Annotated in this window: 97 protein-coding genes, 2 tRNA genes and 1 riboswitch (2 of these 100 cut by a window edge); of the genes, 58 read left to right on the top strand and 41 right to left on the bottom strand. The window is 69.2% G+C overall.

The features are described from left to right. On the top strand, nucleotides 1–353 hold the final stretch of the coding sequence (locus tag C0012_RS01280) for an ROK family protein (protein ID WP_110588562.1). The gene continues 811 nt to the left of window position 1, outside the view; only the last 353 of its 1164 coding nucleotides appear in the window; its start codon lies off the left edge, out of view; its stop codon occupies nucleotides 351–353. A 76-nt stretch (nucleotides 354–429) separates the two neighbouring features. Here the strand turns inward: C0012_RS01280 and C0012_RS01275 are convergent, their stop codons facing one another. Genes C0012_RS01275 through C0012_RS01255 form a run of 5 tightly spaced genes read right to left on the bottom strand, consistent with a single transcriptional unit; the run spans nucleotide 430 to nucleotide 6128 of the window. Then, nucleotides 430–1893 (bottom strand): aldehyde dehydrogenase (NADP(+)), encoded by a 1464-nt coding sequence (locus C0012_RS01275; RefSeq protein ID WP_269777921.1) that lies wholly within the window; start codon nucleotides 1891–1893, stop codon nucleotides 430–432. Further along, the gene (locus tag C0012_RS01270; protein WP_110588564.1) at nucleotides 1893–2957 is read right to left on the bottom strand and encodes a mandelate racemase/muconate lactonizing enzyme family protein; all 1065 of its coding nucleotides are present in this window, start codon (nucleotides 2955–2957) and stop codon (nucleotides 1893–1895) included. Before C0012_RS01270 ends, C0012_RS01275 begins: the two co-directional genes overlap by 1 nt. Further along, nucleotides 2954–3865, bottom strand: coding sequence for a 5-dehydro-4-deoxyglucarate dehydratase (locus C0012_RS01265; RefSeq protein ID WP_110588565.1), 912 nt, complete (start codon nucleotides 3863–3865; stop codon nucleotides 2954–2956). Before C0012_RS01265 ends, C0012_RS01270 begins: the two co-directional genes overlap by 4 nt. Continuing rightward, complete coding sequence (locus C0012_RS01260; protein WP_110588566.1) at nucleotides 3862–4776, bottom strand: NAD-dependent epimerase/dehydratase family protein; 915 nt, start codon at nucleotides 4774–4776, stop codon at nucleotides 3862–3864. The genes C0012_RS01265 and C0012_RS01260 overlap by 4 nt, the downstream gene beginning before the upstream one ends. Next, nucleotides 4773–6128 (bottom strand): Gfo/Idh/MocA family protein, encoded by a 1356-nt coding sequence (locus C0012_RS01255; RefSeq protein WP_110588567.1) that lies wholly within the window; start codon nucleotides 6126–6128, stop codon nucleotides 4773–4775. The genes C0012_RS01260 and C0012_RS01255 overlap by 4 nt, the downstream gene beginning before the upstream one ends. Before the next feature lie 226 nt (nucleotides 6129–6354). Here C0012_RS01255 and C0012_RS01250 point away from each other — a divergent pair, with 226 nt between their 5' ends. Further along, complete coding sequence (locus C0012_RS01250) at nucleotides 6355–7185, top strand: DUF6807 family protein (RefSeq protein ID WP_110588568.1); 831 nt, start codon at nucleotides 6355–6357, stop codon at nucleotides 7183–7185. Between the two features lie 39 nt (nucleotides 7186–7224). Here the strand turns inward: C0012_RS01250 and C0012_RS01245 are convergent, their stop codons facing one another. Further along, nucleotides 7225–8283, bottom strand: coding sequence for a M24 family metallopeptidase (locus C0012_RS01245; protein WP_110588569.1), 1059 nt, complete (start codon nucleotides 8281–8283; stop codon nucleotides 7225–7227). A 78-nt stretch (nucleotides 8284–8361) separates the two neighbouring features. Here C0012_RS01245 and C0012_RS01240 point away from each other — a divergent pair, with 78 nt between their 5' ends. Genes C0012_RS01240 through C0012_RS01220 form a run of 5 tightly spaced genes read left to right on the top strand, consistent with a single transcriptional unit; the run spans nucleotide 8362 to nucleotide 14163 of the window. Then, nucleotides 8362–9876 (top strand): glycoside hydrolase family 43 protein, encoded by a 1515-nt coding sequence (locus tag C0012_RS01240; RefSeq protein WP_110588570.1) that lies wholly within the window; start codon nucleotides 8362–8364, stop codon nucleotides 9874–9876. Nucleotides 9877–9879: 3 nt separating this feature from the next. After that, on the top strand, nucleotides 9880–10896 hold the full coding sequence (locus C0012_RS01235) for a LacI family DNA-binding transcriptional regulator (RefSeq protein ID WP_110588571.1): 1017 nt from the start codon (nucleotides 9880–9882) through the stop codon (nucleotides 10894–10896). Continuing rightward, the gene (locus C0012_RS01230; RefSeq protein ID WP_162621813.1) at nucleotides 10893–12038 is read left to right on the top strand and encodes a Gfo/Idh/MocA family protein; all 1146 of its coding nucleotides are present in this window, start codon (nucleotides 10893–10895) and stop codon (nucleotides 12036–12038) included. Before C0012_RS01235 ends, C0012_RS01230 begins: the two co-directional genes overlap by 4 nt. Continuing rightward, nucleotides 12035–13369 carry a serine hydrolase domain-containing protein gene (locus C0012_RS01225; protein WP_162621814.1) on the top strand — a complete coding sequence of 445 codons (1335 nt, stop codon included), beginning with the start codon at nucleotides 12035–12037 and terminating at the stop codon, nucleotides 13367–13369. Before C0012_RS01230 ends, C0012_RS01225 begins: the two co-directional genes overlap by 4 nt. Continuing rightward, nucleotides 13366–14163 (top strand): sialate O-acetylesterase, encoded by a 798-nt coding sequence (locus tag C0012_RS01220; protein ID WP_110588574.1) that lies wholly within the window; start codon nucleotides 13366–13368, stop codon nucleotides 14161–14163. Before C0012_RS01225 ends, C0012_RS01220 begins: the two co-directional genes overlap by 4 nt. Here C0012_RS01220 and C0012_RS01215 read toward each other — a convergent pair. The 11 genes from C0012_RS01215 to hrpA form a co-directional block, all read right to left on the bottom strand. Beyond that, nucleotides 14115–15677, bottom strand: a complete 1563-nt coding sequence (locus C0012_RS01215; RefSeq protein ID WP_110588575.1) for a pectinesterase family protein — start codon at nucleotides 15675–15677, stop codon at nucleotides 14115–14117. The genes C0012_RS01220 and C0012_RS01215 overlap by 49 nt on opposite strands. Next, entirely contained in the window at nucleotides 15674–16591 is a 918-nt protein-coding gene (locus C0012_RS01210) for a carbohydrate ABC transporter permease (protein ID WP_110588576.1), read from the bottom strand. The genes C0012_RS01215 and C0012_RS01210 overlap by 4 nt, the downstream gene beginning before the upstream one ends. Next, on the bottom strand, nucleotides 16588–17052 hold the full coding sequence (locus C0012_RS01205; protein WP_110588577.1) for a hypothetical protein: 465 nt from the start codon (nucleotides 17050–17052) through the stop codon (nucleotides 16588–16590). The genes C0012_RS01210 and C0012_RS01205 overlap by 4 nt, the downstream gene beginning before the upstream one ends. Further along, nucleotides 17042–18325, bottom strand: a complete 1284-nt coding sequence (locus C0012_RS01200; protein WP_232527730.1) for a glycoside hydrolase family 28 protein — start codon at nucleotides 18323–18325, stop codon at nucleotides 17042–17044. Before C0012_RS01200 ends, C0012_RS01205 begins: the two co-directional genes overlap by 11 nt. Nucleotides 18326–18344: 19 nt before the next feature. Beyond that, nucleotides 18345–19850, bottom strand: a complete 1506-nt coding sequence (locus tag C0012_RS01195) for an extracellular solute-binding protein (RefSeq protein WP_110588579.1) — start codon at nucleotides 19848–19850, stop codon at nucleotides 18345–18347. Beyond that, nucleotides 19847–20509: a YesL family protein gene (locus C0012_RS01190; protein ID WP_110588580.1), complete on the bottom strand. Its 663-nt coding sequence runs from the start codon at nucleotides 20507–20509 to the stop codon at nucleotides 19847–19849. Before C0012_RS01190 ends, C0012_RS01195 begins: the two co-directional genes overlap by 4 nt. After that, nucleotides 20509–21498: an ABC transporter permease gene (locus C0012_RS01185; protein ID WP_110588581.1), complete on the bottom strand. Its 990-nt coding sequence runs from the start codon at nucleotides 21496–21498 to the stop codon at nucleotides 20509–20511. Before C0012_RS01185 ends, C0012_RS01190 begins: the two co-directional genes overlap by 1 nt. Nucleotides 21499–21673: 175 nt before the next feature. Beyond that, a complete protein-coding gene (locus tag C0012_RS01180) occupies nucleotides 21674–22714 on the bottom strand; it encodes an NYN domain-containing protein (RefSeq protein ID WP_110588582.1) in 1041 nt (346 codons plus the stop codon). 106 nt (nucleotides 22715–22820) lie between these two features. Further along, a complete protein-coding gene (locus C0012_RS01175; protein WP_110588583.1) occupies nucleotides 22821–23798 on the bottom strand; it encodes a Gfo/Idh/MocA family protein in 978 nt (325 codons plus the stop codon). Nucleotides 23799–23910: 112 nt separating this feature from the next. After that, nucleotides 23911–26121 carry an NADP-dependent isocitrate dehydrogenase gene (locus C0012_RS01170; RefSeq protein WP_110588584.1) on the bottom strand — a complete coding sequence of 737 codons (2211 nt, stop codon included), beginning with the start codon at nucleotides 26119–26121 and terminating at the stop codon, nucleotides 23911–23913. Nucleotides 26122–26221: 100 nt separating this feature from the next. Then, the gene (hrpA, locus tag C0012_RS01165) at nucleotides 26222–30232 is read right to left on the bottom strand and encodes an ATP-dependent RNA helicase HrpA (protein ID WP_110588585.1); all 4011 of its coding nucleotides are present in this window, start codon (nucleotides 30230–30232) and stop codon (nucleotides 26222–26224) included. 77 nt (nucleotides 30233–30309) lie between these two features. Here hrpA and C0012_RS01160 point away from each other — a divergent pair, with 77 nt between their 5' ends. From C0012_RS01160 to C0012_RS01150, 3 genes are all read left to right on the top strand, one after another. After that, nucleotides 30310–32535 (top strand): glycoside hydrolase domain-containing protein, encoded by a 2226-nt coding sequence (locus C0012_RS01160; protein WP_110588586.1) that lies wholly within the window; start codon nucleotides 30310–30312, stop codon nucleotides 32533–32535. A 146-nt stretch (nucleotides 32536–32681) separates the two neighbouring features. Continuing rightward, nucleotides 32682–33953, top strand: a complete 1272-nt coding sequence (locus C0012_RS01155; protein WP_110588587.1) for a glycosyltransferase — start codon at nucleotides 32682–32684, stop codon at nucleotides 33951–33953. A gap of 65 nt (nucleotides 33954–34018) precedes the next feature. After that, a complete protein-coding gene (locus C0012_RS01150) occupies nucleotides 34019–34855 on the top strand; it encodes an aldo/keto reductase (protein WP_110588588.1) in 837 nt (278 codons plus the stop codon). Between the two features lie 62 nt (nucleotides 34856–34917). Here C0012_RS01150 and C0012_RS01145 read toward each other — a convergent pair whose 3' ends face one another. After that, the gene (locus C0012_RS01145; protein ID WP_110588589.1) at nucleotides 34918–36429 is read right to left on the bottom strand and encodes a dolichyl-phosphate-mannose--protein mannosyltransferase; all 1512 of its coding nucleotides are present in this window, start codon (nucleotides 36427–36429) and stop codon (nucleotides 34918–34920) included. A gap of 23 nt (nucleotides 36430–36452) precedes the next feature. On the opposite strand from C0012_RS01145, the gene rsmI reads away from it, so the two are divergent. After that, on the top strand, nucleotides 36453–37268 hold the full coding sequence (rsmI, locus tag C0012_RS01140; RefSeq protein WP_110588590.1) for a 16S rRNA (cytidine(1402)-2'-O)-methyltransferase: 816 nt from the start codon (nucleotides 36453–36455) through the stop codon (nucleotides 37266–37268). Between the two features lie 68 nt (nucleotides 37269–37336). Here rsmI and C0012_RS01135 read toward each other — a convergent pair whose 3' ends face one another. After that, nucleotides 37337–38041 carry a FadR/GntR family transcriptional regulator gene (locus C0012_RS01135; RefSeq protein WP_110588591.1) on the bottom strand — a complete coding sequence of 235 codons (705 nt, stop codon included), beginning with the start codon at nucleotides 38039–38041 and terminating at the stop codon, nucleotides 37337–37339. A 114-nt stretch (nucleotides 38042–38155) separates the two neighbouring features. Here C0012_RS01135 and C0012_RS01130 point away from each other — a divergent pair, with 114 nt between their 5' ends. From C0012_RS01130 to C0012_RS01070, 13 genes are all read left to right on the top strand, one after another. Continuing rightward, complete coding sequence (locus C0012_RS01130) at nucleotides 38156–39538, top strand: GntP family permease (RefSeq protein ID WP_110588592.1); 1383 nt, start codon at nucleotides 38156–38158, stop codon at nucleotides 39536–39538. Between the two features lie 10 nt (nucleotides 39539–39548). Beyond that, nucleotides 39549–40319, top strand: a complete 771-nt coding sequence (locus C0012_RS01125; RefSeq protein ID WP_110588593.1) for an SDR family oxidoreductase — start codon at nucleotides 39549–39551, stop codon at nucleotides 40317–40319. An 11-nt stretch (nucleotides 40320–40330) separates the two neighbouring features. After that, nucleotides 40331–41350, top strand: coding sequence for a zinc-binding dehydrogenase (locus C0012_RS01120; protein ID WP_110588594.1), 1020 nt, complete (start codon nucleotides 40331–40333; stop codon nucleotides 41348–41350). Nucleotides 41351–41367: 17 nt separating this feature from the next. Next, a complete protein-coding gene (locus C0012_RS01115) occupies nucleotides 41368–42897 on the top strand; it encodes a gluconokinase (RefSeq protein WP_110588595.1) in 1530 nt (509 codons plus the stop codon). Nucleotides 42898–42976: 79 nt separating this feature from the next. Further along, nucleotides 42977–43186 carry a hypothetical protein gene (locus C0012_RS01110; protein WP_110588596.1) on the top strand — a complete coding sequence of 70 codons (210 nt, stop codon included), beginning with the start codon at nucleotides 42977–42979 and terminating at the stop codon, nucleotides 43184–43186. 74 nt (nucleotides 43187–43260) lie between these two features. Continuing rightward, entirely contained in the window at nucleotides 43261–45123 is a 1863-nt protein-coding gene (locus C0012_RS01105) for a penicillin-binding transpeptidase domain-containing protein (RefSeq protein ID WP_110588597.1), read from the top strand. Nucleotides 45124–45179: 56 nt separating this feature from the next. Then, nucleotides 45180–46745 (top strand): methionine--tRNA ligase, encoded by a 1566-nt coding sequence (gene metG / locus C0012_RS01100; protein ID WP_110588598.1) that lies wholly within the window; start codon nucleotides 45180–45182, stop codon nucleotides 46743–46745. Nucleotides 46746–46754: 9 nt separating this feature from the next. Next, the gene (locus C0012_RS01095; RefSeq protein WP_110588599.1) at nucleotides 46755–47627 is read left to right on the top strand and encodes a TatD family hydrolase; all 873 of its coding nucleotides are present in this window, start codon (nucleotides 46755–46757) and stop codon (nucleotides 47625–47627) included. Between the two features lie 126 nt (nucleotides 47628–47753). Beyond that, nucleotides 47754–48611, top strand: a complete 858-nt coding sequence (gene rsmA / locus C0012_RS01090; protein ID WP_110588600.1) for a 16S rRNA (adenine(1518)-N(6)/adenine(1519)-N(6))-dimethyltransferase RsmA — start codon at nucleotides 47754–47756, stop codon at nucleotides 48609–48611. A 9-nt stretch (nucleotides 48612–48620) separates the two neighbouring features. Beyond that, nucleotides 48621–49685 (top strand): aldo/keto reductase, encoded by a 1065-nt coding sequence (locus C0012_RS01085; protein ID WP_110588601.1) that lies wholly within the window; start codon nucleotides 48621–48623, stop codon nucleotides 49683–49685. A gap of 13 nt (nucleotides 49686–49698) precedes the next feature. Continuing rightward, a complete protein-coding gene (locus C0012_RS01080) occupies nucleotides 49699–50628 on the top strand; it encodes a 4-(cytidine 5'-diphospho)-2-C-methyl-D-erythritol kinase (RefSeq protein WP_232527729.1) in 930 nt (309 codons plus the stop codon). Nucleotides 50629–50647: 19 nt separating this feature from the next. Next, entirely contained in the window at nucleotides 50648–51397 is a 750-nt protein-coding gene (locus tag C0012_RS01075) for a LamB/YcsF family protein (RefSeq protein WP_110588603.1), read from the top strand. Nucleotides 51398–51467: 70 nt separating this feature from the next. Continuing rightward, a complete protein-coding gene (locus C0012_RS01070) occupies nucleotides 51468–53114 on the top strand; it encodes a 5-oxoprolinase subunit B/C family protein (protein WP_110588604.1) in 1647 nt (548 codons plus the stop codon). Here the strand turns inward: C0012_RS01070 and C0012_RS01065 are convergent. Then, nucleotides 53098–53679 (bottom strand): TetR/AcrR family transcriptional regulator, encoded by a 582-nt coding sequence (locus C0012_RS01065; protein ID WP_110588605.1) that lies wholly within the window; start codon nucleotides 53677–53679, stop codon nucleotides 53098–53100. The genes C0012_RS01070 and C0012_RS01065 overlap by 17 nt on opposite strands. A gap of 89 nt (nucleotides 53680–53768) precedes the next feature. Here C0012_RS01065 and C0012_RS01060 point away from each other — a divergent pair, with 89 nt between their 5' ends. Together C0012_RS01060 and C0012_RS01055 are read left to right on the top strand one after the other, a co-directional pair. Beyond that, nucleotides 53769–53999: a hypothetical protein gene (locus C0012_RS01060; protein ID WP_110588606.1), complete on the top strand. Its 231-nt coding sequence runs from the start codon at nucleotides 53769–53771 to the stop codon at nucleotides 53997–53999. After that, nucleotides 53996–54901 (top strand): NAD-dependent epimerase/dehydratase family protein, encoded by a 906-nt coding sequence (locus tag C0012_RS01055; protein WP_110588607.1) that lies wholly within the window; start codon nucleotides 53996–53998, stop codon nucleotides 54899–54901. The genes C0012_RS01060 and C0012_RS01055 overlap by 4 nt, the downstream gene beginning before the upstream one ends. 10 nt (nucleotides 54902–54911) lie before the next feature. Here C0012_RS01055 and C0012_RS01050 read toward each other — a convergent pair whose 3' ends face one another. Further along, nucleotides 54912–56246 (bottom strand): PHB depolymerase family esterase, encoded by a 1335-nt coding sequence (locus C0012_RS01050; protein ID WP_110588608.1) that lies wholly within the window; start codon nucleotides 56244–56246, stop codon nucleotides 54912–54914. Between the two features lie 234 nt (nucleotides 56247–56480). Between C0012_RS01050 and C0012_RS01045 the strand changes: the two genes are divergently transcribed. Continuing rightward, a complete protein-coding gene (locus C0012_RS01045; protein WP_110588831.1) occupies nucleotides 56481–56828 on the top strand; it encodes a YciI family protein in 348 nt (115 codons plus the stop codon). 3 nt (nucleotides 56829–56831) lie between these two features. Beyond that, on the top strand, nucleotides 56832–58127 hold the full coding sequence (locus C0012_RS01040; protein WP_110588609.1) for an RNA polymerase sigma factor: 1296 nt from the start codon (nucleotides 56832–56834) through the stop codon (nucleotides 58125–58127). Between the two features lie 214 nt (nucleotides 58128–58341). Here C0012_RS01040 and C0012_RS01035 read toward each other — a convergent pair whose 3' ends face one another. Next, a complete protein-coding gene (locus tag C0012_RS01035; protein ID WP_110588610.1) occupies nucleotides 58342–60126 on the bottom strand; it encodes an ABC-F family ATP-binding cassette domain-containing protein in 1785 nt (594 codons plus the stop codon). A 7-nt stretch (nucleotides 60127–60133) separates the two neighbouring features. Continuing rightward, nucleotides 60134–60637 carry a MarR family winged helix-turn-helix transcriptional regulator gene (locus C0012_RS01030; protein ID WP_110588832.1) on the bottom strand — a complete coding sequence of 168 codons (504 nt, stop codon included), beginning with the start codon at nucleotides 60635–60637 and terminating at the stop codon, nucleotides 60134–60136. 83 nt (nucleotides 60638–60720) lie between these two features. Between C0012_RS01030 and C0012_RS01025 the strand changes: the two genes are divergently transcribed. The 4 genes from C0012_RS01025 (at nucleotide 60721) to C0012_RS01010 (ending at nucleotide 64823) form a co-directional block, all read left to right on the top strand. Beyond that, nucleotides 60721–60792 (top strand) — tRNA-Gln (locus tag C0012_RS01025). A gap of 1 nt (nucleotide 60793) precedes the next feature. Next, nucleotides 60794–62239 (top strand): bifunctional UDP-N-acetylglucosamine diphosphorylase/glucosamine-1-phosphate N-acetyltransferase GlmU, encoded by a 1446-nt coding sequence (gene glmU / locus C0012_RS01020; protein WP_110588833.1) that lies wholly within the window; start codon nucleotides 60794–60796, stop codon nucleotides 62237–62239. Next, the gene (locus C0012_RS01015) at nucleotides 62229–63263 is read left to right on the top strand and encodes a ribose-phosphate diphosphokinase (protein ID WP_110588611.1); all 1035 of its coding nucleotides are present in this window, start codon (nucleotides 62229–62231) and stop codon (nucleotides 63261–63263) included. Before glmU ends, C0012_RS01015 begins: the two co-directional genes overlap by 11 nt. A gap of 705 nt (nucleotides 63264–63968) precedes the next feature. Continuing rightward, nucleotides 63969–64823 (top strand): type IV toxin-antitoxin system AbiEi family antitoxin domain-containing protein, encoded by an 855-nt coding sequence (locus C0012_RS01010; protein WP_110588612.1) that lies wholly within the window; start codon nucleotides 63969–63971, stop codon nucleotides 64821–64823. A 503-nt stretch (nucleotides 64824–65326) separates the two neighbouring features. On the opposite strand, the gene C0012_RS01005 is transcribed toward C0012_RS01010, so the two are convergent. After that, nucleotides 65327–65899 carry an NUDIX hydrolase gene (locus tag C0012_RS01005; RefSeq protein ID WP_110588613.1) on the bottom strand — a complete coding sequence of 191 codons (573 nt, stop codon included), beginning with the start codon at nucleotides 65897–65899 and terminating at the stop codon, nucleotides 65327–65329. Nucleotides 65900–65982: 83 nt separating this feature from the next. On the opposite strand from C0012_RS01005, the gene C0012_RS01000 reads away from it, so the two are divergent. Beyond that, nucleotides 65983–66729, top strand: a complete 747-nt coding sequence (locus C0012_RS01000) for a response regulator transcription factor (RefSeq protein WP_408631122.1) — start codon at nucleotides 65983–65985, stop codon at nucleotides 66727–66729. Further along, a complete protein-coding gene (locus C0012_RS00995) occupies nucleotides 66726–68258 on the top strand; it encodes a sensor histidine kinase (protein ID WP_332835666.1) in 1533 nt (510 codons plus the stop codon). The genes C0012_RS01000 and C0012_RS00995 overlap by 4 nt, the downstream gene beginning before the upstream one ends. A 50-nt stretch (nucleotides 68259–68308) precedes the next feature. Here C0012_RS00995 and gndA read toward each other — a convergent pair whose 3' ends face one another. Further along, the gene (gndA, locus tag C0012_RS00990; RefSeq protein ID WP_111466929.1) at nucleotides 68309–69757 is read right to left on the bottom strand and encodes an NADP-dependent phosphogluconate dehydrogenase; all 1449 of its coding nucleotides are present in this window, start codon (nucleotides 69755–69757) and stop codon (nucleotides 68309–68311) included. A 446-nt stretch (nucleotides 69758–70203) separates the two neighbouring features. On the opposite strand from gndA, the gene C0012_RS00985 reads away from it, so the two are divergent. Both C0012_RS00985 and pth read left to right on the top strand, forming a co-directional pair. After that, a complete protein-coding gene (locus tag C0012_RS00985; RefSeq protein WP_110588615.1) occupies nucleotides 70204–70812 on the top strand; it encodes a 50S ribosomal protein L25/general stress protein Ctc in 609 nt (202 codons plus the stop codon). Nucleotides 70813–70888: 76 nt separating this feature from the next. Beyond that, nucleotides 70889–71473: an aminoacyl-tRNA hydrolase gene (gene pth, locus C0012_RS00980; RefSeq protein ID WP_110588616.1), complete on the top strand. Its 585-nt coding sequence runs from the start codon at nucleotides 70889–70891 to the stop codon at nucleotides 71471–71473. 73 nt (nucleotides 71474–71546) lie between these two features. Here pth and C0012_RS00975 read toward each other — a convergent pair whose 3' ends face one another. After that, complete coding sequence (locus C0012_RS00975; protein ID WP_110588617.1) at nucleotides 71547–71999, bottom strand: hypothetical protein; 453 nt, start codon at nucleotides 71997–71999, stop codon at nucleotides 71547–71549. Nucleotides 72000–72034: 35 nt separating this feature from the next. Here C0012_RS00975 and mfd point away from each other — a divergent pair, with 35 nt between their 5' ends. From mfd to hisS, 4 genes are all read left to right on the top strand, one after another. Further along, entirely contained in the window at nucleotides 72035–75661 is a 3627-nt protein-coding gene (gene mfd, locus C0012_RS00970) for a transcription-repair coupling factor (RefSeq protein ID WP_198411036.1), read from the top strand. A gap of 113 nt (nucleotides 75662–75774) precedes the next feature. Then, a complete protein-coding gene (gene nhaA / locus C0012_RS00965) occupies nucleotides 75775–76926 on the top strand; it encodes a Na+/H+ antiporter NhaA (protein WP_110588618.1) in 1152 nt (383 codons plus the stop codon). A 108-nt stretch (nucleotides 76927–77034) separates the two neighbouring features. Continuing rightward, on the top strand, nucleotides 77035–77697 hold the full coding sequence (locus C0012_RS00960; RefSeq protein ID WP_110588619.1) for a MazG family protein: 663 nt from the start codon (nucleotides 77035–77037) through the stop codon (nucleotides 77695–77697). Nucleotides 77698–77921: 224 nt separating this feature from the next. Beyond that, nucleotides 77922–79199, top strand: coding sequence for a histidine--tRNA ligase (gene hisS, locus C0012_RS00955; protein ID WP_110588620.1), 1278 nt, complete (start codon nucleotides 77922–77924; stop codon nucleotides 79197–79199). A 118-nt stretch (nucleotides 79200–79317) separates the two neighbouring features. On the opposite strand, the gene C0012_RS00950 is transcribed toward hisS, so the two are convergent. Continuing rightward, the gene (locus C0012_RS00950; protein WP_110588621.1) at nucleotides 79318–80316 is read right to left on the bottom strand and encodes a DUF1648 domain-containing protein; all 999 of its coding nucleotides are present in this window, start codon (nucleotides 80314–80316) and stop codon (nucleotides 79318–79320) included. Nucleotides 80317–80516: 200 nt separating this feature from the next. Here C0012_RS00950 and C0012_RS00945 point away from each other — a divergent pair, with 200 nt between their 5' ends. The 4 genes from C0012_RS00945 (at nucleotide 80517) to nagA (ending at nucleotide 83896) form a co-directional block, all read left to right on the top strand. Then, nucleotides 80517–81770: an APC family permease gene (locus tag C0012_RS00945; protein WP_110588622.1), complete on the top strand. Its 1254-nt coding sequence runs from the start codon at nucleotides 80517–80519 to the stop codon at nucleotides 81768–81770. Between the two features lie 38 nt (nucleotides 81771–81808). Continuing rightward, nucleotides 81809–82162: a GntR family transcriptional regulator gene (locus C0012_RS00940; protein WP_110588623.1), complete on the top strand. Its 354-nt coding sequence runs from the start codon at nucleotides 81809–81811 to the stop codon at nucleotides 82160–82162. Further along, entirely contained in the window at nucleotides 82162–82644 is a 483-nt protein-coding gene (locus tag C0012_RS00935) for a hypothetical protein (protein WP_110588624.1), read from the top strand. Before C0012_RS00940 ends, C0012_RS00935 begins: the two co-directional genes overlap by 1 nt. A 97-nt stretch (nucleotides 82645–82741) precedes the next feature. Further along, nucleotides 82742–83896, top strand: a complete 1155-nt coding sequence (gene nagA / locus C0012_RS00930) for an N-acetylglucosamine-6-phosphate deacetylase (RefSeq protein WP_110588625.1) — start codon at nucleotides 82742–82744, stop codon at nucleotides 83894–83896. 21 nt (nucleotides 83897–83917) lie between these two features. Here nagA and C0012_RS00925 read toward each other — a convergent pair whose 3' ends face one another. Beyond that, the gene (locus C0012_RS00925) at nucleotides 83918–84586 is read right to left on the bottom strand and encodes an SDR family oxidoreductase (RefSeq protein ID WP_110588626.1); all 669 of its coding nucleotides are present in this window, start codon (nucleotides 84584–84586) and stop codon (nucleotides 83918–83920) included. 181 nt (nucleotides 84587–84767) lie between these two features. Here C0012_RS00925 and eno point away from each other — a divergent pair, with 181 nt between their 5' ends. The 7 genes from eno (at nucleotide 84768) to C0012_RS00890 (ending at nucleotide 91441) form a co-directional block, all read left to right on the top strand. Next, on the top strand, nucleotides 84768–86048 hold the full coding sequence (eno, locus tag C0012_RS00920; protein WP_110588627.1) for a phosphopyruvate hydratase: 1281 nt from the start codon (nucleotides 84768–84770) through the stop codon (nucleotides 86046–86048). 143 nt (nucleotides 86049–86191) lie between these two features. After that, the gene (locus C0012_RS00915) at nucleotides 86192–86614 is read left to right on the top strand and encodes an FtsB family cell division protein (RefSeq protein WP_232527728.1); all 423 of its coding nucleotides are present in this window, start codon (nucleotides 86192–86194) and stop codon (nucleotides 86612–86614) included. A gap of 69 nt (nucleotides 86615–86683) precedes the next feature. Then, complete coding sequence (locus tag C0012_RS00910; protein ID WP_110588629.1) at nucleotides 86684–87226, top strand: DUF501 domain-containing protein; 543 nt, start codon at nucleotides 86684–86686, stop codon at nucleotides 87224–87226. After that, the gene (locus C0012_RS00905) at nucleotides 87223–88590 is read left to right on the top strand and encodes a S8 family peptidase (RefSeq protein WP_110588630.1); all 1368 of its coding nucleotides are present in this window, start codon (nucleotides 87223–87225) and stop codon (nucleotides 88588–88590) included. The genes C0012_RS00910 and C0012_RS00905 overlap by 4 nt, the downstream gene beginning before the upstream one ends. A gap of 23 nt (nucleotides 88591–88613) precedes the next feature. Continuing rightward, nucleotides 88614–89975 (top strand): NAD(P)/FAD-dependent oxidoreductase, encoded by a 1362-nt coding sequence (locus C0012_RS00900; protein ID WP_110588631.1) that lies wholly within the window; start codon nucleotides 88614–88616, stop codon nucleotides 89973–89975. 63 nt (nucleotides 89976–90038) lie between these two features. After that, nucleotides 90039–90112 (top strand) — tRNA-Leu (locus C0012_RS00895). A 66-nt stretch (nucleotides 90113–90178) separates the two neighbouring features. Next, the gene (locus C0012_RS00890) at nucleotides 90179–91441 is read left to right on the top strand and encodes a Fic family protein (protein WP_110588632.1); all 1263 of its coding nucleotides are present in this window, start codon (nucleotides 90179–90181) and stop codon (nucleotides 91439–91441) included. Between the two features lie 7 nt (nucleotides 91442–91448). Here the strand turns inward: C0012_RS00890 and C0012_RS00885 are convergent, their stop codons facing one another. Next, nucleotides 91449–92288, bottom strand: a complete 840-nt coding sequence (locus C0012_RS00885) for a helix-turn-helix transcriptional regulator (RefSeq protein ID WP_110588633.1) — start codon at nucleotides 92286–92288, stop codon at nucleotides 91449–91451. A gap of 139 nt (nucleotides 92289–92427) precedes the next feature. Here C0012_RS00885 and C0012_RS00880 point away from each other — a divergent pair, with 139 nt between their 5' ends. The 3 genes from C0012_RS00880 to C0012_RS00870 are packed head-to-tail and all read left to right on the top strand — an operon-like array spanning nucleotide 92428 to nucleotide 95792. Next, nucleotides 92428–93207: an NAD(P)H-dependent oxidoreductase gene (locus tag C0012_RS00880; protein ID WP_110588634.1), complete on the top strand. Its 780-nt coding sequence runs from the start codon at nucleotides 92428–92430 to the stop codon at nucleotides 93205–93207. A 51-nt stretch (nucleotides 93208–93258) separates the two neighbouring features. After that, nucleotides 93259–94731 (top strand): alanine/glycine:cation symporter family protein, encoded by a 1473-nt coding sequence (locus tag C0012_RS00875; RefSeq protein ID WP_110588635.1) that lies wholly within the window; start codon nucleotides 93259–93261, stop codon nucleotides 94729–94731. A gap of 41 nt (nucleotides 94732–94772) precedes the next feature. Then, entirely contained in the window at nucleotides 94773–95792 is a 1020-nt protein-coding gene (locus C0012_RS00870) for a pseudouridine synthase (protein WP_232527727.1), read from the top strand. On the opposite strand, the gene C0012_RS00865 is transcribed toward C0012_RS00870, so the two are convergent. From C0012_RS00865 to C0012_RS00835, 7 genes are all read right to left on the bottom strand, one after another. Continuing rightward, a complete protein-coding gene (locus C0012_RS00865; protein ID WP_110588637.1) occupies nucleotides 95755–98400 on the bottom strand; it encodes an exo-rhamnogalacturonan lyase family protein in 2646 nt (881 codons plus the stop codon). The genes C0012_RS00870 and C0012_RS00865 overlap by 38 nt on opposite strands. Next, complete coding sequence (locus C0012_RS00860; protein WP_232527726.1) at nucleotides 98397–99047, bottom strand: DUF1961 family protein; 651 nt, start codon at nucleotides 99045–99047, stop codon at nucleotides 98397–98399. Before C0012_RS00860 ends, C0012_RS00865 begins: the two co-directional genes overlap by 4 nt. 2 nt (nucleotides 99048–99049) lie before the next feature. Beyond that, a complete protein-coding gene (locus C0012_RS00855; RefSeq protein WP_110588639.1) occupies nucleotides 99050–99931 on the bottom strand; it encodes a carbohydrate ABC transporter permease in 882 nt (293 codons plus the stop codon). Beyond that, nucleotides 99931–100911, bottom strand: a complete 981-nt coding sequence (locus C0012_RS00850) for an ABC transporter permease (RefSeq protein WP_110588640.1) — start codon at nucleotides 100909–100911, stop codon at nucleotides 99931–99933. The genes C0012_RS00855 and C0012_RS00850 overlap by 1 nt, the downstream gene beginning before the upstream one ends. Before the next feature lie 66 nt (nucleotides 100912–100977). Then, nucleotides 100978–102504 carry an extracellular solute-binding protein gene (locus C0012_RS00845; RefSeq protein WP_110588641.1) on the bottom strand — a complete coding sequence of 509 codons (1527 nt, stop codon included), beginning with the start codon at nucleotides 102502–102504 and terminating at the stop codon, nucleotides 100978–100980. 38 nt (nucleotides 102505–102542) lie between these two features. After that, nucleotides 102543–103172 (bottom strand): YesL family protein, encoded by a 630-nt coding sequence (locus C0012_RS00840; RefSeq protein WP_162621815.1) that lies wholly within the window; start codon nucleotides 103170–103172, stop codon nucleotides 102543–102545. 228 nt (nucleotides 103173–103400) lie between these two features. Then, nucleotides 103401–104816: an MDR family MFS transporter gene (locus C0012_RS00835; protein WP_110588837.1), complete on the bottom strand. Its 1416-nt coding sequence runs from the start codon at nucleotides 104814–104816 to the stop codon at nucleotides 103401–103403. A gap of 259 nt (nucleotides 104817–105075) precedes the next feature. Between C0012_RS00835 and C0012_RS00830 the strand changes: the two genes are divergently transcribed. Next, a complete protein-coding gene (locus C0012_RS00830; RefSeq protein ID WP_110588643.1) occupies nucleotides 105076–106926 on the top strand; it encodes an ABC transporter ATP-binding protein in 1851 nt (616 codons plus the stop codon). 4 nt (nucleotides 106927–106930) lie between these two features. Here the strand turns inward: C0012_RS00830 and C0012_RS00825 are convergent, their stop codons facing one another. The 5 genes from C0012_RS00825 to nadA are packed head-to-tail and all read right to left on the bottom strand — an operon-like array spanning nucleotide 106931 to nucleotide 112578. Beyond that, nucleotides 106931–107620: an NUDIX hydrolase gene (locus C0012_RS00825; RefSeq protein WP_110588644.1), complete on the bottom strand. Its 690-nt coding sequence runs from the start codon at nucleotides 107618–107620 to the stop codon at nucleotides 106931–106933. A 9-nt stretch (nucleotides 107621–107629) separates the two neighbouring features. Beyond that, nucleotides 107630–108862 (bottom strand): cysteine desulfurase family protein, encoded by a 1233-nt coding sequence (locus C0012_RS00820; protein WP_110588645.1) that lies wholly within the window; start codon nucleotides 108860–108862, stop codon nucleotides 107630–107632. Beyond that, the gene (nadC, locus tag C0012_RS00815; protein WP_110588838.1) at nucleotides 108862–109704 is read right to left on the bottom strand and encodes a carboxylating nicotinate-nucleotide diphosphorylase; all 843 of its coding nucleotides are present in this window, start codon (nucleotides 109702–109704) and stop codon (nucleotides 108862–108864) included. Before nadC ends, C0012_RS00820 begins: the two co-directional genes overlap by 1 nt. A gap of 28 nt (nucleotides 109705–109732) precedes the next feature. Next, nucleotides 109733–111283: an L-aspartate oxidase gene (nadB, locus tag C0012_RS00810; RefSeq protein ID WP_110588646.1), complete on the bottom strand. Its 1551-nt coding sequence runs from the start codon at nucleotides 111281–111283 to the stop codon at nucleotides 109733–109735. Continuing rightward, entirely contained in the window at nucleotides 111280–112578 is a 1299-nt protein-coding gene (gene nadA / locus C0012_RS00805) for a quinolinate synthase NadA (RefSeq protein ID WP_110588647.1), read from the bottom strand. Before nadA ends, nadB begins: the two co-directional genes overlap by 4 nt. Nucleotides 112579–112680: 102 nt before the next feature. Continuing rightward, a riboswitch (TPP riboswitch) is annotated at nucleotides 112681–112777 on the top strand. On the opposite strand from nadA, the gene thiM reads away from it, so the two are divergent. From thiM to thiD, 3 genes are all read left to right on the top strand, one after another. Continuing rightward, a complete protein-coding gene (gene thiM / locus C0012_RS00800; RefSeq protein ID WP_110588839.1) occupies nucleotides 112769–113593 on the top strand; it encodes a hydroxyethylthiazole kinase in 825 nt (274 codons plus the stop codon). (Overlaps the previous riboswitch by 9 nt.) After that, a complete protein-coding gene (gene thiE, locus C0012_RS15620; protein WP_232527724.1) occupies nucleotides 113590–114270 on the top strand; it encodes a thiamine phosphate synthase in 681 nt (226 codons plus the stop codon). Before thiM ends, thiE begins: the two co-directional genes overlap by 4 nt. After that, nucleotides 114267–115343, top strand: the 5' portion of a protein-coding gene (gene thiD, locus C0012_RS00795) for a bifunctional hydroxymethylpyrimidine kinase/phosphomethylpyrimidine kinase (protein ID WP_232527723.1). Its footprint extends 384 nt past the window's final position; 1077 of the gene's 1461 nt are visible here — the first part of the coding sequence; the start codon lies at nucleotides 114267–114269; its stop codon lies off the right edge, out of view. Before thiE ends, thiD begins: the two co-directional genes overlap by 4 nt.

Genomic DNA, 115343 nt, shown 5'->3' with positions numbered 1-115343 from the left:
TGCTCGCGGTCGTCGGGCTGTCGGGCGGCGACGACGCGGTTCTCGCGGGCGCGCTCGGCTCGGCGCGCGACCAGGCGGCCGACGAGGTCGCGCGGCAGCGGCGGATCCTGCAGGCGACGCTCGCGAACGCCGCCAACGTGCTCAATCCGTCGATGATCGTGCTCGGCGGGTTTCTCGCGGCGCTCCGGGGCGTTGCGCCGGGGGACTTCGACGAGGCCGTGCGCGGCCAGATGCTCGCGGCCCCTGCCGAGCAGCTCGCCCTGTGCGCGGCGGCGCTCGGCCGCGATCGACTTCTCATCGGTGCGGCCGAGCAGGTGTTCGAACGCCTGGTCGCGGATCCGCTCGCGGGCTGAGCCGCAAGTCCACAAGTCTTCACCGAGTCCGCGGTGATTCGCAGCGGACTCGGTGAAGACTTGTGGACATGGGAGGCTACGGCAGCACGAGCTCGCCGTCGACGCGGCGGGGGATGCCCAGCGGGTTCGCCTCGCGGAGCGCGGGCGGGAGGGCACGCTCCGGGGCTTCCTGATAGGCGACCGGTCGCAGGAAGCGGCGCACCGCGGTGGCGCCGACCGAGGTGTGCTGGCTCGTCGTCGCGGGCCACGGGCCGCCGTGGTGCTGCGCCCAGCTCACCGCCACGCCCGTCGGCCACCCCGCGAAGAGCACGCGGCCCGCGAGCTGCTCGAGCGACGCGAGCACGGCCCCGATGTCGTCCTCGTCCTCGGCGTGGAGCGTCGCCGTGAGATTGCCCTCCATGAGAGCGAGGCCACCGAGCAGCTCCTCCTCGTCGGAATACCGCACGAGCAGCGTGAACGGCCCGAAGACCTCCTCGAGGAGCACGTCCGCGTGCGCGGCGAGCGTCGATGCGTCGCATGCCGCGACCAGGGATCCGTCGCCGGCCGCGACGGCGTCGACGCCGGGCACCTCTTCCACGCGCGCCGCTCCCGAGGCGAAGCCGTCGGCGATGCGATCGGTCAGCATCCGGCCCGCGTCGCCGACATGGGCCGCGACCTCGTTCTCGAGCGCGGATCCTCGCGGCACGAACACGACGCCCGGCTTCGTGCAGAACTGGCCGACGCCGAGTTGGAACGACCCCGCGAGGCCCTCCGCGAGCGCCGCGCCGCGGGCTCGGTCGGCGGCCGCCGTGACGACGACGGGATTGAGCGATCCCAGCTCGCCGAAGAAGGGAATGGGCGCGGGGCGCGCCGCGACGGCATCGTGGATCGCCCGCCCGCCCGGGATGGATCCCGTGAAGCCGACGGCCGTGATCGCGGGATGCTCAGCGAGGGCGACGCCCGCTTCGCGGCCGCCCACGAGACCGAGGATCCCGTCGGGCGCTCCCGCCTCCCGCAGCGCCTGCTCGAGGATCTTGAAGACGCGCCGGGAGAGAGCCGGGTGGCCCGAGTGCGCCTTGACGACGACCGGGCAGCCGACCGCCAGGGCCGACGCCGTGTCGCCGCCCGCGACCGAGAAGGCGAAGGGGAAGTTCGAGGCCGCGAACACGGCGACCGGGCCGAGAGGGCGCAGCACGCGCCGCAGATCCGGGATCGGCGGGACCGTGTCAGGGTTCGGATGGTCGATCGTCGCCTCGAGATAGGAGCCCTCCGTGACGACGTCGGCGAACAGGCGCAGCTGATTCGTCGTGCGCTTCAATTCACCCGGCAGGCGCGGCGATCCCAGGTGCGTCTCGTCGTCGGCGATCGCGACGAGCTCGTCGGTCGCAGCGTCGAGCGCGTCGGCTCCCGCCCGCAGCCAGGAGGCGCGCTCGGCGTCGTCGGCTTGGCGGGCCTGCGGGAAGGCGCGGGCGGCGCGCTGGCACAGCTCGTCGACGTGTTCCGGGGTCGTGGAAGTCATAGGTCCATCCTTGTCGCGGGTGCAGGGTCGAAGGGGGCGGATCAGGTGAATCGGATCCCGAGTCCGAGCGCGGGGCCGCCGCGCGCCGTGCCGTGCTCGATCGCGAGCCCTGTCGGCTCGGCGAGGGCGCCCAGCTGTGCGAAGCCCGCGTCCTCGACGTCCTCGACCCACGTCTCCTCGGGGAGGCAGTACGCGAGCTGCGACGAGAGCTCGGGAAGGAGGTGCGGGGCGAGGCCGACGCCGCGGTCGCGGGCGAGAACCGCGATCTCGAGGAACGGCGTGATGCCGCCGACGCGCACGATGTTCGGCTGGACGATGTCGACGGCGCCCCGGTCGATCGCGTCACGGAACTGGTGGATCGTGTGGCGGTTCTCGCCGAGGGCGATCGGCACGTCGATGCGGCGCCGCAGCTCGGCGTGCCCGGCGATGTCGTCGGCGCGCAGAGGCTCCTCGATCCAGTCCGGCGCGAACGCGGCGAGCCGTTCCATGGCACTTGTCGCGGCGTCGAGGTCCCAGCGCTGATTCGCGTCGATCATGAGCTTCCTGTCGTCGCCGAGAACCTCGCGCACTGCGGCGACGCGCGCGACGTCGCGCCCGGGATCGGGGCTGCCGACCTTGATCTTGACGGCGCGGAATCCCTGCTCGACCCAGCGCGTGACCTGCGCGACGAGTTCGTCCTGCGAATAGTGCAGGTTCACGCCGCTGCCATAGGCGGGGAGCTCGCCTCGTCGACGGCCGATGAGGTCGGTCACGCTCGTGGCCGAGCGGCGGGCGCGGAGGTCCCACAGCGCGAGATCCAGACCCGCGAGGGCGATCGTCGTGATGCCGCCGGATCCCGCCTCGTGCAGATGCGCCCAGGCGTCGTGCCAGATAGCAGGATCCGCCTCTCGGTCGCGCGCGAAATCGGCGATGTCGTGGGCGAGCATCGCCTCGACGGCGTGCGCGCCGATCGTCGGAGTCCAGCTGAAGCCGTGCCCCACGCCGCCGTCGGAGTCGTGGACGTCGACGGCGATCACGTGCATTTCGCGCACGGACTCGCCCCACGGCCGCGCAAGGGGGATCGTGAGGAGTCGCGTGTCGAGCGACGTGATGACGGCATCCGTCATGCGGCGAGCTCCTCCCCGCGTGCGAGGATGCGGGCGAGACGCTCGGTCTGCTCGGGTGACGGATCGACGAGCGGGGCCCGGACCGGTCCGACGGGGATCCCGCCGAGGCGCACGCCGGCCTTGACGAGCGAGACCGCGAAGCCGGGCACCTCGTCGCGGAGTGCGACGAGCGGTGTGAAGAATTCGTCGAGGAGGGTGCGGCGGGTCTCGTCGTCGCCTCCGCGAAGGGCCGAGAAGAAGCGCGCCGTGACGGCGGGAGCCATCGCGAAGGCGGCCGAGGAATACATCGGCACGCCGATCGCGGAGTACGCGGCCTGCGTCATCTCGGCGGTGAGCAGTCCGTTGAAGAAGAGGATCCCGCGGCCCGATCGCTCGGCCTCGAGCACGAACTGCTGCGCGACGGCTAGGTCGCCCGCGCCGTCCTTGATCCCGACGACGCGGGGGTTCTGCAGCAGCCGGCGAACCGACTCGGGCGTGAACTGCGCGTTCGCGCGGTGGTAGGCGATGATCGGCAGATCGGTCTCGGCGGCGATCTTCTCGATGTACGCGACGAGGCCTTCCTGGGGTGCGCCGACGAGATACGGCGGCATGACGAGCAGGCCGTCGGCGCCCTCCTCGGCGGCCGTGCGCGCGCACGCCAGGGCGTGTCCGACGGGACCGCCTGCGCCGCCGAGCACGGGAACGGCGCCGTTCGTCGCGGCGACCGACGCGCGCACGGTGGCACGGTAGTCCTCGAGCGAGAGCGCGTGGAACTCACCGGTGCCGCACGCCGCGAACACGGCGCCGGGTCGATCGGCCACGCGATCGGCGACGTGGCGGGCCACGAGCTCCTCGTCGACCCGGTCGCGCTCGTCGAACGCCGTGACGGGGAAGAACAGAACGCGGTCGGGGATCTCGAGAGCGGTCATCGGGTCGCCTCCTGGGGGACGGTCGTTCGGGAGAGCTGCTCGCGCCACAGCCGTGTGGCGCGCCAGCCGAGCAGCCGCTCGGCGCGGTCCGACGAGAAGACGGACTCGGTGCCCGTGAGCTGGTCGGCGAAGGGCGCGAGCGAGGGCAGGTGCGCCCGCACGACATCGGCGGTGTCGCCGTCGGCGAGGGCGTCGGGGGCGCCGACGAAGAAGGTGGATCCGTTCGGCACGTCGCGCGCGCCGGCGATCCAGGCGGCGACGAACTCGCCGGCATCGCGGGCGTCGACGTAGTTGAACAGGGCGACGGCGGACAGAGCGGGATCCGAGATGCGCTCGGCGACGGTATGCCCCTGCTGGGTCGGCGCGCCGCCCCACTCCTCGGGGGCGATCACGTAGCAGGGGCGGAAGACGCCGAAGCGCATCCTGTCGCCATGCTGGCGCACGGCCATCTGCACGATCTCCTCCATCGCCAGCTTCGAGGCGGCGTACCCGTTCCACGGCGCGACGGGATGCTCCTCGTCGAGAGGGAGGGATGCGGGGGACCATCCGCCCGGAGAGCCGTAGCCGATCACGGTGGGGCTCGAGGCGACGAGCATCGCCTCCGTGCCGGACTCGAGCGCGGCCGCGAGAACCGACCAGACGAGCTGCGTGTTGATGCGGAAGATGTCCGGATCCGGCAGCGCGCCGGGCACGGCGATCGCCGCGAGGTGCACGACGGCGGCGGGACGGATCCGGTCGAAGGCCTCGCGGGTCTGCTCGCCGTCGAGCAGATCCACCGAGATCTGCTCGGCCGCGAGGCCCTCGAGCTTCTCGCGGTCGAACGACACGACCTCGTGCCCGGCCGTGGCGAGCGCGGCGACGACGCTGCGCCCCAGGCGACCGGCGCCGCCGGTGACGACGATGCGGCTCATCGCGGGTTCACCGGCGAGCCGAGGGCGTTCGTCGCCGTTCCGAGATCCAGATCGGAGATGCGCACGGGCAGCTCCGTGGCGAGTGATCGATTGCCCGCGATCCCCACGACGACGCTGCGCACTCCGTCGGTCCAGTCGGCCGTGAGCCCGAGAGGGTCCTCGCCCGGACCGCGGAACACGTCGTCGAGCAGCACCTGGTCGCCGCCTCCGTGACCACCCTCGCCCTGAGGGATCGGCACCTCACGGGCGGGCGCGAAGTGGGTCTGCACGACGAGCCGCTCGCTCGCGGGGCGCTCGGCGTCGGCCGATACGAGGTCGGGGCGGGCGCTCGGGTCGACGACCGTGCGGCCGTCTTCGTCGACGAGCACGCTGCCGCGCTCGACCACGGTGAGCTCCGCGCGGCCCTTCGTACCGTTGACCGCGACGGTGTACCCCTCCCACGGCGAGTGGGCGTTGAGCGAGTACGTCATGGTCGCGCCGCGTGCGTAGTCGACGATGAGCGCGAGATTGTCCTCGATCGTGATCCCCTCGTCGAACACGTCGCGGTCACGCTGATAGCCGTCGTGCTCCTCCTGGTCGAAATAGAGGCCCTTGAGCTTCTCGTCGGCCCGCAGATCGAGGCTGAAGGCGTCGGTGCGGGGATCGTCGACGGATCCGCGCGGGGCGCGCTCGCCGAGGCCTCGGCGGCGCGCGTTCTCGGCTCCGTAGAATCGCAGCCCGCCCGACGCGAAGACGCGGGTCGGCACGTCGGCGATCCACCAGTTCACGAGATCGAAGTGGTGGCTCGACTTGTGGATGAGGAGCCCGCCGGAGCTGTCCTTCTCGCGGTGCCAGCGACGGAAGTAGTCGGCGCCGTGGGCGGTGTCGAGCACCCACTCGAAGTGCACGCTCGTGACGTCGCCGATCTCGCCCGAGGCGATGATCCGGCGCAGCTCTGCATTGCGCGGAGAGTAGCGGTAGTTGAAGGTGATGGTGACCTTCCGGCCAGTGCGCTCGGCGGCTTCGGCGATGTCGCGGACGCCCTGCTCGTCGATTGTGAGGGGCTTCTCGACGATCGCGTCGGCGCCGGCCTCGAGCGCCGTGACCACGTGACGTGCGTGCGTGTGGTCGGGGCTCGTGACGACGACCGCGTCGATCTGCTCCTCCCGCACGACGTCCGCGAGATCCGCGACGTCGAAGCGGCGCGGTGAGCCGAGCTGCGGGTGCTCCTGCTGCGACCAGTCGAGGCGGCCGGGGTTCGGGTCGGCCCAGGCGACGAGCCTCCCGGCATCGGCGTGGGTCTCGGCGAGCGCGCCGAGGTACATCTGGGCGCGGGATCCGGTGCCGATGAGGGCGAAGCGGCGGGGGGTCATTGTTCTCCTCGATGAGATGAGAAAGCGGTTTCTCAGATGGTACCGATTGTTGTCCGGAGTGGGGGAGCTGTCAAACCGGACGCGAGGTCGGCAGGGGCGGTGTCCTGTTGGACAGAAACCGGTTTCTTGATACGATCGTACGGTCGTCGCGGGAGTGTGTCAACGGAGCCCCCCCCCCGGAAAAGAAACCGGTTTCTCGTACTAACGCCAGCGCGAAGGAGCGAACATGAGGACAGCATTGCTCGGGTGCGGAGATGCCGCCGTCTTGTACGACGATGGTGCCGGGATCGACGCCGTTCAGTCGCCGCGGCCGTATCTCGTGGCGGCCTCGTGTGATGGGGTTCCTGCGACCGAGGTTGGCCCCGAGGATCACCCGCATCACCTTGGTCTGAGCGCGGCCCTCCCGGACGTCGATGGCACGAGCTTCTGGGGTGGGCGCACCTACGTCCGCGATCGCGGATCGTCTCTGCTCGACAATCACGGCGTGCAGCGAGTGGTGAGCCGCGATCTGGAGGCAGGGAGCCTGTCCGAGCGCATCGAATGGGTTGATCAGCACGGGGACGTGGTTCTCGATGAACGTCGCTCGGTCACCGCACGCGATGCCGAGGGAGGGCGGATCATCACCTGGCTGTCGGAGCTGTCGGCGCGCGGTGCCGACGTGACGTTCGGCAGTCCCCAGACGAATGGGCGCGATGGCGCGTTCTATGGCGGACTGTTCTGGCGCACGCCGTTCCGCGACGCGCGCGTGCGCTCGGGCGACGGGGTCGGTGAAGTGGCCGTGCATGGATCCCGCTCGCCCTGGATCCTCGTCGACGGCGAGGGGGCATCCCTTGTCGCCGCGACGTCCGCGGCGGACATGCCCTGGTTCGTGAGGTCGAGCGGGTATGTCGGCTTCGGCCCTGCCGTCGCCTTCGATCGACGACGCGTGCTGGCTCGAGGGGAGACGCTGCGGCTCGACCTCGCGGTCGCGATTCTCGACCGCGCGCCGCGCGATCCCGAGAGCGTTGCCACGGCGCTGCTCGGCGCCGTGAACCCGGGGGCTGCGGTTCCCGCGTGAGCGTCCGTGTCCGGAGGTGCGATGTCCTTCGGGCGAGCCTCACGCTCTCGAGAGCGTCAGGGGTCGGGTCAGGCCCCGGACGGTGATCGCCGGCCAGTCGTCGTCGTGGGTGACGACCTCGATGCCGTCGGCGTCCGCGATGATCGTGTCTTCGAGCTTCGCGCCGGGCGTCCACGGATTCCAGGCGAAAGCCTGCGGGGAATCGAGTGACTCGTCGGCTTCGGGGTGTGCCTTGGGGTCGCGGCCCGCGTATCCCGTCGGGCCGCCCTGATGATGCGCCTGCCACGCGTTCTCGGCGAAGCCGTGCCGTTCGTAGGCGGCGGCGACATCGCCCAGGACGTCGCCGAGTCGACGGCCTGCCCGGCTTGCCGCGAAGACATCGGCCTCGACCTCGCGGAGAGCCGATTCGACTTCACCGTAAGGATCGGCTCGGTCGAATCGCACCCAGCGGGACATACTCGCGTGGAGGCCGTGGCGCACTGTCGTGATGACGGCGAGGGCGCGTCCGCCGAGCGGTGCGTCGGTCGGGACCGGATGCGGCACCCGTGCGCGCGATTCTCCCGCGACGAGGGCGACCGCCGGCTCGGCGCCGATCTCGTACGCTGCGCACGCGAGGTGCCCCGCGAGCTCGCGCTCGGACCATGTCGGCTCCGCGCGCTCGAGGATCCGCGTGACGGCACGCGCCGTGTCCGCGCCGAGTGCGCGGTAGCGCTCGCGCTCGGCGTCGGTGAGCGCCGCGCGCGCGGCCCGAAGCTCCGCCGCCGCGTCGCCTTCGTTCAGTGTTCCGAGGTGTGATGCGTCGAGTGGCGCGTGCCAAGGGACGACGTTCCAGTCGACGGGTCCGGGGATCTCCTCTGCGGCAAGTCGGTCGACCTCGTTGGCGAGCGTGGTCACGCGCACGCCGCCGTCGGCGTCGACGGTCGCGGAGAACACGGGAGCGCCGCCGAGCGGGACGCCGGTGCGCGCGCCGTCGAACAGCCACGCCAGGGAGGCGGCCGAGGTGAGGTGGATCGCGGATGCGCCGCGCGCGGAGAGGATTCGACGGATCTTCGCGATCTTAAATGGGCGGTCGCCCGTCGCTTCGTTGCGATGAGTCATGATCTCCTCGTATCGATCGGAAGGTTCAGCGATGGTGGGACACTATCAGGAACCGGTTTCTCGTGTAGGATCGCGGCGATGAGCACCCTCAATGACGAGCCTCGATACCGCAACCCGATCATCGACGCCGACCTCCCGGACCCCGACGTGATCCGCGTAGGAGACCGATACGTCATGACGGCGTCGAGCTTCAATCGCGCGCCCGGGCTTCCGGTGTATGTCTCGGACGATCTCGTGAACTGGGAGCGCGTCGGCGATGCGCTCCCGGCCGTCGAGCCCCGAACCTGGTTCGACGTACCGCGCCACGGCGGTGGTGTCTGGGCGCCGTCGATCCGCCACCGCAACGGCGTCTACTACATCGTGTATCCCGACCCTGATCAGGGGATATTCGTCGTCACGGCGAGTGACCCCGCCGGGCCGTGGAGCGAGCCGCGCCTGCTGCTCGGCGGTCTCGGCCTCATCGACCCGTGTCCGCTCTGGGACGACGACGGTCGGGCATACCTCGTGCATGGCTGGGCCAGGTCGCGCGCGGGACGCAAGAACGTGCTGTCGGTCGTTGAGGTCGACTCCGTCCTGAGCGAGGTGCTCGCGCCGTCGCGCGACGTGATCGATGGCGCCCTCCTCGAGGGGTGGACGACGCTCGAGGGGCCCAAGTTTTATCGGCGCGACGGCTGGTACTGGATCTTCGCTCCCGCGGGTGGCGTCGCGACCGGATGGCAGGCCGTGTTTCGCTCACGTGATCCCTTCGGGCCGTACGAGGAGCGGATCGTGCTCGCGCAGGGATCCACACCGGTCAACGGGCCGCATCAGGGGGCCTGGGTGACGTCGCGCGACGGGCGCGACTGGTTTCTCCACTTCCAGGATCGCGGGCCCTTCGGCCGCGTCGTCCACCTGCAGCCGATGGCGTGGAGCGACGACGGCTGGCCCCGCATGGGCGCGGCCGTTGCCGGAGGTCCCGACGAGCCCGTGCTGTCGTATCCGACGCCGCACGGTACGGTCCAGGGGCGGCGCACGCTCGCCCGTGACGACGACTTCGCGAGTGGAAGGCCGGGGCCGTACTGGACATGGCAGGCGAACCCCGATCCCGACGCACTCGTCCCCGGCACCGGCGCTCTGCAACTGCGCTCGAGCGCCGACGCGGGAAACGTCCGCGCGCTGCCGCGCGTGCTCGGTCAGCCCCTGCCGGGCATGGCGTCGCGATCCCGTGTGGGCGTCGCGCTCGAAGGACCGCCCGGAGCTCGAGCCGGTCTCGCGATTCTCGGCCGCGACTACGTCTGGGCGGGGATCCGCCGCACACCTGACGGCGACGAAGCAGTCGTCGCGGTGCGCGGGCGCGACGACCTCGTCGAACGGGTCATCGCGCGGCAGCCGGTCGTGGGCGACGCGGAGGTCGAGCTCTCCTGCGGCGCCGGCGCTGCCGTTATGGCGAAGATTCGCACGGGAGGAACGACGCTCGCGGTCGACCCTGGTACGGCGGCGGTCGAAGGGCAATGGATCGGCGCTGAGATCGCCCTGTTCGCCGGCAGCGGTCACGGCGCGCCCGACGCCGTCGGCACCTTCACCCGATTCCGCATCGATCTGGACGAGGATTGAAGGATGGCTGGCAAAAGAGAACGCCGCACCCCGTCGCGCGAGACGACGATCTCCGACATCGCCCGCGAAGCCGGTGTGTCGAAGGCGACCGTGTCACGGGTTATGAACGGGGTTCAGACCGTCAATGAGGAGATCGCGGAGCGCGTGCGCGGCGCTGTCCGCGATCTCGGCTACACACGCAGCGAGACGGCCCGATCGCTCTCGCTCGGTGTCAGCCGCACGATCGGCGTCGTCGTTCCCGACCTCGCCAATCCGATGTTCCACCAGGTACTCCACGGACTGCATCGCGCGGCCGAGCGCGACGGGTACCGCGTGCTCGTCGCCGACACCCTCGAGAACAGCGAGGGTGAGGCCGCAGTGACACTCGATATCCGCAACCGTACCGATGCGATCGCCCTGTTCGCGCCGCGCATGACGCGCGAGGAGCTCATCGACCTTCTGCCGCGCGTGCACCCTGTTGCTGTGTTCAACCGCACGACGGGCGAGCGGGCGGCGGCTGTCATGGTCGACTACGAAGCGGGTGTGCGCGAACTCGCGGAGCACCTCGTGTCTCTGGGGCACACGCGAATCGCCTATCTCGCGGGGCCTCCCGAGAGTCGTTCGAACTGGGCCAGGCAACGCGGCCTCGAGCACGTGCGACACGCTCACGCCGACGTGCGCATCGACGAGCTGCCGTGTGGGCACGCGTTCGAAGACGGCCACGACGCATGGCCGGCCGTCCGCGACACGGGGGCGACGGCTGCGATCGCCTTCAATGACGTCGTTGCGCTCGGCCTCCTGGGGCGGCTGACGGAGGAAGGCGTTCGCGTGCCGCAGGATCTCTCTGTCGCGGGGTTCGACGACATTCCCTACTCGCAGTTCTCCTCGCCGACTCTCACGACGATGACCTCGCGCCTCGGCGACATCGGCGCGCGTACGTGGCAGGCTCTCCGCGCGGAGATGGAGGGCGGTGCCGACCGCACGGTCGTGACCTTCGCGCCCGAGCTGGCCCGGCGCGGCAGCACGGGGGAGCGGCCGTGACGGCCGCAGCCGCCCCGCGCCTGGGGCTCATCGGGACCGGCGGTCACGGCCGATCGCACCTCGCGCGCGCCTTGCGCCTGCGCGCGGCGGGGCGGGTCCGCCTCGCCGCCGTCGCGGATCCCCACCCGCCCGATCCGGACGCGCTGCCGGACGGCGTCCGTCGCTACACGGACGGTGCTGAGATGCTCGCCGCCGGCGTTACCGACGTCGTCGTGATCTGCACGCCCATCCACACGCACTTCGCACTCGCGGCCGCCGCCATCGATCAGGGCAACGACGTGCTGCTGGAGAAGCCGACGACCGCCACCCTCGACGAGTTCGAGCGGCTCGTCGCCCTGGCCGATCGGGCCGGCGCGCGAGTGCAGATCGGCTTCCAAAGCCTCGGCTCGGACGCGATCGGGCTGATCCGCTCGCGCATCGCCGCGGGCGACATCGGCGACGTCGTGCGTTTCAGCGCCACGGGCGCGTGGGTACGCGACGACGTCTACTGGGCGCGCTCGCCCTGGGCCGGTCGGCGCGTGCTCGACGGACGCGTCGTCGCCGACGGCGTGCTGACGAACCCTCTCGCACACGCGACGGCGACCGCCCTCGCGATCGCGGGTGCCACGGCCGCGGACGACGTCTCGTCGCTCGAACTCGATCTCTGGCGTGCCAATGACATCGAGGCCGACGACACCTCGGTCGCGATCTTCGGGTTGCCTGGCGGCGTCCGGCTCACGACGGCGGTCACGCTCGCTGCGACGACGTACACCGAGCCGTACGTCGAGGTCGTCGGCACGCGCGGTTCCTTTCGTTTCTGGTACAAATCCGACCGCGTCGACCGGCGCGATCCCGATGGCACGGTGCGTGAGAGCGTGCGCACGGGAACGACGGACCTGCTCGAGAACCTCCTGGCCGCACGCGAAGGCGGGGAAGCCCTTCTCGTTCCGATCGCGGCGACGGGGGCGTTCATGCGCCTCGTCGACGGCGTCGTCGCGGCCCCCGCGCCGCGCCCGATTCCGGACGAGTTTGTGTCGGCGAGCGCACACGAGAGCGGATACCATCTCGTCGTCGCGGGCGTCGAGGCGGAACTCGAGCGCGCCCTCGCCGCCGAGGCCACGTTCACGCGGCTCGGCAGTCCGTTCGCGGGGACATCCGCGTGACAGACGCCCTGTCCGCGTTCGTCGCCCGTACGGCGGCCCACGACATCACGATCCACTCCCTCGAGGTGAGCATCGACGGCGAGATCGTGCACAGCGCAGGCGTGGCGCCGTTCGGACCGCACGCACCGCACCGCATGTACTCCGTCGCGAAGTCGCTCACGGGGCTCGTCGTCCTCGCCCTCGCGCATGAGGGCCGGATCAGGCTCGAGGACCGGATCGTCGATCACTTCCCCGAGAAGCGGGCAGTCGATCCGCTCACGGCGCGTGCAACGGTCGCCGACCTGCTCGCGATGTGCGGGCCGCACGCCGCGACTACCTATCGCGAGGAGGAGGGCGACTGGCTCGACAGCTGGTTTCGGACGCCGCCCACGCATCGCCCCGGCACGCTGTTCACCTATGACACGAGCGGGAGCTATGTGCTCTCAGCCCTCGTGGAGCGGGTCGAGAGCGCCCCGCTCGAAGACGTCCTGCGCGAACGAATTCTCGCCCCGACCGGGGGTGGCGACGGCATGCGGATGCTGCGCGGACCCGAGGGCATCGGCCACGGCGGATCTGGCCTCGTGTGCCGTCCGCGCGACTTGCTGCGCGTCGCCGAGATGCTGAACAGCGGCGGCGGTGCGCTCCCGCACGACGTCGTGAGCGCCGCGCTCGAGCGTCGCAGTGATGCAGCGATGCAGACGTGGGGTGCGCCCCTGCGCGCGGGATACGGGGCCCAGTTCTGGCTGCCTCCGGGAGGTGGATGGATGATGTTCGGGCTCGGAGGGCAGATCGTCTACGGCGATCCGGACCGCGGCATCGCGGCGGTTGTCACAGCAAACGCGCAGGCCTGTCAGAGCGGTGACCAGCGACTTGTCTCGCTGTTCCTCGAGGCGATGAGGAAAGATCCGCGCGATGAGTGTCCATTCGATCTGGTCCGGCCACGGCCTCCTCACGACCCACGACATGGACGCACGGTCGACGGCGATTTCATCGCGTCCTCAGGACGTGGGAATCCGGCGCGGATGGCGGCGCGGTTCGCGCCGGACAGCGTCCGATTGGCGATCGGTGACACCATCATCCGCGCCCACGACGGTCACTCGTATCCCGTCGACATCCCGGGAATCGGAGTCGGCGTCGCGACGGGCGGCTGGTGCGCGCCCGACACGTACGACCTCCGCGTGGACGCCGCGACCGACGACATCGCGTGCCTGCGGATGCGGATCGTCGCCACCGACGATGGGCTCATCACGGTGCAGTCGCAGGCATTCGGCCCGGCTACGGACGGTACCTGGAACTGGTTCGGCAGCTACGCACCCGATGGTCGGCAGGAAGGCGACGGGGGAGCGGAATGACCGGCGCTTATCATCTCGTGCTCGTGCTCGGGCAGTCCAACGCAAACGGCTCGAACACGGATTTCGAGCCCGACGGGCAGGACGCGCGTGATCCGCGTATCGACGCCTTCCCTGGATCGGGAGACCGCGCCGGGAGGATCGTGCCCGCGCGTGAACCCCTCGCGCCCATCGGGGCACATCCGCCCGGTGGGCTCGGACCGGGTGGCCCCTTCGCCTCGCTCCTGCTCACGACGTTGCCGACCGAGGATCGTGTCCTCATCGTGCCCGTGACGATGGGGGGAACGGGAATGCGCCGACACGGCACCTTTCCGGGAGTGTGGAAGGTCGGCTTCGAGAAAGAGGGAGCCCTGAATCTCTTCGACGCGGCCCTCGAGCACGCCCGCGCTGCGCTCGCCGCGGCGGGGCCGGACGCGCGGATCGAAGCCGTCATCTGGCATCAGGGCGAGTCCGACGGCGGTCGCGCCGAGGACGACTATGCCGCCGACCTCGACGAGCTCATCCTGGCGCTGCGTCAGCGCCTTCCCGAGGCGACGCACGCCCCATTCATCGTAGGTCAGATGGCGGCCGAGCGCCGGATGGCGTATCCCGATCATGAGGGCGTCGCCGAGGCACTTCGTCACACACCTGATCGGATTCCGAACACCGGCTATGCGGAGGCGCCGCCTGTCGGGCACATCAACGACGCGTCGACACACTTCACGGCGGCGGGCCAACGCATCCTCGGGGCGAACTACTTCGCGGCGTATCAGGCGATCGCGCAGTCGCGCAGGACGGACTCGGCCGCGCGCGACTGACGGATCCGCTCGCCCACGACTCCCAGCCGCTCCAGCTCGCCCGCCACGATGCGGGCGACGAGCAATGCGCCCTCACGCGAAAAGTGCGTATCGTCGCGCTCTCCGGCGGGGTACGCGGGCCATGCCCCGGGATCGAACCACAGGAACGCCTCGCGACTGCCCTGCTCACCCAGCTCGCGCCACAGACGTCGTGACAGCAAAGAGAGATCCACGAGCGGCACGTCCTCCTCGCGCGCGAGGGAACGGACGCGCTGCGGATATCCGCCGTGCGTCGTCGACGTGCTCGCGGAACAGGCTGCTCGGCGCTCGACCGCGGTCGCCAGCACTGGGATCGCCCCGCGTGATCGGGCACCGATGAGGAACCGGCGCAAATTGGCCGCGTAGTCGGTGAAGAGCTCGGCGTGCCGCTGGTCGGACTTCGGGTCGTTGTGGCCGAAGGCGATGAACATCACGTCGCCGGGGGAAAGGGCAGCGAGGGCGCTGTCGAGCGCTCCCGATTCGATGAAGCTGCGAGTGCTCGCGCCCGACACCGCGTGGTTGTCGACCTCGAGACCGGAGACTTCGGCGAGCACCTGCCCCCATCCCGTTCGAGGAGCCCGGTCGGGCGGATATTCGCTCGCGGTCGAGTCGGACACGATCACGACGCGGCCGGTCGTGTCCGCCGGCCCGTCCCAGCCACGCAGCCACTCGGCAGCGGAGAGGCCGACGGTGTCGTGCTCGGCGAACCGCGCGTCGCGCCAGGAGAATCCGCCCATGTCGTCCCAGCGCTCGGCCGAGATGTGCGGACCGAGTTCGCATGCGACGAACTCGGCGCCGCCGAGTGCCTCGGACGACCCGCCCTGGTGCCACGGTCGCGCGAGTGAGACGGACCCGTCGGGGGCGTCGCCGGTGAAGGCGACCCCCGTGAAGAGCAGACCGCGTGGGTTCTCGCGGATCGTCGACGGTGCCGCGACGCAGCCGGGGCCGGTCGAATGCACGACGCCGCCCGAGATCACCGCGGTCGCGCGTCCGTAGACGAAATCGACATCGCCGTGGATTTCGCAGTCGGTCACGTAGACGTGCCGGAGGGATCCACGCGTCGGCGTGTCGAGGAGGAGCGTATCCTGCTGGCCAAGGAGGCGGCAGTTGTCGACGCGCACGCGATCGCCGCGGGTGCGCAGCGCAATCGCTTGTGTGTCGCGCAGACCTGGCCGCGCCGCGCGATCGAAGGAGTTCTCGATCGTGATGCCGCGCAGCGTGACGTCGTCGGCGTCGACCGTGACCGACGCGCAGTCCTGGGCGAGCGGCATGCCATCGGCGCCGAGGTCGCCCTGGCGGAGTCCGAACGTGATCGTGACATCGTGCGGTTCGCCTGTCGAGCAGCGGATCTCGAGCGGCGCGGGGCGCGGCGCGATGACGACCTGCTCGACGTACGTTCCCGGGGCGAGCACGATCTCGGTCGCATCAGGGACCTCGAGGGCCTCCTGTAGCGACGGCAGATCATCTTCTCCCGGGCCGACCGTGACGACGCTCATCCCTTGACGGATCCGATGAGGGCGCCCTTGACGAAGAAGCGCTGAATGAAGGGATAGACGATGAGCATCGGCAGCGTCGCGACGAAGATCACGGCCATCTTGACCGATTGCGCGGGAGGAACGACATCGACGGCTGTCTCGTCGGCGTTCATGCCGCTCGCGACGATGACGATCTGGCGCAGCAGCACCTGGATCGGCCACTTCGTCGAATCGTTGATGTAGAGGATCGCGTGCTGGTAGGTGTTCCAGTAGAAGACGGCATAGAACAGACCGATCGTCGCGATCGATGCCAGCGAGAGCGGAAGCACGATGCGCAGGAACACGCCGATCTCGGAGCAACCGTCGATCCGCGCCGCCTCCTCGAGGCTCTCCGGGATCCCCTGGAAGAAGCTCCTCATGATCACGAAGTTGAACGCGTTGATCGCGACGGGGAGGATGAGCGACCATAGCGAGTCGATGAGGCCAAGGGCATTGACGACCATGAAGGTCGGGATCATGCCGCCCGAGAACAGCATCGTGAACACCACGAGGAAGTTGATGACGCGGCGGCCCTTCAGGTGTTTCTTCGACAGCGCGTACGCCATGAATGCCGTGAGGACCAGGCTGATGAACGTGCCCGCCGCGGTCACGAAGAGCGAGACGCCCATCGCGCGGAAGATCGTGGGCGTGGAGAAGATGTAGGCGTACGCGTCGAGCGTGAAGGTCTTCGGGAAGAGGATGAACGGCGTCGTCGCGATCTCGCCGGGAGTCGCGAACGAGCTCGCGAGCACGTTCACGAACGGCAGCACGCAGGCGAGCGCGAACAGCGTCAGCACGATGGCGTTGACGACGGCGAAGATGCGGCGTCCCGGCCGTCGGCGCAGCTTCGCGCCGCGGAACTTGAGCGGGATCGTGGCGGAGGTGACGTTCGTCATGACGGGGATCCTTGCTGGGGCGAACGGGCCGCGAAGAGCGCGGCCGCGAGGAACAGAAAGAACGCGACGGGGTAGAGGATGAGCTGCGTGCCGAACAGGCACGCGAGACCCGCGCCGAGAAACCACCAGCCGGTGGAGCCCTGTAGCGGGCGGCGCGAGGCGAGGAAGAAGCCGATCGCCGCGAGGGCGAGGACGGCGAGAAGCGAGAAACCGAACCACGCCGCGAGCGTCCGCGCGGCCTCGTACGCGTTCCCCGATGCGGCGAGATCGATGCCGGCGGAGCGCAGCGCCGGGGCGATAGCGTCGCCGAACTCGGCGCTCGTGGTGCTGTTCACGGCGAAAGCGAATCCGCCCTGCAAGATCGCGGCGAGGCCGACGCCGATGCCCGCGGTCCACTTCTCCGGACGGCGCGTGAAGCGGCGGTGAGCGGCCGCCGACCGGGCGAGCGTCTCAGCGCTCATGGATCGTCACCTCGCTCATGCGGACCTCGGCGTCATCGTCGACGATTGCGGCACCGACGACTCCCGTGAGACTCACGCGCGAGAGCCGAGCCTGCGTGGCGAAGGCGATGCGGAATCCGGCCGCCGCCATCTCCGGAACGCCGTCGGCCATCGCAGGGACGGAGGGCGCGGGATCCTCGGCGTAGGTGATCGCGACGTCGTCGAGCACGATGTCCGTCAGGGGTCGCTCGGGGAGCCCGGAGAGAAAGCCCGCGCAGGAGGTCACGCCCGTCGCCGACAGATTCGAGACGTGGATCCGGCGGATTGCGGGCGTACCGTCGTCGATCGTGAGCGCGGCGCGGTCGGAGACGCGGGGCGCCTTCCCATCGGGGCCGCAGAAGTAGAAGGGATTGATCACGACGGGGCAGGCGACGTCGCGCATGACGATGTTCGAGACACGGACGTCTTCGACGACGCCACCGCGGCCGCGACGGGTCTTGAGGCGGATTCCGCGGTCGGTGCCGTCGAAGACGCAGTCGCTGATGACGACGCCGCGCACGCCGCCGGTCATCTCGCTGCCGATCACGACGCCGCCGTGGCCGTGCAGCATCGTGCAGTTCGCGATCACGACGTTCTCGCAGGCCGGCGGCGCGTCGGCGCGCTCCGTTCCCGCCTTGATCGCGATGCAGTCGTCGCCGACGTCGATGTGGCACGCCGTGATGCGCACGTTCCGACTCGATTCGGGATTGATCCCGTCGGTATTCGGTGAATCGGGCGGGTTGATGATGCGGACCCCGGAGACGCGGACGTCGTCGCACCGCATGGGGTGGACAGTCCAGCTGGGTGAGGCGGTGAGTGTCAGGTCGCTGACGGTCACGCGCGTGCACCCCTCGAAGCCGAGGAGCGTCGGTCGGGGATGCGCGAGCGAGGATCGGTCGTATCGGAACGCGTGCCACCAGCCGCTGCCGCCGCCGTCGATCCGGCCGAGCCCCGTGATGGCGACGTCAGTCTCTCCGCGCGCCGAGATGCAGGGGGAGTGCACCCACGCGGGCGCTCCCTCCCAGCTCGAGTCGATCGGCGGATACAGCTCGGGATCGGGCACGAACTGCAGGGTCGCGCCCATCTCCACCCGAAGCTCGACGAAGGAGCGCAGGCGCAGAGCACCGGTGCGGTGCACGCCGGGGGAGATCGTGACGATTCCGCCCCCGGCCTCAGACGCGCGGTCGATCGCCGACTGGATTTCCGCTGTCTCGAGGTCCCTCTGGTCGAGAGCGGAACGCGTGGTGATCTGCACCTGCTGCTCCTTCATCGCGTCAGCCGTTCGCGGCTTCGTACGAGGCGGTGAACTCCTCGGTGATCTGGTCAAGACCCTGGCCCGCGATCTTGTCCATCGCGGCCTCATAGTCGGACATCTCGATCTGACCGACGATGTACTTGTTGTACGCGTCGCGGGCGTCCTGTTCGAGCTCGGTCCAGCGAGAGTCGTAGGTCTCGGAGGTGAGCGACTGGGCGACATTGATGACGGCGAACTCCTCCTGCTCCGCCATCAGTTCATGCGCTTCGTTCACATAGGGCGTCGTGCTCGCATAGGTGACGACCTTGTCGGACATGCGCGACGAGGCGAACGGCTGTACCTCCTGCTCCCACGTGGGCTGGTCGAGGATCGTCACGACCCCGTCCTCGTTGAGCTCATAGTGTGTGCCCTCGATGCCGTTCGTCATGAGGTCGAAGGCTTCCTTGTCGAGGAGACTGTCGAGGAACCCGAGCACAGCGCGCAGGTCCTCCTCGGTCTTGATCTGCGACTTCGGGATGGCGTACCACCCGCCGAGGCCCCCGTTCGTGTCAGACAGCACGCGGCGCGGTCCGCCGTCGTACGTGATGTCGCTGACGAGCGCCCATTCCATCGGAGTGTCGGGATCCGCGCTCTGGCCCAGTGCCAGCAGGTTGCTCGCGTCGAACAACCCTGTGACGACCATTCCGCCCTTGTTCTGTGCGATCGCATCGCGTTGATTCGACTTCTGGACGGTCACGAACTCGTTGTTGACGGCACCGTCTTCGTAGAGGCCCCGATACCACTCCATAGCCTCCTTGAATGCATCGGTAGTGAAACTCGGGACCACCTCGCCGTTGTCGTTCAGCTCGAACTTGCTGCCAGCTCCGAAGTATCCGGACAGGGTGCGGAAGTTGTAGTCGAAGCTCTCGCTGCGGTCATAGAATCCCGTCGTGTCGTCCTTGCCGTTCCCGTCGGGGTCGTCCTCGGTGAATGCGCGCGCGACCTCTGCGAGCTCGTCGATCGTGTGCGGCACGTCGAGGCCGAGGTTGTCGAGCCAGTCCTGACGCACGAGAACTCCGTACCGTGCCTTCACCTGCTGGCGGGGCACGCCGTAGAGGTGTCCGTCGATCTTCGCGGCTTCGAGCGTCTGCGGATCGATCTCGGCGAGGTTCGGGAAATCGTCGAGGTACTCCTCAACGTCCCAGAACTGTCCGGACGCCAACGCGCGGCGCAGGGTGGAGCTGTCGGGTGTCGGCATGGCCACGACATCGGCGAGCGTGTCAGAGGCGATGGCCGCGTTGAGCTTCTCATCCATCGACGCCGAAGGGATCCACTGGAAGTCGATGTCGAATCCTGTGTGTTCCTCGAGGGCGGTTTCGATGACGCCATCCGTCTCGGGAGTTGTGGGCGTGTGGAGGATGGTCATCCATGTGACGCTCGTCTTCGGGCCATCGCTCGAACCGCCGCCGGCTCCGCAACCCGTGAGGGCGACGGCGGCGACGGCTGCGGAAGCAACGCTGATTCCGAGCCTGCGGTGCATCTTCATTCTGTGATTCCTCTCGCGGTGTTCCGATGCGGAACGGGGTGGTGGGAAGGGGTCGTGGTCTCGTCCGCCAGCTGGCGGAACACGCTTCGCGTGACGAGCCCGAAGGCCGCCGAGGGGATCCCGATGCCGAAGACGATCAGAAGCGGCGCGGCGAACTGCCACATCAACCAGAGCACGCCGCCCGATGCGGCGAGGGCGATGATCGTCCAGTGGAGCGATCCGAAGCCGACCAGAAGCGCGGCGCCGAGGCGCCGGTGCACGGCTGTGATGTCGGTCGCAGCGGCGATCGGGAAGACGTATGCGGCCGCGACGACGAGGACGAAGAGGGCGACGACGTTCGCGAACTGGATCGCCCAGATCTCGACGGAGAAGAGATTCGTCACGATGATCGCGCCGGCGGCCAGGAGGATCCAGCCCACCGTGCACGAGCGCCAGAAGTCGGCGCGGAAGTTCGCGGCGAACGTGCGGGCGACCGGAGGCACATCGCCACGACGGAACCAGCCGTCGACGTACGCGGCGAGAGCATACGAGGAGGGACCGATGCCGAAGACGACGAGACCGGCGAAGACACCGAGGAGCCAGAGCAGACTGAGGTAGGCCATGCGATACACCCCCGTGAGGACGGTGTTGATGCGCATCAATCCCTCGTAGGAGAGCATCAGTACACGCCCTCTTCGCCGAAGCGCTTGGCCATCTTGTTCGCCATGACGACGAGCAGCAGGCCGACGAGCCCCTTGAAGAGGCCGACGGCTGCGGCGTAGCTCATCTGCCCGTTCTGGATCCCGGTGACGTACACGTACGTGTCGAAGATCTCGCCGACCTCGCGGTTGAGTGAGTTGAGCACGAGGAACATGTGCTCGAACCCGAGCTCGAGGAAGTCGCCGATCGACAGGATGAACATGACGATGATCGTCGGGCGGATCGCCGGCAGGGTGATGTGCCACGTCTGGCGCCAGCGGCCCGCGCCGTCGATCTCGGCGGCCTCATACAGCTGCATGTCGACGGCCGTCATCGCGGCGAGATAGACGATCGTGCCCCATCCGGCGGTCTTCCAGACCTCCTGTGCCACATACATCGGTCGCAGCCAGGCTGGATCCGTGAGGAACGCGATCGGCTCTCCGCCGAGCGAGACGATGACGTTGTTGATGCTGCCGCCGTCGGTCGTGAACAGCACGTAGAAGAGCGAGACGACGATGACCCACGACATGAAGTGCGGCAGGTAGATGACCGTCTGCACCGTGCGCTGGAACACCTTCGTGCGCACCTCGTTGAGGAGAAGTGCAAGCACGATCGGGATCGGGAAGGCGAAGAGCAGCAGCAGCAGCGAGATCGTGACGGTGTTGCCGAGCAGAAGGAGGAACGTGTCCGTGGTGAAGAAGCGGACGAAGTGCTCGAAGCCGACCCACGGGCTCCCCAGGATCCCCAGATAGGGAGAGAAGTTCTGGAAGGCCATGACGAGGCCGCCCATCGGCAGGTACTTGAAGATGAGGAAGTACGCGACGCCGGGGAGCACCATCAGATAGAGGGTGCGGTGCCGCCATACGTATGAGTTCCGCCAGCCTCCGCCGCGCCGAGTGATCGTCGGAGCGGCAGATGTGCTGAGGTGCTCGGTGACGGGCGTCACGACGGGGGCGGCGGGACCGCTCATCGCGGAAGCTCCTGGTCACGCTGGATCGCCTTCATCGGTTCGCCTCTCTGCGTTCGATCTCAATGCCGGTTCGGGAAGTGCGCGACTTTGCGATCATCTCGGGAACCGGTTTCTCGAGAGCGTAACAGTTCGCCGATGACCGAGCAAGCAGGTGTTCGAGGCTGGCGGAAGCGCCCTACTGCTTCAGCCGCACGAGCCTCTCGTGGCCGGACTCCCGCAGCTCGGCGAGGTTCTCACGCGAGGTCAGGAAGTCGTTGAACGAGCGGTACCCGAGGGCCTTCTCGCTGAAGGAGGGATCCATCCGTCGAATGTGCTGCTTGACGGCGGACGCGTACAGGAAGCCCTGGTCGTCGCCCTTGTCCTGGCCGACCCGCAGGGCACGCTCGAGCAGGTTCGACGCGACGGCGTGGAGATCCTCGGGCGGCGTCTCGTCGAACGCGGGCAGGAAGTCGACCGTCGCATCGACGGGGGCCGAAGCGGCATCCTCGGGGGTCTCCTCGTCCGCCGCGGCGGGGGGATCGGCCGGCTTCTGCGAACGGCGACGGCGGGCCGGCTTCTGCTCGGTCCGGTCGTCGGCCTTCTCATCGGACGACGCCTCCGATCCCGCCTTCTCGCGCCGCTTCGTCTCCTGCTTCTGCGCCTTCGGGAGCTCAGGCACGCCCGGCAGCATGTCGTACGGCTCGAACTCGTCGCAGGCGGCCGCGAGCGACTTCGCGGTGGATCCCGCGACACCGAGTCCGATGACGTAGCGACCGAGCCGGCGGCACCGCTGCGCGAGCGGCACATAGTCGCTGTCTCCGGCGACGATCGCGACGTGCGTCAGGTCGGGAAGGCGGAACATGTCCTCGACCGCGTCGACCGCGAGCCGGATGTCAGCACCGTTCTTCGCGTAGGCCGCGGCCGGGAACAGCTGCACGAGGTCGACCGCGCGCGCCACGAGCTGGCGACGGTAGATCGCGTTGACGGGCGACGACCAGTCGGCGTATGCGCGCGTCAGCACGAGTGTGCCGTAGCTGGCGGCGAAGTCGATGATCGCGCCGACATCGACGGTTGCGGCCGCGAGTCGCGCGGCGATCTCGGGCTCGGTCGGATCCTGCGCGATCCGCGCTCGGTCGCGATGATACGAGTTGCGACCGTGCACGCGGTCGTACCAGCTCATCACGATGTTGTCGAAGTCGAGGTACACGGCCACGCGGCCGTCCGAGGTGTCCGTCACACTCCCCGACACTACGCGCCCTGCCACGAGTCGCGGAGATCTCACGAAACTCGGGCGATCCGCGTGGGAAAGTCCGCTTTTCGTGAGATCTCCGAATCTGGTGGCGTTACTCCCCGGGGTACGAGACCCCGATCTGCCGACGGATCTCGTCGAGCGCGCCCATGATCTCGACGCTCTCGTCGATCGGCAGCTCGGCAGGCGCGCCGAGGCTCTCCGCGACGACGCGCTCGGCCGCGAGCGCCTGGAAGTACATGCCCCGGCCGTCGGCGCGCTCCTCGAAGCGCTCGAGCACCTCGCCGTCGCGCGACGTCACCGTGAACGACGCCTGGGCGTACCAGACGCGATCGATGTCGATCCGTGCTTCGGACCCGACGATGTGCGCCGTGTTCGGACCGGCACCACGAGAGGACGAGAGCGTCGTCGACACGGCGCCCGACGCGTGCGTCATCAGCGTCGCGACCTCGGTGTCGGCTCCCGTTTCGCCGAGGCGTGCCGTCGCCTGGATCGTTGCGGGCGCGCCGAGAACGTCCCACGCGAACGAGATGGGATAGATCCCGAGATCGAGCAGGGCCCCTCCGCCGAGCTCGAGCGCGTTGAGACGGTGCGCGGGATCGGTCGGCAGCGCCTGTGTATGGTCGGCGAAGATCGTGCGCACCTCGCCGAGCGTGCCCGCATCGAGGATCTCGTGGATCCGGCGCATGTGCGGAAGGTAGCGAGTCCACATCGCCTCCATGACGAGGAGGCCCTTCTCGGCGGCGAGGTCGCGGAGCTCCTCCGCCTCGCGGCGATTCACCGTCAGCGCCTTCTCGACGAGGACATGCTTGCCCGCCTCGAGCGCGAGCCCCGCCGCCTCGCGATGCATCGGATGCGGCGTCGCGACGTAGACGATGTCGACGTCGGGATCCGCCACCAGCGCCTCGTACGATGCGTGCGCGTTCGGGATCGCGAACTCCGCGGCGAAGCGATCCGCCGACTCCTGCGAGCGCGATCCCACCGCCTGGATGTCGAGACCCGCCGTCCGCAGATCGCTTGCGAAGGCGTGCGCGATGCCGCCGGTTGCCAGGATGCCCCATCGAAGTGCCATGGGGTGAGCCTATCGGGGCTTGCGTGCTGCCTGCCCTCTCCGAGAGGCGGGTGGGGGCAGAAGGACGCGAAGGGCCGGATCCCCGGCGGGATCCGGCCCTTCGATCGGTGCGTCAGAACTGGGCGAGCGCCTCGTTCAGCGTCGCGGAGGGGCGCATGACCGCGTCGGCCTTCGCGTCGTCCGGGCGGTAGTAGCCGCCAACCTCGACCGCGTTACCCTGCACGGCGATGAGCTCGGCGACGATCTTCTCCTCGTCGGCCGCGAGCTTCTCGGCGAGCGGGGCGAACGCAGCCGCGAGCTCGGCGTCATCGGCCTGCTTTGTGAGCTCCTGCGCCCAATACAGGCCCAGGTAGAAGTGCGATCCACGGTTGTCGATCGTGCCGAGCTTGCGGCCCGGCGAGCGGTCGTTCTCGAGGAAGGCGGCCGTCGCGGCGTCGAGCGTGTTCGCGAGGACCTGGGCCTTCGCGTTGTCGGTCTTCTGCGCGAGGTGCTCGAACGAGGCGGCCAGTGCGAAGAACTCGCCGAGCGAGTCCCAGCGCAGGTAGTCCTCTTCGAGGAGCTGCTGGACGTGCTTGGGCGCGGACCCGCCGGCTCCCGTCTCGAAGAGGCCGCCGCCCGCCATGAGGGGGACGACCGAGAGCATCTTCGCCGACGTTCCGACCTCGAGGATCGGGAACAGGTCGGTGTTGTAGTCGCGCAGCACGTTGCCGGTGACGGAGATCGTGTCGAGGCCCTGGCGGATCCGCTCGAGCGAGAAGCGCGTCGCCTCGGCGGGCGCCATGATGCGGATGTCGAGCCCGTCAGTGTCGTGCTCGGGCAGGTACTCGTGGATCTTGGCGATGAGGTTCGCGTCGTGCGCACGGTTCTCGTCGAGCCAGAACACGGCCGGCGTGTCCGACAGCCGGGCGCGCGTGACGGCGAGCTTCACCCAGTCGCGGATCGGCGCGTCCTTCGTCTGGCAGGCGCGCCAGATGTCGCCCGCCTCGACCGCGTGCTCGATGACAACCTCGCCCGCGCCGTTCACGATGCGCACGGTGCCGTCCTCGGGGATCTCGAACGTCTTGTCGTGCGAGCCGTACTCCTCGGCCTTCTGGGCCATGAGACCGACGTTGGGAACGGTGCCCATCGTGGCGGGGTCGAGCTTGCCGTTCGCCTTGCAGTCCTCGATCGTCGCCGCGTAGATGCCGGCGTACGACGAGTCGGGGATGACGGCGAGGGTGTCGGCCTCGTTCCCGTCGGGGCCCCACATGTGGCCGCCGGAGCGGATCATGGCGGGCATCGAGGCGTCGATGATGACGTCGCTCGGCACGTGCAGTCCCGTGATGCCCTTGTCGCTGTTGACCATCGACAGCTCGGGGCCGGCCGCGATCTGCGCCTCGAACGCCGCCTTGATCTCGGCACCGTTGTCGAGCCGGTCGAGGCCCGCGAGGATCCCGCCGAGGCCGTCGTTCGCCGACAGGCCAGCGGCCGCCAGATCGGCGCCGTACTGCTCGAAGACGGGCGCGAAGAAGGCACGGACGACGTGACCGAAGATGATCGGGTCGCTGACCTTCATCATGGTGGCCTTGAGGTGCGCCGAGAACAGCACTCCCTCGGCCTTGGCCTGGGCGATCTGCTCGACGAGGAACGCGTCGAGCGCCTTCGCGCTCATGAACGTGCCGTCGATGACCTCGCCCGCGAGAACGGGCAGCTTCTCCTTGAGAACCGTGACAGACCCGTCGGTCGCCACAAGCTCGATGCGGAGCGTGTCGTCCTCGGCCGAGACATACGACTTCTCGTTCGAGAAGAAGTCGTTCTGTCCCATCGTCGCGACGCGGGTCTTCGACTCGGGGCTCCAATCGCCCATGCGGTGCGGGTGCGCCTTCGCATACGCCTTCACGGCGCCGGGCGCCCGGCGGTCGCTGTTGCCCTGGCGGAGCACGGGGTTGACGGCCGATCCCTTGACCTTGTCGTAGCGCGCCGCGATGTCCTTCTCGTCGGCGGTCTGGGGGTCCTCCGGATAGTTGGGGACGTCGTAGCCCTGCGCCTGCAGTTCGGCGACGGCCGCCTTGAGCTGGGGGATCGAGGCCGAGATGTTCGGAAGCTTGATGATGTTCGCGGAGGGATCCTCGGCGAGCTCGCCGAGCTCGGCGAGCGCGTCGCCGATGCGCTGCTCCTCAGTCAGCCGCTCCGGGAACTGGGCGAGGATGCGCCCGGCGAGGGAGATGTCGCGGGTCTCGAACGCGACGCCGGCCTTCTGCGCGTAGGCCTCGACGATCGGCAGAAGCGAATAGGTCGCCAGGAGGGGCGCTTCGTCGGTGTGCGTGTAGATGATCTTGGACATGCTGCGGTGGCGCTCCAGAGTTCTCGGGTGAGAAGGGACGAGACGAATCTCTTGACATCAAGATACCTGAGCGGGCGCTGTCGTGCAGTTCCGAGGCCGGTCAGCCGCGCAGCGCCTTCACGATGCGCTGCACCGACACGGTCTCGGCGGTGCCGAGGCGCTGGGCGAACAGGCCGACGCGCAGCTCCTCGAGCATCCATCGGGCACGGACGAGGCGCTCATCGGCGTCCGGAGGAAGGGGGATCGCGCCGCCCGCGTCGACGAATGCCTGGTGAGCCTTCTCGTACTCCGTCATCCACGCCCGGTCACGGCCCGGGTTGTCCGGCAGCGCCTCGAGGCGGACGTGCGCCGCCTCGAGATAGCGAGGCAGGTGGCGCAGCCGATCGATGCCCGCGCCGCGAACGAAGCCCGCGTGCACGAGCCCGTCGAGCTGGCCGCGCACATCGTTCAGGGCGCCGAGCAGGGTCATCGAGTTCGCCTTCTTCAGGGCGCGCTCGACCTCGCGCCACGCCGAGACGATCTTCGCGACGAGCGAGACGGCCGCGAAGACGTCGTCGACGGATCCGGCGCTCACCTCGTCGCGCACCCGCTCGAAGTCCTTCCGCGTACGCACAGCCCCGTGCCGCGCAAGGCATGCATCGGCGGCGGCCGCGCGGCAGTCCTCGATCACGGCCTTCGCCGACGGATACGGCGCGGCCGACAGTGCGAGCTTCTCCTGCGCCGACAGGTGCTCCTGGATGTACGACACGGGGGAGGGCACCGTGAGCAGAAGCAGGCGACGCAGTCCGGCGCGCGTGAGGCGCGTGGCTTCCTCGGGCGTCGCCTCGACGCGCACGGCGACCGATGACTTCTCGTCGACGAGAGCCGGGTAGCCGCGGACGACGCCGCCCGCGACGCGCGTGTCGACCTGTTCGGGCAGCTCGCCGAACGTCCAGTCCACGAGCCCGGACCGTTCGATGCTCGGCGCGGCCGGCGCCTGAGCAACGCGCGCGGCCGGGCTCTCGCCCTTCGGGGCACGGGAGGCCGCCCGATCCAGCTGCTGGGCGACGGAATCGCGCGCCCTGCCCGCCAGGCGGGCCTGCAGATCGGCCAGATCGCGAGAGGATCCGGCCGCGCGGCCGCGATGGTCGACGGCGCGGAACGACATCGTCAGGTGGGAGGGGACGCGCGACATGTCGATGTCGGCGGCCGTGACGGGCTGGTTCGCCTGGCGCTGCACGAGGCGCGCGAGTGAAGTGGCGAGCGAGAGCTCCGGGAGGCCGTCCGCGTCTTCAGGGCCCGAGCCGTCGAGCTCGTCGGCGAACGTGCGCGCCCAGTCGGCGGCGGGCACGACGTGGCGGCGCATCGCCTTCGGCAGAGCCTTGAGCATCGCCGTGATGAGCTCGTCCCGCAGCCCCGGCACCTGCCAGTCGAAGCCGTCCGGGCGCAGGGACGCCAACAGGGCCAGGGGTACGACGACCGTGACGCCGTCATCGTCTGCGCCGGGCTCGAATCGATACGCGAGGTGCAGGGTCTGGTCGCCCTGCGTCCACCGCGTCGGGAATTCGCGCGCGTCCGCCGTCGCCTCGCCGTCCATGAGGTCGGCCTCGCGCATCGTCAGCAGCTCGGGCGAGGTCTGCAGCTCCTCGCGCCACCACTTCTCGAAGCTGCGCACATCGAACACATCGGACGGGATCCGCGCGTCATAGAACGCGAACACCGCCTCGTCGCCCGCGAGGATGTCTCGGCGACGCTCACGCTCTTCGAGCTTCTCGAGGCGGCGGCGTAGATCGGCGTTCTGCCGCAGGAAGCGGACGACGGGCTTCGCGAGCCGCGACGGATCCCACTCGCCCTCGACAAGCGCGTGTCGCACGAACATCTCCCGCGCGGCCGCGCGATCCACACGTGCGAACTGCACGCGGCGGCCCGACACGATCTCGACGCCGAACAGCGTCACCTTCTCGCTGGCGACGGCCGCGCCCGCATCCTTCGACCAGCGCGGCTCCGAGATCTGCCGCTTGACGAGATCGCCGGCGAGATGCTCAGCCCACGCCACGTCGATGGCTGCGACGGTCCGTGCGAACAAGCGCGACGTCTCGACGAGCTCGGCGGCCATGACCGCGCGCGGCTTCGCCTTCTTCAGCCCGGATCCCGGGAAGATCTGGAACGTCACGCCGCGTGCCCCTCGGAACGTGGCGGGGGCCGGGCGCCGGGATCCCTTCTGCTTCTTCGCGTCGCGTTCGTCGAGCACGCCGATCTGGCTGAGCAGCCCCGCGAGGAGCGCGCGGTGGATCGCGTCGCCCTGCGGGTGACCGCCCTCGGGAGATGTGCCCGCCTTCGGCGAGCGGCGCTCACCGTGGCCGCCGAGATCTCGCGTGAGCGAGCGCAGCTGGCGGTGCACATCGAACCATTCCCGCACGCGCACATAGTTGAGGAACTCGCTGCGCACGAGCCGGCGGAAGGCGCTCGACCCCAGCTCGGACTGCTTCGCCCGCAGGTGGTTCCAGAGATTCAGCATCGAGAGGAAGTCGCTCGACGGATCGCGGAAGCGCGCATGCGCCTCGTCGGCCTCGCCCCGCCGTTCCTCCGGCCGCTCGCGCACGTCCTGGATCGACAGCCCCGCGACGATCGCGAGCACGTCGTCGGTCACGCCTGTGCGGGTCGCCTCGACGAGCATGCGGGCGAAGCGCGGATCGATCGGCAGGCGGGCGATCTGCCGCCCGATCTTCGTGAGGCGCGGCTCGGATCCGCCGCGTCCGAGCGTGACGGCGCCGAGCTCGACGAGCAGATCGAAGGCCGCCTTGACGCCGCGCGAATCGGGTGGCGTGAGGAAGGGGAACGCCTGGATGTCGCCGAATCCCAGCGACAGCATCTGCAGCACGACCGAGGCGAGCGAGGTGCGCAGGATCTCGGGGTCGGTGAACTCGGGGCGCCGGGTGAAGTCGTCGTGCGCGTAGAGGCGGATCGCGATGCCGTCGCTCGTGCGCCCCGCACGGCCGGAGCGCTGCTGCGCCGAGGCCTGCGAGATGGGCTCGATCGGCAGGCGCTGCACCTTCGCACGGCTTGCGTACCGCGAGATGCGGGCGGTTCCCGCGTCGACGACGTACTTGATGCCGGGCACCGTCAGCGACGTCTCGGCGACGTTCGTCGCGATGATCACGCGTCGACGGACCCCCGCGACCTTCGACGGCTCGAACACGCGGTGCTGCTCGGCGGCGCTGAGGCGTCCGTAGAGGGGGAGCACCTCGGTGGGGGCGGCGGCGTTCTGGAACGCTCCGCGCACGGCGTCCGCGGCGTCGCGGATCTCGGCCTCTCCGGGCAGGAACACGAGCACGTCGCCCGAGGGCTCGCGGTCGAGCTCCTTCAGCGCCGCGACGATCGCCGAGATCTCGTCGTCGGCGTCGTACGCCCGCTCGTCGACGGCTTCGTCCTCCACACGACGCAGTCGATCCGCGCCCTCCGCGCCGGGATCCACGGCCTGTCGGCCCGGTGCCGTCGTTTCTGACTGCGCCGTGTTGGAGGCCACGAGGGGCCGGTACCGGATCTCGACGGGGTAGGTGCGCCCCGACACCTCGATGACCGGGGCGGGCGTGCCGTCGGGGGAGGCGAAGTGCGCCGCGAACGACTCGGGGTCGATCGTCGCCGAGGTGATGATGAGCTTGAGGTCGGGGCGCTCGGGCAGCAGCCGCTTCAGATAGCCGAGCAGGAAGTCGACGTTGAGCGAGCGCTCGTGCGCCTCGTCGATGATGATCGTGTCGTAGCGGGTCAGCAGCCGGTCGCGATGGATCTCGTTGAGCAGGATCCCGTCGGTCATGAGCGCGATGCGCGTGTCGTCCGACACCTGATCTGTGAAGCGCACCTTGTAGCCGACGGCGCCGCCGAGCTCGACCTGGAGCTCCTCGGCGACGCGCTCGGCGATCGTGCGGGCCGCGAGCCGCCGTGGCTGCGTATGGGCAATGCGCTCGCGCCCCAGCTCGAGTGCGATCTTCGGCAGCTGCGTCGTCTTGCCGGATCCCGTCGCCCCCGCGACGACCACGACCTGGTGATCGCGGATGGCTTCTGAGATCTCGTCTCGCGCGGCGCTGACGGGCAGCTCGGCGGGATAGGAGATCACGGGCGCGGCGGCAGACATAGCTTTTCAGTCTATGCGTCACGGTTCGCGACGTCCCCGTCACATCCCCGACACGCGGCGGGGCTACCGTGTGCGGGATGAAGCTCGCGGACGTGGATCCCTTCATCGGCACGCAGCCCACCGATCTGCCGGCCCCGACAGGGATCGCCGCGACGTGGTGGTGGCCGAAGCCCCAGATCGGCAACACGCACCCGGGCGCGACCTTCCCGTTCGGCATGGTGTCGGCCTGCGCGTCGTCGGGCGCCTATCCCACCGGGTACGGAGAATATGCGCTCGCGACGGAGGGCGTCCCGCCGCGCATGCGCGAACGGCTCGTCGCGAGCGGAGTGACGCACTTCCAGCAGTCGGGCACAGGCGCGATCCGCAAGTACTACAACTACGTGCGCGTCACGCCCATGCTCGGACCTCTCGACGATCTCGGCGGCCACTGGGACATCACCGAAGAGCAGGCGAGCCCGGGATCCTATGCCTTCGCATTCGCGAACGGGATCCGCGGCGAGGTGACGGTCGGTCCGAAGAGCGCCGTGCACCGTTACACGTTCCCCGAGGCAGCCGATGCGCGCCTCGTCGTCGATCTCTCCGTCGGCGGGCTCGACATTCCGTACGGCGCCACCGTGCCGATCCGCGCGCATCTCGAGAGCCTGGAGCCCGGTGAAGCACAGGGCGAGATCGTCGTCGAGGGCACCCCTCTTGCGATGCACATGACGGCGGACGCCCCCGGGTGGCGGCAGCTGCTCTGGTACGACCGGCGCCTCATGCCCGGCGGGCGCCGACTCGACTTCGACGCGATCCGCCCCACGACCATGCGCCCCTTCGGGCTGATGTGGCAGGGATCCGTCGCGGCCGGCGCGACCGTCGAGCTGCGGATCGGCTTCTCGTTGCGCGGCGTCGAGCAGGCGCGCCGCAACCTCGCCGCCGACTGCCCGGACGGGACGGGATACGAGGCTCGCCGCGCGGCCACCCGCGCGAGCTGGTCGCAGTGCCTCGCGCCCGTCTCGGTATCCGGGCGGGACGACCGCGACGCCCGCAGGGCGCTCGGCACGGCGCTCTATCACTCCCTCATCAAGCCTGCCCTCGCCCCGAACGAGAGTCCGCAGTGGCCGACGAATGGACCCTTCGCGTTCGACATCTGCACGATGTGGGATATCTACCGCACCCAGCTTCCTCTCGTGTCGCTCCTCGACCCGGTCGCGTCGACGGATCTCGCGAACGCGCTCATCGAGATCTGCGAGGAAGAGGGCAACTTCCCGATCGGGTATCGCATGGCGAAGGGATCCGACCGCTTCTCGCGGCAGGCGTCGGGTCTCGCGCACACGCTGCTCGCGGATCTCTGCGCCGCCGACGTCGGCGGCATCGACTGGGAGTGGGCGCTCGTGCACATGCTCGCCGATCTGCGCCGCGCCTATGGTGAGGACTTCCTCACGACGGGCCGCGCGGATCCCGTCAGCCACACCCTCGACATCGCCTTCGCCTACTGGTGCACGGCGCGCGTCGCGGACAGGGTCGGCGACGCGAAGGCCGCGGCCGACTGCCGCCGCCTCGCGGGACGATGGCGGAACGCCTTCGACCCGGCCACGGGCCTCCTGCGCGAATCGACCTTCTACGAGGGGACGAAGCACAACTACTCGTTCCGCCTCACGCACGACATGGCGGGGCGCATCGCGCTCGCCGGAGGGGAGGAGCGCTTCACGCGGCTGCTCGATCGATTCTTCGGGTACGGGGCGGATCCCGTCGTGCAGCCCGGTGTGGATCCGTCGGGCGACGAGATGGAGGCCGGGTATGCGCTCGGCCGTTTCGAAGGGCTCAACAACGAGCCCGATATGGAGGCACCCTGGGCGTACATGTACGCGGGGCGCCCCGATCGCACGGCCGAAGTCGTGCACCACGCGCTGCACCAGATGTTCGGCGCCGGGCCCGGCGGGTTGCCCGGCAATGACGATTCCGGAGGGCTCTCGTCGTGGATTGTCTGGGCCTCGCTCGGCGTATTCCCCGTGGCGGGGCAGGACCTGTTTCTCATCAACGCACCCGCGTGGCCCGATGCGGCGGTCGAGCTACCGGGTGGCGCCCCGCTGCGCATCGAGACGGTCGGGTTCCGCGGCGTCGGCCGAGGGACGGATCCGCAGTACGTGCTCGATGCCGTGTGGAATGGGCATCCGCTGGAGCGCACGTGGCTGACCGGTGCCGAGCTGCGCGCAGGGGGCACCCTCCGGTTCGTGCTCGGCGACACCCCGGGATCCTGGGGCACGACCGTGCGCCCGCCCTCGTTCCCGTCCGACGCGGCAGAGGTCACGCGTCGCCTCTGACTCCACGGATCGGCAGAAGGCACCGCCCCCGAATGCCCACGTGCGCGCGGTGTTCACATGCGCGCGATCACTCGTAACACGCCGTCTCTTTGGGTGACATACGGCGACCATAGTCTCGCCTCACCGAGCCACAGTGAGGAGCAGAGATGACCCGTCGACTCGTCATCGTCGTCCGCGCGGATCCCGTGATCTGCGGCCATTCGGGGGAGGCGCGCAACCTCGCCGAGGCCGCCGTCACCCGCGGATTCGACGACGTCCGTATCGTCACCTGGCCCATCGAGCGTCTCGAGCAGGCCGGTCTGCCGCTCAAGCCTCTCGACACCGTGCTGCCGTACAGCGCCGGGATCACGGTGGAGCGACCTGCGCCCGTCGGCGACTACAAGGTCGTCGACGGCCGTTACATCGGGGGCGTGATCGGGCGCCTCGTCGAGCTCTTCACCGATGGCGTGCCGACCGTTGCGATGTCGCTGTACCTGTCGCCGCACACGACGGCGGTCAGCGACGCCGTCGCGGTCGCGCGCCGCACGGGTCTGCCCGTCGACGTCGTCACGATCGCCGAAGCGGTGGGATCCGACATCACGAACGTCGTGCGACAGTGCGTCGCCGAGGGCCGCTTCGGCGCCGCAGCGCACGTGCTCGAGGGGTACCTCGCGAGTGACGTGTGCGTGGCCGTGAGCCAGTACACGAAGGACCTCATCGTCGAGGAGGCAGGCCGCCTCGACGCCCTGCACGGCACCGCCTATGCGGCACGGTGCGCCGAGCGCGTCGAAGTCTCCTACCCCGCGATCGATGCCGGGGCGTTCCTTCACCTCGACCCGGAGGAGATCGACGACCGTCTCGCCCGCCGAGGCCTCGAACGCGACGGGTACGTGCTCTCGCTCTCGCGCCTCGCCCACGCCAAGGGCATCGACGACCTGATCGAGGGCTTCGCCGCGTCGGGAGCGGGGGACAAGAAGCTCGTCATCGTGGGCCGCGGCCCCGAGGAGAGGGAGCTGCGGGAGTTCGCCGCTCGCTCGTCGGCGGCGGATCGGATCCATTTCCTCACCGACGTCGACGACGCCGAGAAGCCGTTCCTGTTCGCCGGATCCTTCGCCTACGTCCTCGCGACGAAACCGCGGCCCGAGTTCATCGAGACCTTCGGGATCACGCTCGCAGAGAAGGCGCTCGCCGGGGGAGGGCCGTCGATCACGACGACGACGGGCGGGGTCGGTGAGGCGGTCGGAGACACGGCGCTCATCGTCGACGTCGATGCGCCCGAGCAGATCGCCGCGTCGATCGACCGGATCCGCGCGATGTCACCGCTCGAGCGTCGCGACCGGGAGGAGCGGGCGCGCGCCTATGCGCGGCGGTTCGACCGGGCGAGCGTGTTCGACGTGCTCTTCGCGCGCGTCGCGCAGCTGGAGCGCCTCGCGGCGTGAGCCTGCGGGCGAGTCGAGCCGGGGAATCGGCGCCGTGCGCGCCGCCCCGTCCTAGGGTGGAGACCATGAACGTTCCCACCGTGACTCTCAACTCCGGACGCGAGATCCCTCAGCTGGGCTTCGGCGTCTTCCTCGTGCCCGCCGATGAGGCCGAGAAGGCCGTGACCGAGGCGCTCGAGGTCGGCTACCGCCACATCGACACCGCCGCGATCTACAAGAACGAGGAGGGCGTCGGCGCCGCGATCGCGAAGAGCGGGATCCCGCGCGACGAGCTGTTCATCACCACCAAGCTCTGGAACGACCGCCAGGCGGGGGACGAGCCGCACGCTGCGATCCGCGAGAGCCTCGACAAGCTCGGGCTCGACCACGTCGACCTGTACCTGACGCACTGGCCGACGCCCGAGAAGGACACGTACGTCAATGCGTGGCAGAAGCTCATCGAGATCCGCGATGCTGGCCTGTCGACGTCGATCGGCGTCTCGAATCACCTGCCCGAGCACCTCGACCGTCTCGTGAAGGAGACGGGCGTCGTGCCGGCGATTGACCAGATCGAGCTGCACCCCGCGCACCAGCAGGCCGATGTGACGGCCTGGGCCGAGGCGAACGGCACCAAGATCGAGTCGTGGGGTCCGCTCGGCCAGGGCAAGTACCCGCTGTTCGAGAACCCCGCCGTCGCGGGCGCGGCGGACGCGCACGGCAAGAGCCCGGCGCAGGTCGTCATCCGCTGGCACCTCCAGCGCGGCTTCGTCGTCTTCCCGAAGTCGGTGCGCCGCGAGCGGATGGCCCAGAACTTCGACGTCTTCGACTTCGAGCTCTCGGCCGACGAGGTGCGCGCGATCGACGCGATCGACCCGGGCGACGGCTCGGGCCGCGTCGGGGCGCACCCCCTCGAGCTCAACTGAGGCTCAGCACGTCAGGCGCCGTCGTCCCCTCTGGGGCGACGGCGCCTTCGTGTCGGGGCGCCTCACAGGAACCAGGTCGGCAGCCAGAGATGGGCGCGGTAGAGAATCTCGGGTTCGACCCAGCCGGTGCCGAACGGCAGGAAGAACAGCCCGACGGCACCGAAGCCGAGGAGGATCACGTTCGTCGCCGCGCGACGCGCCTCGCTCGAGGCCGCCTGTCGTTCCTGCTCTGCTCGGATCTCCTCGAGCGTCGGATCCGGCAGAGGCGCCGGATCGCGCGGCGCGCGGATCCGCTGGACCGCGACGAGGAGCGCGAGGATCACGAAGGGGAGCATCGTGATCGCGTAGAACGTGAACATCGTGCGACTCGGCAGCAGCAGCCACGGGGCATAGGTCGCAAGGATCCCCATCACGACGAACGCCTCGGGTCCCGCCACGCGTCGACGTCGGACGACGGCGATCGCAAGGCGCACGGCGAGGAACGCGACGGCGAGGAGACCGCCCCACCACACAACGGGGTTGGGAAGGGCCGCCATGAGCCCGACTCCGCCGGCCTCATCCGTCGTGCGATACATGAGCGTCGGATTGAGCATCGGGATCCACTCGAGCGCGGGGCTCGCATACGTGTGGTCGCTCGTGACGCCCTGGTGGAATCCGAATACCGCACGGTGGTAGTTCCACAGGGCGACGAGGGGGTTCGGCGACGATCCCCGGCCGTATCCTCCCGTGGTGGTGAGCCAGCCCGTCCAGCTGATGAGGTATGTCACGAGGGCGGGCGGCACGAGCAGCACGAACGACGCAGGTCCCTGGTACCCGATCGCCGATTCGACCCAGCGCGTCGCGCCGGCGCGACGCCGGTCGATCGCGTCGGCGACGACGAGCGCGATGCCGAGCACTGCGATCGCGTAGAGGCCCGACCACTTCACGGCCGTTGCGAGCCCGAGCGTCGCGCCCGCCGCGAGGATCCACGGTCGCCGCCAGAGCACCGGACCGGCGATTCCGTCGCGTTCGACCCCCTTGCGGATCGCGGCGACCGCGCCGGGGCGATCCAGCAGTGCGAACCAGAAGGCGAGCAGGACGAGGAACGCGAGATGGGTGTCGAGAAGCGCGATGCGACTCATCGACACCGCGAGCGGGTCGATCGCCAGGAGGGCCGCACCTGCGGCCGCGAGCCCCGCGGATCCCGTCAGGCGCTTGGCGACGATGTACAGCAGGGGTACGAGCAGCGTTCCGACGATCGCCGTCGTGATGCGCCAGCCCGTCGGGCCCGGCCCGAACAGTGCCATGCCGAGGGCGATGATCCACTTGCCGAGCGGCGGATGCGCGACGAAGGATCCCTCCTCCGTGAAGCCGTCCGTGTCGCCCGCCTCGAACGCCGGGTTCGGATCCTCGCCCCACGTGCCCTCGTAGCCGAGGTTCCCGAGCGTCCAGGCGTCCTTGACGTAGTAGGTCTCGTCGAAGATCAGCTCGCTCGGTCCGCCGACGCCCGCGATGCGCAAGACCGCCGCGAGCGCCGTGATCGTGAGCGGAACGCCCCATCGCAGGGCGGCCGAGGTCGTGGAGCGCGCAGTCACATCGCCAGCCTAGGCTTTGACGCATGATCATCCTCGCGGGCACCCCGATCGGAAATCTCGGCGATGCGTCCCGGCGCCTCGTCGAGGTGCTGAGCGCGGCGACCACGATCGCGGCCGAAGACACGCGTACGACGCAGAGGCTGCTCGCCGCGCTCGGAATCGACAATCGCCCGCGCCTGATCCCGCTGCACGATCACAACGAGAAGCGGATCTCCGCCGAGCTCGTCGAGCTCGCCCGCGACGAGGACCTGCTCGTGCTGAGCGATGCGGGCATGCCCACAGTGAGCGACCCGGGGTACGGTCTCGTCGCCGCAGCAGCGGACGCGGGAGTCGAGGTGACGGCGATCCCCGGCCCGAGCGCCGTGCTCACCGCCCTGGCCGTGTCGGGGCTGCCGACCGATCGTTTCGCGTTCGAGGGCTTCGTCGCCCGCAAGCCCGGGGAGCGGTCGCGGGCGTTCGCCGCGGTCGCGGACGATCCCCGCACGCTCGTATTCTTCGAGGCGCCGACGCGCACGGCGCAGACGCTCGCCGATATGGCGATCGCGTTCGGCGGCGATCGCCGGGCGGCGGTGGCACGCGAGCTGACGAAGCTGCACGAGCAGGTCGTACGCGGATCCCTCGACGAGCTTGCGGAGTGGGCGGCTGCCGGTGTGCGGGGCGAGGTCGTCCTCGTCGTCGCGGGCGCCAGCCCGCGCGAGGTCCCGCTGGACGAGGCGCTCGCCCGCGTCGCGGTGCTCGTCGAGGGCGGAACGCGTCTCAAGGACGCAACCCGCGAGGTCGCGCAGGCGACGGGCCACCCTGCCCGCACTCTCTACGACGCGGCCCTCGCGGCCCGCTGAAGTCCACAAGTCTTCGCCGAGTCCGCTGCAATTCGCAGCGGACTCGGCGAAGACTTGTGGAAATGTCGCTACGCGAGGGAGTCGTCGGCCTGGACCTCAGACCAGACCGAGAGCATGTGGGTGCGGGAGTGCTCTTCGGCCTTCTCGCCGTCACCCTCGCTGATCGCCGCCGCGACCGATTCGTGCTCCTCGAGCGTGCCCGCCGCGGGAACCGAGGGGGTCAGGCCCAGGCGGCTCCGCCCCGTGAGCACCTCCCGCACGGGCGCGCGCAGTGCGATGAGCTGAGGATTGCCGGATGCCTCCAGCAGCAGATCGTGGAAGGCGACGTCGACCTCGAGGAAGTCGTCGGAGGCGCCCCGCCCCTCATCGCCGAGCGTGCGAAGGAGGCGGGCGAGCCGTCGTAGCTCGGCGCGCTGCGCCGGTGTCGCCCGGAGAGCCGCAAGCCGCGCGGCGGTCGGCTCGACCGCGACGCGCAGTTCCATCAATGCCTCGAGCTGCTGCTGCCGGAAAGGCCCCTGCAGATTCCACGAGATGAGCTGAGGTGAGAAGGCGTCCCAGGCATCGCGCGGGCGCACCGTGATGCCGACGCGGCGGCGTGATGCGACGAGGCCGAGGCTCTCGAGTACCCGCACGGCTTCGCGGACGACCGTGCGGGAGGCCTCGTAATCGCTCTCGAGCTGGGCCAGAGTGAAGACCGAGCCTGGGGGGATCTCACCGGCCGCGATGCGCGCGCCCAGGTCGCTCGTCACGTCGCTGTGGATGCCACCGACCATCGGTTCCCTCCTCGGAGTCGATTAGTGATACCTTACAGTGCCAATAAGTAGTATCTTTGTGGTGCGGCGTCGCAGAGGGCCCGCATCCCCCCATCGAATTCAACGGAGAATCCCATGACAGAAGAGTGGACTCAGACACTCGGCGCCGGGCCACTTCTCGGCATCGCCGCCGGTGCGATCGTCCTCATCCTGTTCCTCGTCATCAAGGTGCGGCTGCACGCCTTCCTCACCCTGATCCTCGTGTCCGTGCTCACGGCGATCGCCGCGGGCATCCCCGTCGGCACCGTCGTCGGCAAGCTGACAGAAGACTTCGGAGGGACGCTCGGATCCGTCGCCCTCCTGATCGGGCTCGGCGCGATCCTCGGCCGCCTCATCGAGTCGTCGGGCGGCGCGAAGGCCGTCGCCGATCTCATGGTGCGCGTGTTCGGCGAGAAGCGCGCCGCCTTCGCCCTCGGCATCACGTCGCTGCTGCTCGGCTTCCCGATCTTCTTCGACGCCGGCCTCATCGTCATGCTCCCGATCATCTTCGCGGTCGCGCGTCGCATCGGCGGGAAGAACCTCCTGCTGTTCGGCCTCAGCGGCGCGGCAGCGTTCTCGGTCATGCACGTGTTCCTGCCGCCGCACCCCGGGCCCGTCTCGGCGACGGAGCTCTACGGCGCGAACCTCGGGATCGTGCTGCTCCTCGGCCTCGTCATCGCCTTCCCGACCTGGTACCTCTCGGGCTACCTGTGGGGCAAGTTCGTCAACAAGCGCGTTCCGATGATGGTCCCGGCGCTGTTCGGCACGATCGATGAAGACCAGCCGCAGAACCCGCCGAAGGCCGGCACGGTCATCACGATCCTCCTCGTGCCGATCGTCCTCATCTTCCTCAACACCGGCCTGAACGCACTCGGCTCGGTCGGAGCGGTCGACCCCGGCGCCTTCTGGGTGCAGGCGCTCTCGCTCATCGGCGAGTCGCCCATCGCGCTGCTCATCACGGTGCTCCTCGCCCTCGTCGTGCTCGGCACGGCCCGCGGCGAGAAGGGATCCGCCCTCGAGAAGCTCGTTGACGGAACCTTCGGTCCGGTCGCATCGGTCATCCTCATCACGGGTGCCGGTGGCATGTTCGGGGGCGTGCTGCGCGCGTCGGGCATCGGCGACGCCCTCGCCGACACGCTCGCCGATCTCGGGCTGCCCGTCATCATCGCGGCCTACCTCATCGCCGTGATCCTGCGCCTGGCGCAGGGCTCTGCGACCGTCGCGCTCGTGACCTCGGCCGGACTCATGGCGCCCGCGGTCATGGCGGGAGGCTTCAGCGCGGTCGACGTCGCGGCGATCACTCTGGCGACGGCGGCGGGATCCGTCTTCGCTGGGCACGTCAACGACTCCGGGTTCTGGCTGGTCGGCCGACTCATGGACATGGACGTCAAGACGACCCTTCGGACGTGGACGGTGCAGCAGGCCCTCGAGTCGGTCGTCGGCTTCGTTCTCGTGCTCGCCATCTACCTGATCTTCTGAGGAGGAGCTCATGACCACCGATCTGTTCGATGTCACGGGGCGGCTTGCGCTCGTGACGGGATCCTCGCGCGGCCTCGGGCGCACGCTCGCTCTCGGCCTCGCCGAGGCGGGCGCCCGGGTCATCCTGCACGGACGCGACGCCGACGCCCTCTCGGAGGCGGCGGATGCCGTCGCCGAGATCTCGGGGGAGCGCCCCGCGACGGTGCGCTTCGACGTGACCGACGCCGGCGCCGTCGAGGAGCAGATCGGTGCGCTCATCGCCGAGCACGGCGTGCCGGACATCCTCGTGAACAACGCGGGCCTGCAGCGGCGCGCGCCGTTCGCCGAGTTCGACGTGGCCGATTGGGACGCCGTGCTCGCGAGCAATCTCTCGAGCATGTTCTACGTGTCGCGCTTCGTGACGCCGGGCATGGTCGAGCGAGGATCCGGAAAGATCGTCAACGTCGCGTCGGTGCAGTCGAAGCTGGCGCGGCAGACGATCGCGCCGTACTCGGCCTCGAAGGGCGGCGTCGCGCTGCTCACGCAGGGCATGGCGGCCGACCTCGCGCGCTACGGAGTGCAGGTCAACGCGCTGTCGCCGGGGTACTTCGCGACCGATATGAACCGCGCCCTCGTCGAAGACGAGAAGTTCAACGATTGGCTCGTGAACCGCACTCCCGCCCACCGGTGGGGTGATGTGCGCGAGCTGCGCGGAGCGCTGCTGTTCCTCGCCTCCGACGCGTCGAGCTTCGTATCGGGGCAGAACATCGTCGTCGACGGCGGAATGACGGCGGTCGTATGAGCGCGTCCAGCATGCGGGCCGTGTTCATCGACGGCGCCGAGCAGATCGCGGTGCGCGAGGTGCCCGTTCCGGAGCCGGGCGACGGCGAGGTGCGGATCCGCGTCTCTCGTGTCGGCATCTGCGGAAGCGATCTGCACTACTTCTTCGAGGGCGCCAACGGCGAGTACGTCGTGCGCGAGCCGCTCGTGCCCGGTCATGAGCTGTCGGGTGTCGTCGACGAGGATCCGCGGGGCGAGTTCGCGCCGGGAACTCCCGTGACGATCCACCCGGCACGCTTCGGCACCGAGGTGCCGGGAACGCAGGGCGAGCCGCACCTGTGGCCGGGCGGATCGTATCTCGGCAGCGCGTCGACGATGCCGCACACGCAGGGCGCGATGGCCGATCTCCTCGTGGTCGATCGGGGCATGGTGCGCCCGCTTCCGAGCGGGCTCGGCGTCGACGCAGCCGTGCTGGCCGAGCCCCTGGGGGTGGCCCTGCACGGCGCTTCGCGGGCCGGCGACCTCGCCGGGGCGCGGGTCCTCGTCTCGGGGGCCGGGCCGATCGGCCTGCTCGCCGTCGTGGCGGCCCGCGCGCGCGGCGCCGCGCACATCACGGTCAGCGATGTCCTTGACGAGCCGCTCGAGCGCGCCCGGGAGCTGGGCGCCGATGACGTCGTGCGGATCGGTCAGGACGAGCTGCCGGTCGAGGCGTTCGACGCCGTGCTCGAGTGTTCGGGCGCGCCCGTCGCGATCGGTGCCGCGGGCGTCGCGGCCCGCCGCCGCGGGGTTGTCGTGCAGATCGGTATGGTTCCGAACGAGCCGCGCGGCGTGAATCTTGCGCCGTTCATCTCGAAGGAGATCGATCTGCGCGGGGCGTTCCGCTTCCGCGACGAGATCGACGAGGCGGTCGCGCTCCTCGCGGAGCGTCCGGATATCGCGCGCGTCGCGACCCACGTCGTGCCCGTCGCCGAGGTGCGCGATGCGTTCGAGCTCGCGCGGGATTCGCGACGATCGGGCAAGGTGGTCGTCTCGCTCGACGACTGCTCGGACTGAGCCGCAGGGAGGCGCAGATGGACACCGCACACGATGACGTCGTCGTCGGCATCGACATGGGGACGACGGCGACGAAGGTCGTCGCGTACCGGACCGATGGCCGGGCCGTGGCCGAGGCCTCGCACGGATATCCGCTCGATGAGCCCGTCCCTGGGCACGCGGAGCAGGATCCGCGTGACATCCTCGACGCGGTCTACCGCGGTGTCCGCGACGTCGTCGGAGCGGTCGGGGCGGAGCATGTCCGCGGCGTGAGCTTCTCGAGCGCCATGCACAGCGTCATGGCCCTCGACGCCGACGGGCAGCCCCTCACCCCGGTCGTCACGTGGGCGGATACGCGCGCCGCTGAGGAGGCCGCACGGATCCGCGACAGCGGGGCGGGGCTTGCGCTCCACCGCCGTACGGGCACGCCCGTGCACCCGATGTCGCCGCTGACGAAGCTCGTCTGGTTCCGCGCGCACGAACCAGAGCTCTTCGCGCGCGCCGCGACCTGGGCGGGCATCAAGGACTGGGTGCTGCTGCAGATGTGCGGCTCCCTCGTGACGGACCATTCGCTCGCCTCGGCTTCTGGTCTCATGGACATCCATCGGCTGGCCTGGGACGACGAGGCGCTCGACCTCGCGGGGATCACCGACGCGCACCTTCCCGTTCTCGTCGCGACGCGGCACATCCTCGACGGGATCACTCCCGAGGCGCGGAAGGCGACGGGCCTCGACCTCGAGACGCCGGTCGTCGTCGGCGCGGGCGATGGCCCGCTCGCGAACCTCGGCGTCGGAGCCGTGCGCTCCGGCGTCGCCGCGTGCTCGGTGGGGACGAGCGGCGCCCTGCGCGTCGCGGTCGACCGGCCGAGCGTGGACCCCATGGGAGGCGTGTTCTGCTACGCCCTCACCGAGGACCGGTGGGTGATCGGTGGTGCCATCAACAACGGCGGCGTCGTGCTCGATTGGGTGCGCGCCGAACTCGCCTCCGGCGAGGCGGGGCTGTCGACGGCGCAGCTGCTCGACGAGGCGATGACGGTTCCCGCGGGATCCGGCGGGCTGCTCATGCTGCCGTACCTGCTCGGCGAGCGCGCCCCCCGGTGGGGTGGCGTCGCGCGCGGCGCCTATGTGGGGCTCACCCGCTCGCATCGCCGGGCGCACCTCGTCCGTGCGGCTGTCGAGGGCGTCGCGCTGCAGCTGACGCTCGTGCTCCAGTCGATGCGTCAGGCGGATCTCGACATCTCGGAGATCCGCGCGACGGGCGGTGTCATGAAGCACCAGATCTGGCGCCAGACCCTCGCGAGCGCATTCGGCGACGCCATCGGCTTCCCCGAGAGTCCCGAGGGATCCGGCTTCGGCGCCGCGCTGCTCGGCATGGAGGCGCTCGGCCTGATCGACTCGATCGATGTCGCGGCCGACATGGTGCCGGTCGCCGACGTGACCGCACCGGTGCGCGGCGACGCCGAGGTGTACGCCGAGCTGCGTCCCGTCTTCGAACGGCTGTATGCGGCGCTGCTGCCCGCGAACGTCACGCTGCAGGACATCGCCTCGCGCCTGCCGCTCGCGCACTGAGCGCCGCGCCCGTCTCGTCGAGAAGCAACGCGACGGGCGCGGCGTCGACGCCGGCTCGCGATGCGGATACTCTCGAGCCATGGAGACGAAGATCTCGATCCCGAAGCGTATTGGCCTCATCTTTCTCGGCCTCGTGCAGGTGACGCTCGCACTGTTCGCCTTCCTCGATCTCTGGGCACGCCCGGCGGAGGACGTGCGAGGAAAGAAGCCGTTCTGGATTCCTGTGATCCTCATCAACTGGGTCGGCCCCCTCGCGTACTTCGGCCTGAGCACGCGACCACGCCGCTGACGACGGAGCTCTTCGCCCGCCCGACGACATGAGGGCGCGACGCGACGCAGTGCGCGGGGCGGCAGAATGAGGGCATGACCACGACTGCATCGCGATTCGTCCGCCCCGCCGTCGCCTGGATCCTCCTCGTCCCCCTGCTCGGGCTCACGGCCTGCACGGGCGACGACGGCCTCGGTGATGCCGTCGACGAGCTGACGAGCGCGATCGAGGGGCACGATCTCTCGGGGCTCGGGGGCGGGCTCGATGAGATCGTAGAGCCGCTCGCCGGGTACCCGCTCGAGGTCTCGGCCGCCGAGCCCGAGCGGACGGACGATGGGGCGACCGTCGATCTTGCGTTCGCCTGGGAGATCGAGGGTCGCGAATGGTCCTACCGCGAGACGGCCGTGTTCGTCGAGACGTCCGAGGGATGGACGGTGGAGGGCGACCCAGCCCTCGTCGCCGATGGCCTCGCCGACGGAGAGCGCATCGAGGTGACCCGGGAGTACCCGGAGCGCGCTGCCATCGTTGGCGCGGGCGACGAGACTCTCGTCACCGAGCGTCCGGTCACACGCTACGGGCTCGACAAGAGCTGGATCGAGGCCGATCAGGTGGCCGACAGTGCCGCCGCGATCGCCGAGGCGGTGGGTGTTGACGTCGAGCCGTTCGTCGCGCGCGCCGAGCAGATGGGCCCTCAGGCCTTCGTCGAAGCCATCGTGCTGCGCCCCGAGGATGCGGCGGATCGCGTCGCCGACGGCTACGCCGAGATCCCCGGTGCGAATGCGATCGACGACACGATGCTTCTCGCGCCCACCCGCGAGTTCGCTCGCGATCTGCTCGGGACCGTCGGTGAGGCGACCGCCGAGATCATCGAGGAATCGGACGGAGAGATCGCTGCGGGCGACCAGGTCGGGCTGTCCGGGTTGCAGGCCACGTACGACGCGGAACTCCGGGGAACACCGGCGATCACGATCAGCGCCGTCTCGGGCGAGGGCGAAGACGCCGAGCGTCGCGCGCTCACCAGCTGGGAATCCGAGGAAGCGGATCCGCTCGTCACGACGCTCGACGTCGAACTGCAGAACCGTGCCGACGAGGTGCTCGCCGGAGTTTCCGGGACGAGCGCACTCGTCGCGATCCGCCCGTCGACGGGAGCGATCGTCGCGGCGGCGGATGGGCAGTCCAGCGACATCCCGAACGTCGCGACGACGGGGCAGTACCCGCCGGGATCCACGTTCAAGGTCGTCACGGCGCTCGCCCTGCTGCGGTCGGGAATGTCCGCGGACGATGCCGTCACGTGCGCGGAGACCGTGACGGTCGACGGCTTCGAATTCCACAACTACGACGACTACCCCGCTTCGGCGACAGGGGAGATCACCCTGCGCCAGGCGATCGCGAATTCGTGCAACACGGCGCTGATCGGCGAGCGGGCGCGCCTCGATGATGACTCTCTCGTCGGTGCTGCCGAGGCGCTCGGCCTCGGAACCGAAGCCGATCTCGGCTTCCCGGCCTTCCTTGGCGCCGTACCGTCGGCGGAGAGCGAGACCGAGTTCGCGGCCGACATGATCGGGCAGGGCCGCGTCCTCGCGAGCCCGCTCGCGATGGCGACCGTCGCGGCGTCGGTGAGCGCGGGGCAGGCCGTGGCGCCCCACCTGCTCGCCGACGAGGAGCCGGATCGCGAGGATCCGGCCGCTCCGCTCACAGCCGAAGAGGCCGAGACGCTGCAGGGATTCCTGCGCGCCGTCGTCACGGAAGGATCCGCGACGGAGCTTGCGGGCCTCGAACCCGCCGTCGGGGCGAAGACCGGCACGGCCGAGTACGGCGAGCCGGACGAGAGCGGCGAGCTCCCCGTCCACGGCTGGATGATCGCAACGCAAGGCGATCTCGCGGTGGCCGTGTTCGTCGCCGAGGCGAGCAGCGGATCCGAGACGGCGGGCCCGATCGTCGAGGCGTTCCTGCGCTGAGACGAGTGCGTCGTCTCCTGTGAAATACGAGGGCGCGGCCCCCATAGACTGTCGGGGTGACTTCCGGCGGTTCGTTCTACATCACCACACCCATCTACTACCCGAGCGATGTCCCGCACATCGGCCACGGGTACACGACGGTGGCGGTCGACGCGCTCGCGCGCTGGCACCGCCAGGGCGGTGACGACACCTGGATGCTCACGGGCACCGACGAGCACGGCCAGAAGATGATGCGTGCGGCCGCCGCGAACGGCGTGAGCCCGCAGGAGTGGGTCGACAAGCTCGTCGCTGAAGAGTGGAACCCGCTCCTCGAGACGCTCGATGTCGCCAACGATGACTTCATCCGCACGACGCAGGAGCGTCACGAGGAGAGCGTCAAGGCGTTCATCCAGGCGATCTACGACCGTGGGCACATCTACGCGGGCGAGTACGAGGCGCTGTACTGCGTCGGCTGCGAGGAGTTCAAGCCCGAGAGCGAGATCGTCGAGGGCACGGGTGCCTTCGAGGGGCTGAAGGTCTGCGCCATCCACTCGAAGCCGCTCGAGCTGCTGCACGAGAAGAACTACTTCTTCAAGCTCAGCGAGTTCCAGGATCGGCTGCTCGCGCTCTACCGCGATACCCCGGATTTCGTGCAGCCCGAGTCGGCGCGCAACGAGGTCATCGCGTTCGTGCAGCAGGGGCTGAAGGATCTGTCGATCTCGCGCAGCGCGTTCGACTGGGGCATCCCGGTTCCGTGGGACGCATCGCACGTCATCTACGTGTGGGTCGACGCGCTGCTGAATTACGCCACCGCGATCGGCTACGGATCCGACGACGAGAACTTCTCGCGCCGCTGGCCCGGATACCACGTGGTCGGCAAGGACATCCTGCGATTCCACGCCGTGATCTGGCCGGCCATGCTCATGGCGGCGGGGCTCGAGGTGCCGAAGGGCGTGTTCGCGCACGGCTGGCTTCTCGTCGGCGGCGAGAAGATGTCGAAGTCGAAGGCGACCGGAATCGCCCCGCAGACCCTCGTCGACACCTTCGGATCCGACGCGTACCGCTTCTACTTCCTCTCCGCGATCGCGTTCGGGCAGGACGGCTCGTTCTCCTGGGAGGACATGGTCGCCCGGTATCACGCAGAGCTCGCGAACGGCTTCGGAAATCTCGCCTCGCGCTCGGTCGCGATGACGGCGAAGTATTTCGACGGATCCGTTCCGGAGCCCGGGGAGTACACCGAGGCTGATCTGGAGATCCAGACACTCGTCTCCGACGCGGCGCGGAAGGCCGACGCAGCGATCGAGCGGTTCCGCATCGACGAGGCGATCGACGAGATCTGGAAGATCGTCGACGCGCTCAACGGATACATCACCGACAACGAGCCCTGGGTTCTCGCGAAGAGCGATGAGCTGCGCGGCCGCCTCGGGACCGTCCTGTACACGTGCCTGGAGGGGCTGCGCGCGCTCGCCGTGCTGCTGTCGCCCATCATGCCCGAATCGACCGCGAAGCTGTGGCAGGCGCTCGGCGCGGAGGGCGTGCTCGCGGAGCAGCCGATCCGCGAGGCGGGACGCTGGGGTCAGCTCGCCGCCGGCGCGACCGTCTCGAAGCTCGCCCCGCTGTTCCCGCGCATCGAGGAAGACTGACACGCACTGATGACCGAGACGTACGTCACCGCGCGCGAGAAGAAGGGCCGGAAGGACCTCACACACCCCGAGGCGCCCGAGCCGCTCGCCGTGCCGGTCGTCGACAATCACTGCCACCTCGAGATCGATGATGGTGAGGATCCGCTGACGCTCGACGAGCAGCTGAACCGGGCGGAGGCCGCCGGAGTTTCGGGGGTCATCCAGGCCTCGGGGGACATCGCGTCGTCACAGTGGGCAGTCGCCGCCGCCGAGCGTGACGCGCGCGTGCTCGCGGCCGTCGCGATCCACCCCAACGACGCGCCCGTGTACGCGGCCGACGGCCGGCTCGACGAGGCGATCGGCGTGATCGACGATCTCGCGTCCCACCCCCGCGTGCGCGCGATCGGGGAGACGGGGCTCGACTACTTCCGTACGGCGGAAGACGGGCGCCCGGCTCAGATGGCGTCGTTCGAAGCGCACATCGCTCTGGCGAAGAAGCACGGCATCGCGATGCAGATCCACGACCGCGACGCCCATCGCGACGTGCTCGACACGCTCGCGCGCGTCGGAGCCCCCGAGAAGACGGTGTTCCATTGCTTCTCGGGCGACGAGCACATGGCGCGCGAGGCGGCCGAGCACGGGTACTGGCTGTCCTTCGCGGGCAATGTGACCTTCAAGAACGCTCAGAACCTGCGCGACGCGCTCGCGGTCACGCCGCGCGAGCGGATCCTCGTCGAGACCGACGCGCCGTTCCTCACACCCGTGCCGTACCGAGGGCGCCCGAACGCGCCGTATCTCGTGCCGCTCACGATGCGCTTCCTTGCGGCCGAGCTCGACGCCGACCTCGACGAGCTCTGTGCGCAGGTCGCCGCCAATACCCGCGAGGTCTACGGCGAGTTCTGAGGCTCACGGGCGTCTTCCGTGTTAAAGACTACGGCAACAGCCTGCAGTAAGGTTCGCGAGTGATGAGGCGAGCCGCCCTCGACGCGACACGAACGGCGTACGGGTGGTGAGTGAGAAGATAAGAGGATGACTGCCGTTCGCCTGCTCGGGGCCGCCGACATCCGCCGTCTCGCCGCAGAGCTCGACGTCACCCCGACGAAGAAGCTGGGACAGAACTTCGTCGTCGACGCGAACACGGTGCGGAAGATCGTGCATACGGCGCGCGTGGCGCCGGGGGAACGCGTCGTCGAGATCGGTCCGGGCCTCGGGTCCCTGACTCTCGCGATCCTCGAGCAGGGCGCGAAGGTCACGGCCGTCGAGATCGACGGGCGCCTTGCGTCGCGCCTGGCGCAGACGGCGGCCGAGCAGGGCGTGCCGGACGGCCAGCTGACGGTCGTCGAACACGACGCCATGACCGTCGCGGAGCTTCCCGGGGATCCCGAGGTTCTCGTCGCGAACCTCCCGTACAACGTGTCGGTTCCCGTGCTGCTGCACTTCATGCAGACGTTCCCGACGCTCGGTCGCGGCGTCGTCATGGTGCAGGCCGAGGTCGGCGAGCGTCTCGCGGCGGCCCCTGGCTCGAAGATCTACGGCTCGCCGAGCGCGAAGGCCGCGTGGTACGGATCCTGGCGGCTCGCCGGGACCGTCTCGCGGCAGGTGTTCTGGCCCGTTCCGAACGTCGACAGCGTCCTCGTCGCGTTCGAGCGCTCCGCCGAGCCGCTCGGATCCGTCGAGGAGCGCGAGGCGACCTTCCGCATCATCGACCTCGCTTTTCAGCAGCGCCGCAAGATGCTGCGTCAGGCCCTCGCGCGGGAGCTGGGAGGATCCGCGGCATCGGCGAGCGCGGTGCTCGAGGCTGCGGGCGTCGATCCGACCGCGCGCGGCGAGTCGCTCGACGTGCACGCCTTCCGGCGGATTGCGCGCGAGGCGTCGGCGTCCCGGTAGCCTGAACGGGTGACCGACTCTCCCCGCTTCCACGCCCGCCCCGTCGCCGATCTGCATCGCCCGTACGCCGCGGCGAGCGACCGGTACGAGCGCCTGTCCTACCGTCAGGTCGGCTCGTCGGGGCTGTTCCTCCCGCCGCTGTCGCTCGGACTGTGGTGGAACTTCGGGGACAACATGCCGCTCGACGGTCAGAGGGCGCTGCTGCGCCACGCCTTCGACAGCGGGATCACGCACTTCGATCTCGCCAACAACTACGGCCCGCCCTACGGATCCGCCGAGAAGAACTTCGGGCGCATCTTCCGCGAGGACCTCGCCCCGTACCGCGACGAGCTCATCATCTCGTCGAAGGCCGGGTACGACATGTGGCCCGGGCCGTACGGCGACTGGGCATCGCGCAAGTACCTGCTCGCGAGCGCCGATCAGTCGCTGAAGAGCATGGGGCTCGACTATCTCGACATCTTCTACTCGCACCGGCCCGACGAGGTCACACCGCTCGAGGAGACGATCGGCGCGCTCGACACGCTCGTGCGCCAGGGTAAGGCGCTCTATGTCGGCATCTCGTCGTACTCCGAGAAGCGCACCATCGAGGCGAAAGCCATCGCGCGCGAGATGGGCACGCCCCTCGTCATCCACCAGCCGTCGTATTCGATTCTCGACCGGTGGATCGAGGACGGGCTCACGGGTGCTCTGCGCCAGGAGAAGATGGGGGCGATCGCGTTCGTCCCCCTCGCGCAGGGTCTGTTGACGAGCAAGTACCTCGGCAGCGGGACGGCCGAGCGCGCGCAGAACCGTGGATCCCTCGGCGGCCAGCGCCTCACCGACGGGGCCCTCGCGCAGCTGCGCGCTCTCGATGCCATCGCGACCGAGCGGGGCCAGACGCTCGCGCAGATGGCGATCCAGTGGGTGCTGCGCGACGAGGTCGTGGCGTCCGCGCTCATCGGCGCCTCGCGTACAGAGCAGATCGACGAGAACATCGCGGCGCTCGATGGGCCTGCCTTCACGGCGGAAGAGCTCGAGCTCATCGACCGGGCAGCCGACGCGATCGGCGACGTCTGGGCGCCGACCGAGTCGTGAGCGGGGCCGTGTCGTGACGCTTGTCGAGGAGTTTCCCGGGGTGCGCGTGCGCGCGCCCGGGAAGATCAACGTCTTCCTCGAGGTCGGTGCGCGCCAGGAAGACGGCTACCACGAGCTTGCGACGGCGTTCCAGGCGGTGTCGCTCTTCGAGGATGTCGTCGCGAGCCTTTCCGACGGTTTCTCGCTCGCGGTGACGGGGTCAGTGGACACGACGGGAGTTCCGGAAGACGACACGAATCTCGCCCTGCGTGCCGCGCGCCTGCTGGCGACTGAGGCCGGATACGGCGGCGGCGCGCACATCGATATCCGCAAGGACGTCCCCGTCGCGGGGGGCATGGGTGGCGGATCCGCGGACGCCGCCGCGACCCTCGTCGCCTGCGACGCGCTGTGGGGGACGGGCCTGTCGACGCGCGAGCTTCATTCCCTTGCAGCCCGGCTCGGAGCGGATGTGCCGTTCGCCCTCACCGGCGGCACGGCCGTCGGGACGGGGCGGGGAGACGCCCTCAACCCGGCGCTCGCCCGCGGACGCTTCGAATGGGTGCTCGTACCGGGCGCGTCCGGGCTGTCCACGCCCAAGGTCTACCGCGAGCTCGACCGGATGCGTGAGGAGCACGCCGAGCACATCTCGCCGGTCTCCGACACACCGACCGTGAGCGCCGACGTGCTGCACGCGCTGCGCGCGGGCGATCCCCGCATGCTCGCGGAGGTGCTGCACAATGATCTCCAGGCGGCGGCGCTGCGTCTGCGTCCCGATCTCGGGGAGGTGCTCGACTTCGGTGTACGCGAGGGGGCTCTGGCCGGAATCGTCTCGGGTTCCGGGCCCACCCTCGCCTTCCTCGTCGAGTCGCGACAGGACGGCTACGGCCTGCAGCAGCGGCTCGCGCGTGCCGGATACGAGGCGATCCACGCGCACGGACCCGTGCACGGCGCGCGCATCGTCTGAAAGAAAGGGACCGAGCGGGATGGACCTCAACAGCGACGTCGGCGAGTCGTTCGGCGCGTGGCCGATGGGCGATGACCGGGCGATGTTCGGGCACGTCACGAGCGCGAACATCGCGTGCGGCTTCCACGCGGGCGATCCGTCGGGGATTGCCGCCACCTGCCGTGCCGCCCTCGACGCGGGCATCGTCATCGGAGCACACGTCGGATACCGCGATCTGGCGGGTTTCGGGCGTCGCTTCGTGGACTGCTCCGAGCAGGAGCTCGCCGACGACATCGTCTATCAGATCGGCGCGCTGCAGGCGCTCGCCCGCAGGGCGGGAGGGGACGTGCGCTATGTGAAGCCGCACGGCGCCCTCTACAACGCGATCGCGACGCACGAGGCGCACGCCCGTGCCGTCGTCGACGCCGTGCGCGCCGTCGACGCCGATCTCCCTCTTCTGCTGCTTCCCGGATCCGTTGCCCTCGACATCGCCGAGGCGCGGGGCGTGCGGGGCGTGCGTGAGGCCTTCGCAGACCGCGCGTACACGCCGGACGGGCTCCTCGTCTCCCGCCGCGAGGAGGGAGCCGTGCTCCACGATGCCGATCTCGTCGTGCGCCGGATGGTGCGCCTCGCGGAGGAGGGCGTCGTCGAGGCGATCGACGGATCCGACAGCCGCATCCCCGCCGACAGCATCTGCCTCCACGGTGATACTCCGGGGTCCGTCGCGATGGCGCGCGCCGTGCGCACGGGGCTGGAGAAGGCCGGGGTCGAGATCGCGAGCTTCGTGTGAGGCGGCGCGAGGCGATCTTCGTCCGCTCCGCGTGCTTTTCGGTGAATCTGCCTTCGCTCGGAGCGGCGCGATGATCGGCGTGCGACCCGTGGGGGACCGTGCGCTGCTCGTCGAGCTGGACGGCATCGACGAGGTGATGGCGTTCCACGCGCGAGTGACGGAGTCGCCGCTCGGCCAGGTGGATCAGGTGGCCGCCGCCCGAACCGTGCTGCTCACCTTCGCCACGTCCCGTGAGGCGCGGCGCGCGGCCGAGGTGGTCCGCGAGATCGACGTCGCGCCGATCCCTGCCAGCGAGCGTCGCACGAGCGACATCGACGTGGTCTACGACGGCGAGGATCTGGACGCCGTCGCCGATCTCACGGGTCTGTCGCGCGAGGCGATCGTCGCCGCCCACACTGCATCCGATTGGGTGGCCGCGTTCGGCGGCTTCGCGCCCGGCTTCGCCTACCTCGCGGGCGGCGACGCACGCCTGCGCGTGCCGCGACGCGACAGCCCCCGCACCGCGGTGCCCGCGGGGTCCGTCGCGCTCGCCGGTGAGTTCTCCGCTGTGTATCCGCGCACCTCGCCCGGCGGGTGGCGGCTCATCGGGCGCACGGACGCGGTCCTCTGGGACCTGGACCGGGATCAGCCCGCCCTCCTGCGGCCCGGCGACGCCGTGCGCTTCCGCGCCGTGCGCGCCGAGGCCGCGGCGGCCGCCTCGTCGAGCGGCGGAGGAGTCGAGGATTCGGCGCATCTCTCGGAATCATCCGTCCCCTCTGCTTCTCCGGGCGCCGCTTCGCGCCGTACTGAGCCTCCTGGCGGCAGGGGCCCATCCGGGGCCAAAGCCGGCACATCGGGGCCCGCGCTCGAGGTCGTCGCCCCGGGCCTGCTCTCCCTCCTCGAGGATCTCGGACGCCCGGGGAATGCCGATCTGGGCGTGACCGCGTCGGGTGCGGCCGACTCCGCGTCGGCACGGCAGGCGAACCGGCTCGTCGGGAATCCTCGCGAAGCGGCCGTCGTCGAGAGCCTCGGGGGTCTCGCCGTCAGGGCCATTGGCGATCAGGTCGTCGCTCTTTCGGGGGCTGAGGCGCCCGCAAGCGTCGCGGCACCGGATGAGGAAAGCGAACCTGTCCGACGCGGATCCGCCTTCCTGCTGCGCGATGGCGAGACCCTGAGCATCGGAATGCCCGAGTCGGGCCTGCGCGCCTACCTCGCCGTGCGCGGAGGGATCGACCTCCCCGCGACGCTCGGCAGCCGCAGCGCCGACCGTCTGGGCGGTCTCGGGCCGGCACCGCTCGCCGCGGGCGTGCGGATGGCGATCGGCTCCGATGCGCGCGTCGTGGGCGATCCGGAGCCGCCTCTCGCGATGCCCGGAGGCGAGGCCGAGCTGCGGATCCGATTCGGTCCCCGCGACGATTGGTTTGCGGGATCCGAGCGTGCGCGGCTCCTCGACGGCCTCTGGACGGTGGCGGCGGCGTCGGATCGCGTAGGTCTGCGTCTCGAGCCCGGCGACAGCGGGCCGTTGCAGGTGCGCGAGGGAGAGCTGCCGAGCGAGGGCGTCGTCGCCGGATCCCTGCAGGTTCCGCCCTCGGGCGAGCCGGTCCTGTTCGGCGCCGATCATCCGGTCACGGGTGGGTACCCCGTGATCGCGGTCGTGATCGCCGCCGACCTTCCCCTCACGGGGCAGCTGCGGCCGGGGGCCCGTCTGCGCTTTCGGGACGTCAGCGCGCTGCAGTGAGCTGAGTTGCCGCGGCATGAGCCTGCCGCACGAGGGCGGCCCGGCGATCGGAATCCGCGTGGCCGGGTGAGAGGGCGACGTCCGCGACGCGCGCCAGCGTCGTCCAGCTCGCGGAGAGCGAGATGATCGACAGCATCAGGTGCTCGACGTCGTCGAGCGCGGATCCGGGAAGCGCGTCGCGGAGCTGGACGGCATGCGAGGCGCACAGGGGCCGGCGACGGTCGGCGGCGACGGTTTCGTCGAACTCGAGGCTCTCCCAGGCGAGGAGGCGGGGCAGCTCGGGGCGTTGGTGGAACCGGTCGAACATCCATCCCGCGAACTCCGCGACGGCGTCCGGGCCCGATCCGCGCACCTCGGCTCCGTCGAGGAGTCCGCTGAGCTCCTGGGCGAGAACGGCGGCGAAGAACCCGCGCTTGTCGCCGAAGTATCGGTAGACGCGTTCCTTGTTGACTCCGGACTCGCGCCCGATCGCGTCCATGGAGGTGCCCGAGTAGCCGTGTGATGCGAACAGGCGAACGCCTGCGTCGAGGAGGCGACGACGCGTCGTCTCGGTGTCCCAGGGCATGGGACGAGTCTATCGGACCCCAAACGAGCGTTTGCGAGTTGCGTACGAGAAGCACTAGAGTCATTACCAACCAATCGTTTGGAGTACGAATGCCTCCCCTCAACCTGGCGATGCGCATGCTCGTCACCTGGTGCGCGCTGTTCCCCCTCGTCGTGATCGTGCAGTTCGCGTTGTCGGCCGTCTTGGAAGGTTGGCCAACGGTGCTGACGACGGCCCTGACTCTCGCGATCGTCGTGCCGGTCGCCGTCGCATGGGCAGTTCCGCTCGCGTCGAAGCTCGCCGCTCGGCTGCTTGCCCGTCGCCGGAAGCCGACCCCGTGAGGGCGCTTGTTCTCGGCGCGCGCGGCGCCGTCGGTCGCGTCGTCGTGCGAGAGCTCACCCGTCGTGGTCACGAGGTGACGACGGCGGGCCGCGATGCGTCGATGGACGCGCGGATCGATCTCGCCGCGGACGGCGGAATCGGCGCGCTGCGCGAGGCGATGGGATCTCACGACGTGCTCGTCAACGCCTCCGGGATCGAAGATCCTGCCCTGTCGGGCGTGGGCCCGCTCGTCGAGATCTCGGCGACGTCCGCCTATCTCGAGGCGCTCGCGCGCGCGTCGGGCGAACACGCGATCGTGCTCGGCGCCGGGCTCGCGCCCGGCCTCAGCACGATCCTCGTCGCGGAGGTCGCCGAGCGAGGTGACGACGTCGACCTCGGCATCCTGCTCGGCTCAGGCGAACGCCACGGGGTCGCTGCCGTCGCGTGGACCGAGGGTCTGATCGGATCCGATGTGTACGCGCCGCCGGAAGGCGGCAGAGCGCGCAATCTGCGCGAGAGTCACGTGTTCGACGGGCCGCACGGCAGGCGACGCTATCTGCGTGCCGACTTTCCGGATCACGTCCTGCTCGGGCCGTCGACGGGGGCGCGTGTCCGGAGCTACCTTGCCCTCACGAGCCGTGCCGCGACTGCGGCGCTGGGCGTTGCGGGGCGGATCCCGCCGCTGCGCGGACTCGTCGCCCGCGCTCCGCATCTCGGATCCGATGAGTGGGGGCTCGTCGCGCGCAACCGGCGTACGGGAAGGACTGCGGTGGCGTCGGGGCGCGGCCAGTCCGTGGCGACGGGCGCGCTCGCGGCCCTCGCCGCCGAACGGCTCGTCTCGGAGCACCCCCGTGGGCCGCTCCTCTTCTCGGACATCGTGGGGGAGGGCACAGCCCAGGTGTGCGTCGCGGAAGCGGTGTGACGGCGCGCGCTCACTGCGCGAACAGCCAGTCGAGGATGGTGTCGTTCGTATAGGTCGGGATCCACGATGCGTGGCTGAAGAGGGGAGTGGTGCCCTCGGGGAAGGTCGTGAAGATGTGATGGCCGCCGGCGGCCTCCGCCGCAGCTCGAGCGGACGCCGCGGACGACTCCTGCTCGGCATCGGGAGCGTCTCCGGCCCACTCGCTCCAGGTCACGTCGTGCCCCGCCGATTCGAGGGCGCGGAAGATCCGGTAGTCGGATCCGGCCACGTCGTAGGGAACGACGACGTCGTCGACCGAGTGGAGCGCCCAGATCGGCATGTCGCCGAGCGCGTCGACGGCCGCCTGCTCGTCGCCCGCTCCGCACACGAGGACGGCGCCCGCGAAGAGGTCGGCGCGCTGCGGCAGGATGCCCCACGATCCGTACGAGCCCATCGACAGGCCGGTCAGGTACACCCGGTCGGGGTCGATTCGCGGGTTGTCGGCGATCGTCTGCTCAACGAGCTCGATGACCGCGTGCTGCATCTGCGGATCCCACCAGGCACCCTTCGCGGGATCGGTCGGGTCCGCCTGGGGTGCGAGGACGAACGCGGGGTGGTCGGCTTGACGCTCGGGGTTCGCGAACGCCACCGAGAGCTGATTCCCGGCGATCTGGCTGAAGTTGTTCGTGCCGCTCTCGCCGTATCCGTGGAGCGTCACGACGAGGGGAACCCGTTTCTCCGCGTCGGAATCGGGTGTGAAAAGGCGATACGGCAGCACGACCTCTTCGTCCGAGGAGAACTCTCCTGCGGCGTAGTCGTCGACGACCGGGTTCACGACGGCGGTCGAGGTGATCGTGCGTCCGGGGTGTGCGTTCACGCGCTGATCGTCCCCACGGAGCGTGGACACCTGTTTCACCGTGTAGGAGCCGTCGAGGTCGTAGAACCGCGTGAAGTCGTCGAGGGGGAACGTTGCGGCGGCGAGTTCGTCGTTCGCGTCCAGCTCGAGGATCACGTACTCGCCGGGCTCTGAGATGCCGTCGGCGGCGGGGGTGGATGAGGTGTACGCGTCGACCACCGTGCGAGCACCCGCCGCGGTGTCGGCGTCAGGATGTGACAGCGACGCGTCGACAGTGAACGCGCTCTCGTCGATGTCGGACTCGTCGAGGGTGATCGTCGCGTTATAGCGAACGGCGACGGCTGAGACGATGTAGCCGACCGGCGTGACCTCGGTGATGACGGTCGCATCGATCGCTCGCGGCTGCGGGTGCTGACCGGGTGCGGCGTGTGCCGCCCCTCCCGAGATCGTCGTGCCGGCCATTGCCGCCACGGCGAAGGCTGCCGTGGACAGGGAAGTGCGCGTTGTCATCGTGTTCCTTGCTCGTCGGTGAGGTGGGTCCCGGCGCCGTGCGTCGTCGCGACGGTGTGATGTCAGGATGGTGCGGTCGATGAGAGAAGTCAACCGGTTGGCCGATAATTGGCTCATCCATCGGATCTCGCGAGACTGTCGATATCCGCCGTGCCCGTACGTCATCATGATGTCGGGTCGCTCGGCCCGACGTTCACGATCCGTCGCGAACCGGCGGAGCCGGGAGGAGAGATCATGAAGTACGCACTGCTGCTGATGGGCCACCACGACGACCCCGATTGCGGGGAAGACGGCGGCGCCGACCCGGAGGAGTTCTTCGCCTTCGACAAGGAGATCACGGAGGCGGGCGTGGTCGTCACGTCGTTCGCCCTCGAAGACCAGGATCAGGCCGTCAAGGTCTCGAGCGACGCGAGCGGGGAGCGCCTGACGACGTCGGGCCCCTTCGCCGAGGTGCAGGAGTTCGTCGGCGGGGGCTACATCATCGAGGTTGACGGCATCGACGAGGCGATCGCGTGGGCGAAGAAGAGCCCGGGCTCGGCGCCCGGCGGCCACGTCGAGATCCGGCCCGTCGCCCCGTATTGATCCGTGGATCCTGAGGAGTCGGGCGAGGCGCGGTCGCGGTCCGCGATCGCGGCGGTCGATCGCGCCACACAGGCGCGGATCGTCGCCGCCCTCGCCCGACGCTTCGGCGACCTCGACCTGGCCGAGGACATGCTGCAGGAAGCCGTCGAACGCGCGCTGCGCCGGTGGCCCGTGTCGGGGATCCCGGATTCGCCGGCCGCATGGCTCACGACCGCGGCGACGCGGGCCGCGCTCGACATTCTCCGGCGCGACGCCCTGCGGGCGCGGAAGCTCGCGCAGCTGGGTGCCGAGGCCGAGCGGGCGCCGACGCCCCCTGGATCAGAGGACCCCGCCCGGCTCGTGGCGGAACGCGACGCCGAGGCCATCCCCGACGATCGGCTCGGGCTGTTCTTCGCCTGTGCCCACCCCCTCCTTGCTGCGGACGACCGCCTCGCGCTGACGCTGCGCTTCGTCGGCGGACTTGCGACGACCGACGTCGCGCACGCGCTGCTCGTCCCCGTCGCGACGATGCAGCAGCGCATCACACGGGCGAAGAAGCGGATCCGCACGCTCGGGATCCGCTTCGAAGCGCCGAGCGCGACCGAGGTGCGGGCGCGCCTGCCGATCGTGCAGCGCGTCGTCTACCTCGTCTACGCGGAGGGATTCTCCCGTTCCTCAGGCGAGGAGCACATCCGAGACGACCTCACGGCGGAGGCCGTGCGCCTCGCGCGCCTGCTGCGCGAGCTCATGCCGGGATCCGCCGAGGCGACGGGTCTGCTCGCCCTTCTGCTCCTCACGGAGGCGCGCCGTCCGGCGCGGCTCGACGCGCAGGGGCGCCCTATCCCTCTCGCAGACCAGGACCGCGGCCTGTGGCGCGCGGACCTCGTGACGGAGGGGCTGCGTCTGGCCGAGCGCGCGGCGGGGAGCCCCCGAGCGGGTGCGTATGCAATCCAGGCCGCGATCGCGGCCGTGCACGCCGAGGCTGCCTCGTACGACGAGACCGATTGGGCGCAGATCGCGGTGCTCTACCGGATGCTCGCGGCCTATGACGACGGCCCGGTCGTGCGCCTCGGCGAGGCCGTCGCCCACGGGCGGGCGCACGGTCTCGACGAGGGGATCCGCCGTCTCGATACCCTCGCGGACGACCCCGCCCTGGCCCGCCTCCGTCCCTTCCACATCGCCCGAGCGGTCACACTTTCCGAGTTGGGACGCCGAGACGAAGCGGCGCGTGCCTACCGAGAGGCCCTCACCCTCCCCGGCAACGAGGCGGAAGAGGCCTACCTTGCGTCCACTCTCGCCGGCCTGGACGAGAACGGATGAGGTGACGACCGCAGGTCGTCGGGATCGCAAGCGAAGCGCCGCGATCCCGTCCCGCCCCACAAAAAGGGGAGCCGGCGTCAGAAGCGGAGCGATGTCCATCCCGGCGACCGCTGGCTCGGGCCTGGCGGGCGCGCGAGGGACGAGCGCGCGGGATCGCGGTCGCCGGGATGGGCATCGCGCAGCGCACGCAACCAAGCACCGATCAGAGAGAGCCCTACGACACCAGCTCTCCGAGCTCCAGCCAGCGCTCCTCCAGCCCGTCGATCTCCTCCTGCAGCCCGCGCAGCCGCTCGTTCAGCGCGCCGAGGCCCTCGAAGTCACCCTGATCGTGCGCGGCCATCTCGTCGTGAGTGCTGCGCACCTTCTTCTGCAGGTTCTCGAGCTTGCGGTCGATGGCGCTGAGCTCCTTCTCGGCGGCGCGGCGGTCGGCGCCGGAGAGCGCCGGCTCCTCCGATGTCGTGGCGCGAGCGTCGCCGGGGGAGGATCCGGTGGCCTCCTGCTCGCGGCGCAGCTGGAGGTACTGGTCGACACCGCCGGGAAGGTGTCGCAGGCGGTGGTTCATGACGGCGTACTGCTGGTCGGTGACGCGCTCGATGAGGTAACGGTCGTGGCTGACGACGAGGAGCGTGCCGGGCCAGGAATCGAGGAGGTCCTCCATCGCGGCGAGCATGTCGGTGTCGAGATCGTTGCTGGGCTCGTCGAGGATGAGCACGTTCGGCTCGTCGAGCAGAACGAGCAGCAGCTGCAGGCGGCGCTTCTGGCCGCCCGAGAGATCCTTCACAGGGGTCGAGAGCTCGCTCGAACGGAAGCCGAGGCGCTCGAGCAGCTGCGCGGGGGTGAGCTCCTTGCCGCCCGCGACGTATGACGACTTCTGCTCGGCGAGCACCTCGCGCACCCGCAGATGGGCGACGCCGTCGAGCTCGCGCAGGCGCTGATCGAGGTACGCGATCCGCACCGTCTTGCCGCGCTTGACGCGGCCGGAGCTCGGAGCGATCGCACCCGAGATGAGCCCGAGCAGGGTCGATTTTCCCGCGCCGTTGGCGCCGAGGATCCCGGTGCGCTCGCCCGGCGCGATGCGCCACTCGACGTCGGCAATCACGTCGGTGCCGTCATAGGAGACCCCGACGTCGAGCAGATCGACGACGTCCTTGCCGAGCCGAGCGGTCGCCAGCTGGGTGAGCTGCACCTGGTCGCGCACCGGCGGCTCGTCGGCGATGAGCTCGTTCGCGGCGTCGATGCGGAACTTCGGCTTGGATGTGCGGGCGGGGGCGCCCCGGCGGAGCCACGCGAGCTCCTTGCGCATGAGGTTCTGGCGCTTCTCCTCGGCGAGATCGCGCTGGCGCTGGCGCTCGACGCGCTGCAGCACGTAGGCGGCGTATCCGCCCTCGAAGGGATCGACGATGCCGTCGTGCACCTCCCACATGCGGGTGCAGACGGCGTCGAGGAACCAGCGATCGTGCGTCACGAGAAGGAGAGCGCCCTGGTTCGCGGGCCAACGGCGCGAGAGGTGCTCCGCGAGCCACGAGATGCCCTCGACGTCGAGGTGGTTCGTCGGCTCGTCGAGGGCGATGACGTCCCACTCTCCGACGAGAAGGCGGGCGAGCGCGACGCGGCGTCGCTGACCGCCGGAGAGGCTCGAGACATCGGCCGCGAGGTCGAGATCGCTCGTGAGCCCGCGCAGGACGTCGCGGATCCGCGGGTCGCCCAGCCACTCGTGCTCGTCGGCGTCGCCAACGATGGCGTGCTGGACGGATCCTTCGGGAGGGAGATCATCGTCCTGCGAGAGCATGCCGACGCGAAGCCCGCCGCGCCGGGTCACGCGACCCGAGTCGGGCGACTGCTTCTCGGTGAGGATCCGCATCAGGGTCGACTTGCCGTCGCCGTTGCGTCCGACGATGCCGACGCGGTCACCCTCGGCGATGCCGATGGTGACGCCGTCGAGGACGACCTTCGCGGGGAATTCCGCGCGCAGGTCCTCGCCGCCGATCAGATGTGCCATAGAGGAGTTATCCGTTTCCGTCGAAGGAGACGAGAAGATGGCGCAGGAGTGCGCCGAGTCGTCTCTGGTCGGAGGAGGTCATGCCGCCCAGCAGATCGGATTCGGCGTCGATGAGCCGCGTGATCGCGGCATCGACGCGCGTGCGTCCCTCGTCGGTCAGGGTGACGAGCGCGCCGCGGCGGTCGTCGGGATCCGCGGAGCGGTCGACGAGCCCGCGCTCGCGCAGGCGGTCGATCCTGTTCGTCATCGTGCCGCTCGAGACGAGCGTCTGCTGCAGCAGCTGTTTCGGGCTCAGCCTGTAGGGATCGCCTGCGCGCCGGAGCGCGGAGAGGACGTCCCACTCCCATGGTTCGATCTCGGTGCGGCGAAACGCATCGCGCCGGGCGCGATCGAGGTGGTGCGACAAGCGATCGACACGCGAGAGCACCTCCATGGGGGAGAAATCGAGGTCGGGTCGCTCGGCGCTCCATGCGCCGACGATCCGGTCGACCTCGTCCTGTTCACTGGCCATCATCCGATTATCTCGCGCCCGCGACCTTGCGGTGTCACACGGAGACGCATGCCAAACTGGTGGGGCGGCCTGACGGGCCGTGGTCCGCCATGGTGTAATGGCAGCACGACGGCCTTTGGAGCCGTGAGGTCCGGGTTCGAATCCTGGTGGCGGAGCGTGACTGAGCAGAACCTCGCAATCGTTGTCCTGGCGGCAGGGCGCGGCACGCGCATGAAGTCGGCGACGCCCAAGGTGCTGCACCGCATCGGCGGTCGCACGCTCCTCGGCCACGTGCTGCGGTCGGCCGAGTCGCTCGGCGCCGAGCTCGTCCGCGTCGTCGTGCGGCACGAGCGCGACCTCATCGCCTCGTCCCTGGAGGATCACCCGGGCGTCGTCGCGGTGGATCAGGACGAGATCCCGGGAACAGGGAGAGCTGCGCAGCTCGGCGTCGAGGCGCTGCCCGCCGATTTCTCGGGCGACGTGCTCGTCCTGTCGGGGGATGTGCCGCTGATCGAGGTCTCCACATTCCAGGCGATGCTCGACGAGCACCGTCGGCGCGGCGCCGACGCCACCCTGCTCGGCGCCGAGCTAGAGGATCCGCAGGGCTACGGGCGCGTTATCCGCGGCGGCGACGGCATGGTCGAGCGAATCGTCGAGCAGCGTGACGCGTCGGCGGAGGAGCTCGCGGTCTCCGAGATCAATCCCGGCGTCTACGTCTTCCGTGCGCCCGCCCTGCGCGGTGCGCTCGCGCGGGTCGGAACCGACAACGCGCAGGGCGAGATGTACCTGACGGACGTCATCGGGATCCTCCGCGCCGCGGGCGGCGGCATCGCGGGGGTGACCGCGCCGGACGCGGCGGCGGCGCTCGGCGTCAACGATCGTGTGCAGCTGGCCGACGCGGCGCGGATCCTCAATCAGCGCGTGATCCGCCGGTGGCAGCTCGAGGGCGTGACGATCCAGGATCCGCAGACGACGTGGATCGACGACACGGCAACGCTCGCGCGCGACGTGACGATCCTGCCGAACACGCATGTGCTCGGCGCGACGTCGATCGCCGAGGGCGCGACGATCGGCCCGGACACTTCGCTGTTGGACGCCGAAGTGGGGGAGCGGGCGACTGTCCGCCGCAGCGATGTCACGCTGGCCGTGATCGGAGCGGACGCGAACGTCGGACCGTGGGCGTACCTGCGCGCGGGGGCCGAACTGGCCGACGGGGCGAAGGCGGGGACGTTCGTGGAGGTGAAGAACTCGACGGTCGGTGCGGGCAGCAAGGTGCCGCATCTGTCGTACGTCGGAGACTCGGATATCGGCGAGGGCGTCAATCTCGGAGCCGGGGCGATCACGGCGAACTACGACGATGTTCACAAGCACCGCACCCGGATCGGCGACCACGTTCACACGGGCTCGCATACGGTGATGATCGCGCCCGTTAGACTGGGCGATGGCGCGAAGACGGGCGCAGGTGCGGTCATCCGGAAGGATGTGCCGGCCGGAGCGCTGGCGATGAGCGTGGCCCCCCAGAGGAATCTCGAGGGTTGGGTCGAGAACAACAGAGCGGGAACCCCGGCGGCCGACGCGGCGGCCAGGGCCCGACGCGCAGAGAAACAGGCCGATGGCGAGTAAGAACAAGACGGTTGACCTCGATCTCGACCGGGGCATCGCGCCCGGAATGGAGCAGAAGACCCGCAAGCGGATGGTGGTGGTGACCGGACGGTCGCACCCCGAGCTCGCCGCCGACATCGCCGAGCACCTCGGTATCGGTCTCGCGCCGACCGAGCACCGCACCTTCGCCTCCGGCGAGATGTACACGCGCTTCGCGGTGTCGATGCGCGGAACCGACGTCTTCCTCGTGCAGTCGTTCGGCGAGAAGATCAACGAGGATCTCATGGAGATGCTCATCATGCTCGATGCGCTCAAGCGCGCGTCGGCGAAGCGGGTGACGGTCGTCGTGCCGTACTACCCGTACTCGCGCCAGGACAAGAAGGGTCGCGGCCGCGAGCCGATCTCGGCCCGCCTCATCACCGACCTCATCTCGACGGCGGGCGCCGACCGCATCATGAGCGTCGACCTCCACGCGTCGCAGATCCAGGGCTTCTTCAACGGACCGGTCGATCACCTCTTCGCGAAGCCCGTTCTCGAGCGTCACTTCGTCGACACCTTCACAGAGGACGAGCGTGAGACGCTCACGGTCGTCTCGCCCGACATGGGTCGAGTGCGCGTCGCCGACACGTGGAGCGACTCGCTCGACGTTCCGCTGGCGATCATCCACAAGCGCCGCGACCCCACCGTCGCGAACCAGGTGTCGGTGCACGAGATCGTCGGTTCGGTCGCAGGGCGCACCTGCCTGCTCGTCGACGACATGATCGACACGGCGGGCACGATCGTCAAGGCCGCCCAGGCACTCAAGGACAACGGCGCCAAGAAGGTCATCGTCGGCGCGACGCACGCTATCTTCAGCGATCCCGCGAGCGAGCGGCTGCAGGACGCCGCGATCGACCGCGTCGTCGTCACCGACACGGTGCCGATTCCCGAACGTCGCCGCTTCGAGAAGCTCACGGTGCTGTCCGCGGCGCCGCTGCTCGCGCGCGCGATCCAGGAGGTCTTCGACGACGGATCCGTCACGAGCATGTTCGACGGAGCCGCCTGAGGCACATCGCCATAGCCGAGCCCGCGCGGCTGGTCGCCGCACCCAGCGGAGGGTTTGTGCGCTCCGGAGGGGCTGATCTGTCGTCTGGGTCCTCTGGGGTGTGGTTCTCCTCCGGTGAGCGCGGCCCCCGTCGCACGTGGCGGAGGGGTTGTGTGTTTCGGAGGGGTTGATCTGTCCTCTGGGTCCTCCGGGGTGTGGTTCTCCTCCGGTGTGCGCGGCCCCCGTTGCACGTGGCGGAGGGGTTGTGTGTTTCGGCGGGCAGGTCCGTCGTCTGGGTCCTCCGAAATGTGGTTCTCCTCCGGTGAGCGCAACCCCCGCCGCAGGTGGCGGAGGGATTGTGTGTTCCGGAGGGGCAGGTCCGCCGTCTGGGTCCTCCAGAGTGTGGTGTCTGTCCGTGTGTGCGCGGTCCTTCTTCAGGGTGTGCCTGCACGCGATGGAGGGTTTGTGTGTTCCGGAGGGGCTGAACCGTACTCTGGGTCCTCCGGGGTGTGGTTCTCCTCCGAATGAGCGCGGTCTTCCTCCGCGTGTGGGCGTGGGGCTTCCGGAACGTGGCGCAATGTTCGCCTTCGAGAACCGGCGAGGTGTGGGTTTCGGGTGACGCGCAACGTGCTCACATCCGGCTGATTTGCTGATCGATCCACAGGCGCCCCGGAATCACGCGGATCCCGCTCTGCGTCGCACGGCGATATTCGACACGCTCGGCGAATGAAACTCGTCGAAATCGTCCGCCGTCGCGGCGGCGTCTGCCGCACGGCCGATCTTCTCGCTCTGGGGATCACACGAAACCGCGTCCGCGCGGCGGTTGCCTCAGGAGCTCTCCACCGACCGCGCCAGGGGTGGGTCGCGTTGCAGAACGCGGATCCGATGCTTGTGGCGGCTGCTCGTGCGGGCGTCGTGTTGACGTGTCTGACGCAGGCAGCACGAATCGGACTGTGGTCGCAGGAGTCCTCGATGCATCACGTCGCCGCGCCGCCCCATGCCGGCCGCGTGGACGTCGATGAACTTCATGCCCGGGTGCACTGGTCCGAGCCATTGGTGCCGCGCGTGCCGGGCGTGCTCGTGGATCCCATCGAGAATGTCCTCACGATTCTCGCGGCGTGCGTGCCGGAGGAGCAGGCGCGGGCGACGTGGGAGTCCGCGCTCCGGAAGAAGTACGTTGACATCGAGGCGCTGCGCCAGCTTCCGCTGAGTGGGCGGGCCCGTCGCATCGCCGAGATCGTGACGCCATTCTCGGATGCTGGCACCGAGTCCATCGTCGTGCATCGGCTGAGGTGGTTGGACGAGCGCATCCTGCAGCAGGTGGTGATCGCGGGCCATCGCGTCGACATCCTCATCGGTGAGTGCCTCGTCATCCAGATCGACGGCGGGCACCATATCGGCGCGCAGCGTGACCAGGACAACGCGCACGACGCTCGCCTGCGTCTCATGGGATATCACGTCATCCGCGTGAGCTACGCGCAGATCATGAATGAGTGGCCCGTGGTGCAGGATCTGGTCCTGCGCGCCATTGCGCGTGGCCTGCACCGCTTCTCGCGCGGCTCCCGCCGCGTCGCGGGCTGAGCATGGATCTGCGCGGCCGCTCTGGTCGCGCAGAGGAGGAGGGCGATGTCGTTGTGGAGGGGATCTGCCTTCGGGAGGGTCTTTGTGTGGGGGTGGGTCCTCCGGTGTGGGGATCTCCTCCTTTCGCGCAGGCGAGGGGATTCGCGTGCGGACCCGGCTGGTTGTCGCTTCCGCTGGTTCAGGGGAGGAGGGCGGTGTCGTTGTGGAGGGGATCTGCCTTCGGGAGGGTCTTTGTGCGGGATTGGATCCTCCGGAGCGGTGATCTCCTCCGGAGCGGGGACTCCGTCCGTCGAGGGAGTCAGTCCGCTGCGTGGAATCTCCTCCGTAGAGGGTCTCTTCCCTCGGGCGTGTGTTCTCCGGAGCCTGGGTCTCTTCCTATTCCCGGGAGCACCGTCGCGGCCCCTCCTCTTGGACGTGGGGTCTCTGCGCGGGGCCCAGACAGGGTACGCGAGCGTGTGTTCCCGCGCGTCCTGCCTCGCCACTGCGAACGTGGCGGGAGGTGCTCAGGAGTTGCGCACCCGCTCCTGCATTGCGAGGATCCGGCGTTCGGCGCCGTTCGCGAGGGCGTCAGGGAGGGCGTTCACGCGGAACCAGCGCACCTCCTCCGACTCGTCGCTGACCGCCACGGCCGCCCGCGGATCCGCGAGCACGGCGATCCCGACGTCGAGGTGCGAGGCACAGGCGCCGAAGCGGTTGCCGAGCGTGTGGTGGTCGAGGTCGTAGGCGCCGGGGAGCTGCACCGATGCGCGGTCCGTGCTGGTCTCCTCCTCGAGCTCGCGCAACGCGGCGTCGACGATCGATGCGTCGTGACCCTCGATGTGTCCGCCCGGCTGCACCCAGAACTGCCCCTTGCCGTGGAAGACCAGCAGTGTTCGGGAGAGATCGGGAGAGAAGACGAGAGCGGAAGCCGTTGCGTGATCCGGTGCCGTGTCCCGATGCATCGGGATGAGCTCGCCCGAGAAGTGCGACCGGAAAGACGCGTGCGCGACGCGCTCTCCCTCGGTGCGCGGATCCCATCCGTCGATGAGGAGAGTGATGTGCCGCGCCGGACTCGGGTAAGGCGTCGTATTCGTCATCGGATGACAGCGTACGGCGTCCGCTTGATCTCACAGCGCAGGCATAGCTCGCGCCATAGCGAACGCATAGGAGTCGGCGCACAATGGAAGCCATGACGACGAACTCTGCGACTGGATCCGCTCTGACACGCCCCGACGGCTCGCCCGTGCGCGTGCTCGTGGTAGACGACGAGCAGATGCTTACCGATCTTCTGTCGATGGCGCTGCGTATGGAGGGGTGGGAGGTGCGCACTGCGTCGAGTGGTTTCGAAGCGCTCGACGGTGTGAAGGAGTTCGATCCGGATGCCCTCGTGCTCGACATCATGATGCCCGACCTCGATGGCATGTCCGTTCTGCAGCGCCTGCGGCAGCAGCAGAACACCGTCCCGGTTCTCTTCCTCACCGCGAAGGATGCCGTGAGCGACCGCGTTGCGGGGCTGACGGCCGGCGGCGACGACTATGTCACGAAGCCGTTCAGCCTGGAAGAAGTTGTCGCCCGGCTGCGCGCGCTCATGCGTCGCTCGGGGACGGCGCTTTCTGCCGAGGTCGAGCCGATTCTCCGTGTCGGAGACCTCAGCCTCAACGAGGACAGTCACGAGGTGATGCGTGGGGAGGACGAGATCGAGCTCACAGCCACCGAGTTCGAGCTGCTTCGGTTCCTGATGCGCAATCCGCGGCGCGTCGTGTCGAAGTCGCAGATTCTCGATCGCGTGTGGAACTACGACTTCGGGGGCAGATCGAGCGTGGTCGAGCTCTACATCTCCTATCTGCGCAAGAAGCTCGACGCGGGGCGGGAGCCGCTCATCCACACGGTGCGTGGTGTCGGATACATGATCAAGGCGCCGCAGTGACCAAGCGCGCGCTGCAGCAGCCGGATCCGGACGACGCCGGCGCGCCCGGCGGGTCGCGTCTGTCGCTGCAGTCGCGCCTGATGCTGACGGTCTTCTCGATCGTCGCCGTGATCCTTCTCGTGGTGTCGATCGTCACGGGCGTCATGCTCAACAACGTCCTCAACTCACAGGTCGACAGTCGCGTGAGGGACGCGTCTCAGAGCCTCCGCTCCGATTTCGGAATCACGATGCTCGACGGCACCGCCTCCGAGCAGCTCGAACGATCGCACGCCCCTCCCGGCACGCTGCTCGTGATCCGAAGTCCCTTCACGGGAACGACGGGCGCGGTTGTCGGCGACGACTATGAGCGGTACACGCTCAGCCGGGATCAGAACGAGCGTGTCATCGAGGCGACGGAGGACACGATCGGCAGCCTGACGACCGTCTCTGTTCCGGGAGTCGGCACGTTCCGCGCAGCGGCTCTCACGGCGACAGGCTCGCAGGAGACAGCGGGAGCCTTCGGCATGTCGACGACCGCCGAGAGCTTCACCCTGCGCACGATGCTCTGGGCGATTGGTTTCGCGACGATCGGCGGCATGCTCCTGCTGGGCATCGCCACCTCCGGCGTCATCCGCGGCGGCCTGCGACCTCTGCGCGCCATCGCCCAGACGGCGACGCGCGTTTCGCGACAGCGCCTTGATCAGGGCGATGTGTCCATCTCCGAGCGCGTTCCGGCTGAGCAGGCCGATCCGGGAACGGAGGTCGGACAGGTCGGATCCGCCCTCAATACGCTCCTCGACCACGTCGAGGATTCCCTGGCAGCGCGACAGCGCAACGAGGAGACGATGCGTCGCTTCGTCGCCGACGCGAGCCACGAGCTTCGCACGCCGCTCGCGTCGATCCGCGGCTACAGCGAGCTCTCGCTGCGCGACGGCACGCTGAGCGAGACGAGCCGGCAGTCGCTGCAACGGATCGAGGCCCAATCGCAGCGGATGACGGGGCTCGTCGAGGACCTGCTGCTGCTCGCGCGTCTCGACGAGGGCAGCGACCTCGTCTACGACATGGTCGACCTCACCCAGCTTGTACTCGATGCCGTCGCCGATCAGGCGATGGCGGGCATGGAGCACGACTGGGGCGCCGATGTGGGGGAGGACCATGTGTTCGTCGCGGGCGACAGAGCCCGGCTGACGCAGGTGGTCACGAATCTGCTGGCGAACGCTCGGACGCACACGCCCGAAGGCACCGAGGTGACGGTCTCGCTGCGAACCGAAGGTGAGGGATCCGCGACGCGCGCGATCCTCGCGGTGCACGACACCGGACCGGGCATCGCACCCGAGCTGCAGAAGACGCTCTTCACGCGCTTCGCGCGCGGCGACTCCAGCCGCGCCCGCAAAACGGGCGGATCCGGGCTCGGCCTGTCGATCGCGAAGGCGCTCGTCGAGGCCCACCACGGGACGATCTCGGTCGAGAGCGAGCCGGGATCGACGACGTTCACGGTGGTGCTTCCGGCGAAGCCGGCATCTGCGGACCCGCCAGCGGACGCCCGATGAGACGAAACGGGCCGGGCGAAGATCGCCCGGCCCGTCTCGTCGTCACGTCGTCAGTGCGTGTCTTCCGCCTCGATCTCGGTGCGGTCGCCCGACCAGAGCGTGTGGAAGGTGCCGTCCTTGTCGATTCGCTTGTAGGTGTGCGCACCGAAGTAGTCGCGCTGGCCCTGCACGAGGGCGGCGGGCAGGCGCTCGGCGCGGATCCCGTCGTAGTAGGCCAGCGACGAGCTGAACGCAGGCGAGGGGATTCCCGCCTGCGTCGCCGCGATGACGACGCGGCGCCATGCGGCCTGGCCGCGCGTGAGAGCGTCGGCGAAGTACGGAGCCGTCGCGAGGACGGGCAGGTCGGCCTGCTCGGCGTATGCGTCGGCGATGCGGTTGAGGAACTGCGCGCGGATGATGCAGCCCTCGCGCCAGATCTTCGAGACGGCGCCGAGGTCGATCGTCCAGTCGTACTCGGCTGCGCCCGCGCGGATCTCGTCGAAGCCCTGCGAGTACGCGATGATCTTCGAAGCGAACAGGGCCTGGCGCACGTCCTCGATGAACGCGTCGGCGTCGGCGACCTCGAAGGCCTCCTCGGGGCCGGGGAGAGTCGACGCGACGGCGCGCTGCTCCGGGTGCGATGAGAGCGAACGAGCGAAGGTCGCCTCGGCGATCCCCGAGACTGGCACGCCGAGCGCGAGGGCGGTCTGCACGGTCCACGCGCCCGTTCCCTTGGCACCTGCCTGGTCGAGGATCACGTCGACAAGCGGCTTGCCGGTGTCGGCGTCGACCTGCCGTAGCACCTCGGCGGTGATCTCGATGAGGTACGACTCGAGTTCGCCCTTGTTCCACTCGGCGAAGACATCGGCGATCTCGGCGGGCGTCTTGCCGGTGCCGCGGCGGATGAGGTCGTAGGCCTCGGCGATGAGCTGCATGTCGGCGTACTCGATGCCGTTGTGCACCATCTTCACGAAGTGCCCGGCGCCGTCGTGGCCAATGTGCGTGACGCACGGCTCGCCCTCGGCGACCGCCGCGATCGACTTGAGGATCGGCCCGAGCGTGACCCAGGACTCATCGGATCCGCCGGGCATGATCGAGGGGCCGTTGAGTGCGCCCTCTTCGCCGCCCGAGATGCCGGCGCCAACGAAGTTGATGCCCGTCTCGCGCACCGCCTTCTCTCGGCGGATCGTGTCGGGGAAGTAGGCGTTGCCGCCGTCGACGATGATGTCGCCGGGCTCGAAGACCTTGACGAGTTCGTCGATCACGGCGTCGGTTCCGCGGCCCGCCTTGACCATGATGATCGCCGTGCGGGGCTTCGACAGCGACGCTGCGAACTCCTCGTACGAGAAGGCCGGCAGGAAGCCCGCTTCGGGGTGTTCGGCGACGAGGTCATCGGTCTTCTCGCGGCTGCGGTTGTACACCGCGACCGTGTTGCCCTCGCGGCTGGCCAGGTTGCGGGCCAGGTTCGAGCCCATCACGGCGAGGCCGACGACCCCGATATTGGCTGCGGCAGCGTTCACGCACGACTCCTTAGAGAGGGAGGATCAGGATCCCCCCAGGTTAGTCGCTCCGCGATCACCGCGCGTACGGCGGTGATGTGAGGGCACACCTCAGTCGTCGTACGAGGCCTGCCGACCGAGGGAGAACATGGCGCCGATTCCCGTGATGGCGCCGGCGACGGTGAGCGCAGCGATGACGAGTCCGAGGATGTGCGAGGGATCCATGAGAAGGCGGCTCCGAGCGAGAAGAAGGGGCGGTATGCGCGTCAGGCACGCGCGAAGTCGATTCTATCGGAGGCATCCGGTACGATGAGAAACGACCTCGGCGAGGGACGCGCTTTGCGTGTCCGTTATCGACGCGGTGATGTTGACCGGATTCGGTCTCCTCACGCAGTGCGTTCGAGTCGAGAACCCCCGATCCATCCACGCGGTCGGCATCGTCGCCGCGTGCCACACCAGGAGTGACCATGAGCGACAACAACAAGCTCTCCGTAGATGTCCGCACCGAGTTCGGCAAGGGCTTCGCGCGCCGTCTGCGCGCCGCAGGCAAGATCCCGGCCGTCCTGTACGGCCACGGCAGCGACGTGCAGCACCTCGCGCTGCCCGGGCACGAGACGAGCCTCATCGTCCGTCACGCCAACGCGGTGATCGACCTCGACATCGACGGCAAGAACCAGCTCGCGCTCGTCAAGGACGTGCAGCGCGACCCGGTGCGCTCGGTCATCGAGCACATCGACCTCGTGATCATCAAGCGCGGCGAGAAGTTCACGGTCGACGTGCCGTACCTCACGGAGGGCGAGCCGTTCGCGGGCACCTACGCGACGCAGAGCGCTTCGTCGATCTCGATCGAGGCCGACGCGATGAATATCCCCGAGCACATCGTGGTGAACATCGAGGGCCTCGAGGATGGCACGCACATCTACGCGAAGGATCTCGACCTTCCCGAGGGCGTCACGCTCATCGACGACCCGGATCTGCTCGTCGTCTCGATCTCGACGCCGTCGGCTTCGGATGAGGACGAGTCGGGCGAGAGCGACGAGTCGGGCGAGGAAGCTGGCGAGGCCTCGGCCGAGTAAGCACTGGCATATCGTTCGAGGGGGTGCGGCGTCGCCGCACCCCCTCGTTTCGTCTTCACGTCTCACGGAGGCAGACATGACCGACAGGTGGCTCGTAATCGGGCTCGGCAATCCCGGACCTCGCTATGAACGGACGCGCCACAACATCGGGCAGATGGTCGTCGACGAGGTCGTTGCGCGGCGCGGCGAGTCGTGGAAGCAGCACAAGGCGGGCGCGCGCGTCGTCGAGACGTGGCTGCGCCCGGGCGGGCCGAAGCTCGTGCTCGCGAAATCGAACGGCTACATGAACACGTCCGGCGGTCCGGCCGCGGCGCTCGCGAAGTTCTTCACGGTTCCTCCCGACCGCCTCATCGTCGTGCACGACGAGCTCGACGTCCCCTTCGACGTCGTCAAGCTCAAGTCGGGCGGTGGGCACGGCGGACACAACGGCATCCGCGATATCGCGAAGGCCCTCGGCACGCCCGACTTCGTGCGCGTGCGGGTCGGGATCGGGCGGCCGCCGGGCCGTCAGGATCCGGCCGATTGGGTGCTCGGCGAGTTCGCTGGCGTCGAGCGGAAGAACCTCCCGATCCTCATCTCGGACGCGGCCGATGCGACGGAGCTGGTGGCGGAATCGGGGCTCGTCGCCGCCCAGCAGAAGGTCCACGCCCCGAAGGCCTGACGCAGCCCTTCATTTCTGGCACATCCCTGCGCGAATTCCGCCGCGGAGATGTGCCAGAAATGATGATCTGGGGTCACCCGACGAACGGGACGAGGCCGAGGAGCCCCGCCAGCAGTGCCTCCTGCATGAACGCGGCGAGGACGATCCAGCCCGTGCTGGCGATCACGATCGCGAGAACGCCCCACAGCCGGCCGCGGTCGAGCGACGTCGCGACGATGCCCTGCACGAGTCCCCAGAGTGCGACGAGAGCGTGCAGAATCCACGCGATCACGAGGATCCCGAGGGCGATTCCGGCGCGCCCGAGGCTCTCCCAGAGCTGCCCCTGTGCCACCTCGAGGAGCGCGTCGGGGTCGGTCGCGTTCGCGATCAGATCCGGATAGTCGCTCAGGCGCAGGATGCGGCCGAGGGAGAACCCGGCTAGCCAGATTCCGACGGCGCCGATCGCGACGGCAGCTGCGGCGGCGACGAAGGCGACGATTCCGAGGGTGCGGCGCCTCGGGCGAGGGGCAGCAGGAGAGGCGGTCACGCGCCCAGGCTACCGACGCCTCGTAGACTTGTGCGGTGACTCTTTCCGGGATCCTGCGCGCCCTCGACACGTCCGAGTCGTTCCGGGAGGCTTTCCAGGCGACGTCGGTCGACTCCGAGCTGTCGCTCGTCGACGGCCTCGACGCGCCGGGCCTCGCGGCCCTCCTCGCCCGCCGCCTTGAGTCGGGCCATCCGCCCGTTCTCGTGGCCCTCGCGCCGACGAGTCGCCGTGCCGAGTCGATCGCCGCCTCACTGCGCGCGCTCGTGCCGGAATCGGAGGTGCGCGAGCTGCCCGCGTGGGAGACGTTGCCGCACGAGCGCCTCAGTCCGAGCCCCGAGACGGTCGGCCGCAGGCTCGAGACGCTGCGCGCCCTCGCCACGTGGGATGGTGCGCGGCCGCTCGTCGTGACCGCGTCGATCCGCTCGGCGATCCAACCGATCGTGCGCGGGCTCGGCGACGCGGCTCCTATCTCGCTGTCGGTCGGCGGGCGCGATCTGTGGTTGGAGGAGATCGTCGAGCGCCTTGTCGAGCTCGCGTACCACCGCGTCGACATGGTGTCGCGGCGCGGCGACTTCGCCGTGCGAGGCGGGATCCTCGACGTGTTCCCGCCGACGGCGCCGCATCCCTACCGCGTCGAGTTCTTCGGCGATGAGGTCGACCAGATCCGTGAGTTCTCGGTCGCGGATCAGCGCTCGGTTCCGGGCGAGGTCGACCGCGTCGAACTCACGGCGAGCCGGGAACTGCTGCTCACTCCCGAGGTGCGGCAGCGCGCCCGCGAACTCCAGGGCGAGTACCCCGGCATCGCGCAGATCCTCGAGAAGATGGCCGAGGGGATCCCCGCAGAGGGGATGGAGTCGCTGTCCAATCTCGTCGCGGGGCCTCTGCTGTCGTTCATCGACTACGTGCCGGATGGCGCGGCCGTCGCCCTCGTGGATCCCGAGCGGGCTGTTTCTCGGGCCGTGAGCCTCGCGGAGACGAACGCCGAGTTTCTCGAGGCCGCCTGGAGCGCTGCCACGGCCGGCGGGGAAGCGCCCGTCGACCTGTCGTCGGGTGGTTTCTTCGCCCTCGACGATCTGCGTGAAGCGGCGCGCGAAGCTGGTGGTGTCTGGTGGACGCTGAGCCCGTTCGACTCGGGTCTCGGCGCGATCGAAGCAGAGCTTGCGGACGCCGCTGATCGTGTGTCGATCGGGGGCGCGCCGACGCGCGTCGCAGGCGACGCGATCCCGTCTTTTCAGGGGAACGTGGAGGGCGCGACGGAGCACGTGGAAGGGCTGGTGCGCGACGGGTGGGCCGTCGTTCTCGCGGCCGCGGGCTCCGGACTCGTCGAGCGAGCGCGCGATGTGCTCAGCGAGAAGGGCGTCGCGGCGCGCATCGTCGACGACCTGGATGCGGCCCCCGATAAGGGCGTCGTCTCGCTCGTGTGCGCCGAGGTGGAGCGGGGATTCAGCTCGGACGAGGCGAAGCTCGCCGTGCTCACGGAATCGGAGTTCTACGGCCGCGCGGCGACGGGACACCAGCAGGGGCCCAAGAAGCTCGCGTCGCGGCGCCGAAACGTCGTCGATCCGCTGCAGCTGAAGCCCGGCGACCCCGTCGTCCACGCGACGCATGGGATCGGGCGCTTCGTCGAGATGGTGCAGCGCGAGGTGACGACTGGCGGCCGAAATGCCCAGAAGACGACGCGCGACTATGTCGTGCTCGAGTACGCGCCGTCGAAGCGCGGCTATCCCGGCGACAAGCTGTTCGTCCCGACCGACCAGCTCGATCTGCTGTCGAAGTATGTCGGCGGCGAGAGCCCGCAGCTGTCGAAGATGGGCGGATCCGACTGGTCGCAGGCGAAGAAGAAGGCGCGGCGGGCGGTCCGGGACATCGCGGTCGAGCTCGTGAAGCTGTACTCGGCGCGCATGGCATCGAAGGGGCATGCCTTCGGCGCCGACACGCCCTGGCAGCGCGAGCTCGAAGAGGCCTTCGCCTTCGCCGAGACACCTGACCAGCTGCAGACGATCGATGAGATCAAGCGCGATATGGAGCGCGAGATCCCGATGGACCGCCTTCTGTCGGGCGACGTCGGCTTCGGCAAGACCGAGGTTGCCGTGCGTGCCGCCTTCAAGGCGATCCAGGACGGCAAGCAGGTCGCGATGCTCGTGCCGACGACGCTCCTCGTGAAACAGCATCTCGAGACGTTCGCCGATCGTTTCGCGGGCTTCCCCGTGACCGTCAAGGCGCTCAGTCGATTCCAGACCGATACGCAGGCGCGGGAGACGATCCGCGGCCTCGCCGATGGATCCGTCGACATGGTCATCGGCACGCACCGGATCCTCACGCAGGGCGTGATCTTCAAGGACCTCGGGCTCCTGATCGTCGACGAGGAGCAGCGCTTCGGCGTCGAGCACAAGGATGCCCTGAAGAAGCTCAAGACGAACGTCGACATCCTCGCGATGAGCGCGACACCCATTCCCCGCACACTCGAGATGGCGGTGACGGGGATCCGCGAGATGTCGACGCTCGCGACGCCGCCCGAGGAGCGCCATCCGATCCTGTCGTACGTCGGTCCGTCGAACGACAAGCAGATCGCGGCCGCGATCCGGCGCGAGATGCTGCGTGAGGGGCAGGTGTTCTACGTGCACAACCGCGTGACGAGCATCCAGAAGCTCGCGAATCACCTCGCCGAGCTCGTTCCCGAGGCGCGCGTCGCCGTCGCGCACGGGAAGATGAGCGAGGGGCAGCTCGAGCAGGTCGTCGACGATTTCTGGGAGCGGAAGTTCGACGTGCTCGTGTGCACGACGATCATCGAAACCGGCATCGACATCCAGAATGCGAACACGATCATCATCGACCGTGCCGACAAGTACGGTCTCGCACAGCTGCACCAGCTGCGTGGGCGCGTGGGGCGCGGGCGTGAACGCGCCTACGCCTACTTCGTCTACGACGAGACCAAGCCCCTGAGCGAGACGGCCGCCGACCGGCTCGAGACGATCGCCGTGCACAACGATCTCGGGAGCGGGATCCAGGTGGCGATGAAGGACCTCGAGCTGCGCGGCGCCGGAAACCTGCTCGGAGCCGAGCAGGCCGGGCACATCGAAGGTGTCGGCTTCGACCTGTATCTGCGCATGATCGGCGAGGCCGTGAGCGAGTTCCGGGGCGAGGACAACGACGGGCCCGTCGAGCTGCGGCTCGAGCTGCCGATCGAGGCGCGGATCCCCGACGACTACATCGACAGCGAGCGGCTGCGCCTCGAGGCCTATCAGAAGCTCTCGGCGGCTGCGACGGCGCAGGCGTCCGACGACGCGATCGACCTCGTCGTCGACGAGCTGACCGACCGGTACGGTGAGCCGCCGGCGACGGTCGACGGCCTCGTGCGGGTCGCGCGCCTGCGCCGCCGCGCCGCGCAGTCGCAACTGACCGACGTCGTCGCAATGGGGAAGAACCTGCGCATCGCACCGGCCGCCCTGCCCGATTCGATGCAGGTGCGGCTGAAGCGGCTTCACCCGGGCGCGAAGATCGTCGCGGGCGGAGACGCACTCCTTGTTCCCTTGCCGCAGGCAGGCGGGGCGTCGCTCGACGACACCGGCCTCGTTACCTGGGTGGGCCAACTGCTCGACGCGATCTTCCCACTGCCCACCCATGTGGACGCGGGGCCTGCGAAAGACGCAGCGGCCCAGTAATCTGACAGGCCAGAACGGCACGTGCCGATAAGGTGGAATCGGTGTGCCGGGAAGTCTGGTCGGCGTCGCGAGTCTTCATGGTTCGCGATCCTCTGACGATCCGAAAGGTATTGATGCACCTCCTTCGTTCCGAGCGCTTTCCCGCGTTCCTCCTGCTCGGCGCCGCCGCGCTGGGCCTGCTCTTCGCCAATCTCCCGTTCGGTGACGAGATCATCCACTGGAGCCACACAGAGATCGGTCCCGAGTCGCTCGGGCTCCACCTGTCGCTCTCGCACTGGGTCGCGGACCTGCTGCTGGCGGTGTTCTTCTTCGGCGTCGCGGTCGAGCTGCAGTACGAGATGACGCGTGGTCAGCTCAACAGCGCGGCCAAGGCGATCAAGCCCGCGATCGCCGCCGCAGGTGGTGTCATCGTGCCGATCGCGGTCTACCTGCTGATCGCCGGGGGCTCCGAGACGGCGGCCGGCTGGCCGATCCCGACGGCGACGGATATCGCGTTCGCGCTCGGCGTGCTCGCGATGTTCGGCAAGGGCCTGCCGACCAAGGTGCGCGTCTTTCTTCTCGCGCTCGCGATCATCGACGACATCGTCGGCATCGTGTTCATCGCGGTTCTCTTCGCGACCGATCTCGACTTCCTGATGCTCGGACTCGGCATCGCGAGCGTCGTCGTCTTCGCGATCCTCAGCCGCATGCGCTCTCGCGAGAATCAGGCCGTGATCGTGCCGCTCATGATCGTGGTCGCACTCGTTGCCTGGGCGTTCATCTACCTCTCGGGGGTGCACGCGACGATCGCGGGAGTGCTCCTTGGCCTCGTGATCCGTCAGGACGAGGGTATGCACGCCCGCCACGCGCTCGAGCCGTGGACGAACGCCGTGATCCTGCCGATCTTCGCGTTCTTCTCGGCCCTCGTCGCTATCCCGCAGGTGTCCATCGACGAGATCTCGCCCGCGCTCTGGGGCATCCTCGTGGCACTGCCGGTCGGGAAGCTGATCGGCATCACTCTGTTCGGCTGGCTGGCGATGTTCGTCGGCAGAAAGAAGGGCGAGAAGCCCGAGTTGTTTGTCGCCGACATCCTGCCGGCAGCCGCGCTCGGCGGCATCGGCTTCACCGTGTCGCTTCTGCTATCGCGCCTCGCGTTCGACGACCCGACGGTCGCCGACGAGGCCGTGATCGGCGTGCTGCTCGGATCCCTCATCTCGCTCGTGCTGGCGGCGATCTTCGTCGCGGCTCGCGCGCGCAGCTACCGCCGCGCCGCCGTCGACGCCTGACGCGCCCGAGTCCGCACGTCTTCCCCGAGTCCGCAGCGAATTGCGCCCGACCCGGGGAAGACGTGCGGACGTGTCGGGGACACGTACGATCAGTGGCAGGGTAGACCTGTGACTGGGGCAGGCGATGGGCTGCGGCAAGCGGCCGAGGTGGCGGATCGGGTGCACGCCGAGTGCGTGTGGTCGCGGGAGCTGACGCACGAGAAGCTCGTGCCGTATCTCACGGAAGAGGCAGCCGAGGTGATCGACGCCGTCGAATCGGGGTCCGCCGACGCACTCCGTGAGGAGCTCGGCGACGTTCTGTGGCAGATTCTGCTCCATTCCGTCGTGTCGGATGAGTTCACGATCGACGATGTGGCCGGCGATCTCGCCCAGAAGATGATCCACCGTCACCCGCACGTGTTCGCGGGTGAGACGGCCGAGACGCCCGAGCGCGTGATCGAGCTGTGGAACGCGGCCAAGGCCGCGGAGAAGCGCGAGCGCACCTCCGTGCTCGATGGCGTGCCGGCCGGAATGCCCGCCCTTGCTCTCGCTCAGAAGGTTCTCGGCAAGGGCGAGAAGGTGGGCGCCGGGCTGTCGTACGCCGAGGAGATCCAGGCGGTCGAGGCTCTCGAGCAGGCCGATGGCGAGGATCTTCTGCCGCAGTCGGAAGAAGAGCTCGGTGAGACGATCCTCGGGCTCGTCGCGCTCGCGCGCCAACGTGGCTGGGACGCCGAGCGCGCGCTGCGCGGTCGCGTCCGTGCGTTCTCCGAAGAGGTGCGCGCGGCCGAGTAGCGCGCCGGTCGTCGGAGGATCTCCGCGCGCACATTGGGGAGGGTCCGTGTGCGCATGTCGGAGGGGGTCTGGGGTGCGCGTTGGGGAGGATCCGTGTGCGCATGTCGGAGGGGATCCGCGGTGCGGAGGAAGGAATGGCGGGATGGGCCCTCCCGAGCGTGATATTCCTCCGGAAGGCGCCGGGGGGCGGTCGATCGACTTCGGGGTGAAAGAATGGATCCCCTATGGCAACCGTGAACCCGCCGCGCGGAATGCGCGACTTTCTCCCCGCTGACAAGGCCCGACGCGAGCGCGTGCTCGCCGTGATCCGCGAGCGCTACCGCGCGCACGGCTTCGACGAGATCGAGACGCCCGTCATGGAGGAGTACTCGCGTCTGCATGCCGGTGTCGGCGGCGATAACGAGAAGCTCGCCTTCAGCATCATGCGTCGCGGGCTCGATGCCGAGAAGATCCGTGCGGGCGCCGACGACCCCGCCGCCCTCGCCGATCTCGGGCTACGATACGACCTCACGGTGCCGCTGTCGCGCTTCTACGCCTCGCATCGCGCCGAGCTGCCGACCGTTTTCCGCGCGATCCAGATCGCGCCCGTGTGGCGCGCGGAACGGCCGCAGAAGGGGCGCTATCGCCAGTTCATGCAGTGCGACATCGACATCATGGGCGATGCGACGAGCCGCGCCGAAGCCGAGCTCATCACGGCGACGCTCGACGCACTCGACGCGCTCGGGCTCGCGGGGGCGAGCGTGCGGATCAACGACCGGCGTGCGCTCGACGCGATGCTCGACGTCTTCGGGTTCCCCGAGGCCGATCGCCCGGGCGTGCTCATCACCATCGACAAGCTCGACAAGATCGGCGCTTCGGGAGTCGCGGCCGAGTTGCGCGAGCGCGGTGGGGCCGAGGCAGCAGTGTCGGCGCTCGAGACGTTCCTCGTGGATCTTCCTGAGGTAGACGGATCGGAGTTCGGCGCCGAGCAGATCCGCGCGCTCCTGCCCGCGGGGATCCCCGACGAGATCGTCGAGCACCTCGTCGGCATCGGAGACTCCGTCCGTGCCGCCCGCGGCGACGCGGCGACGCCGCTGCAGTTCGATCCGTTCCTCGTGCGCGGCATGGGCTACTACACGGGCACGATCTTCGAGATCGCGCACCCCTCGGTCTCGTACTCACTCGGCGGCGGCGGTCGCTACGACGGCATGGTCGGGCGATTCCTCGGCCAGGAGGTGCCGGCGGTCGGGTTCTCGATCGGTTTCGAGCGGATCGTCGACCTCGTCTCTGCCGGGGAAGATGACGGCCCGCGCGCCGTCGTGCTCGTGCACGACAAGGACGTGCCTGTGTCGGAGCTGTTGGCGCACAAGGCCGCGCTCGTCTCCGGAGGGGCGCGCGTGCGGCTGGAGAAGCGTCCGCGCAACCTCACGGGTGTCCTCGACCGCGCTGAGGCCGACGGCTACGTCGAGTTCGCGACCGTCGCGGCTGGTCAAACCGAGCTCGAGCTCAAGCCCCTCGGCTGACGCGGCGGTGTGCCGAGCGACTGACCTCCCGCCGAGTGCCTGACGCGATCGGGCGATTCGTCGGCATCTCGTGTGCAGCTCAGGCGCTCGGCGAACACATGCGAAGCGTGCACGGTCGTCAGCCGTGGCGTTCGGCGGCGAGCTGCGCCTCGAGCACGGCTGCTGCCGTGCCCGCATCGTCCACCGTCACGACGAGCGGGGTGCGGTCGCGTCGGCCGACTCGGAGCGCCCGTCCCTTTCGGATCGCGGCCGCGTCCTCCGGCAGCGCCAACTTCGTGCTCCAGCCGAGCTTGCCGTAGCTCGCCACGGGATTGACGTCGAGTTCCTCGACGCCCTCGATCTCATCGAGGCGGATGTGGATCCGGGGAAACCCGATCGGCGAACGCACGAGCAGGCCGCGTGCGTCGATGCGCACTCGGAGCTCGAGCATCGCGGGCAGGGACACCGCGCCGATCGCGAGGAGCAGGGCCTGCAACCACCACGATGAACCGCCCGTCGCGGCGATCGTCAGACCGAAGGCGGAGAAGGCGCCGAGTACCAAAGCGAAGAGAGCGAGTGATGGGTCCGCTCGGCTTCGCCGCGCCGTGCCGAACCACTGGACCGTCTGTGCGGGGGAGAGCTCGCGCGGATCCGCAGGGCGCGCCTGAGCCGAAGGATCCGAGACCGCGACGGAGGCGAGAACGGCGCCTGCGAAGCCTGTCGCGAGGCTCATAGCGAGGATCGGCAGGACGTTCGGCGCATCGCTGGCGTCTGCGGCCCCGATCTGCTGGAGGAAGGTCGTCGTGGTCAGTGCGCACATCATCGCGACGACGAACCACGTCGATCCGGCGAGCAGCCGATGGGCGGGGGCCTGATGATCGGGGCGGATGTCGAAGATGGCGAAGGCCGCGAAAAGCGCGGTGATCCCGAACCCGACGGCAGCAGTCACGGCGACGGAGCTCCACGGCGAGCCGAAGCCGTCGGGCGTCCCGGTGAGCGACCAGTGCACGGCGATGGTGATCGGCGCGAACGGAAGCGCGACCAACTGAACGCTGACGGCGAGCGCGGTGACGGCAGTCGGCAGCCATACGGCGACGAGACGGAATCGGCGACCGGCGGCAGGAGAGCGGCGAGTCATCGCGACTCAGCATATGGGTCGCCGCGGGGAGGCGCCGCGGTGTGCCGAGCGACTGACCTCCCGCCGAGCGCCTGACGCGATCCGGATTCTCGTCAGCATCTCGCGCGAATGTCAGACGCCCGGCGAACGGTGAGTGAACGTCGGCTTCCGGGGCGCGTGGCGCCCGTATTCGGCGGGATGCGAGTCGATACGATCCCGATATGTCGTCCTCTGGGCTCGCCCGCCGTCTCGGGCTCGCCGATGCTGTCGCGATCGGACTCGGGTCGATGATCGGCGCGGGAGTCTTCGCCGTCTTCGCCCCCGCCGCGGCTGCAGCCGGATCCGGTCTCCTCATCGGGCTCGTGCTCGCGGCCTTCGTCGCGTTCTGCAACGCGACGAGCTCGGCGCAGCTCGCGGCGGTGCATCCCGTCGCGGGAGGTACGTACGCGTACGGGCGCGCCGAACTCGGCGCCTGGTGGGGATACCTCGCCGGATGGTGCTTCGTGATCGGCAAGATCGCGAGCTGCGCGGCGATGGCGCTCGTGTTCGCGGCGTACGTCGCTCCGGGCGTCGAGCGACCGATCGCGATCGCGGCGGTCGCCGCCCTCACGATCGTGAACCTGCTCGGGGTGACGCGCACAGCTCTTGCGACCAAGATCATTGTCGTTCTCGTGCTGATGTCGCTCGTGTTCGTCGTCGCGTCGGGCGTGGTCGCCCCGCCCGCGGAGGCCGGCGTGCTCGGTGCCGGGTTCTTCGAACACGGCTGGTACGGGATTCTGCAGTCGGCTGGGCTGCTGTTCTTCGCCTTTGCCGGGTACGCGCGGATCGCGACGATGGGGGAGGAGGTGCGGGATCCCGCGCGCACGATCCCACGTGCGATCGTCTTCGCGTTCCTCGGCGCGGTCGTCGTGTACGGGGTGATCGCCGTGACGACGCTGCACGTGCTCGGTCCTGCAGCGACCGCCGCGTCGTCCGCCCCGCTCGCCGACGTCGTCTCGGCTTCCGGGTGGGGCTGGGGCGAGCCGATCGTGCGCGTGGGGGCGGCGTGCGCGTCTCTCGGCGCGCTGCTGGCCCTCGTCGCTGGGATCGGGCGCACGAGCCTCGCCATGGCGCGCGAGGAAGATCTGCCGAGGTTCTTCGCCCGGATCCATCCGCGCACCCGCGTGCCCCACCGTGCCGAGATCGCGGTCGCGGTCGTCGTCATCGCAGTGATCGCGCTCGCGGATCTGCGGGGCGCCATCGGATTCAGCTCCTTCGGCGTGCTGCTCTACTATTTCATCGCCAACGTCGCGGCCCTGCGGCAGGGATCCGCGGTGCGTCGCTATCCGCGATGGCTGCAGCTCGCGGGCGCCGTCGGCTGCGTCGGCCTCGCCGCGATGCTGCCCTGGCAGTCCGTCGCAGGCGGTCTCGTCGTCGTCGCCATCGGCATCGTGCTACGCGCCATCCGCCTCGTCGTGGAGCGACGGTCGGTGTGACCCCTGGGAACTTTCGCGCGTTCGTTTAAAATCGACGTATGCCTCTCGGCGTCGATCTTGCGGACGAACAACTAGTTTTCGTGCGGGTCGTCGGGGCGATGCAGACCGTCATGGTCACCCGTGGCGTCGCGGCAGGAGAACGGCTGCCGGCTTCGAAGCAGCTGGAGGGATCCGTGGGCGTGATCTCGCAATCTTTGCGTCGCGCTCGACATCAGCTGCCCGCTGAACGGTTCGTCGACGTGCGTTCTGGTCGCGGCGCCGTCATCGTCAACGCACCGGCGGCCCACCTGCCCGAGGACATTCGCCGCCCCGCCGAGCGCGACGCGACCCTTGGCACCTCATCCGAGATGTTGCCCGGTCCGATCCAGGACTCGTCGCCGAGGTCGGCGTGATGACCGATCGAAAGGCATGGATCCAGCGTGTCGAGAGGTCGCGGCGCGCCCGATGGTTCAACATCATCGGTCTCGCCGCGTACCTTCTGCTGATCGGTGTGGTCGCGATCGGAACACTCGTCACGGATGACCCGATCTGGGCCGGTACCTGGATCGGTGTGGTCAGCGCCCTCGTCGTGGGCATCCTCGCCGTCCTGACGCAGGCGTTCTCGGTGCGAGTCGATCGGTCGGGCTTCACCGTGCGGTCTGTCCTGGGTTTCCCGCGCGTGCACGTTCCTCGGGATGACATCGCGGCAGTGGAGGTTGTCGACGTCGGCGAGAGCAGGTACCTGAACAGATTCGGTTGGCACCATCGTGCGAACGGCGACCGCGAGCTGATCCTCCGCACGGGAGAGGCTCTGACCGTGACCCGTACAGATGGCTCGTGTGTCACGGTGGCCGTCGAAGATGCGGTCACGGGCGCCGAATTGCTCCGGAGATGAGTGCAGCCCCTGTCTTCGCGTTGTCGATCGCGGGGATCCCGCGAGACTTGTGCAGATTCGGTGGAATGAGTCGCGCGAGGTGGCAGGATCGGACGGTATGACCGTCATCCACTCCGCGCTGATCGTCTCGTCGGGCTCGATCGAACAGGACGGGTGGGTGAGATTCGACGGTGAACGCATCGCTGCGCGCGGCACCGGCGACTCGTGGCGCGCGGAAACTGACGACACGGTCGTCGACGCGCGCGGGGGCGTCCTGACTCCCGGTTTCATCGACCTTCACTGTCACGGCGGAGGCACCGCCGGCTTCGACGGTGATGTCGAAGAGATCCGCGCGGCGCTCGCGGTGCATCGGGCGCACGGCACGACGCGCTCGGTTCTCTCGCTCGTGACTGCGAAGGTCGCCGATCTGGAGGGACAGCTTGCGACGATCGCGAGCGTGGCGGAGGATGACCCGCTCGTACTCGGATCGCACCTTGAGGGGCCCTTCCTCGATGCACAGCACAAGGGCGCGCACGATGAGGCACTGCTCACAGACCCGACCGCCGAGCGGGTCGAGGCACTCCTTACCGCAGCTCGGGGCACGCTCGCGCAGGTGACGCTCGCGCCGGAGAAAACGCACGCGCTCGACGCGACGAGGCGGTTCGCCGAGGCCGGTGTGCGGGTGGCCGTCGGGCACACCGCCGCCGACCGAGACGGGGCGCTGGCCGCTTTCGACGCCGGCGCGTCGATCCTCACGCATGCGTTCAACGCCATGGACGGTCTGCACCACCGCGCGCCGGGACCCATCGGTGCGGCGCTCGCGCGTGATCATGTGACGCTCGAGCTCATCAATGACGGCGTGCACGTCGAGCCGGTGATCTCTCGCATGCTGTTCGACGCCGCGCCCGGGCGCGTGGCGCTCATCACAGACGCCATGGCGGCGGCGGGGGCCGCGGACGGCGTCTACATCCTCGGATCGCTGTCCGTCACCGTGACCGATGGTGTCGCGCGGCTCACGGACGGCGGATCGATCGCGGGATCGACGCTCACGATGGATGGGGCCCTGCGCCAGTCCGTGGGAGCGTGCGGCATCGAGCTGGCGACGGCGGTCGACGCGCTCACGCGGATCCCGGCGCGCGCGCTCGGCCGGGACGGCGATCTCGGTGTGCTCGAAGCGGGATTCGCGGCCGACGCGGTGCTGCTCACTCCCGAGCTCGAGGTGACGCGCGTCTGGGGTGCGGGGACGCCGCTCGCTGTGCCCGCGGGAAACTGACGGATCCGGCGCGGGGCGCGGTCAGTCGGCCGTCTCCAGAGTGACGACGTCGGCCCCAGGGCCGGTCGGATCTGCATTCCAGAGTGCGGCGAAGCGCGTCGCGATGGTCTCCTCGAGGCCGGAGAGCACCTTCACGCGGAAGATCGTGCAGGCTCCCGCCTGCGTGCGTCCGGCATCTCGCGCGGACTTCTCGAATCCGTGGGCGAGCGCCTGGATCCATGCCTCCGTTGCCGCCTTCACCGCCGCGTAGTTCGCTCCTCCTGCGAGCGGCCTGGTCACGGCGGTCGACGAGATGACCGCGACGCGCGCGGCCGGTGACGCATCGAGCAGCGGCCACGCCGCGCGACACGTGTGCCGCACAGCCGTGAGTGCGATTTCGAGCGACCTCCAATCGGCGTCGGACTGGCCGGAGATCCCGCCTCCGCCGCGCCATCCCCCGACGAGGGGAAAGAGGCCGTCGAGCCTCTCGAGGCCATCGATCGCGCGATCTACTGCGTCGGCGTCGGAGAGGTCGACGCGCATCGTGCCGAATCCCTCATCGGCGAAGGCCGCGAGCTTCTCCGCGCTCCGTCCCGCGATCGTGACGCGGGTGCCGTCCGTACGCAACGTCCGGGCGATGGCCCACCCCGCATCGGACGTGCCGCCCGCGAGCAGTACGTGACGTTCGCCTGTCGTTCCGCTGCCGGTCATCTGCGCCTTCCGAACCCGTTTCGATGCGCTCCATCCTGCCGCACGCTGCGGCCGCGCGACAGGGGGCGGGTGCGGTGCGCGGGACCGTTCGTCGGGGCAGCGTGTGTCGTCGTTCGGGCGTTCCCCATAGACTGGCTCCGGGCCGGAAGGCCCTCATCGCCCACCTTTCAAGGAGTAGTCCGTGGCACAGATCGAAGCAGTAGGCGCACGCGAGATCCTCGACTCGCGGGGGAACCCCACCGTCGAGGTCGAGGTTCTTCTCGATGACGGAATCGTGCAGCGTGCGGCCGTCCCGTCGGGTGCGTCGACCGGCGCGTTTGAGGCGTACGAGCTCCGCGACGGCGACGCACAGCGTTACGGCGGCAAGGGCGTCACGAAGGCAGTCGACGGCGTCATCGATGAGCTGGGCCCCGCGATCGAGGGCCTGGACGCGAGCGACCAGCGCCTCGTCGACCAGACCCTGAACGAGGTCGACGGGACCCCGAACAAGAAGCGCGTCGGCGCCAACGCGATCCTCGGCGTCAGCCTCGCCGTCGCGAAGGCCGCTGCCGACAGCGCCGACCTCCCGCTCTACCGCTACGTCGGGGGTGCCAACGCGCACGTGCTTCCCGTGCCGGCCCTCAACGTCATCAACGGTGGCGAGCACGCCGACAACGGCATCGACATGCAGGAGTTCTTCCTCGTCCCGCACGGCGCCGAGTCGTTCGCTGAGTCGCTGCGCTGGGGTGCGGAGACGTACCAGGTACTCAAGAAGGAACTGCTCGCCGGCGGCTTCGCGACGGGGCTCGGCGACGAGGGCGGATTCGCTCCCGACATCCCCAGCAACCGCGAGGCGCTCGACTTCCTCATGTCGGCGATCGAGAAGGCCGGCTTCACGCCCGGATCGGACATCGCCGTCGGCCTCGATGTCGCGTCGACGGAGTTCTTCGAGAACGGCGTTTACCGCTTCGAGGGCAAGGACTGGACGGCCGAGCAGCTCACGGGTTACTACGAGGAGCTGCTCGCGAACTTCCCGCTGGTCACGATCGAGGACGCCCTCGCAGAGGACGATTGGGAGGGATGGGCGGGTCTCACCTCGCGCATCGGCGACAAGGTGCAGCTCGTCGGCGACGATCTGTTCGTCACGAACCCCGAGCGCCTCAAGCAGGGCATCGACCGGGGCATCGCGAACTCGCTGCTCGTCAAGGTCAACCAGATCGGCACGCTCACCGAGACGCTCGACGCCGTCTCGATGGCGCACAGCGCGAACTACACGGCCATGATGTCGCACCGTTCGGGCGAGACGGAAGACGTCACGATCGCTGACCTCGCGGTGGCCGTGAACTGCGGTCAGATCAAGTCGGGCGCGCCCGCACGCAGCGACCGTGTCGCGAAGTACAATCAGCTTCTGCGCATCGAGGAGGAGCTCGGCGACGCGGCGACCTTCGCGGGACGCGGCGCCTACCCGCGCTTCCAGGGCTGATCCCGCGCACGCACCACGAGAGAGGGAGTCGCATGGCACGAACGGCGGCTCCCTCTCCGCGTACCCGGAGAGCGTCTGCCCGGCGCGACGTCAGTGCGCGCGAGTGGCTCGGCGGGATCAGGCTGTCCGGTTTCGCTGCGATCATGCTGGGGCTCGTGGTGCTGGGGGCGTTCATCCTCGTGCCGTCGGCGAGCGGGTACATCGACATGCGCCAGCAGATCGCGCAGGCCGAGCAGAGGGTCTCCGTGACGCAAGACGAGATCGCGGCCCTCGAGCGCGAGCGTGAGCGCTGGCAGGATCCGGTCTACGTCATGAGTGAGGCACGTGAGCGGCTGTATTACACGCTGCCGGGAGAGATCGTCTACCTCGTCGAGGACGATCTTCCGGAGGACGACGTGGAGGGTGATCCTGAGCCCATCGACGCGGAGGCCGAGGAGAGGGAGCACGACTGGATGGGCACCACCGTCCGATCGATCGTGCAGGCTGGTCTCGCGAAGGAGGCCGTCGCGGACGAGGACAGCGTGTTCCAGCCGACGCCGGATCCTGGCGAAACATCGGGCGACTGAACATCACGTTTCAGTGAGGACCTCGGTTTCCTGGGAGAAATATCAGAGGCCATCGGTAGCCTCGCACACGTGACGACACCTCCTTTCGACATCGTGAGCACCGCCGAGATCCGCGTTGTGAGCGCTCAGCTCGGGCGCGAGGCACGCGGCGTGGTCGGCATCGCCGCCCGATGCACGTGCGGAAATCCCACGGTCGTCGCCACTTCACCTCGGCTGCCGCAAGGCACGCCGTTCCCCACGTTCTACTACCTCACCCATCCTGCGGCCACCGCCGAGATGTCCCGTCTCGAGGCCGACCAGGTGATGGTCGAGCTGACGGACCTCCTCCACGAGAATGACGAAGTGCAGGCGGCCTATACGCGTGCGCACGAGGCATATCTCGTCGACCGTGCGCAGTATGGCGACGTTCCCGAGGTCGACGGCATCTCTGCGGGCGGGATGCCGACGCGCATCAAATGCCTGCACGCGCTTGCGGGTCACGCCCTCGCGGCAGGGCCGGGGGTGAACCCCATCGGAGACCTCGCTCTTGAGCGGTCGCACTGGTCCCCGGCGCGCTGTGAGTGCGACGATCCCGGGGCGGCGCTCCGGGAAGACGAGGCGACTACGACATGACGGTCGCGCCGCGTCGGTCGCTGCCCGCGGTCCTCGCCGCGCTTCTGGTGCTCTGCACGATACTTGCGGCGCCTGCTGCGTCGGCCGCGACCGATTCGGAAGACGAGACGGGGCGCACGCCGAGGCCGACTCCCGCCGCCACAGAGACGCCCGAGCCGGAGGACCCGACGCGTGCCGCCGAGTACTGGCTCGAACAGTACGGAATCGCGGACGCCTGGGAGACGACGCGAGGCGAGGGGACCACGATCGCCGTCGTCGACAGCGGCGTCGCCTCCGATATCGAGGGTCTCGACGAAGCGGTCGTCGGAGGCACGGATGTTTCGGGTGTGGGCTCGCCCGATGGGCGCACACCCCTCGGGTCGAATGTCCACACGCGCAGCCACGGCACGTGGGTCGCTTCGCTCGCGGCCGCGCGTGGCACCGAGGAGGACGAGGGGATGATCGGGGTCGCCCCCGAGGCCGACATCCTCTCGGTCTCCCTCGGGTTCGGATCCATCAGCGAGGTGTCGTTCTCCGAACAGGTCGCAGAAGCGATCCGCTGGTCGGTCGACAACGGAGCCGACATCATCAATCTCTCGTTCACGACGAACCAGACCGCGTGGGATGAGAGCTGGGACGACGCGTTCCTCTACGCGTTCGAGCACGACGTCGTCGTGGTCGTTGCCGCGGGTAATCGCGGAAGCGGTACAGAGCACGTCGGTGCCCCCGCCACGGTTCCCGGCGTACTCGTCGTCGGCGGTGTCGATCGGCGAGGATTCGCGAGCTACGAGGCGTCGACGCAGGGCATCACGATCGATGTGTCGGCCCCGAGCGAAGATCTGCTGGGCATCTCGCCCGCCGGGACGATCGATCCCGTCGAGGGAACAAGCGGCGCGGCGCCGCTCGTCGCGGGGATCGCGGCGCTCGTCCGCTCGGAGTTCCCGGATCTCGGCGCCGGCGACGTCATCAATCGCATCGTCCAGACCGCGGTGCCGTCGCCTCGGCAGGATGGCGAGCACGATCCGATCTACGGCTACGGGCTGGTCGATGCCGAGCAGGCCGTCACCGCCGGAATCCCTCGTGTGGACGACGACCCGGCCGCCGAGCTGCGGGATTGGATCCGCATCAATCGCAGCGCCGACAGCGCGGGCGAGGTCGATCCCGGCAGCACGCCCACGCAGGAGCCCGTCGAACTTCCCGCTCTTCCGCCGCCGGATCCGCCCGCCGAAGCCGGGAGTCCGCTGCTCCCGTCCGCTGACAGCCTCCGCGAAGTGACGCTTCCGCTCGTCGCAGCGACGGCCGCTGGTATCCTTGTCCTGCTCGGCGTCGTCGTAGTCACTCGACGCATCCGCTCGCTTCGCGCGAATCGTGATTCGGGCTCCTGACAAGTCCAAGGAGAGATTCTTCCGTGCCCAAGATCCTTATCGTCGGCGGTGGATACGCGGGGTTCTACACCGCGTGGAAGCTGGAGAAGCACCTGCGTTCGGGTGAAGCCGAGGTCGTCGTCGTCGACCCGCTTCCGTACATGGCCTACCTGCCGTTCCTCCCGGAAGTCGCCGCCGGATCGATTGAGCCGCGTCACGCGGTCGTCTCGCACCGTCGTCACCTGAAGAAGACCAAGGTCATCAGCGCGAAGGTCACGAACATCGACCACGCGAACAAGTCCGCCACGATCACGCCCGAGGGTGGCGAGAGCTGGGAGTACGAGTACGACCAGATCGTCGTGACCGCCGGCTCTGTCTCGCGCACGTTCCCCATTCCCGGCATCGCCGATCACGCGATCGGGATGAAGTCGATCGAAGAGGCGGTCGCGGCGCGCGACACCCTCATCTCGAACTTCGAGAAGGCGGCCGCGCTTCCGAAGGGCAGCGAGCTCCGCAAGCGTCTGCTCACCACGGTCGTCGTCGGCGGCGGCTTCGCGGGCATTGAGACCTTCGCCGAGTTGCGTTCCGCCGCGAACGCGCTGCTCGAGAAGTTCCCGGAGATCTCGTTCGACGAGACCGAGTTCCACCTCATCGAGGCGATGGGGCGCATCATGCCCGAGGTCTCGCTCCAGACCGCCGAGCACGTGCTGAAGGACCTCGCGAAGCGCGGTGCGCACGTGCATCTCGACACGCAGGTCGCTGACGCAACCGACGGCGTGGTCAAGACGAATACGGGCGAGGAATACCCGAGCGACCTCATCATCTGGACCGCGGGCGTTATGGCGAACCCGCAGGTCGTCAACGGAAGCGATCTGCCTCGCGAAGCGCGCGGCCGGATCTCGACGCAGGGCGATCTGCGCGTGGTCGACGAGAACGGCGAGATCATCGAGGGCGCGTGGGCGGCTGGCGATGTCGCGGCGGTTCCGGACCTCACGGGCGGCGGCGTCGGCGGCATGTGCGTGCCGAACGCGCAGCACGCCGTCCGCCAGGCGAAGCGCCTCGCGAAGAACCTCGTCGCGACGCTTCGCGGCGAGGAGCCCGTCGACTACATCCACAAGAACCTCGGCGCGGTCGCCGGCCTCGGCCTCTACAACGGTGCGTTCCAGTCGGGCAAGATCGCCCTCACGGGCTTCTTCGCCTGGGTCGCGCACCGCGGATACCACGGGCTCGCGATGCCGACGTGGGAGCGCAAGTGGCGAGTGCTGTGGGGCTGGTACCACAACTTCTTCCTCGGTCGCGATCAGGTGCAGATCGGCGCGGTGCAGAAGCCGCGCGAGTTCTTCGAGACCTACGCCTCGCGTCCGAAGCCGAAGGTCGAGCAGGCTGACGAGCAGAAGGCTGCCTGACGCCCACGCCGACAGGGCGCTCCTCCCGGTGTCAGACCGTGGGGGAGCGCCCTTCGCTTTTCCGCCCCCGTAGCCCAATCGGTAGAGGCAGCGAACTTAAAATTCGCGCAGTGTGGGTTCGAGTCCCACCGGGGGCACCGGATCCGCAGGTCGGCAAACTCGTTGCTGACACTTAGTGGATTAAATGTAAGTAAGATGGCGCCATGGTGGCGAAACGCGATGTCGGGACGGTGAGCATCGACGGCGGCGCCGTCCTCGCCGTGCCGCCGACCGGCAGGGAGACGCGCGAGTGGCGCCCTGTCGACACGGGGGAGCACTCGCGAGCTGAGCTGCGACGCCAGACCGGGCCCTATGCCGCGGCCGTGCCCGCCGCGATCGCCCACGCGGCCGTCGACATGTCGGGCGCCGACGTCGCCGATATTGAGGACGCGACGCGTGCACTCGTCGCTTTCGACAACTATGCGGGTTCCGAGCTCGGGGCCGACAGTCCGGTGCTCGCGCCGATGGCCGCGATCCTGCTGAGGTCCGAGTCGGCGTCGAGCTCCCAGATCGAGCAGCTCACCTCGTCGGCGCGGCAGATCGCCCTCGCCGAGATCGGCGAGGGCGAGAGGCGCAACGCTGCGACGATCGTCGGGAATGTGCGGGCGATGGAGGCAGCGCTCCTCCTGTCCGGCCGCCTCGACGCCTCGTCGATCCTCTCGATGCATCGCGAGCTGCTCTCGCGACAGTCGGGGATGGAGGACGAGGCCGGGAGATGGCGCCGGGACATCGTCTGGATCGGAGCCGGAAACGCCGGACCGGTCACGGCCGACTTCGTCGGGCCCGTTCCCGAGCGGATCCCGGACGCGATCGACGACGCGGTCCGCTTCGCGGCGCGCGACGACCTGCCGGTCCTCGCGCAGGCCGCGATCCTGCACGCGCAATTCGAGACGATCCATCCCTTCGCCGATGGAAACGGGCGGACGGGCCGCGCACTCGCGCACGCGATCCTGCGCGGCAAGGGACTCGTCACGTCGACGACGGTGCCGATCTCGGCGGGCTTGCTCGCCGATGTCGACACCTATTTCGCGGCGATCGATGCGTATCAGAGCGGCGACGCGGGACCGATCGTCCGGCGCTTCGCCCAGGCGTCCCGCGCGGCCGCCGTCGTCGGCCGCGACCTCGTCGACGCGCTGGCGGTCGAACTGCGCGAGGCGGGCGATCTGATGGCGGGCGTCCGCTCCGACGCCGGAGCCTGGCGCGTGCTGCCGCTGCTCATCGAACAGCCCGTGCTCAACTCGCGGGCCGTGCGCGAGCGTCTCGGAATGGGCGACGTGGCCGCGAAGCGCGCGCTCGATACGCTCGTCGAGCGCGGAGTGCTCTCTGAGCGCACGGGGGCCGCACGGAATCGAATCTGGCAGCATCGGGGTATCCTCGACGCGCTCGACGCATACGCCGACCGCGTGCGCCGCGTCCGTCGCGGGTGAACGCGCGTCAGTTGCGGACGGGAGTCTCGGCGCGCGCCGTGGAAGGGACGGCGAGCCCCGCGAGTAGGCGCAGGCCGTCCGCGGAGGCGCTGCCGGGCGTCGCGGACAGCACGATCATCTCCATGCCCGTCTCGTCGGGGAGAGCGAAATTCTCCTGGTGCAGCTCAAGGAGCCCCACCATCGGGTGACGGTAGAGCTTGCGGCCGTGAGTGCGGGCGCGCACGTCGGCCCGCGCCCAGAGCCGACGGAAGCGCTCGCTGCGCATCGAAAGCTCTCCGATGAGGGACGTCAGCTGCGGATCGTCCGGATGCTTGCCGGCGGCGAGGCGCAGATGCCCGACGGCGTCGACCGTACATGTGCCCCAGTCGGCGTAGAGGCCGCGCTCCGCCTCCTCGAGGAACACGTGCCGCGCCGTGTTGAGGCCGGGAAACGAGCGCCCGTACAGCAGGGAGGCGAGGCGGTTGCCGGCGAGCACGTCCAGGCGATGGTTCATGATGAACGCGGGCGCGTCGACGACGAGATCGAGCACCCTCGTCAGCTCGGGGCGTATGCGCCCGGCGGGTGCCTTGGCGCGCCGCCGGGGCTGTCGCGCAAGTCGGACGAGGTGGTCGCGCTCCGTCTCGTCGAGACCGAGCACCCGCGCGAGCGCATCGAGGACCTGCTCGGACGGCTGCGTCGCTCGCCCCTGCTCGAGGCGCACGTAGTAATCGACGCTGACGCCCGAGAGGTGCGCGACCTCCTCGCGGCGCAGCCCGTCGACCCGGCGGCGGTTGTCGATGCGCACTCCGACACTCGCCGGATCGACCCGGGCGCGCCGGGTCCGCAGGAAGCCCGCGAGATCGTCCATGGGGTCAGTATGCCCCGCGCGGCGCGCGCGAGGGTGGTCTCCTCAGTACCAGGATCGCCCGTCCGACGGTCGAACCGCCCCTGAACGCGCGGGGCGCGACGGGCGGAACATGGATCTCACCTCGACAGAAGGAGACCCCATGAAGACGCTCATCGTCCACGCCCACCCCGAATCCGGCTCTCTCAACGGCTCGCTCACCCGTCACGCCGTGACGACGCTCGAGCGCGCCGGCCACGACGTGCGCGTGAGCGACCTGTACGCGATGGGCTGGAAGCCCCTCGTCGACGCGGCGGACTTCGGTGATGCCGCGTCGAAACCGCTGCGTGTCGCCCGCGACTCGGGCCGAGCCTTCGACTCGGGTTCTCTCGCGCCGGACGTGCGTGCCGAGCAAGAGAAACTGCTCTGGGCCGACACGATCATCTTCCAGTTCCCGCTGTGGTGGTACGCGATGCCCGCGATTCTCAAGGGCTGGGTGGACCGTGTCTTCACCTCCCACTTCGCGTACGGCGTCGGCGAGCACAGCGACACAAAGTACGGAGAGCGGTACGGCGAGGGCACGCTCGCCGGCCGGCGCGCCCTGCTGTCGGTCACCATCGGCGGCCCCGAGGCGCACTACGCCGCGCGCGGGATCAACGGTCCGATCGACGACCTGCTGTTCCCGATCCAGCACGGCATCCTCTTCTACCCGGGCATCGAGGCCGTGCCGCCGTTCGTCGTATACGGCAGCGACCGGCTGTCGCATGAAGACTTTCCGGCCGTCGCACGGGCGTGGGAGGAGCGCCTGCTCGCCCTCGAGGAAACGGAGCCGATCCCATTCCGTCGGCAGAACTTCGGCGACTACGAGATCCCGTCCCTCACTCTCAAGGAGGGAATCGAACCGCGCGGACGCGAGGGCTTTGCCCTGCATGTCTCCGACTGATCCCGGCGCGGCGCTCTGGCTCCCGCGGGCGTCGGCGTGGATACTTGCCCGGTGGACAATCTCGCAACGTGGTTCGCCGATCAGGGGAACATCTTCTGGACCTGGGTCGTGCTGCCGGTCGTCGTGGTGCTCGGGGTGTATCTGACCGTTCGGTCGGGGGTCGTGCAATTCCGGTTCATCCCCGAGATGTTCCGCACGCTCACGGATCGCACCCCGCGCGACGAAGACGGTGAACCGCAGTCGGTGTCGGCTTTCCAGGCGTTCACGATCTCGGCTGCCTCGCGAGTCGGCACGGGCAACATCGCGGGCGTGGCAACGGCGATCGCGGTCGGCGGGCCCGGCGCCGTGTTCTGGATGTGGCTCATGGCCTTCATCGGCGCGGCGTCGGCGTTCGCGGAGTCGACCCTCGCGCAGCTGTTCAAGGTGCGCGATCCGGATGGCTTCCGCGGCGGCCCCGCCTACTACATGCAGCGGGGGCTCAAGGCGCGATGGATGGGCGTCGTGTTCGCCATCATCCTCATCATCTGCTTCCCGTTCTCGTTCAGCTCGCTGCAGGCCAACACGATCGCCGCCTCGGTGGGCGGTGTGGTCGAGTCGGCGAGCGGCGGCGAGGCGAGCGGGATGATCGCGTGGATCGTCGGCATCGTGGTCGCGGCGCTCACAGCGCTCGTCGTCTTCGGCGGTGTGCGCCGGATCGCCTCCGTCACCCAGGCGGTCGTCCCCCTCATGGCGCTCGTCTACCTGTTGATCGGACTCGCCGTCGTTGCCGTGTCGTGGCGCGAGATCCCCGGCGCGATCTCCATGATCTTCACGGAGGCGTTCGGCTTCAGCGAGGTCGTCGGCGCCACGTTCGGCTACATCGTCCTCACGGGTATCAAGCGCGGCATGTTCTCGAACGAGGCGGGCCTCGGATCCGCTCCGAACGCGGGTGCGAGCGCCGCCGTCACCCATCCCGTCAAGCAGGGTCTCGTGCAGGCGCTCGGCGTCTACTTCGACACGTTCCTCGTCTGCACGATCACGGCGTTCATCATCCTCACCGGTGTGCCCGATCTCGGCGATGCTCCCGTCGGCGTCGACCTCACCCAGATGGCCCTTGCCGGCACGCTCGGCGACTGGTCGCTCACGGCACTCGCGATCATCATCTTCCTTCTCGCGTTCAGTTCGATCATCGGCAACTACTACTACGGCGAGGCCTCGATCGAGTTCATCTCCACGCGTCGCGGGGTCCTCGTCGGATACCGCACGCTCGTCGTCCTCGCTGTCCTCACGGGCTCGGTGCTCTCGGCTGACGTCGTGTGGAGTTTCGCTGATGCGGTGATGGGATTCATGGCGATCACCAATCTCGTCGCGCTCGCGCTGCTGTCGGGCCTCGTCTTCGCGCTCCTGCGCGACTACACGCAGCAGCGCCGCGAGGGTCGCAATCCGGTCTTCACGCGAGACCGCCTGCCCGGTGTGACGGGGATCGACTGCTGGGCCGATGAGCTGAGCGTCACGGGGCCGATCGAGACGATGAAGCGGCGCTGATCCGGGGCCCGCCCAGCAGGGCCCGCTAGGCTCTCGAGATCGTGGCGCGCTTCGGACGACGGATCCTCCCCCCGCGGGACGGCATCACCGCTGCCCGCTTGCGGGCGCCAGGTGGCACGCAGACGCATGCCGCCGCGCATCTGCCCGTGCCCGAGACCGTACGGGAGTGGCTAGAGGGCACGATCATCCCGACGACGCTCGGCCGGGAACAGGCTCTCGCCGACGCAGCACTCGGCGCCGACTACTTCACGGGCCCCGGCGAGCTCACGGATCAGGCGGGCGTGCGCGTCCTGCTCGATGATGCCGTCATCCCCGGCGGCTTCTACTTCTTCCACAAGCCGACCCCGCACGAGGATCGGGTGCCGTTCGAGATCGATGTCGTGCACGAGGACGACGACCTGATCGTCGTGGACAAGCCGCATTTCCTCGCCTCGACACCCAACGGCGTCTTCGTCCGTGAGTGCGTCGTGACGCGGCTCCGCGTCGAGCGCGGCGAGGACGACATCGTCGCGATGCACCGGCTCGACCGCGTGACGGGTGGCCTGCTCGCGCTCTCCCGGCGGCCTGCGACGCGCGGCGCGTACCAGGTGCTGTTCCAACAGAGGGGGATCCGGAAGTCGTACCGCGCGCTCGCGTGGGCGCCGGACGGCTGGCGCGACGGGGATCCGCTTCCGCTCGGGCTCGAGACGGGCGAAGAACGCGAGATCCGCACGCGCCTGCGGAAGATCGACGGCGAGCGCGCGGTGCGCGAGATCCCCGGCGCCCCCAACAGCCATACGACAGTCCGCCTCCTGCGCACGTTCCGGCACGGGGTGAGGTGGGCGGTGGAGGTCGCTCTGACCCCGCACACGGGGAAGACCCATCAGCTGCGCGTGCACATGAATGGGCTCGGCATGCCGATTCTTGGCGACCCGGTCTACCCGCGTGACGTGGATCCGGATCCATACGACTTCTCGCACACCCTGCAGCTGCTCGCGGAGAGGCTCGAGTTCGAGGATCCCTTCACCGGCGCCACGCGCCGTTTCACGACGCGGATGGAGTTGGATCCGCGGGCGGCGTGACGAGCTCGTCTCCGAGCAGGGCGAGGATCTGGATCGCCGCGAGACCGTATTGCGCCGCGTCGTTCGTGGAGATGCTCGGCATCTCGTCGACGGGCGCGGGGACGACGGGGGGATCGATGCGTTCGATACGCAGCTCGCGGCGGTGCACGAGCCACTCGCCGACGCCGTCGAAGGCACGCCATGCCAGATCACGCAGGCCAGGATCGCCCGTCTGGCGCGCCGCATAGGCTGCCAGGCGGGAGTGCGCCTGTTCGAGGTGGATTCCCCGGAGCGGGGCCCCGGTTTCACGTGCCTGCTCTTCGGGAGACGCGAGAAACAGGCGGCAGTACCGCACCCAGGCGTCGCGGAAGGCGGGCATGTCGGTGAGGGAGATGAGTTCACTGCATATTTCGGCGAGGCCGAACACGGCGCTTAGGTGCGAGACGGAGATCTGATCACGCGTCGTGTCGAAGCGCCCCGTGTCGAGGTCGTACAGCGCCTCACCCGTGAGGAATCCCTGCGGCAGATCGCCGATGTCGGCCATCGTGCCGAGCAATCGGTTGCGCGAATGCTCGTCGCCCCTGCGCTCCCACGCAGAGAGCCAGGTCGCGGCGAGGGCGCCCCAGTCCGTGCCGAGCCCCACGGCGAGGGCCGAGCGCTCGGGACGATAGGTCGCGGCGTCCGGTCGCACCTTCCGCGTCGGGTCGAGCCCGAGGAAAGTCCTGTCGCTGTCGGTGAGCTCGTCGAGGAGGTCGCCCGTGCGCTCGTCGGCCGTGAGGAAGTGGAAGAAGCGTCGATAGACGGGGCTGCTGATGCGCAGTTGCTTCGCGGAGCACCCCCAGTGCTGCACGTTGTGGCGCGACCCGAGCCCGCGGAATCGCCCGGAGTGGTAGACATCGACCTCGCCCGTGTGCCGGGTCATCGCTTCGGCGAGGCGGAAGACGTCGGCCCGCCCTGTGCGGAGGTACGAGTACCAGAGCCAGAGATCGGGCGAGAGCTCGGAATTGTCCCACGCGTATCCTCCGACGTCGTATCTCCAGACGTGGCGATCCGAATCGTAGGCGTGCATGACGTCGCCGTAGTTCCAGAAGCCGTACCAGCGGCGCTGCTCCGGCTGCGAGAGATAGAACTCGAGCAGCAGGTCGAGGCTGTCCTCGATCTCGGCCGAAATCGGTGTCGAGCGATCGACAGGGGCGACATCGCCGAAGACGCCCGCACCGCACACCCATTCGGGAGTCGGCTGGAGGAGGGGCGGATCCTGCAGGTGGTTCGCGTGCGCGGCGACGTCCGCGACGGACGGTGTCGCCTCCCACGCGAACAGGGTGATCTCGTGGGTCCGGGCGATCCCGTGTGCATCGCCGAATCCCGGCTCGTAGTCCTCGTAGGTGATCTCCAGCGCTTCGAGCTGATCGGCGTAGCCGTCCTGGCCGAGTCCGTCGTGGTAGAACCGCATGTCCATCGGTGGAGCGTCGGGGGAGTGCAGCCACGCGGTCACGGTCGCGGTCGCGCGGTCGGCGTGGCGGATGTCGAGGCGGCCGGGATGTGACTGCCAGAATCCCCGCACGCCGATTCCGAAGCCGCCGTGCGGATCGCTGAGGGAGGCGAGTCCCTCGGCACGGGTTCCGGCGAACGCGTCGATCCACGCATGCCCGGCCTTCGTGCGTTTCCGAAGGGCGAACCCGTCGGCCGTGGGCTGCGAGAGCGAGTAGTCGGCCCATGTGGGTACGAATCCGAGGCGTGAGGAGACGCGCGGCGACCACTCCGTCAGGGGCGGTGTGGCGCGGCCCGCGATCTGGGCATCGCGAACCGCATCACCGGGGTCCCGCCGCAGACCCGTGACGCCTCGGACAGCTTCGGCGAACACGCCGCCCTCTGCTGTCGCGAAGCGCACGTGGCGGTCGTGGGGCGCGGCGCGCAGGGGGACGTCGGCCGTGATCCCGAGCCCCGCGAGGAAGTCGCGCTCGGCGTCGCCGTCCCAGACGAAGCTGTGCACGACGCGCACCGTCTCGGCACTAGAGAGGAGCACGAACCGTACCGTGAACGGCAGCCACTCGCGGGAGCCATCCTCGGCCCGGTGCGTACCCTCCACACGCACGACGGCCCGTACGGGCCCGGCCTGTTCGAGGACCGCGCGAGTCGTCCGCGACCGGTATGCGGCGCGCGACGCAGGGAGGTCATCGTCGGACGGGCCGGCGAGGAGGCTGATGAGGCGGCCGTTCTCGGCGATCGTCGTGTCCCCGCGGTCGAGGCGCCGGAAGATCGCGTCGCCTTCGCGGGGGACCTCGAGGCGCACGACGCCGTTGTCGACGACGATGACATCCGCATCCTCGTGGGTCGTGACGCCGTGAACGTCGTCGGCCCTTCGCCCGTCTGTGATGAGTCGTGCGCTCTCGGGCGGCGATCCGGCGCCGATGGCGGAGCCGACCCACTTGAGAGAACCGTCCGGCCAGGTCGCGAGCGGCCAGAACTGCGCCGCGATGGGGGCACCCGCCGCGTCGACGACGGAGAGCTCGTCGACCGCGTGAGCGGATCCGCGAGGCAGGGGGACTCCCCAGGTGCATCCTTCAAAGGGTGCGCGAGGCGGGTCATCGTGCAACCAGCGCAGCGGGGCGGAGACGTTGTCTGTCATGCGAGTTCGTGCACCTCCAGATTGCGATAGCGCGCCACGAGGGGGGCCATCTGGCGGAATCCGATGCGGCCGGTGGTGGCACGCGGGCCTGTGGTCTCGTCGTCCGACCAGGAGAAGAGGGGAAGATCATCGATCCGGAAGCTCACATCCGCGCCATCCTTCACGACCTCGATGCGGTAGAAGGCGCCCCGCGCGTCGACGACGGGCGGCAAGGGATCCGCGCCCTGCGCGACGAGGTGGAAGCCGGGAGACTTGCGCAGATTGCACGTGTGGAATGCACGTTCGTCCTCCCAGCGGCGGCGGAAGTACGAGACATGCAGGGTGCGGATGTCGCCCGAGTGGTACTGGGGATACGCCCCGGTGCGCGGTGAGAGCCCCGAGTCGAAGATGCCGCCGCCCGTGACGGCGGATGCGCCGAAGAAGAGCATCGCGAGGCCGGGCTCCGAGACGGGGGAGAACTCCCACGTGACGCGGATCCGGTCGCCGAACTCCTCCGGACACCAGAAGGTGAAATGGTCGTCCGTCCCGCCCGTCGAGGCGAGTTCGAGCGCGCCGTCGGCGGCGGACGCGCCGACGGGGCCCTCGCCGATCCAGTCGGCGACGTCGTCGGGCGATGCGAGCGGATTACGGTATACGAGAGTCTCCATCGTCATCCCTTCACGGATCCGATCAGCATGCCCTTGGCGAAGTGCTTCTGGAGGAACGGGTAGAACAGCAGGATCGGAAGCGTCGCCACGATGATCACGGCGAACTTGATGCCTTCTGCCGGGGGGATCTCTCCTGGGTTGTCTTCCAGGACCGAGAGATCCGTGGCGCTCGTGACCTGGCGCAGGAACATCTGCAGCGTCCACATCGAATTGTCGGTGAGATACAGCAGCGGTGACATGAAGTCATTCCAGATGCCGACCGCATAGAACAGAGCGAACGTCGCGAGGACGGGCTTCGACAGCGGCAGGATCACGCTCCAGAGGGTGCGCATCTCGTTGGCTCCGTCGATCATCGCCGACTCTTCGAGCTCGTTGGGGAGCTGCTGGAAGAAGTTCTTGATGATGATGAGGCTGAAGGGATTGATCGCGAGGGGCAGGATGAGGGCCCAGTAGGAGTTGAGCAGCCCGAGATCCTTCACGACGAGGAAGGTGGGGATCATGCCGCCGGAGAACACCAGGGTGAACACGACGAGCGACAGGATGAGGCGGCGCCCCGGCAGATTCTGCTTCGACAGGGGATACGCCATCGAGGCGGTGAGCAGGAGCTGGACAGCGGTTCCCACGGCCGTGACGATGATCGTGGTGACGAGCGCGCGGAGGAATGCCGGGCTCGTGAGGATCGAATCGTAGGCTCGGAGACTCCAGGTCTCGGGCCAGATGAAGAACGGACGCGTCGCGATCTCGGCCTCGGTCGCGAACGAGCCGGCGAGAACATAGACGAACGGGATCAGGGCGATGACGCCGACGGCGATGAGGACGATGACGTTGACGACGTCGAAGACCTTGCCGGCACGCGTGTTGAATCGGTAGGCGGAGCGCGCCATCAGAAGATCCCCTCCTGGTTGAATCGGCGCGACAACCAGTTGGCACCGAAGATGAGTACGACGCCGACGAGGGCCTTGAAGAGGCCGACCGCGGTGCTGTACGAGTACGAGCCCTGCGTGATGCCCATGAAGTACACGAAGGTGTCGAAGACGTCGGCGACCTCGCGGTTGAGGGAGTTGGTCATGAGGTAGATCTGTTCGAATCCCGTGTTGAGGACTTGGCCCATCTGCAGGATCAGCATGACGATGATCGTCGGTCGGATCGCGGGGAGAGTGATGTTCCAGACGCGGCGAAAGCGTCCGGCCCCGTCGATGATCGCCGCCTCATACTGCTCCTGATCGACTCCCGCCAATGCCGCGAGGAAGATGATCGTTCCCCAGCCCGTGTTCTTCCAGATCTCCTGCAACACGATGATCGGGCGGAACCAGCCGGGGTCCGCGAGGAAGTCGATGTCCGTGCCGAGCACGGTGTTGATGAAGTGGAAGAGGGGGCCGGTGTCCAGGGCGAAGAGCAGGTACGTGAGCGATGCCACGACCGTCCAAGACAGGAAATGCGGCACGTAGATGAGCGTCTGGACGGTGCGCTTGAGGAGATTGAGGCGCAGCTCGTTGAGCAGCAGGGCCATCACGATCGTGAGGGGGAATGCGATCGTGAGGCTCAGCAGGGCGAGGATGAGGGTGTTGGCGAGAAGCCGGGGGAAGTCGGGGCTCGCGAAGAAGTCGGCGAAGTGTGCGAACCCGACCCAGGGGCTGTCCCAGACGCCGAGGAAGGGAACGAAGTCCTTGAACGCGATCACGGCGCCGAACATCGGCGCGTAGCGGAAGACGGCAAAGTAGATGATGCCGGGCAGCAGGAGGAGATACAGCCACTTGAAGCGCGTGACGTGTACGCGGATCCCCGAGCGCCGGCGGCGCGGGGGCACGACGAGGGTCTCGGTTTTCTCGGACTGCAAGGGCGGCGTAGTGAGCACGGTGGCCATGGGTGATCCTGTCGGTGTGCGGGGCGGGCGGTGTGAGCCGCCCGCCCCGGCGTCAGACGGAGGTGGTCACTCGCCGTCGGCGAGGTCGTTGATCTCCTGGATGATCGTGTCGCCGCCCTCGGCGCGCCAGCGCTCGATCTCCTGCTCGAGATCTTCGCGCGAGATCTGACCCGCGATGTACTTGAGCCGCGCGTCGGAGACGATGATGTCGAGCTGCGCTCCCTTGGAAACGTACGTATCCGACACGTACGCGGCTGCCGCGTTGTACTCGGCGTATTCGGTGTCGTGCTCCTCAATCGCCAGGCGCTTGTCGTAGAGCTCCTGTTCGGGCTCGCTCGCCTGCTTGGGGCGGTAGCCCTGGAAGCCCGTCACGTTCGTGCCGAGCTGTGCATAGGAGCCGACGTCGTCCTTCAGCTGCTGCGGTGCGTCGTCGATCGCAACGGCGAGTTCGCCGTCGAGCTCGTAGGTCACGCCTTCGATGCCGTTGTTGAGGAGCTTGCCGACCTCGGGGGAGTTGAGGTCGTTCAGCACGGCGAGGACCTCGTGCAGCTGCTCCTGCGTCTGCACGCGGGCCTTCGGGATCGCCAGGAACCCGCTGTAGCCATCTGTCGGATGCGCGTGCAGTTCGCCGTCGGGGCCTGCGAGGTTGCCGGTGATGTCGACGAGGTCGCCGAAACCGTCGGGATCCGATTCCTTGAGGAGGCCCATGATCTGTCCGGCGCGCGAATGCACATCCACGATGATGCCGCCCTCGCCGTTCAGGAACGGCTCGTTCCATTCGGCCGAATCGAACGTCGCGAAGTCGGCGTTCACGAGTCCTTCGTCAACGAGCTTCTTCTCGTACTCGACTGCCTCAAGCCACTCGGGGGTGGTGAAGTTCGGCACGAGCTGGCCGTCGCGCTCGGTCCACTTGTTTCCCGCGCCGAACCAGGTCTCGATCACGTCGTACGGGCTGTTGGATCCGATTGCGCCGGGCCACTTCGGGATGATGAGGCCGTAGGTGTCGTCCTCGCCGTTCCCGTCGGGGTCATCCTCGGTGAACGCCTTCGCGACCTCGTAGAGATCGTCGACGCTCTCGGGCGCATCGAGCCCGAGGTTCTCGAGCCAGTCCTTTCGGACGATCGCTGTCGCGCGCATGAGGTCTCGTGCGCGGAAGACGCCGTAGACGGCGCCGTTGACGCTTGCCGCCGCCTCGGTTTCCGGGAACGTCGTCGCCAGGTTCTCGTACTCGCCGAGCTCGTCGGTCAGATCCCAGAACGCACCGGCTTCGGCGTTGCGGACGAACCCAGGGGTCTTGCCCTGGATGACCATGACGTCCGGAATATCGTCACCGGCGAGCGTGATGTTGGTCCGATCCTCGTACGAGGAATTGGGAACCCAGGTGATGTCGAGATCGATGCCGATCTGCTCCTCGAGCGCCGCCTCGATGTCGTTGCCCTCCTGGGGCGAGTTCGTGCTGAGGTACGGCGCCTGGATCGTCAGCGACTCGAGAGGGCCGGTTGCGGCATCGGAGCCACCGCCGCAGCCGGCGAGCGTGACCGCCGTCGCGGCGATTCCTGCCACCGCGCCGAGGCGCGCCTTCTTGTTCATCATGGGAACTCCTGTGTTCTCGTGGTGGGTGAGGTGAAGGGTCAGGGGGCCTCGGCGAGCGCGCGCTCGTTGGCGTGGAAGAATGCGCAGCCGAGGGCGGTGTCGATGACGACGATCGCGCCGACCGAGAGGAAGGGGATGATCCCGGGGAGTGCGAGGCTCGATCCGACGACGAGGACGGTGCCAGCCAGCGCGACGAAGACGTGCGGGAGATTCGCTGCGCCCCAGCGCATGGCGGTCGTGAGGTAGGCGCCCAGCGGAAGCTCATACGACACGTACATCGGGACGACGATGTGGACGACCGCGGCCACGACGATTCCCGCGGCGATCGATGCCGTCGCCAGCCCGTTCTCCCCGAGGGACAGCGACGTCGACGCCGTCGCCCCAAGCGCGGAGCCGACGAGGATGAGCGGGAGGAGGACGCCGTTCGCGCGGAGGAACTCGCGCCGCCACGCGGCCGCGAACTCGGGGAGTGCGCGGACCTTCTCGCCACGAAGCTGGCGTCGCGTGAGCGTGGCTGCCGCGATTGTCGCGGGGGCCATGCCGAACACGACGGCGCCCGCGAGGGTGAACACCCACCAGAGAGCATTCATCGTCACAACCCAGAGCACCCACTCGCATGCGGCGTGAGCTCGCAGCGCCCATGTGGGGTGCGCAGTGGTATCGCCCATTGAGATCTCCATTGATATCGAGCGCGACGGCGTCGTCGCCGGGAATGCCGGACATCCCTGTCGGTAAGCGGTTTCCCAGACTGAAACGTATCACAATCTTTGTCGCTGTCAATCGCCCGTCTGCGCAGCATGCCGCGACGACTCGCCAACCAACCCGAGCAGGCCTCGTCCCCACGAACGCAGAAGCCCGCCGCACCTCGAAGGTGCGGCGGGCTCGATTGCGGCGGGTCAGTGGGCGGCGGGGGCGCCGGCCTCCGACTCCTCCGGCTTGCGGACGAAGAACGACAGCACAACCGGCACGAGTGCGATGCATGCGGCCGTGAAGAACGCGGCGTGCGCGCCCGGCGTGCCGGCCTCAGGAGTCGCCAGCCCCTGCGCCTCTCCCTCGTGCAGGAAGGAGGAGTAGATCGCGATCAGGACGGCGGTTCCCGCCGCGCCTCCGACCTGCTGCAGCGTGTTGAGCGCGGCGGATCCGTGCGAGTACAGGCGCCGCGGAAGGGATCCGAGCGAGGCCGAGAACAGCGGCGTGAAAGAGCTCGCGAGGCCGAGCGACATCACGATCTGCACGACGACGAGGAACCACGTCGGCGTCGCCGGGCTCACGGTCGCGTAGGTGAACAACGCCGCCGCGATCATGATCGTCCCGGGGACGAGCAGCGTCTTCGGGCCGCGCGCGTCGTAGATACGTCCCATCACGGGCCCGAGGAGCCCCATGAGGACCGCTCCGGGAAGCAGGACGAGGCCCGCCTGCGTCGGCGCGAGCTCCGCGACATCCTGCAGATACAGCGGCAGGAGCGAGAAGGTTCCGAACATGGCCAGCGCCACGACCGCCATCATGATGACGGCGACGACGAAGTTGCGCGAGGCGAACACGCGCAGGTCCAGGAGCGCCTCGCTCTTCCTCTGCAGGACGAGCTGTCGCCAGACGAAGAAACCGAGGAAGACGACGCCACCTGCGAGCACCAGCCACGGCGTTGCGCTCGAGTCGCTCGACCCGCCGCCGTGTCCGCCACCGAGCTGGCTCAGGCCGAACACGATGCCGCCGAAGGCGGGCGCCGAGAGCAGAATCGACAGCACGTCGATCGGTGCCTGCGTCGTCTCGCCGAGGTTCGTCATCCACTTCGCACCGAGGGTCATGGCGACGAGGGCGATGGGGAGGATGATGCCGAAGATCCAGCGCCAGCCGAGATTGTCGAGGATGACACCCGAGAGTGTCGGCCCGAGAGCAGGTGCGAGCGAGATGACCAGACCGACGCGGCCCATCATGCGGCCACGCGAATGAGCCGGAACGACGTTCATCATCGTCGTCATGAGGAGCGGCATCATGATGCCGGTTCCGGCGGCCTGCACGATGCGGCCGATGAGGAGGAACCCGAAGCCCGGCGCGACGAGGCAGATGGCCGTGCCGAGCGCGAACGAGATGATTGCGGCGAGGAACACCTGCCGCGTGGTGAAACGCTGCAGGAGGAAGCCGGTCGTCGGAATGACGACCGCCATCGTGAGCATGAAGGCGCTCGTGAGCCACTGGCCCTGCTCGGGCGGGATCCCGAGCGTCGCGTTGAGCTCGGGGATCGCGATCGCCATCGTCGTCTCGTTGAGGATCGCGACGAATGCGGCGATGAGGAGCAGCCAGATCACGCGCATGCCGGCGGGATCGATGGTGTCGTGCGCGGGCTGCGTGCGCACGGTGGCGGTATCTGTCGTCAAGAGAAGCGAACTCCCGGGAGGAGGGTGAATCTGCCTCGGGCCAGGGGCAGTCGGAAGACCCCTCGCAGGCAGCGTTCCAGTTTAACCGCGGGCTCTCGCGTGACATTCCCCATCCGCGCAAGATTTCACCCGACGATCACCCGGCGCCGGGACACCGGGCGGGCAATAAGCTCGACCCGTGAGCATGGTGCGACCGATGGGCGGAGGGCGGGGGATGCGACCGATCGACGAGAGGGCCCAGCGTCGGAAGAACGCCGAGGCGCCGCAGGTGCCCGATCTCGGATCCCGCGTCGTCGCGCTGTTCCGTCCGTACCGCGCCAGGATCGTCGTCACGGCGCTGCTCGTCGTGCTCGGCGCCGCGCTCGGTGTCGTCCCGCCCCTCGTGATCCAGAGAGTCTTCGATGAGGCCCTGTTTCCCGCGTCGGGCGACGTGCGGCTCGCGCTGCTCGGCGGACTCGTCGCGCTCATGATCGGGCTCTACGTCGCGAGCGCCGCCGTGCAGGTCGTGCAGACGTGGATGACGTCGAGCGTCGGTAATCGCGTGACGGGCGATCTGCGGATCCGCATGTTCGATCACCTGCAGTCGATGGAGCTCGGCTTCTTCACGCGCACCAAGACCGGGGTGATCCAGTCGCGCCTGCAGAACGACGTCGGGGGCGTGTCGGGTGTGCTCACCAGCACCGTCACCAGCATCCTCGGCAACACCGTGACCGTCATCGCCTCCATCGTTGCGATGGCGCTGATCGACTGGCGACTGACGATCATCGCCCTCGTCGTGATGCCGCCCCTCGTGCTCGTGCAGCGTCGCGTCGGGCAGGTGCGCGCCCGCATCGCCTCCGAAACGCAGGAGTCGCTGAGCGAGCTGACCGCGATCACGCAGGAGACGCTGAGCGTCTCGGGGATCCTGTTGTCGAAGTCCTTCAACAGGCAGAAGGCCGAGTCGGCGCGCTACGCGGACGAGAACGCGCGGCAGATCGTGCTGCAGGTGCGGCAGACCATGAGCGGCCAGGGGTTCTTCGCCGTGGTGACGGTGCTGATGTCGTCGGTTCCCGCAGTCATCTATCTCGCGGCGGGCTTCCTCATCGTCGGGGACATCGGATCCATCACCGCAGGCGCGATCGTCGCCTTCACGACCGTGCAGACGCGCCTGATGATGCCGCTGACGAGCCTGATGCGCGTCGCGCTCGAGGTGCAGACCTCCGCGGCGCTGTTCGCGCGCATCTTCGAGTACCTCGATCTGCGGCCGGCGATCGCCGATCGCGCCGATGCGCTCGACGTCGCCGATGCGCCCGGACCGGTCGGGAAGATCGAGTTCCGCGACGTGACCTTCCGCTATCCGGACGCGGCGGACGACACGCCTCCCACACTCGACGGCGTCTCGTTCACGGCCGAGCCCGGCCAGCACGTTGCATTCGTCGGCCCGTCCGGAGCGGGGAAGACGACCGTGCTCTATCTGACGCCGAGAATGTACGAGGCCTCCCAGGGAGAGGTGCTGTTCGCCGGCAGCGATGTGCGAGACCTCGCGAGCGGATCGATCATCGACCACGTCGGCATCGTCAGCCAGGAGACCTATCTGTTCCACGCGTCGATCCGCGACAATCTGCGATACGCGAAGCCGGACGCGTCCGATGACGAGATCGAGCGTGCGTGCCGGCAGGCGAACATCCACGACAAGATCATGAGCTTCGAGCGCGGATACGACACGATCGCGGGCGAGCGCGGCTACCGGCTCTCAGGTGGCGAGAAGCAGCGGATCGCGATCGCGCGCGTCCTGTTGAAGGATCCGCCCGTGCTCCTGCTCGACGAGGCGACGAGCGCGCTCGACACGATGAGCGAGCGCGTCGTGCAGGAGGCGATCGACTCCGCGGCGCGCGGGCGCACGACCGTCACGATCGCGCACCGCCTGTCGACCGTGATCGATGCCGATGTGATCCACGTGATCGAGGACGGGCAGATCGTCGAATCCGGTTCGCACGACGCGCTCATCGCGCGCGGCGGCGTGTACGCGTCACTCGCGGCCGAACAGCTGCAGGCCGCGCAGGGGTGAGTGACTACCGCGGAAGCGGGCCGCGATCGGCGAGGTCGATGTCGCTGTTATAGCGGAAGATGCGCGCGGGGCGATGCGACCCCGTGCGGAAGTTCTCGGTCGGGACGAGTGCTTCGGATCCCTCGAGCAGGCGCCGGAAGTTCGACGGGTCGAGGCGCTTTCCGAGCACGGTCTCGTAGACGGCACGCAGCTCGGCGAGGGTGAACTCGTCCGGGAGCAGGGCCGCAGCGATGCGGCTGTATCCGGCCTTGTTGCGCAACCGCCAGACGGCGTAATCGACGATGCGATTGTGGTCGAATGCGAGCGTCGGCAGATCGTCGACGTCGAACCACGCGACGTTCTCGGGCGCGTCGGCGCTCGCGCGCTGCGTCTCGACGAGATCGCTGCGCAGGAGCGCCCAGTAGATGATCGACACGACGCGCGAGGGGGAACGGTCGATGTCGCCGAAGGAGTAGAGCTGCTCGAGCCACGTGGGGGCGAGGCCCGTCGTCTCCGCGAGCGTGCGGGAGGCCGCGTCGTCGAGCCCCTCCGTCGTCCACAGCCAGCCGCCGGGCAGCGCCCACATGTCCCGGTGCGGATCGCGCGTGCGCTTCACGAGCGGGATCATGAGCACGTCGCCGTCGTCTCCCGCGCGGACTGAGAAGATCACGGTCGAGACGGCGACCCGGATCGGATCATCTGCCGGTGCTGTCACACCGCGAGCCTACCGATCCGCGCCCGAACGGTCGCCGCGATGCGCGCTGGTCGCCGCGGCGAGGGCATCTGCGACGGGCGCGAGATCGGCCGGCACGCGCGGGAGGGAGAATCGGATCGCGGTGCGGGCCTCATCTGCGCTGATGCCGATGGCCAGGAGCACGGGGGAGGGATCGGTGCTTCCCGCGGAGCACGCGGATCCGCTGGAGGCGACGACGCCGTGCCGTTCGAGATCGAGCAGCAGCGTCTCGCCGTTCACGCCTTCGATCGTGAAGCTCGCAATGTGGGGCAGGCGTGCGCTCGGGTGGCCAGTCAGGCGTGCGCCAGGGACGCGCGCGAGGACATCGGCGATGAACGCGTCGCGTGCCGCGGTGACGCGCAGGGCCGCCTCCTCGCGCTCGCGCTCGGCGATGTCGAGCGCCGTCCGGAGCGCGACGGCCCCGGCGACCGACTCGGTTCCCGAGCGACGGCCGCGCTCTTGGCCGCCCCCGTGCAGCAGCGGTTCGAACGGGACCGCGCCACGCACGGCAGCCGCGCCCGTTCCCTTCGGTGCGCCGATCTTGTGTCCGGAGACGACGATCGCGTCGACTCCCGCGCGTCGTCGTCGATTGCCCGCGGAGGCGTCGGGATCCGGCCCCGAGAGCGTCTGCGCAGGACGATCCTGCGCCGACGGTTCGGGGGTGAGAGGAAGCCAGCCTGCAGATTGGACGGCGTCGATGTGTGAGGGAACGCCCGCGTCGCGGCAGACGGCGGCGAGCTCGGCGAGCGATTGCACGGTGCCGATCTCGTTGTTGGCGTGCCCGAGGGAGACGAGGGCCGTCTCCTCACGGAGCGCCGACGCGACCTCGTCAGGGTCGACGCGTCCGTGGTCGTCGACCGGCACGATCGTGGCGTCAAAGCCGTGGACGCGTTCGAGGAAGCGGACCGATTCCCGAACCGAGGAGTGTTCGATCGCCGTGGTCACGAGGTGACGGCGTCCTCGCGTGAGCAGGGATCCGATCGCGATCCCCTTGATCGCGAGATTGTTCCCCTCGGTCCCACCCGAGGTGAAGATCACGTCCTTCGCGCGCATCCCGAGGTGCCGGGCCACCGCGCGCCGCGCGTCCTCCAGGGCGTCGCGGGCGGCCACGCCTGCGGCGTGGGAGCTCGAGGGGTTCCCGAACGCGGTCGTGAGATACGGCGTCATGGCCTCGAGCACTTCCCGCCGGACGGGCGTCGTCGCGGCGTGGTCGAGGTACACGATCAGCGCACCTCGAGGTCGAGCCCGAGGTCGATCGCGCGTGCCGAGTGCGTGAGGGCGCCAACCGAGATCACGTCGACACCCGTGCGCGCGATATCGCCGACGGTGTCGAGCGAGACGCCGCCCGAGGCCTCGACCGTCGCCCGACCGGCGATCCGGTCCACGCCCGCGCGCAGGTCTTCCAGGGAGAAGTTGTCGAGCATGATCGTGTCGACGCCGGCCGCGAGTACCTCGTCGATCTGATCGATCCGATCCACCTCGACCTCGAGGTGCGTCGTATGGGGGAGCCGGGCACGGGCCGCTCGCAGCGCATCGGAGAGGGAGCCGCCGAGTACCGCGAGGTGGTTGTCCTTCGCCATGACGGCGTCGGAGAGCGAGAAGCGGTGGTTCCGGCCGCCGCCGGCCACGACGGCGTGGCGCTCGAGGGCGCGGAGGCCCGGCGTCGTCTTGCGTGTGTCGGCGATGCGCGCCCCCGTTCCCGACACGGCGTGGACGTAGCGGGCCGTGAGCGTCGCCACGCCGGACATGCGCTGGGTGAGATTGAGAGCGACGCGTTCGGCCGTAAGCACGGCGCGGGCGGGCCCCGCCACGCGGGCGAGTCGATCGCCCGCCGCAAAGGACTCACCATCGCGGACGTCGATCGAGGTCCGGATCGAGGGATCGGCGTGCCGGAAGACGGCGGCGAACACCTCGCCGCCGCTGAAGACACCGGTCTCGCGGGCGACGAGGGCGGCCTCGGCGGTCGCGGACGACGGGATGAGGGTCTCGCTCGTGATGTCGCCCCACGGCGCGTCCTCCTCGAGGGCGGCGCGCACGACGCGGTCGATGGCGGTGGTCGTCAGCATGTCGTCTCCGAAATCGGCGTGGGCGGGATCATGCGGGCTGGGCCACCCGCGCGTCATCGGTGCGGAGGTGCGCACCGACGGATGCGGTGCGGGCGCGCGCGGCACGGACGATCTCGCGCGCCACGACGAGCAGATTTCGATCCTCGAGCACGGCGGGGGAGTCGAGGGCACCGATCTCGGCGAGCCAGGACTCGATCTGCGCCGCGGCCTCGGCGAGCCCGGCGCCGTCGCGCGCGAGCCCCGCGCGATCCCACATGAGCCGCCCCAGCTCGCCCCGGTCGAATGGCCCGGTGCCACCTGCACAACGACGCCAATTCTTGTCGGATTTGTCCCGGGCACCGGTTTCCGGCCGCTGCGGCGCAAGAATTGGCGTCGTTGTGTCGGCGGGGTGCGATGCACGGGCGGCGGCGCGACCGGCCCGTGCCCCGAAGACGGCCCCCTCGAGGAGCGAATTCGACGCCAGCCGGTTGGCTCCGTGCACGCCCGTGCCGGCGGTCTCGCCCGCAGCGAAGAGCCCGGGGAGGCTCGTGCGCCCGTGGAGATCGGTCGTGACACCGCCCATGAGGTAGTGCGCCGCGGGGCGTACGGGGATCGGATCCCGCGCCCAGTCGAGTCCGCGCTCGCGCACGGCGCGGTCGATCGTCGGGAATCGGCGGGCGAGGAATCGCGCGCCGAGGTTCGTCGCGTCGAGGAGGGCGGGGCGCCCGTCCTGGCGCGCCATGCGTTCGGCGATCGCGCGTGCGACGACATCGCGCGGCGCGAGCTCGCCGTCGGGATGGGCATCGCGAACGAATCGGTGGCCGGTCTCGTCGACGAGGACGGCGCCCTCACCGCGCACGGCCTCCGAGACGAGGAACGTCGCGCCCACCGCGAGAACGGTCGGATGGAACTGGATGAACTCCATATCGCGCACGTCGGCGCCCGCGCGCACCGCGGCGGCGATCCCGTCGCCCGTCGCGACGGCGGGGTTCGTGGTCTGCCCGAACACGCGCCCCGCGCCGCCCGTCGCGAGCACGACGGCGTCGGACGAGACCGTGCGCGTGCGTCCGGACGGATCCATGACGACGGCGCCGCTCACGACTCCCTCGTCGAGGACGAGGTCGACGAGGCTCGTGCGCTCGCGGATCTCGATCCCGGCCGCGCGGACCGAGGCGAGCAGGGCGCGCTCGATCTCGGCGCCCGTCGCGTCGCCCCCGGCGTGCAGGATGCGGGGGAGGGAATGCGCGGCTTCGAGGCCGCGCGCGAGGTGCCCGGTCTCGTCGCGGTCGAAGGCGACGCCGCGATCGAGAAGCTCGGCGATGCGGTGCGTGCCGTCTGTGACGAGGACGCGCACGGCGTCGGGATCGGCGAGGCTGGCCGCCGCGCGCATGGTGTCGGCCGCATGGGCGGCGTGCGTGTCGTCGGGGAAGATGACACCCGCTATTCCGCCCTGCGCGTGCGAGGTCGCGGTGTCGGACGCGGACTCCTTCGTGAGGATCTCCACGTCGGCGCCCGCGTCATTCGCGTGCAGCGCGGCGGTCAGACCGGCGATTCCGGAGCCGAACACCAGCACGCGGGCGCGTGCCGCGGCGGCTGTCACGGCGTCGCCTCGAGCATCCTGTCGAGCGCGACGCGCGCGGGCGCCGCGACATCGTCGTCCACGGTGATCCGGTTGACGGTCTCGCCTGCGACGAGCCGCTCGAGCGCCCACGCGAGATATGCGGGGTGGATCCGATACATCGTCGAGCACGGGCAGACGACGGGGTCGAGACAGAAGATGGTGTGCTGCGGGTGCTGCGCGGCGAGGCGCTGCACGAGATTGATCTCGGTGCCGATCGCGAACGTCGCAGGCTCGGAGGCGTTCTCGATCGCGCGACGGATGACGTCGGTCGAGCCCGACTCGTCCGCCGCGTCGACGACGTCCATCGGGCACTCGGGGTGCACGATGACGCGCACGCCCGGGTGCTCGGTCCGTGCCTTGTCGATCTGGGCTGTCGTGAAACGGCGGTGGACGGAGCAGAATCCGTGCCACAGGATCACACGGCCGTCCTCGATCGCCCGCGCATCGGATCCGCCGAGCGGCTGGCGGGGATTCCACATCGGCATCCGATCGAGCGGCACGCCCATCGCCTTCGCGGTGTTGCGGCCGAGGTGCTGATCGGGAAAGAACAGCACGCGGCGCCCGCGCGCGAAGGCCGTTTCGAGGACGGTGCGCGCATTGGACGAGGTGCACACGATGCCGCCGTGGCGCCCGACGAACCCCTTGATCGCCGCAGACGAATTCATGTACGTGATGGGCACGACGGGCACCAGGCCCTCGGCGTCGGGCTCGTCGAGGGGTCCGAGCACGTCTTCGAGCTGCTCCCAGCATTCCTCGACCTCGTCGATCGAGGCCATGTCGGCCATCGAACAGCCCGCTCCGAGGTGGGGGAGGATCACATGCTGATTCGGGCCCGAGAGCAGATCGGCCGTCTCGGCCATGAAGTGCACGCCGCAGAACACGATCGCCTCGGCATCCGGATGCTCGGTCGCGGCACGCGCAAGCTGGAACGAATCGCCCACGTAGTCGGCGTGCTGGACGACCTCGTCGCGCTGATAGAAGTGCCCCAGCACGACGACGCGCTCGCCGAGGGTCTCCCGCGCCGCCCGGATGCGGTCGTGCAGCTCGTCGTCGGTCGCGTCGCGGTACTCGGCGGGCAGCTCACCCTGCGTGGGCGTCGCGGTGGGGGCGTTGTCGGCCATCGAGGATCCGGGGCCGTAGCCCGGCACGGCATCGAACGACCATGGCGCCTCGCGGAGATCGGGAGTGCAGGAGTCGCCATCCGCGCCCTGCGCGATCGCGCGGGCGACGGAAGGATCCTGCGGCGGCGTGAGGGTGATCAGGGTGGCGGGCATGACGCTCCTCGTCAGCGTTAAGGTGCGGATGACCCGAAGTCTACCCGCTGCATCAGGTGCGAGTGACCATAAGTGGCCCCGTGCGAGTGCGATAGGGTCGCTCGAGAAGACACGGGGTGTCCCTGAAGCGGGGACTGAGAGCACACCCGATGAACCTGATCTCGTTCAGACGAGCGGAGGGATGTCGAAGATGAGTGATGTCGTGGTGCCGGGGGTTCGGCAAGCGGAAGTGCTGTCGGCGCTGCGGGAGGGCGCGCCCCTCGTGCAGTGCCTGACGAACGTCGTGGTGACGAACTTCACGGCCAACGCGCTCCTGGCAGTGGGCGCGGCGCCCGTCATGGTCGACGTCCCCGAAGAGGCCGTCGAGCTGGCGCCGGGCGCATCGTCCGTGCTGATCAATCTCGGCACGCCTCACGAGGCGCAGCGGCAGGCGATGCTCGGTGCGGCGCAGGCCGCGGAACGTGCGGGGACGCCCTGGATTCTCGATCCGGTCGGCGTGGGCGCCCTCACGCTGCGCACGGAGTTCGCCCGAGAACTGCTGGCGCACCGTCCGTCCGTCATCCGCGGAAACGCCTCCGAGATCCGCGCGCTCGCCGGGCAGGGGGCGGGTGGCCGAGGTGTCGATGCGATCGACGCCGTCGAGTCCGCGCTGCCCGCCGCCGAGGCGCTCGTGGGCGAGACGGGGGCGATCGTTGCCGTCTCGGGTCCCGTCGACGTCGTCGTTGACGGCGCGAGCACGACGCGCGTCTCCGGCGGAAGCGCGCTGCTGACGCGCGTGACGGGCGGCGGCTGCTCGCTCGGGGCGGTGATCGCGGCGGCCGTCTCCGCAGCGAGCGACTCCGGATCGGACGCCGCGCTCGCGGGGACCGTGATGGCGCACGCGCTCTACGCCGAGGCATCGGAGCGTGCGGCCCGCGCGGCGGCCGGCCCCGGCAGCTTCGCTGTCGCCTTCCTCGATGAGCTCGCGACGGTCGCCCCCGGGGATCTCGCCCGCGCCGAGCGGACAACGCGATGAGCGCGCGAGCATTCGATCCCTCGATCTACCTCGTCGCCGACGTCGCGACGCTCGGGGATCGCGACCTCGCCCACGTCGTCGGGGAGGCGGTCGCGGGAGGCGTGACGACGGTGCAGGTGCGCGGGAAGAGCATCTCGGCCGCCCGTCTTCTCGGCCTCGTGCGCGATTGCGCGGACGCGGCGGCCGGCCGCGCGAGCGTCATCGTCAACGACCGCGTCGACGTCTTCCTCGCGGCGCGAGACGCGGGATCGGACGTCGCCGGCGTGCACGTCGGCCAGAGCGACCTTCCCGCGACGGCTGTGCGCGGGCTCGTCGGCCCCGACGCCGTCGTCGGGCTCAGCGCGAGCACGCCGGCGAACATGGCCGGCGTGCGGTCGCTTCCGGCCGGCACGGTCGACTATCTGGGCGTCGGCGCTGTCCGCGCCACACCGACGAAGCCCGACCATCCGGATCCGCTCGGCTGGGACGGCCTGCGCCGCGCCGTCGCTGAGGCGGGCGGCGTGCCGTGCGTCGCGATCGGGGGACTCGGAGCGGGCGACGCAGCCCACGTGCGCGGGGCGGGCGCCGTCGGCGAGGCCATCGTGCGCGTGGTCTGCCTCGCTGCGGATCCGCGGCAGGCCGCCCGTGAGCTCGCCGAGGAATGGGCAGCGGCGCACGGCGGCGGGGGAACGGCATGAGCGGCGTCGTGAATGTGCTCGCGATCGCGGGATCGGATCCTTCGGGCGGAGCGGGCATCCAGGCCGACCTCAAGACGATCCAGGCGACCGGCGGATACGGCATGGCTGCCATCACGGCCCTGACCGCCCAGAACACGCGCGGCGTGCGCGGCGTGCACGTGCCGCCGCCCGACTTCCTGCGCGATCAGCTCGAAGCCGTCGCGGACGACATCGCGATCGACGCCGTCAAGATCGGCATGCTCGGCACGGCCGACGTGATCGACGTCGTCGCTCAGTGGCTGCGCTCCCTTCCCGTGGCGCCCGCCGTCGTTCTGGATCCCGTCATGGTCGCGACGAGCGGAGACCGCCTGCTCGGCGAGCCGGCCGAACGATCGCTCGCCGCTCTGATGTCGCTCGCAGACGTCGTCACGCCCAATCTTCCCGAGCTCGCGGTGCTCTCGGGTGAGCCCGTCGCGGACACCTGGTCTGACGCGCTCGACCAGGCACGACGCGTCGCCGAGCGCCACGGCATCCTCGTCTTCGCGAAGGGCGGGCACCTGGGCGGCGATACGTGTCCCGATGCGCTCGTCGGCGCCGAGGGGATCGTCGCCGAGATGGGCGGGGATCGGATCCGCACCGAGAACACGCACGGGACGGGGTGCACGCTCTCGTCTGCGCTGGCAACGCTCGGCGCCCGGACGGGGGACTGGACGTGGGCCGCACGGCTCGCCCGCGACTGGCTGCGCGGGGCGCTTCGCGCGGCCGACGGGCTCGACGTCGGTGCGCCGGGCGGGCACGGTCCGGTCGATCACGCGTACGGGATCCGCGCGGGGGTGCGCCCGCCGCGCCGCGACGCCGAACTCGACGCGTGGTGGGAGGACATCGCCGAAGTGCGGCACGGCATCGACGCCGACGACTTCGCGCGCGGGCTCGCCGACGGCACGCTCGAGGCCGACCGCTTCGCGCACTACCTCGAGCAGGACGCGATCTATCTCGAGGCATATGCGGAGGTGCTGGAGGTTGCCGCCTCTCTCGCGTCGACCGCCGACGAGAGAGAGTTCTGGGCGGCATCGGCCCGCGAATGTCTCGCGGTC

It is taken from the genome of Microbacterium suaedae, assembly GCF_003254645.1.
Classification (GTDB): Bacteria; Actinomycetota; Actinomycetes; order Actinomycetales; family Microbacteriaceae; genus Microbacterium; species Microbacterium suaedae.
The sequence above is the reverse complement of the archived record's forward strand: the minus strand, read 5'-3'. Positions and strand labels throughout refer to the sequence as shown.

What these genes read in the sequence shown, in the direction of transcription:
- C0012_RS01270 (WP_110588564.1), bottom strand. Translation starts at nt 2,957, where the DNA reads ATGACGGATGCCGTCATCACGTCGCTCGACACGCGACTCCTCACGATC.
- C0012_RS01265 (WP_110588565.1), bottom strand. Translation starts at nt 3,865, where the DNA reads ATGACCGCTCTCGAGATCCCCGACCGCGTTCTGTTCTTCCCCGTCACG.
- C0012_RS01260 (WP_110588566.1), bottom strand. Translation starts at nt 4,776, where the DNA reads ATGAGCCGCATCGTCGTCACCGGCGGCGCCGGTCGCCTGGGGCGCAGC.
- C0012_RS01255 (WP_110588567.1), bottom strand. Translation starts at nt 6,128, where the DNA reads ATGACCCCCCGCCGCTTCGCCCTCATCGGCACCGGATCCCGCGCCCAG.
- C0012_RS01250 (WP_110588568.1), top strand. Translation starts at nt 6,355, where the DNA reads ATGAGGACAGCATTGCTCGGGTGCGGAGATGCCGCCGTCTTGTACGAC.
- C0012_RS01245 (WP_110588569.1), bottom strand. Translation starts at nt 8,283, where the DNA reads ATGACTCATCGCAACGAAGCGACGGGCGACCGCCCATTTAAGATCGCG.
- C0012_RS01240 (WP_110588570.1), top strand. Translation starts at nt 8,362, where the DNA reads ATGAGCACCCTCAATGACGAGCCTCGATACCGCAACCCGATCATCGAC.
- C0012_RS01235 (WP_110588571.1), top strand. Translation starts at nt 9,880, where the DNA reads ATGGCTGGCAAAAGAGAACGCCGCACCCCGTCGCGCGAGACGACGATC.
- C0012_RS01220 (WP_110588574.1), top strand. Translation starts at nt 13,366, where the DNA reads ATGACCGGCGCTTATCATCTCGTGCTCGTGCTCGGGCAGTCCAACGCA.
- C0012_RS01215 (WP_110588575.1), bottom strand. Translation starts at nt 15,677, where the DNA reads ATGAGCGTCGTCACGGTCGGCCCGGGAGAAGATGATCTGCCGTCGCTA.
- C0012_RS01210 (WP_110588576.1), bottom strand. Translation starts at nt 16,591, where the DNA reads ATGACGAACGTCACCTCCGCCACGATCCCGCTCAAGTTCCGCGGCGCG.
- C0012_RS01205 (WP_110588577.1), bottom strand. Translation starts at nt 17,052, where the DNA reads ATGAGCGCTGAGACGCTCGCCCGGTCGGCGGCCGCTCACCGCCGCTTC.
- C0012_RS01195 (WP_110588579.1), bottom strand. Translation starts at nt 19,850, where the DNA reads ATGAAGATGCACCGCAGGCTCGGAATCAGCGTTGCTTCCGCAGCCGTC.
- C0012_RS01190 (WP_110588580.1), bottom strand. Translation starts at nt 20,509, where the DNA reads ATGCTCTCCTACGAGGGATTGATGCGCATCAACACCGTCCTCACGGGG.
- C0012_RS01185 (WP_110588581.1), bottom strand. Translation starts at nt 21,498, where the DNA reads ATGAGCGGTCCCGCCGCCCCCGTCGTGACGCCCGTCACCGAGCACCTC.
- C0012_RS01175 (WP_110588583.1), bottom strand. Translation starts at nt 23,798, where the DNA reads ATGGCACTTCGATGGGGCATCCTGGCAACCGGCGGCATCGCGCACGCC.
- C0012_RS01170 (WP_110588584.1), bottom strand. Translation starts at nt 26,121, where the DNA reads ATGTCCAAGATCATCTACACGCACACCGACGAAGCGCCCCTCCTGGCG.
- hrpA (WP_110588585.1), bottom strand. Translation starts at nt 30,232, where the DNA reads ATGTCTGCCGCCGCGCCCGTGATCTCCTATCCCGCCGAGCTGCCCGTC.
- C0012_RS01160 (WP_110588586.1), top strand. Translation starts at nt 30,310, where the DNA reads ATGAAGCTCGCGGACGTGGATCCCTTCATCGGCACGCAGCCCACCGAT.
- C0012_RS01155 (WP_110588587.1), top strand. Translation starts at nt 32,682, where the DNA reads ATGACCCGTCGACTCGTCATCGTCGTCCGCGCGGATCCCGTGATCTGC.
- C0012_RS01150 (WP_110588588.1), top strand. Translation starts at nt 34,019, where the DNA reads ATGAACGTTCCCACCGTGACTCTCAACTCCGGACGCGAGATCCCTCAG.
- rsmI (WP_110588590.1), top strand. Translation starts at nt 36,453, where the DNA reads ATGATCATCCTCGCGGGCACCCCGATCGGAAATCTCGGCGATGCGTCC.
- C0012_RS01135 (WP_110588591.1), bottom strand. Translation starts at nt 38,041, where the DNA reads ATGGTCGGTGGCATCCACAGCGACGTGACGAGCGACCTGGGCGCGCGC.
- C0012_RS01130 (WP_110588592.1), top strand. Translation starts at nt 38,156, where the DNA reads ATGACAGAAGAGTGGACTCAGACACTCGGCGCCGGGCCACTTCTCGGC.
- C0012_RS01125 (WP_110588593.1), top strand. Translation starts at nt 39,549, where the DNA reads ATGACCACCGATCTGTTCGATGTCACGGGGCGGCTTGCGCTCGTGACG.
- C0012_RS01120 (WP_110588594.1), top strand. Translation starts at nt 40,331, where the DNA reads ATGCGGGCCGTGTTCATCGACGGCGCCGAGCAGATCGCGGTGCGCGAG.
- C0012_RS01115 (WP_110588595.1), top strand. Translation starts at nt 41,368, where the DNA reads ATGGACACCGCACACGATGACGTCGTCGTCGGCATCGACATGGGGACG.
- C0012_RS01110 (WP_110588596.1), top strand. Translation starts at nt 42,977, where the DNA reads ATGGAGACGAAGATCTCGATCCCGAAGCGTATTGGCCTCATCTTTCTC.
- C0012_RS01105 (WP_110588597.1), top strand. Translation starts at nt 43,261, where the DNA reads ATGACCACGACTGCATCGCGATTCGTCCGCCCCGCCGTCGCCTGGATC.
- C0012_RS01095 (WP_110588599.1), top strand. Translation starts at nt 46,755, where the DNA reads ATGACCGAGACGTACGTCACCGCGCGCGAGAAGAAGGGCCGGAAGGAC.
- rsmA (WP_110588600.1), top strand. Translation starts at nt 47,754, where the DNA reads ATGACTGCCGTTCGCCTGCTCGGGGCCGCCGACATCCGCCGTCTCGCC.
- C0012_RS01075 (WP_110588603.1), top strand. Translation starts at nt 50,648, where the DNA reads ATGGACCTCAACAGCGACGTCGGCGAGTCGTTCGGCGCGTGGCCGATG.
- C0012_RS01070 (WP_110588604.1), top strand. Translation starts at nt 51,468, where the DNA reads ATGATCGGCGTGCGACCCGTGGGGGACCGTGCGCTGCTCGTCGAGCTG.
- C0012_RS01065 (WP_110588605.1), bottom strand. Translation starts at nt 53,679, where the DNA reads ATGCCCTGGGACACCGAGACGACGCGTCGTCGCCTCCTCGACGCAGGC.
- C0012_RS01060 (WP_110588606.1), top strand. Translation starts at nt 53,769, where the DNA reads ATGCCTCCCCTCAACCTGGCGATGCGCATGCTCGTCACCTGGTGCGCG.
- C0012_RS01050 (WP_110588608.1), bottom strand. Translation starts at nt 56,246, where the DNA reads ATGACAACGCGCACTTCCCTGTCCACGGCAGCCTTCGCCGTGGCGGCA.
- C0012_RS01045 (WP_110588831.1), top strand. Translation starts at nt 56,481, where the DNA reads ATGAAGTACGCACTGCTGCTGATGGGCCACCACGACGACCCCGATTGC.
- C0012_RS01035 (WP_110588610.1), bottom strand. Translation starts at nt 60,126, where the DNA reads ATGGCACATCTGATCGGCGGCGAGGACCTGCGCGCGGAATTCCCCGCG.
- C0012_RS01030 (WP_110588832.1), bottom strand. Translation starts at nt 60,637, where the DNA reads ATGGCCAGTGAACAGGACGAGGTCGACCGGATCGTCGGCGCATGGAGC.
- C0012_RS01015 (WP_110588611.1), top strand. Translation starts at nt 62,229, where the DNA reads ATGGCGAGTAAGAACAAGACGGTTGACCTCGATCTCGACCGGGGCATC.
- C0012_RS01010 (WP_110588612.1), top strand. Translation starts at nt 63,969, where the DNA reads ATGAAACTCGTCGAAATCGTCCGCCGTCGCGGCGGCGTCTGCCGCACG.
- C0012_RS01005 (WP_110588613.1), bottom strand. Translation starts at nt 65,899, where the DNA reads ATGACGAATACGACGCCTTACCCGAGTCCGGCGCGGCACATCACTCTC.
- C0012_RS01000 (WP_408631122.1), top strand. Translation starts at nt 65,983, where the DNA reads ATGGAAGCCATGACGACGAACTCTGCGACTGGATCCGCTCTGACACGC.
- C0012_RS00985 (WP_110588615.1), top strand. Translation starts at nt 70,204, where the DNA reads ATGAGCGACAACAACAAGCTCTCCGTAGATGTCCGCACCGAGTTCGGC.
- pth (WP_110588616.1), top strand. Translation starts at nt 70,889, where the DNA reads ATGACCGACAGGTGGCTCGTAATCGGGCTCGGCAATCCCGGACCTCGC.
- nhaA (WP_110588618.1), top strand. Translation starts at nt 75,775, where the DNA reads ATGCACCTCCTTCGTTCCGAGCGCTTTCCCGCGTTCCTCCTGCTCGGC.
- hisS (WP_110588620.1), top strand. Translation starts at nt 77,922, where the DNA reads ATGGCAACCGTGAACCCGCCGCGCGGAATGCGCGACTTTCTCCCCGCT.
- C0012_RS00950 (WP_110588621.1), bottom strand. Translation starts at nt 80,316, where the DNA reads ATGACTCGCCGCTCTCCTGCCGCCGGTCGCCGATTCCGTCTCGTCGCC.
- C0012_RS00945 (WP_110588622.1), top strand. Translation starts at nt 80,517, where the DNA reads ATGTCGTCCTCTGGGCTCGCCCGCCGTCTCGGGCTCGCCGATGCTGTC.
- C0012_RS00940 (WP_110588623.1), top strand. Translation starts at nt 81,809, where the DNA reads ATGCCTCTCGGCGTCGATCTTGCGGACGAACAACTAGTTTTCGTGCGG.
- C0012_RS00935 (WP_110588624.1), top strand. Translation starts at nt 82,162, where the DNA reads ATGACCGATCGAAAGGCATGGATCCAGCGTGTCGAGAGGTCGCGGCGC.
- nagA (WP_110588625.1), top strand. Translation starts at nt 82,742, where the DNA reads ATGACCGTCATCCACTCCGCGCTGATCGTCTCGTCGGGCTCGATCGAA.
- C0012_RS00925 (WP_110588626.1), bottom strand. Translation starts at nt 84,586, where the DNA reads ATGACCGGCAGCGGAACGACAGGCGAACGTCACGTACTGCTCGCGGGC.
- C0012_RS00915 (WP_232527728.1), top strand. Translation starts at nt 86,192, where the DNA reads ATGCTGGGGCTCGTGGTGCTGGGGGCGTTCATCCTCGTGCCGTCGGCG.
- C0012_RS00905 (WP_110588630.1), top strand. Translation starts at nt 87,223, where the DNA reads ATGACGGTCGCGCCGCGTCGGTCGCTGCCCGCGGTCCTCGCCGCGCTT.
- C0012_RS00890 (WP_110588632.1), top strand. Translation starts at nt 90,179, where the DNA reads ATGGTGGCGAAACGCGATGTCGGGACGGTGAGCATCGACGGCGGCGCC.
- C0012_RS00885 (WP_110588633.1), bottom strand. Translation starts at nt 92,288, where the DNA reads ATGGACGATCTCGCGGGCTTCCTGCGGACCCGGCGCGCCCGGGTCGAT.
- C0012_RS00880 (WP_110588634.1), top strand. Translation starts at nt 92,428, where the DNA reads ATGAAGACGCTCATCGTCCACGCCCACCCCGAATCCGGCTCTCTCAAC.
- C0012_RS00865 (WP_110588637.1), bottom strand. Translation starts at nt 98,400, where the DNA reads ATGACAGACAACGTCTCCGCCCCGCTGCGCTGGTTGCACGATGACCCG.
- C0012_RS00860 (WP_232527726.1), bottom strand. Translation starts at nt 99,047, where the DNA reads ATGGAGACTCTCGTATACCGTAATCCGCTCGCATCGCCCGACGACGTC.
- C0012_RS00855 (WP_110588639.1), bottom strand. Translation starts at nt 99,931, where the DNA reads ATGGCGCGCTCCGCCTACCGATTCAACACGCGTGCCGGCAAGGTCTTC.
- C0012_RS00850 (WP_110588640.1), bottom strand. Translation starts at nt 100,911, where the DNA reads ATGGCCACCGTGCTCACTACGCCGCCCTTGCAGTCCGAGAAAACCGAG.
- C0012_RS00845 (WP_110588641.1), bottom strand. Translation starts at nt 102,504, where the DNA reads ATGATGAACAAGAAGGCGCGCCTCGGCGCGGTGGCAGGAATCGCCGCG.
- C0012_RS00840 (WP_162621815.1), bottom strand. Translation starts at nt 103,172, where the DNA reads ATGGGCGATACCACTGCGCACCCCACATGGGCGCTGCGAGCTCACGCC.
- C0012_RS00835 (WP_110588837.1), bottom strand. Translation starts at nt 104,816, where the DNA reads ATGCGCGTGATCTGGCTGCTCCTCATCGCCGCATTCGTCGCGATCCTC.
- C0012_RS00830 (WP_110588643.1), top strand. Translation starts at nt 105,076, where the DNA reads ATGGGCGGAGGGCGGGGGATGCGACCGATCGACGAGAGGGCCCAGCGT.
- nadC (WP_110588838.1), bottom strand. Translation starts at nt 109,704, where the DNA reads ATGCTGACGACCACCGCCATCGACCGCGTCGTGCGCGCCGCCCTCGAG.
- nadA (WP_110588647.1), bottom strand. Translation starts at nt 112,578, where the DNA reads ATGCCCGCCACCCTGATCACCCTCACGCCGCCGCAGGATCCTTCCGTC.
- thiM (WP_110588839.1), top strand. Translation starts at nt 112,769, where the DNA reads ATGAGTGATGTCGTGGTGCCGGGGGTTCGGCAAGCGGAAGTGCTGTCG.
- thiE (WP_232527724.1), top strand. Translation starts at nt 113,590, where the DNA reads ATGAGCGCGCGAGCATTCGATCCCTCGATCTACCTCGTCGCCGACGTC.